The following is a 115,343-nucleotide window of genomic DNA, read 5'->3' as shown; positions in this document are numbered from 1 at the left end:
GTTGATGGTGCTCTACCTCACCGATCGTACCCAACCAGAGGAAATCCGCGACGCCAAGGCCAGTGGTTTCGTCCATGCCGCCAAGCTGTACCCGGCTGGCGCCACGACGAACTCGGATTCCGGTGTCACCAGCATCGACAAGATCTTCCCGGCACTGGAGGCCATGGCCGAGGTCGGGATGCCCTTGCTGATCCATGGTGAAGTCACTCGCGGCGAAGTCGACGTGTTCGATCGCGAGAAGATCTTCATCGATGAGCATATGCGCCGCGTTGTCGAGCGCTTCCCGACGCTCAAGGTGGTGTTCGAACACATCACCACCGGCGATGCCGTGCAGTTCGTCAACGAGGCACCGGCCAACGTCGGCGCGACCATCACCGCCCATCACCTGCTGTACAACCGCAACCACATGCTGGTGGGTGGAATCCGGCCACATTTCTATTGCCTGCCGATCCTCAAGCGCAACACCCATCAAGAGGCCCTGCTCGAAGCAGCCACCAGCGGCAGCGCCAAGTTTTTCCTCGGGACGGACTCGGCGCCCCACGCCCGCCATGCCAAGGAAGCCGCGTGCGGTTGTGCCGGTTGCTACACCGCTTACGCTGCTATCGAGATGTATGCCGAGGCGTTCGAGCAGCGCAATGCACTGGACAAGCTCGAAGGCTTTGCCAGCCTGCACGGGCCGCGTTTCTATGGTCTGCCAGTGAACACCGATCGCATTACCCTGGTCCGCGATGAGTGGACCGCCCCCGCCAGCCTGCCCTTCGGCGAGCAGACTGTCATTCCGCTGCGCGCCGGTGAAAAACTGCGCTGGCGCCTGTTGGAGGAAACCGCGTGAGTGAAGAGCATTTCGACGACGAACTGGACGGCAACGCGGGTTCGGGCGGCGCCCGTCACCCCATGGCAGCCCGGTTCCGGGGTTACCTGCCGGTGGTCGTCGACGTAGAAACCGGCGGCTTCAACTCCGCCACCGATGCGTTGTTGGAAATCGCGGCGACCACCATCGGCATGGACGAAAAAGGCTTTGTGTTCCCCGACCACACCTACTTCTTCCGCGTCGAGCCGTTCGAAGGCGCCAACATAGAAGCGGCGGCCCTGGAGTTCACCGGGATCAAGCTCGACCACCCGTTGCGCATGGCGGTGAGTGAAGAAACGGCACTGACCGACATCTTCCGCGGCGTACGCAAGGCGCTCAAGGCCAACGGCTGCAAGCGTGCGATCCTGGTGGGTCATAACAGCAGCTTCGACCTGGGTTTTCTCAACGCAGCCGTTGCTCGCCTGGACATGAAGCGCAACCCGTTCCACCCATTCTCCAGCTTCGACACCGCGACGCTGGCCGGCCTGGCGTACGGCCAGACCGTGCTGGCCAAGGCCTGTCAGGCGGCCGACATCGATTTTGACGGTCGTGAGGCGCACTCGGCCCGCTACGACACCGAAAAAACCGCCGAGCTGTTTTGCGGAATCGTCAATCGCTGGAAGGAAATGGGCGGCTGGCAGGATTTCGACGACTGAGGCCACAGGACGGAAGTCGGTAGGTGCAAGGCCTGTGGGAGCAAGGCTTGCCCGCGATGAAAGCGACGCGATCTTTCAAGGAAAACGAGGCGCTCGCATCGCGAGCAAGCTTTGCTCCCACAGGGCTCCCATAGGCCTTGATCCACAGCGCTCCTGCAGATTTTTCCCCATAAAAAAACCGGCCCATCGAGGGCCGGTTTTTTTATGCCTGATTCGCTTACAGCTTGTCGCCGTGCTGTTCCAGATAGGCAGCAACACCTTCTGGGGAAGCGGTCATGCCTTTGTCGCCTTTTTTCCAGTTGGCAGGGCACACTTCGCCGTGCTCTTCGTGGAATTGCAGCGCGTCGACCAGACGGATCAGCTCTTCCATATTACGGCCCAGTGGCAGGTCGTTGACGATCTGCGAACGGACCACGCCTTTGTCGTCGATCAGGAACGCGCCACGGAAAGCCACGCCGCCTTCGGACTCAACGTCATAGGCCTTGGCGATTTCGTGCTTCATGTCGGCAGCCATGGTGTATTTCACCGGGCCGATGCCGCCGCCGTTGATCGGCGTGTTGCGCCAGGCGTTGTGAGTGAAGTGCGAGTCGATCGAAACGGCAACCACTTCAACGTTGCGAGCCTTGAAGTCGTCCATGCGGTGATCCAGCGCGATCAGCTCGGACGGGCAGACAAAGGTGAAATCCAGTGGGTAGAAGAACACCAGGCCGTATTTGCCTTTGATGGCCGAGGACAGGGTAAAGCTGTCGACGATCTCGCCATTGCCGAGAACGGCAGGAACGGTGAAGTCAGGGGCTTGCTTGCCTACGAGTACGCTCATTGGATATCTCCTGGTGTAATAACGTGAAAAACTCAGGTTCGCGCCAGCCTGTCACCCTCAAGCGACAGCCCTGTGACACGAACCCACTTCGCAAGGACCGACCATCATACACCGCACGTTTGGCCTGTCCTCAACGGATTTTGGGCATTATTGAAAAATCGCCAGAGTGCCACTAAAAAACCGTTCGTCAGCTCGGCACCGCTCTAGCCTGAGCATCTCGGAAACCACTTTGACAATCATTCTCGTTAACATTAAGATCCATTGCACTTAAGCCACAACCAGCGACGGTTCTTACTTATGTATGTTTGCCTCTGCACTGGCGTCACCGACGGACAGATCCGCGAAGCGATCTATGAAGGTTGCTGCAGCTATCGCGAAGTCCGCCAGGCCACTGGCGTAGCCAGCCAATGCGGCAAATGCGCGTGCCTGGCCAAGGAAGTGGTACGTGAAACCCTCGCCAAGGTGCAAACGGCCCAGGCTTCGATCCCCTACCCAGTAGAATTTACCGCCGCCTGAACACGACTTTTTAAAGAACCGGACTCCATGTCCGGTTTTTTTATGTCTGAAAATCAAAAGCTTAGCTTCCAGACGCGGAACACAAACATTCTTATTCCGATTAATTTTCATTTATTATTCAATAACTTAGGTTTGACACTCGGAAATACGCAGCTCAAACTCTGCCTTATACACAGCTATTACAGGGCAGGCCTCATCATGAAAGGCGACATTACAGTCATCCAGCATCTCAACAAGATCCTTGCCAATGAGCTGGTCGCGATCAACCAGTACTTCCTGCATGCTCGCATGTACGAAGATTGGGGCCTGAACAAGCTGGGCAAGCACGAGTACCACGAATCCATCGACGAGATGAAGCACGCGGACAAGCTGATCAAGCGCATCCTGTTCCTCGAAGGCCTGCCCAACGTCCAGGACCTTGGCAAGTTGCACATCGGCGAACATACCCGGGAAATGCTTGAGTGTGATCTGCGTATCGAACGAACCGGCCATGCCGACCTGAAAGCGGCCATCGCCCACTGCGAAAGCGTTGGCGACTTCGGTAGCCGCGAACTGCTCGAAGACATTCTCGAATCCGAGGAAGAGCATATCGACTGGCTGGAAACCCAACTGGGCCTGATCGACAAAGTGGGTCTTGAGAATTACCTGCAATCGCAGATGGGCGAAGAATAACTTCCTCGAAAGCAAACCACTAAAAAGCCCCGCCTCTCTTTCGAGAGGCGGGGCTTTTTATCGCCTGGATTCCAAGGACAACTCAAATCCATGGTGGGAGCAAGCCTGCTCGCGATGGCGGTGCATCAATCACAACTGCATTGACCGACACGCCCTCATCGCGAGCAGGCTCGCTCCCACATTTGTTCGGGGTGAATCAGGCTTCGGTCTTGGCCGCCGCTTTGGCCACTGCTTTGGCCACTGCTTCCTTGATCGTGGTCTGCAGGGAGCCATCGGCAGCCATTTCAACCATGATGTCACTGCCACCAACCAGCTCACCGGCAACCCACAGTTGTGGGAAGGTTGGCCAGTTGGCGTACTTGGGCAGGTTGGCACGGATTTCCGGGTTCTGCAGGATGTCCACGTAGGCGAATTTCTCGCCACATGCCATCACCGCCTGGGCAGCCTTGGCCGAAAAACCGCACTGTGGCGCGTTTGGCGAGCCTTTCATGTAGAGCAGGACGGTGTTGTTGGCAATCTGGTCTTTAATGGTTTCGATGATATCCATGGAGCACCTCGGCTTAAACTTCGCGACTCAAGTCGTCGACACGGTGGCGCATTGTAACGGAAAGCCGAGCAAGGTGCTCGGTCTCCTCCAGGGACAAATTCACGCAGCCGCCACTGTCACCGGTACGCCATTGAGCGCCGCGTTGCCGGACAACTCATCGAGCTGACGATCATCGGTCAGGTCATTGGCGCTCGTGCCAGGCTGGACGCTGGCAATGCTCATCTGCACCCCTGGACGGGCGTGCCCCCAACCGTGGGGCAGGCTGACCACGCCTTGCATCATGTCGGGGCAGCCTTGCACCTCGACTTCAATCATGCCCACCCGCGAGCTGACTTTTACCCGCTGCCCATCGTTCAGCCCACGACTGGCGAGATCATCCGGATGCATCAGCAGTTGATGGCGCGGCTTGCCCTTCACCAACCGATGGAAATTGTGCATCCAGGAATTGTTGCTGCGTACATGCCGGCGACCAATCAGCAGCAGCTCATTCGCCTTGGGCGCCTCAAGCGCAGCGAAACGTCCCAGATCGGCGAGAATCACTGCCGGAGCGGCCTGTACCCGCCGGTTGTCGGTCTTCAACCGCGAAGCCAGGTTGGGCTTGAGTGCACCGAGATCAATGCCATGGGGATGGTCGAACAGGGTGGCCAGGGACAGTTTATGTGGCGAGGCATCTCCGTATGGCCCTGCCCGCAAGCCGAGATCGATCATCTGCGCCGGTGGCAGGGTGGGTTTGAGCGCCTTGCCGGTCCTCGCGGCGAACGCCTCGGCCAGGCCAACGAAGATTTCCCAATCATGCAGAGCCCCTTCAGGCTTGGGCAGGATGGCCCGGTTGAAGCGGGTCACATTGCGCACCGCGAACAGATTGAACGTGGTGTCGTAGTGATCATTTTCCAGTGCCGAAGTCGAAGGCAGGATGAGGTCGGCGTAGCGTGTGGTTTCGTTGATGTAGAGGTCCACGCTGACCATGAATTCCAGGCCATCCAGCGCCTGCTCCAGTTGCCGTCCGTTGGGCGTGGACAACACCGGGTTGCCGGCCACGGTGACCAGCGCACGAATCTGCCCTTCGCCGTCGGTGAGCATCTCTTCGGCCAATGTCGACACCGGTAACTCCCCGGCGTACTCGGGACGGCCGGACACGCGGCTTTGCCAGCGGTTGAAATGGCCACCCGAAGTGGTGGCGACCAGATCCACCGCCGGCTCGGTGCACAGTGCGCCACCCACCCGGTCCAGATTGCCGGTCACCAGGTTGATCACCTGGATCAGCCAATGGCACAGCGTACCGAACGCTTGGGTCGAAACGCCCATCCGGCCATAGCACACAGCTGAAGGGGCCGCCGCGAAATCCCGGGCCAACTGACGGATCTGCGGGGCGGGCACCGCACACAACGGGCTCATGGCCTCGGCCGTGAAGGGGGCCACGGCCAGGCGCACATCCTCCAGGCCATCTACCGGCAAGTGGCTCTCACGGGTCAGATCCTCACTGAACAGTGTGTTGAGCAAGCCGAACAACAGTGCAGCGTCGCCGCCAGGGCGTACAAAGAGATGCTGACTCGCCATGGCGGCCGTTTCGCTGCGACGCGGATCGACCACCACCACCTTGCCGCCACGGGCCTGGATGGCCTTGAGGCGCTTCTCAACGTCCGGCACGGTCATGATGCTGCCATTGGATGCCAACGGATTACCGCCCAGGATCAGCATGAAATCGGTGTGGTCGATATCCGGTATCGGCAGCAGCAGGCCGTGGCCGTACATCAGGTGGCTGGTCAGGTGATGGGGCAATTGGTCCACGGATGTGGCAGAAAAACGGCTGCGGGTCTTCAGCAGGCCCAGGAAATAATTACTGTGGGTCATCAGCCCATAGTTATGCACGCTGGGGTTGCCCTGATAGACCGCCACCGCATTCTGACCATGACGCGCCTGGATATCCGCCAGGCGTTCGGCCACCAGCGCGAAGGCATCCTCCCAGGCGATGGGTTGCCACTCACTGCCCACCCGTTGCATGGGTTGGCGCAGCCGGTCCGGATCGTTCTGGATATCCTGCAAGGCCACCGCCTTGGGGCAGATATGCCCCCGGCTGAAGCTGTCCAGCGGATCGCCCTTGATCGAGGTGATCACCAGGCCTTGGCCGTCGGTTTCAGTGGTCTCCAGGGTCAAGCCACAAATGGCTTCACACAGATGGCATGCACGGTGATGAAGAGTCTTGGTCATGGCCAGCCTCTGTTTTATTCGTGGCGGGCACTTTGGCCGCGGGAACAAAAACTATGGCCCTTGTACCTCCACCGCGCCAGCGACGTTCGTCCCGTGAATTGCCGGGCATCAGGCTTGCCGATGAAGTGGCCTCAGGGCTGCTCGACGGGAGCTTCCAGCAGTTGGATTTCCTCGATGGTTTCCACCTGTTCCTGGGCAATGGGTACGCCGGTCAACTCGCCGATCAAACGCCAATGCTCGTCGAGCCCGCCGCTGATGGTCGCCATGCGATCGATCATGCGACGTCCGGTGGCCTTGATGACCTCATCATCGCTACGCAACAACTCGAACGACATGGAGGTTATCGCAGCGGTGAGGTGTGTCAGGGAGCGTGCTGTCAGCCCCAGCAATTCCATCAATTGTTGCTCTTTCGAATCCATTTCGACGCTCCTGCCTCTAGGAAGTCTTTTATAACCCAGCCCCTTGCGTTAGGAAATGCTACACGTCCGACAACTTGCTGCCCCCAGCCGATCGGCCCCAAAACCAACCGGCGCCGACGTCATGCCCGTCCCGCTTGATTGCCAAGCCGTACAACGCCAGTGTACAAAGAGGTGGCTACTGCCAGTAAACCGGCTTCAAAATGCCCTCGTAAGGAAACACCGGCTCCGCTGAACGCCTCTTAAGCATGGCACTATTGGTAATACGCGACATTTAATGTCAATATCGCGCCTTCCCCTATTTTCGTCGCCCCGTGCGGCTTTTGCCGCAGGTCTCGCCCGTTTTCTTGTCAAACAAGGCTTTGAGTATCTGCGGTCAGTTACAAAAGGTAGTCAATAATGAGCGCAAGGCACTTTCTCTCCCTGATGGATTTCACGCCCGATGAGTTGCTTGGCGTGATCCGTCGAGGCGTGGAGCTCAAGGACCTGCGTAACCGCGGTGTACTGTTCGAGCCCTTGAAAAACCGTGTACTGGGGATGATTTTCGAAAAATCGTCGACCCGCACCCGTATTTCGTTCGAAGCCGGCATGATCCAGCTCGGCGGCCAGGCGATTTTCCTGTCCCCCCGCGACACCCAGCTGGGCCGCGGCGAACCCATCAGCGATTGCGCCATCGTCATGTCGGGCATGCTCGATGCCGTGATGATCCGTACGTTCGCCCACAGCACCCTGACCGAGTTTGCTGCCCACTCCCGCGTGCCGGTGATCAACGGCCTGTCCGATGATCTTCACCCCTGCCAGTTGCTGGCTGACATGCAAACTTTTCTCGAACATCGCGGCTCGATTCAGGGCAAGACCGTTGCCTGGGTCGGCGATGGCAACAACATGTGCAACAGCTATATAGAAGCGGCGATCCAGTTCGATTTCCAACTGCGCATCGCCTGCCCCGAAGGCTACGATCCCAACGCTGGGCTCCTCGCCCAGGCCGGGGATCGGGTAACCATCGTCCGCGACCCGAAACTGGCCGTGGCCGGTGCGCACCTGGTGAGCACCGACGTCTGGACCTCCATGGGCCAGGAGGAGGAAACCGCCAAACGCCTCAAGCTGTTCGCACCGCTGCAGGTCAACCGGGCCCTGCTCGACCTGGCGGACCCTGAAGTCCTATTCATGCACTGCCTGCCGGCTCACCGCGGCGAAGAGATCAGCTTCGATATCCTGGAAGATCCGCGCGCAGTCGCCTGGGATCAGGCTGAGAACCGTCTTCACGCGCAGAAGGCGCTGCTTGAGTTCCTCGTCGAGCCAGCGTACCGCCACGCATGAGCCATTCCTTGCTGCTGAACCTGCACAACCTGGCTTGCGGCTATCAGGACCAACGGGTCGTTCAGAACCTCAACCTGCACCTCAACGCTGGTGATATCGGTTGCCTGCTCGGCTCGTCCGGGTGTGGCAAGACCACGACATTGCGCGCGATTGCCGGCTTCGAGCCGGTACACGAAGGGGAAATCCAGCTGGCCGGGGAAACCATTTCCCGCCCCGGCTTCACCCTCGCCCCGGAAAAACGCCGCATTGGCATGGTGTTTCAGGACTACGCCTTATTTCCCCACCTGAGCGTGGCCGAGAACATTGCCTTCGGCATTCGCAAGCATCCGGACAAGGACCGCGTGGTCGGGGAGTTGCTGGAGCTGGTCAACCTGAAGAACCTGGGCAAGCGCTTCCCCCATGAATTGTCCGGTGGCCAGCAACAGCGTGTAGCGCTGGCCCGGGCACTGGCACCGGAGCCGCAACTGCTGCTGCTTGACGAGCCCTTCTCCAACCTCGACGGCGAGCTGCGACGCAAGCTCAGCCATGAAGTGCGGGACATTCTCAAGGGCCGAGGCACCAGCGCGATCCTGGTGACCCACGACCAGGAAGAAGCCTTCGCCGTGAGCGACCATGTCGGCGTATTCAAGGAGGGCCGGCTGGAACAGTGGGATACGCCCTACAATCTGTACCACGAACCGCTGACCCCCTTCGTCGCCAGCTTTATCGGCCAGGGTTATTTCATTCGCGGCCAGCTCGAGAGTCCGGAGTCGGTCAAGACCGAGCTGGGCGTGCTGCGTGGCAATCGGGCGTATACCTGGCCCATCGGTGGCGCAGTGGACGTACTGCTACGGCCGGACGATATCGTCTATGCGCCAGACAGCCCGCTTACCGCCAGGATAGTTGGCAAGACCTTCCTGGGTGCGTCGACCCTGTATCGTCTGCAACTGCCAACGGGCGCGCAACTGGAGTCGATCTTCCCGAGCCACGCCGATCATCAGGTCGGGGCCGATGTCGGCATCCGCGTGGCGGCTGAGCACTTGGTGCTGTTCCAGGCCTCGGGCAGCATAGCGGCGCATCTACCACCGGTGGAAAGCGGTGTGCGGCGGTACAGCACGGCCAGCTGAAACCGGAGAATGCGAAGCCATTTGTGGGAGTGAGCCTGCTCGCTGCCACAATGGCCTCATTGATTTGATCAGTCACCCTAGGCTCTGTCTGAAAAGCCTTGATACTCGTTCATGCTGCGTTGAAAACCGGCTCGGAATGCTCATTTACTCCAGTAAAGTCGAACGCGACCCCGGCCGTTCCTCGCCGTTTTTCGCCTTGCCTGACCTTCGTCTCAAGACTTTTCAAACAGAGCCTAGCGACAAGGTCCCACTGGCCACCAGCGTCGCATTCCCACCGATCTTCACCCGCTCCCCTTCCAACCGGCAGAACAAAGTCCCACCCCGGGCCGAACATTGATAAGCCGTCAGCCCCAGCTTGCCCAGGCGCTTGGACCAGTAAGGAATCAGGCTGCAATGGGTCGACCCGGTCACCGGGTCTTCGTTGATGCCGATCGCCGGGGCGAAGTAACGCGAGACAAAATCATGCCGGCTGCCTGGCGCGGTGACGATGGCGCCGGGCCACGGCAATTTTGCAAGTGCCGCCATATCCGGCTTGCAATCGAGCACCGCCTGTTCAGATTCAAGCACCACGAACAGCTCGTTGAAACCCAACACATCCACCGCTTCGACGCCCAGGGCACTCTGGACCGCCAGGGAAGCCCCTACTTCGCCGGGCATCCTGGCAGGAAAATCCAGCCACAATCGATCACCCTCGCGGGTAACGCTCAACTGCCCGGATTTGCAGATAAAATCCAGCCGCTCGACGGGTTCGTGATAGATCTCAAACAGTACATAGGCACTGGCCAACGTGGCGTGCCCGCACAACGGGACCTCGGTGGTCGGCGTAAACCAACGGATATGCCATTGCAGGCCCTCGCGCACCAGAAACGCGGTTTCGGCCAGGTTATGTTCCGCAGCGATGTTCTGCATCAAGTCATCGGCCAACCAGGCGTCGAGCCTGTAGACCATCGCCGGGTTGCCGCCGAAGGGACGGTCACTGAACGCATCGACCTGATGAAACGCTAGCTGCATGGCACTGCTCCTTCTTATAGAGGTATCAGCATGAAGGGGAAGGACGCCGGTTATCCAGTGACAGATCGACGAATATTTCACCCTACAGCGGATGAAATATCTGACAGCCACTCCTGCTTATTCGTGCCGAAGAGCTTTCCGGCCACTTCAGGCCCTGCCGATACTCGCAAATGCCGCCCCGGTATGCTCCGCCAAGACCGTAGGCGCCAGCTCCACTTCCAACCCACGTCGCCCTGCACTGACAAATATGCTGGGGAACGGCTGGGCGGAACTGTCGATAAACGTGCGCAGGCGCTTCTTCTGTCCGAGCGGGCTGATACCGCCGAGCAGATAACCAGTCGAGCGTTGCGCGGCGGTCGGGTCGGCCATCTCGACTTTCTTCACGCCGGCGGCATGGGCCAGCGCTTTCAAATCCAGGGTGCCCGCCACCGGAACCACTGCCACCAGCAACTCACCTTTTTCGCTGGCCGCCAATAACGTCTTGAACACTCGCGCCGGATCCAGCGCCAGTTTTTCCGCCGCCTCCAGGCCATAGGAGGCGGCTTTGGGATCGTGTTCATAGCTGTGGATACGATGCTCGGCGCGCACTTTTTTAAGCAGATCCAATGCGGGGGTCATGACCGCTCCTGACAAAAAAATCAATGAAGAGTGAGCAGGATTCTAAGTGATCGACAACCAAAAGGCTTCGGGCGTACCGCCAGTTCATGCCAGGGCCGGCCAGCGCAGGATCCATTCATGCCACGAATAGTACAAATGTGACCAATGGTTCATTTTCGACCTTTGACAGCCGCGTTTCTTGTCTATATTTTTTCGAAACTGAAAGCAGCAATTCATGTCTATAGCAACACCCCGAGTTCAGGATGGGGATCCTGCCTCGGTGAAAAACGCGTCATCGAAGTCTTCTCCAGGGCGCGGACAACAACAAGACCGAGGTTTTGCATGACCACCGATTTACAACAGCCGTCCCTTTCCAGCCAATGCCTGGCCGAATTCCTGGGGACTGCCCTGCTGATCTTTTTCGGAACCGGCTGCGTTGCAGCGCTCAAGGTCGCGGGTGCCAGTTTCGGCCTTTGGGAGATCAGCATCATCTGGGGCATTGGCGTCAGCATGGCGATCTACCTCAGCGCAGGCATTTCCGGTGCACATCTGAACCCCGCTGTCAGCATCGCGCTGTGTATCTTCACTGACTTCGAAAAACGAAAACTGCCTCTTTACATTGTCAGCCAGGTGGGCGGGGCCTTTTGCGGCGCGTTCCTAGTCTACCTGCTGTACAGCAATCTGTTCTTCGATTTCGAACAATCGCGCCAGATGATCCGTGGCACGCAAACCAGCCTCGAACTGGCCTCGGTGTTCTCGACCTACCCGCATCCGGCGCTGTCCACCGGCCAGGCTTTCCTGGTGGAAACGATCATTACCGCCATCCTGATGGGGGTGATCATGTCCCTGACCGACGATAACAATGGCCTGCCTCGCGGCCCGCTGGCACCGCTGTTGATCGGCCTGCTGATCGCTGTGATCGGCAGCTCGATGGGACCGCTGACCGGCTTCGCGATGAACCCGGCACGGGACTTCGGCCCCAAGTTGATGACTTTCTTCGCCGGCTGGGGTGAAATTTCCCTCACGGGCGGACGCGATATTCCGTACTTCCTGATTCCGATTTTTGCACCCATTGCCGGTGCATGCCTGGGCGCCGCCGCTTATCGCGGGCTCATTGCCCGACACCTGCCCAGCGCCACCCATGCTACAAAGGACGCAATCGCTGCCATTGACGGCAAGGCCAGAATCTCTTGAAACAGTAGGTGCACATCGCTTGCTGTGCACCGTGGTGCTTTACCCCTATCTACGTCCCAAGGCAATCGACATGACCGATATCCAGAACAAGAACTACATCATTGCCCTCGATCAGGGTACGACCAGCTCGCGGGCGATCATCTTCGATCGTGACGCCAATGTGGTCGGCACCGCCCAGCGCGAATTCGTCCAGCATTACCCGCAGCCCGGCTGGGTCGAACACGACCCGATGGAAATCTTTGCCACCCAGAGCGCGGTCATGGTCGAAGCGCTGGCCCAGGCTGGCCTGCACCATGATCAGGTTGCCGCCATCGGCATCACTAACCAGCGTGAAACCACGGTGGTCTGGGACAAGACCACCGGGCGCCCGATTTACAACGCCATCGTCTGGCAATGCCGGCGCAGCACCGAAATCTGCCAGCAGCTCAAGCGCGACGGCCATGAACAGTACATCAGCGACACTACCGGCCTTGTTACCGACCCGTACTTTTCCGGTACCAAGCTCAAGTGGATCCTGGACAATGTCGAAGGCAGTCGCGAGCGTGCACGCAACGGCGAATTGCTGTTCGGTACCGTCGACAGCTGGTTGATCTGGAAATTTACCGGCGGCAAGGTCCATGTCACCGACTACACCAACGCATCGCGCACCCTGCTGTTCAATATCCACTCGCTGGAATGGGACGCGAAGATGCTGGATATCCTCGACATTCCCCGGGAAATGTTGCCGGAAGTGAAGTCATCGTCTGAAATCTACGGTCGCACCAAGAGTGGCATCGCCATTGGCGGCATTGCCGGAGACCAGCAGGCCGCTCTTTTCGGCCAGATGTGCGTGGAGCCTGGACAGGCGAAAAACACCTATGGCACAGGTTGTTTCCTGTTGATGAACACCGGCGACAAAGCCGTCAAATCCAACCACGGCATGCTGACCACCATCGCCTGCGGTCCACGTGGCGAAGTGGCCTACGCCCTCGAAGGCGCGGTGTTCAACGGCGGTTCCACCGTGCAGTGGTTGCGCGATGAGCTGAAGATCATCAACGACGCCCTCGATACCGAATACTTCGCCAACAAGGTCAAGGACAGCAACGGCGTTTACCTCGTGCCGGCCTTTACCGGGCTGGGTGCGCCCTATTGGGACCCCTATGCTCGCGGCGCGCTGTTCGGTCTGACCCGTGGCGTACGGGTCGATCACATCATTCGCGCGACCCTGGAGTCGATCGCCTACCAGACCCGCGACGTGCTCGACGCCATGCAACAGGATGCCGGCGAACGTCTGAAGGCCTTGCGCGTTGACGGCGGCGCGGTGGCGAATAATTTCCTGATGCAATTTCAGGCCGACATCCTGGGCACTGCGGTCGAACGCCCGAAAATGCGCGAAACCACTGCCTTGGGCGCCGCTTACCTGGCCGGCCTGGCCTGCGGTTTCTGGGGCAGCCTGGAAGAGCTGCGCGGTAAAGCGATGATCGAGCGCGAATTCGAACCGCAACTGGACGAGCAGGCGAAGGAAGCACTCTATGCCGGCTGGAAAAAAGCGGTGAGCCGCACCCGTGACTGGGAGCCTCACGAAGACGCTGAGTAAGTCGCTGAGGGTCCGAAACTGGTCGGGAGTGGATTCCTGCGGCATCATGGGCAAATTTTGTATGGCAGCCCAAAGGACGCCCCATGAATCTGCCTCCCCGTCAGCAGCAAATCCTCGAGCTGGTCCGCGAGCGCGGCTATGTCAGCATCGAGGAAATGGCGCAACTATTTGTCGTCACCCCGCAAACCATCCGCCGCGACATCAACCAATTGGCGGAGGCGAACCTGCTGCGCCGCTACCATGGTGGCGCCGCCTACGACTCGAGCGTCGAAAACACCGCCTACGCCATGCGCGCCGATCAGATGCGCGATGAGAAACAACGCATCGCCGAAGCCATCGCCGCCCAGATTCCCGACCACGCCTCGTTGTTCATCAACATCGGCACCACCACCGAATCCATCGCCCGGGCACTGCTCAACCACAACCATCTCAAAGTCATTACCAACAACCTTCACGTGGCGTCGACTCTGAGCGCGAAGGACGATTTCGAAGTCCTGGTCGCCGGCGGCAATGTACGGCGCGATGGCGGCGTAGTGGGCCAGGCCAGCGTCGACTTCATCAACCAATTCAAGGTGGACTTCGCCCTGGTGGGCATTAGCGGTATCGACGAAGACGGCAGCCTGCTGGATTTCGACTATCAGGAAGTGCGGGTTTCCCAGGCAATCATCGCCAATGCCCGGCAAGTGATCCTGGCGGCAGACTCCAGCAAATTCGGGCGCAACGCCATGGTCCGCCTGGGCCCCATCAGCCTGATCGATTGCCTGGTGACCGACCAGCAACCGGTACCGGCCCTGGCGCAACTGTTGACCCAGCACAAGATTCGGCTGGAAGTGGTCTGACGCCCTCCCGGCACCCTCTGGCGAGGGGATTTATCCCCTCGCCACAAATACCTCCTGCCTGCGTCAAGCAATCTTCGTGTTCGAAAATTTTCCTTTCAGTTTCCTTTGATCAGTATTTTCAATCGAAGTCGACTGGTCGCTCCCTCATTTATGAGCTAGTATTTTCGCAAATGAACATAAATGTTCGAATTCAAATATTGCGAAAAGAACCCGAGGCCAGCCGATGCCCACTTCCACCTTGCCTACGCCCCCTCTCGCCGAGATCTACGACATCGCCGTCATTGGCGGTGGCATCAATGGCGTGGGGATAGCCGCGGACGCTGCCGGTCGCGGTCTTTCGGTGTTCCTTTGCGAAAAGGACGACCTGGCCAGCCACACCTCTTCGGCCAGTAGCAAGCTGATCCACGGTGGCCTGCGCTATCTTGAACATTACGAATTCCGCCTGGTACGCGAAGCCTTGGCCGAACGCGAGGTGTTGCTGAGCAAGGCCCCGCACATCGTCAAGCAGATGCGCTTCGTACTGCCCCATCGCCCACACCTGCGTCCGGCCTGGATGATCCGTGCCGGCCTGTTCCTCTACGATCACCTGGGCAAGCGCGAGCAGCTTGCCGGCTCGAAAAGCCTGAAATTCGGCGCTGACAGTGCGCTGAAAAGCGAGATCACCAAAGGCTTCGAATACTCTGACTGCTGGGTCGACGACGCGCGATTGGTGGTGCTCAACGCCATGGCAGCACGTGAAAAAGGCGCCCACATCCACACCCGCACCCGTTGCGTGAATGCCCGCCGCAGCAAAGGCTTGTGGCACCTGCATCTGGAACGCGCCGACGGCAGCCTGTTTTCGATCCGCGCCAAGGCACTGGTGAACGCGGCTGGCCCATGGGTCGCGAAGTTCATCCGCGATGATCTGAAGATGGAATCGCCCTACGGCATCCGCCTGATCCAAGGCAGCCACATCATCGTGCCAAAACTCTATGAAGGCGAACACGCGCATATTCTTCAGAACGAAGACCAGCGCATTGTGTTCACCATCCCTTATCTGAACCAGTTCACCCTGATCGGCACCACCGACCGTGAATACACCGGCGACCCGGCCAAAGTCGCGATCACCGACGGTGAAACCGATTACCTGCTGAAGGTGGTCAACGCTCACTTCAAGGAGCAGATCAGCCGCGACGACATCCTGCACAGCTATTCCGGCGTCCGCCCGTTGTGCAACGACGAATCGGACAATCCGTCGGCGGTCACCCGGGATTACACGCTGGCACTGTCCGCCGGCGGCGAAGAAGCCCCATTGCTGTCGGTATTCGGCGGCAAGCTGACCACCTATCGCAAACTGGCCGAATCGGCCATGGCGCAACTGGCGCCCTATTTCACCCAGATGCGCCCGAGCTGGACGGCTGTAGATCCACTTCCCGGTGGCGAAAACATGACCACCCCGCAGGCGCTGTGCTCGGCGATCCGCGACAAGTTCGACTGGGTACCTACCGATCTCGCTCGCCGCTGGGCCACGACTTATGGGAGCCGCACCTGGCGCATGCTCGAAGGCGTGCATAGCCTGACCGACCTGGGCGAACACATCGGTGGCGGCCTTTATACCCGGGAAGTCGATTACTTGTGCAGCGACGAATGGGCCGTCAGCGCCCAGGACATCTTGTGGCGCCGTAGCAAACTGGGCTTGTTCACCACGCCGGCCGAGCAGGAAAAACTGCAGCAATATCTGGACAAGGTCGAGCACAATCGCCGCAAGATCGAAGCGGCCTGATCCTCAACCTGATCAACCAAAGCCCCTGACCCCATGGTCCAGGGGCTTTTTACTGCCTCCCCCACCACTTCCCCTCCTACGGGAACGAATATTCGGTTTTCCGAACGCGACCCTACAGTCGATTCGGCAAACCGGATAAACAAGTTATACAAAATCCGAAACAAAACATTAATTATCTTTAAAAACAAAGGCTTAACCATATTGAACTGGCCTGGCACGAGTCATGCTCTACACTCGTGGAGACGTTTGCCCGGGCGCCAACACAACAGGAGCTACCGGGCATTCCAAGTACTCAGGGCCGACGAACCGGCCGGAATAAAAAAAACAATGTCGAGGAAACATCGATGCGTATCGTTCCCCATCTCCTGGGCGCAGCCATTGCTGCCGCTCTGATCAGCACCCCAGCTTTCGCTGCCGAACGGACCGGCACGCTGAAAAAGATCAAAGAGTCCGGCGTCATCACACTCGGGCATCGCGACGCTTCCATTCCGTTTTCCTACATCGCGGACGCTTCCGGTAAACCGGTCGGCTATTCCCACGACATCCAGCTGAAAGTCGTCGAGGCCCTGAAAAAAGACCTGGACATGCCGAACCTGCAGGTCAAGTACAACCTGGTCACCTCGCAAACCCGTATCCCGCTGGTGCAGAACGGCACCGTGGACCTGGAGTGCGGTTCCACCACCAACAACGTGGAACGCCAGCAACAGGTTGATTTCTCCGTCGGCATCTTCGAGATCGGCACCCGCCTGCTCTCCAAGAAAGACTCCAAGTACAAGGATTTCGACGATCTGAAAGGCAAGAACGTCGTGACCACCGCCGGCACCACCTCCGAGCGCCTGCTCAAGGCGATGAACGCCGACAAGCAGATGGGCATGAACGTCATTTCCGCCAAGGACCACGGCGAATCCTTCCAGATGCTGGAATCGGGCCGTGCCGTTGCGTTCATGATGGACGACGCCCTGCTGGCCGGCGAAGCCGCCAAGGCCAAGAAAGCCAGCGACTGGGAAGTGACCGGTACCCCACAGTCGTACGAAATCTATGGCTGCATGATGCGCAAAGGCGACGCGCCGTTCAAAAAGGCCGTGGATGACGCCATCGTGGCGACCTACAAGTCGGGCGAGATCAACAAGATCTACGACAAGTGGTTCACCCAGCCAATCCCGCCGAAAAACCTGAACCTGAACTTCCCGATGAGCGACGAGCTCAAGGCATTGATCGCCAATCCGACCGACAAAGCGGCTGACGACAAGAAGTCCTGATTTTCTGACTAACCTTATCTCCTGAAGGGGCCCGGCCCTTTCAGGAGATGGTCACTCCCTGCTGGCAATTTTCAGGAAACACTCGAACCGGTGCTATCGAGCCGAACGCGTGTGCCCGGCCGTCATGGCTGGACGGGAACGGAGCTTCCCCAGGCGGGCATTTGTACATCGAACGATCTGAGGGGAGACCCTGATGAATTACAACTGGGACTGGGGCGTGTTCTTCAAGTCCACCGGCGTGGGCAGCGAGATTTATCTCGACTGGTACGTGGCCGGCCTGGGCTGGACCATTGCCATCGCCGTCGCCGCCTGGATCATCGCCCTGCTGCTGGGCTCGATCCTGGGCGTGATGCGCACCGTGCCGAACCGGCTGGTGTCGGGCATCGCCACCTGCTACGTGGAGCTATTCCGTAACGTGCCACTGCTGGTTCAGCTGTTTATCTGGTATTTCCTGGTACCGGACCTGCTGCCGGAAAACCTGCAGGAGTGGTACAAACAAGACCTGAACCCGACCACCTCGGCCTACCTGAGCGTCGTCGTGTGCCTGGGCCTGTTCACTGCCGCTCGCGTCTGCGAACAAGTGCGCACCGGCATCCAGGCGCTGCCCCGGGGCCAGGAGTCCGCTGCTCGTGCCATGGGCTTCAAGCTGCCGCAGATCTATTGGAATGTTCTGCTGCCCCAAGCCTACCGGATCATCATTCCGCCGCTCACGTCGGAATTCCTCAACGTCTTCAAGAACTCGTCCGTGGCCTCGCTGATCGGCCTGATGGAGCTGCTCGCGCAGACCAAGCAGACCGCCGAGTTCTCCGCCAACCTGTTCGAAGCCTTCACCCTGGCGACCTTGATCTATTTCACCCTGAACATGAGCCTGATGCTGCTCATGCGCATGGTCGAGAAGAAAGTCGCGGTGCCCGGCCTGATCTCCGTGGGGGGTAAATGATGGAATTCGATTTCACGGGCATCGTCCCGGCCATTCCCGGCTTGTGGAACGGCATGGTGATGACCCTCAAACTGATGGCCCTGGGCGTCATCGGTGGGATTGTTCTGGGAACGATCCTGGCCCTCATGCGCCTGTCCCACAACAAACTGATCTCCAACATCGCCGGCATCTACGTCAACTATTTCCGCTCGATCCCACTGCTGTTGGTGATCACCTGGTTCTACCTGGCAGTGCCGTTCGTGCTGCGCTGGATCACCGGCGAAGACACCCCGATCGGTGCGTTTGGTTCCTGCGTCGTGGCGTTCATGATGTTCGAAGCAGCGTACTTCTGCGAAATCGTTCGGGCCGGCGTGCAGTCCATTCCCAAGGGTCAGATGGGCGCCGCCCAGGCACTGGGCATGAATTATGGCCAGACCATGCGCCTGATCATCCTGCCCCAGGCGTTCCGCAAGATGACGCCGCTGTTGCTGCAACAGAGCATCATCCTGTTCCAGGACACCTCGCTGGTCTACACCGTCGGCCTGGTGGATTTCCTCAATGCTTCGCGGGCCAGTGGCGACATCATCGGCCGCTCCAATGAGTTCCTGATCATCGCAGGTCTCGTGTACTTCACAATCAGCTTTGCCGCCTCGCTGCTGGTCAAGCGTCTGCAAAAAAGGTTCGCCATATGATCTCTATCAAGAACATCAACAAGTGGTATGGGGACTTCCAGGTACTGACCAATTGCAGCACCGAGGTCAGCAAAGGTGAGGTCGTGGTGGTATGCGGTCCGTCGGGCTCGGGCAAGTCCACGCTGATCAAGTGCGTGAACGCCCTGGAGCCGTTCCAGAAAGGCGATATCGTGGTGGACGGCACCTCCATTGCCGACCCGAAGACCAACCTGCCGCAACTGCGCTCGCGGGTGGGCATGGTATTCCAGCACTTCGAACTGTTCCCGCACCTGACCATCACCGAAAACCTGACCATCGCGCAGATCAAGGTGTTGGGCCGCAGCAAGGAAGAGGCCACCAAGAAAGGCCTGCAACTGCTGGATCGGGTCGGCCTCGCGGCCCACGCCCACAAGCATCCGGGCCAGCTCTCTGGCGGCCAGCAGCAGCGCGTGGCGATTGCCCGGGCCCTTGCGATGGATCCGGTGGTGATGCTGTTCGACGAACCGACCTCGGCTCTCGACCCGGAAATGGTCAACGAAGTGCTCGATGTGATGGTGCAACTGGCTCACGAAGGCATGACCATGATGTGCGTGACCCACGAGATGGGCTTCGCCCGCAAAGTGGCGAACCGGGTGATCTTCATGGACCAGGGTCAGATCATCGAGGACTGCAAGAAGGAAGAGTTCTTCGGCGACATCAGCGCCCGCTCCGAACGTGCGCAGCATTTCCTTGAGAAAATCCTGCAGCACTAAACAACACCACTCCCCTGTGGGAGCGGGCTTGCTCGCGAATAGGACAGCACATTCACTCTCGATGTGACTGACACACCGCCTTCACGAGCAAGCCCGCTCCCACAAGGGACCGGAGTTGCTCTGTAGATTTGTGTTGTGGTTGACCCAAGGCAACTGTGATGAAATGCGACCCCACCCTCTATCGCGCCGCGCCGCCATCACTTGCCGTGAAACCCCGCCTGATCCGCCACCTGTTCCTGCCACCGCTGATTCTCGCCCTGACGATCGGCCTGGGCTACCTCGGCTTCTGGATCAGCGAGCACTACGGCATCCGTGGCCTTGCCGAAAACGGCGAGCGCCAGTTGGAGCTGCACGCCCGCGCGGTCGAGAGCGAGATCAGCAAGTACACGTACCTGCCCAGCCTGCTGGAGCTGGAGTCCAGCGTCTCGGCCTTGCTCGACGACCCGACGCCCGAACACCGCAAGACCGTCAACGAATACCTCGAAGGCCTCAACCGGCGCAGCCGCAGCCGGGCCATCTATGTGATGGACACCACCGGCCGGGTCATGGCCACCAGCAACTGGCGTGACGTCGACAGTTACCTGGGTGAAGACCTGTCGTTCCGCGCCTATTTCCAGAACGCCGTGCGCGGCCAGCCGGGACGTTTCTATGGCATTGGCAGCACCAACGGCGAACCCGGCTATTACCTGGCCCACGGCCTGGAGCAACAGGGCAAGATTATTGGCGTGGCCGTGGTCAAAGTGCGCCTCGAAGCCATGGAGGAGCGCTGGCAGCGGGCGCGTCTGGAAGCCTTCGTCAGCGACGAAAACGGCGTCATCATCCTGTCCAGCGACCCGGCACGACGGCTCAAGTCCGTGCGGCCGCTCAGCGATGAAACCAAGGAGCGCCTGGCCCGCAGTCTGCAATATTACTGGTTCCCGCTGAACGAGCTGGTGCCCCTGGCCCGGGAGCGACTGGCCGAGGGCATGGAGAAACTGACCTTTCCCGCCAACACCGAAGTGGCGGCCGACAAGCAGGCTATCCGTTACTTGTCGCAAACCCGGCCCTTGAGCGATACGCCATGGAACTTCACCCTGCTCACCCCGCTTGAAGACCTGCGTCGACAAGCCATCAACCAGGGCATTCTGGTGGCCGTGGCGTTCGCCCTGGTGGCGTTCCTGCTGATTGCCTGGAACGAGCGGCGCAAAGTCATCGCCACCCGCCTCGCCGCCCGCGAAGCCCTGCAGGAAGCCAACAACCAGCTCGAACGTCGGATTACCGAACGCACCAGCGACCTGCGGGCCAGCAACGAGCGGCTCAAGGGCCAGATTCGCGAACGACGCCAGGCCGAGGAAACCTTGCGCCGCGCCCAGGACGAACTGGTACAGGCCGGAAAACTGGCAGCCATCGGCCAGATGTCCACCAGCATCGCCCATGAGCTGAATCAGCCGCTGGCGGCTCTGCGTACCCTGTCCGGCAATACCGTGCGCTTTCTGGAACGCGGCCAACTGGACATTGCCAACGCCAACCTCAAGACCATCAATGAACTGATCGACCGCATGGGCCGGATCACCGCCAGCCTGCGGTCCTTTGCCCGACGCGGCGACGATCAGGGCCGGGCCAGTCTCGGCAAGGCTGTCGAGGCTGCTCTGCAGCTGTTGGGGGGGCGCCTTGAAAGCCTGTCTGTCCAAGTGCACAGCCGTTTCGATGACGTGCAGGTGCAAATCGACCAGACGCGCCTGGAACAGATCCTGGTAAACCTGTTCGGCAATGCCCTGGACGCCATGCAAACCCGGACCGAACCACGCTTGTGGCTCGAGGGCGATCCCCTGGAAGGCAAGTATCGCCTGCGGGTACGGGACAACGGTCACGGCATCGATGAGCAGGCGCGCAAGCATTTGTTCGAACCATTCTTCACCACCAAACCCGGCGAACAGGGCCTGGGCCTGGGCCTCACCCTCTCGGCGAGCCTGGCCGCCGCCGCGGGCGGTTACCTGGGCGTGGAGCACCCCGAGGAAGGCGGCACCACGTTCATCCTCAGTTTGCCGTTGGTAAGCCCCTCACCTGCCGAGCCACTATGAACAATGACCTGAGTGTATTGATCGTCGAGGACGATCCCCATGTCTTGCTGGGCTGCCAACAGGCCCTGGCCCTGGAAGACATCCCCTGCATCGGCGTAGGCAGCGCAGAAGAAGCCCTGGAGCGGGTTGGCGATGACTTTGCCGGCATCGTCATCAGCGACATCCGCCTGCCGGGCATCGATGGCCTGGAGCTGCTGACCCGTCTCAAGGCACGGGATCGCAGCCTGCCGGTGGTGTTGATCACCGGCCACGGCGACATCTCCATGGCCGTGGGCGCCATGCAGAAAGGCGCCTACGACTTCATGGAAAAACCCTTTTCCCCCGAGCGACTGGTGGACGTCGCCCGCCGTGCCCTGGAACAGCGCAGCCTGGCCCGGGAGGTTTCCTCGCTGCGCCGGCAACTGGCCGAACGCGACTCCCTGGAAGGCCGGATCATTGGCCGCTCCCCCGCCATGCAGCACCTACGGGAGTTGATAGCCAACGTCGCCGACACTTCCGCCAACGTGTTGATCGAAGGCGAAACCGGCACGGGCAAGGAACTGGTCGCCCGCTGCCTGCACGACTTCAGCCGGCGCCATAACAAACAATTCGTTGCGCTGAACTGCGGCGGCTTGCCGGAAAATCTGTTCGAAAGCGAAATTTTCGGCCACGAGGCCAACGCTTTCACTGGCGCCGGCAAGCGCCGCATCGGCAAGATCGAGCATGCCGATGGCGGCACGCTGTTTCTCGACGAAGTGGAAAGCATGCCCCTGCCCTTGCAGATCAAGCTATTGCGGGTGTTGCAGGAACGCACCCTCGAACGCCTGGGTTCGAACCAGAGCGTGGCTGTGGATTGCCGGGTGATCGCGGCCACCAAATCCGACCTGGATGAACTGGGCCGGGCGGGACAGTTTCGCAGCGACTTGTATTACCGCCTCAACGTGGTGACCCTGGAACTGCCGCCCCTGCGCGAGCGCCGCGAAGACATCCTGCAATTATTCGAGCACTTTCTCCAGCAATCCTCCCTGCGCTTCGACCGCACGGCACCGGCGCTGGACAATCAGACCCTGTCGAACCTGATGAGTCACGACTGGCCGGGCAACGTGCGGGAACTGCGCAACGTCGCCGAACGCTTCGCCCTGGGCCTGCCGGCCTTCAAGAAGCCGGGCGCCAGCAGCGGCGGCCAAGGGCTGACGTTCGCCGAAGCAGTGGAAGCCTTCGAGCGCAACCTGCTCGCCGACGCCCTGCAACGCAGCGGTGGCAACCTGACCCAGGCCAGCCTGGAACTGGGCATGGCCAAGACCACGCTGTTCGACAAAGTCAAAAAATATGGCCTGAGCCATTAACCGAGGGCGATGAACCTGTGGACCTGATTTTCAAGGCGGCGCTCGGGGCGGCCGTGGTGGTGATCCTGGCGATGCTCGCCAAGACCCGGAATTATTACATCGCCGGGCTGGTACCGCTGTTCCCGACCTTTGCCCTCATCGCCCATTACATCGTCGGCAAGGGCCGTTCGGTGGACGACCTGAAGACCACCATCGTCTTTGGCATGTGGTCGATCATTCCGTATTTCGTGTACCTGGCGACGTTGTATGTGATGGTCGAGCGCATGCGGCTGGAGGCGTCGTTGGCGGTGGCGGCAGTGGCGTGGTTGATGGCGGCGACGGTGCTGGTGAGTGTCTGGGTAAGGGTTCATGCCTGAGTTTTGAGAATCTCTGTGGGAGCGGGCTTGCTCGCGAATGCGGCGTGTCAGTCGACATTCACTTGGCTGACACACCGCTTTCGCGAGCAAGCCCGCTCCCACAGGTCTGGCGGTGATCAAAAAACGGAGCACACCGCAACATCGTTGTGGGCGAGCCTACTCGCGATGGCGTCGGATCAGTAACCCACGGTAAACCGTGCACGCGAAAATTGCGGTGTCTCCACTTCATCGATCAACGCAATGGCGTAGTCGGCGAAACTGATCCAGCTACGCCCCGCGTCGTCGAACAACAGGTGATCCTTGCCGACACGGAAGCGACCGGTGCGCTCGGTTTCGACAAATTCCGCCGACGGCGACAGGAAGGTCCAGTCCAGCTCCGGCTCCTTGCGCAGCACATCCAGGAACAACGCACCCGCCGTGGCTTCGGCGAGGTATTCCTCGGGGAAACCGTCGCTGTCGATCACCCGGCTGTTATCCGGCAGCAACAACGAACCGGCGCCACCCACCACCAGCAAGCGTTTGACTCCGGCGGCCTTCACCGGAGCGATGATCTTGTCGGCCGGCACGGTGGAGAAATGCGCGGCGCTGATCACAACGTCGTGCCCGGTGATCGCCTCGATCAACGCTTCGCTGTCCAACACGTCCAGCGGCTTGCTGACCACCCCGGCCCGCTCACCGATCCTGGCTGTGTTCCGGGCGATGGCCGTCACGCTGTGGCCGCGACGCAGGGCTTCTTCCAACAGCTGGCTGCCGGCACGCCCGGTGGCGCCGATGATTGCGATTTTGTTCATGGTGTTCTCCAGTGGTTAACGATGCTTGAAATGTCAGCGATGTCGATGAACCAAGCTTAGTTACCTGACAAGTTCCAAAAAATGCGATGCTCGAACATAGTTTGTTTCTGAAAGCGGGCAAATCATGGATCGTCTCCAAGCAATGCGGGTGTTCGTCACGGTGGTGGACCTGGGCAGCCAATCGGCGGCGGCCGAGCACCTGGACCTGTCCCGGCCGGTGGTGTCGCGCTACCTGGCGGAGTTGGAAGACTGGGTCGGCGCCCGGTTGATGCACCGCAGTACGCGCAAGCTGAGCCTGACGGCCGCCGGCATGGAGATCCTGCCACGTTGTCGACAGATGCTGGAGTTGTCCGGCGACATGCAAGCGGCGGTCAGCACGCGGGACGACGCACCACGGGGCATGCTGCGCATCAGTTCCAGCATTTCGTTCGGCCAGGCCCAACTGACGACCGCCATCGCCGAATACGTCAAGCGTTACCCTGGCGTGACCATCGACCTGCAAATGCTCGATCGCACCGTGAACCTGGTGGACGAACGCATTGACCTGGCGATCCGCATGAGCAACGACCTGGACCCCAACCTGATCGCCCGACGCCTCTCGGTCTGCCGTTCGGTAATCTGCGCGTCGCCCGCCTACTTGCGTGACCATCCAACACCGCAGCAGGTGGAAGACCTGAGCCGCCATAACTGCCTGACCCACTCCTATGTCGGCAAGAACGTCTGGCATTTCGAACAGGATGGCGAGCAGGTTTCGGTGCCGGTGCAGGGCAACATCAGCGCCAACGAGGCCAGTACCCTGTTGCAGGCGACCATTGCCGGCGCGGGCGTGGCGATGCTACCCAGCTATCAGGCCGGCGCCCACATCAGGAGCGGCGAGCTGATCCGGCTGTTGCCCCATGCCGAACCCAGGCGGATGAACATGTACGCGGTGTATGCCTCACGCAAGCACATGCCGACGGCGCTGCGCAGCCTGGTGGATTTCCTTGTGGTGAAGTTTCCCGAAACGCCGGCGTGGGATATCGGGTTGTAAACCCAGGGCTTTTGTGGGGTAAACAGTGATGTTCAAGAACTGCGCCAGGATTTCACCAAAAGCCCGCCCCAAGGCATACTTGCCACCCTTCATATCCCAGAATCCCGAAACCGCCCCATGCGTATCCACGTCAGCTTCATCGACCGCGTTGGTATCACCCAGGAAGTCCTGGCGTTGCTGGGGGGGCGCAATCTCAATCTGGATGCGGTGGAGATGGTGCCACCCAACGTCTACATCGACGCCCCTACCCTGAGCCCGCAAGTGCTGGATGAATTGCGCGAGGCATTGTTCAGCGTGCGCGGCGTGCAAGCGGTCACCGTGGTGGACATTCTGCCGGGCCAGCGTCGGCATCTGCAGCTCGACGCCTTGCTGGCCGCCATGACCGACCCGGTGCTGGCGCTGGACAGTGCCGGCAACGTACTGCTCGCCAACCCGGCGCTGATCGCCCTGTACGGTCGTGAACCGACCGGCGAAAGCGTGGCCGGGCTGTTCGGCGACGACGCGCTGTTGAGCACTCTGCTGGAAAACGGTTTCCGCCTGCCACTGCGGGAAGTCACCCTCAATGGCCAGACGTTGCTGCTGGACGCCACGCCCATCACCGATGCGGGTGCGTTGCTGACGCTCTATCAGCCCAACCGCATCGGCGAACGCCTGTCGGCGCTGCACCACGACCATGCCGAGGGGTTTGACGCGCTGCTGGGCGAATCCCCGGCGATCCGTACCCTCAAGGCCCGGGCCCAGCGGGTGGCGGCCCTCGACGCACCGCTGTTGATCCAGGGCGAAACCGGTACCGGCAAGGAGCTGGTGGCTCGTGCTTGCCACGCCATCAGTGCTCGCCACGGCGCCCCGTTCCTGGCCCTGAACTGTGCCGCGCTGCCGGAAAACCTGGCCGAAAGCGAGCTGTTCGGCTATGCCCCCGGCGCCTTCACCGGGGCACAACGGGGCGGCAAGCCGGGACTGATGGAACTGGCGAACCAGGGCACGGTGTTTCTGGATGAGATCGGCGAAATGTCACCTTATCTGCAGGCCAAATTACTGCGGTTCCTGAACGACGGCAGTTTCCGCCGGGTCGGCGGCGACCGGGAAATCAAGGTCAACGTGCGGATCCTCAGCGCCACCCACCGCAACCTGGAGAAAATGGTCAGCGAAGGCTCCTTCCGCGAAGACCTGTTCTACCGCTTGAACGTGCTCAACGTCGAAGTCCCGCCGTTACGTGAGCGCGGCCAGGACATCCTATTGCTGGCACGGTATTTCATGCAGCAGGCCTGTGCGCAGATCCAGCGCCCGGTCTGTCGCCTGGCCCCGGGCACCTACCCCGCGTTGCTGGGCAACCGCTGGCCGGGCAACGTACGGCAATTGCAGAACGTGATCTTCCGCGCCGCGGCCATTTGCGAGAGTAGCCTGGTGGATATTGGCGACCTGGACATCGCCGGCACTTCCGTGGCTCGCCAGAGCGATGTGGAAGTCGAAAGTCTGGAACAGGCCGTGGACGCCTTCGAGAAACAGCTGCTGGAAAGCCTCTACGTTAACTACCCCTCCACCCGCCAGCTCGCCAGCCGCCTGCAAACCTCCCACACCGCGATTGCCCACCGGTTGCGCAAGTATGGGATTCCCAACAAACCGTAAGCCTTGCGCAGTCCCCTGTGGGAGCGAGCTGGGCTAGAGAAACGGTTCAAAAACGACCTCCACCTGTACTGAAAGCGCTACAGCGGAACGATATCGCTACAGACCATTCCAGACAGCGCCGGATAAGGCTTTGATCCCACAACGATTTTATCCAGCCCTCAAGCTGTAGCGATTTCGCTACAGCCGCCTCTCTCCCGCCTGCTGCGCAGCCTCATAAGACATTGATCTACAAGCCTTTATAAACATTGGCCGCGTTCTTGCTATGGGTATTCCATTCGGCCGGGCCAAGTCCCGCGCCTTTCATCGCGTCCACCAGACGAGTCTGGCCCCAGGAGTTTCCATGAGCGAGTTGCGTTTCACTGAAGATCACGAATGGCTGCGTGCCGAAGCCGATGGCAGCGTTACCGTCGGCATTACCGCATTTGCACAGAACGCCTTGGGCGATGTGGTCTATGTTCAGTTACCGGAACTGCAAACCTACGCCAAGGGTGACGAAGCCTCTACCGTGGAATCGGTTAAAGCCGCCAGCGGTGTCTACATGCCACTGGACGGGGAAGTGATCGAAACCAACCCGGCCCTGGAGAGCAATCCCGAGCTGGTCAACGAAGACCCGTTGGGCGAAGGCTGGTTTTTCCGCTTCAAGCCCGCCGACGCCGCCAAAGTTGGCCAATTGCTGGATCAGGACGCCTACGACCGCCTGATCAAAGCCAACGCCGAAGCCTGAGGAGCGCCAAATGACCGTTAATCTGGGCACTGCCAACGAATTCATCGCCCGCCACATCGGCCCTCGTGCCAGCGACGAGCAGGCCATGCTCGAACGCCTGGGCTACGACTCCCTGGAAGCCTTGAGCGCCAGCGTCATTCCGGAAAGCATCAAGGGCACCAGCGTGCTGGACATGGGCGACGGCCAGAGCGAAGCCGATGCACTGGCCTCGATCAAGGCCATCGCCGGCAAGAACCAGCTGTTCAAGACCTACATCGGCCAGGGCTACTACAACTGCCATACCCCTGCTCCGATCCTGCGCAACCTGCTGGAAAACCCGGCCTGGTACACCGCCTATACCCCGTACCAGCCGGAGATCTCCCAGGGCCGTCTCGAAGCATTGCTGAACTTCCAGACCCTGATCAGCGACCTCACCGGCCTGCCGATCGCCAACGCCTCGCTGCTGGACGAAGCCACCGCCGCCGCCGAGGCCATGACCTTCTGTAAGCGCCTGAGCAAGAACAAGGGCAGCAATGCCTTCTTCGCCTCCCGTCACTGCCATCCGCAGACCCTCGACGTGCTGCGCACCCGTGCCGAGCCCCTGGGCATCGACGTGGTGGTGGGCGACGAGCGCGAGCTTAGCGATGTCAGCGCCTTCTTCGGCGCGCTGTTGCAATACCCCGCCAGCAACGGTGACCTGTTCGACTATCGCGAACTGACCGACCGCTTCCACGCCGCCAACGCCCTGGTGGCGGTCGCGGCCGACTTGCTGGCTCTGACCGTGTTGGCCGCGCCGGGTGAATTCGGCGCCGACGTGGCCATCGGCAGCGCCCAGCGCTTTGGCGTGCCGCTGGGCTTTGGTGGCCCGCACGCGGCCTATTTCTCCACCAAGGACGCCTTCAAGCGCGATATGCCGGGCCGCCTGGTAGGCGTTTCCGTGGACCGCTTCGGCAAGCCGGCCCTGCGCCTGGCGATGCAGACCCGCGAGCAACACATCCGCCGCGAGAAAGCCACCAGCAACATCTGCACCGCCCAAGTCCTGCTGGCCAACATCGCCAGCATGTACGCCGTGTACCACGGGCCCAAGGGCCTGGTGCAAATCGCCAACCGCATCCATCACCTGACCGCGATCCTCGCCAAGGGCCTGGGCGCATTGGGCTTGAACGTCGAGCAAGACAGTTTCTTCGACACCCTGACCCTGCACACCGGCGCGCAAACCGCCGCCCTCCACGACAAGGCCCGCGCCCAGCGCATCAACCTACGCGTAGTGGACGCTGAACGCCTGGGCCTGTCCCTGGACGAAACCACCGTCCAGGCCGACGTCGAAACCCTGTGGGCACTGTTGGCCGACGGCAAGCCCCTGCCGGACTTCGCTGCGCTCGCCGCCAACGTGCAGACGCGCATTCCGGCCGCGCTGCAGCGCCAGTCGTCGATCCTCGGCCATCCGGTGTTCAACCGCTACCATTCCGAAACCGAGCTGATGCGCTACCTGCGCAAGCTCGCCGACAAGGACCTGGCCCTGGATCGCACCATGATCCCGCTGGGCTCCTGCACCATGAAGCTCAACGCCGCCAGCGAAATGATCCCGGTGACCTGGGCCGAGTTCGGCGCACTGCACCCGTTCGCGCCCGCCGAGCAGAGCGCCGGCTACCAGCAGTTGACCACTGAGCTTGAGGCCATGCTCTGCGCCGCCACCGGCTACGACGCGGTGTCGCTGCAACCCAACGCCGGTTCCCAGGGCGAATACGCCGGCCTGCTGGCGATCCGTGCCTACCATCAGAGCCGTGGCGAAGACCGTCGCGACATCTGCCTGATCCCCTCCTCGGCCCATGGCACCAACCCGGCCACCGCCAACATGGCCGGTATGCGCGTGGTGGTCACCGCCTGCGATGCCCGTGGCAACGTCGACATCGAAGACCTGCGGGCCAAGGCCATCGAGCACCGCGAACACCTCGCCGCGCTGATGATCACCTACCCGTCCACCCACGGTGTGTTCGAAGAAGGCATCCGCGAAATCTGCGGCATCATTCATGACAACGGCGGCCAGGTGTACATCGACGGCGCCAACATGAACGCCATGGTCGGCCTCTGCGCCCCGGGCAAGTTCGGCGGCGACGTGTCGCACCTGAACCTGCACAAGACCTTCTGCATTCCTCACGGCGGTGGCGGCCCGGGCGTCGGCCCGATTGGCGTCAAGTCGCACCTGGCGCCTTTCCTGCCGGGCCACGCCAACATGGAACGCAAGGAAGGCGCGGTGTGCGCGGCGCCGTTCGGCAGCGCGAGCATCCTGCCGATCACCTGGATGTACATCCGCATGATGGGTGGCGCGGGCCTCAAACGGGCCTCGCAGTTGGCAATTCTCAACGCCAACTACATCGCCCGTCGTCTGGAAGAGCATTACCCAGTGCTCTACACCGGCAGCAACGGCCTGGTGGCGCACGAATGCATCCTTGACCTGCGCCCGCTCAAGGACAGCAGTGGCATCAGTGTCGATGACGTTGCCAAGCGCCTGATCGACTTCGGTTTCCACGCCCCGACCATGTCGTTCCCGGTGGCCGGCACGCTGATGATCGAACCGACCGAAAGCGAGTCCAAGGAAGAACTGGATCGCTTCTGCGACGCGATGATCTGCATCCGTGAAGAAATCCGCGCGGTGGAAAACGGCAGCCTGGACAAGGACGACAACCCGTTGAAAAACGCCCCGCACACCGCGGCGGAACTCGTCGGCGACTGGACCCACTCCTACAGCCGCGAACAGGCTGTATACCCGGTGGCGTCGTTGATCGAAGGCAAGTACTGGCCGCCAGTGGGCCGGGTCGACAACGTGTTCGGTGATCGCAACCTGGTCTGCGCCTGCCCGTCGATCGAAAGCTACGCTTGACCTGTAGGAGGGGTGGGATTGCCCACCCCTCGCCCAACAACACCGCATATCCCTTGTGGGAGCGGGCTTGCTCGCGAAGGCGGTGTATCAGCCAATTGATATCGACTGACACACCGCCTTCGCGAGCAAGCCCGCTCCTACAGGGGCCCTGTACAGCTCTCGATCATAAAAAGAAACCGGAGAAACACCATGTCGTTAAGCGTGTTCGACCTGTTCAAGATCGGTATCGGCCCTTCCAGCTCCCATACCGTCGGCCCGATGCGTGCCGCCGCCCGTTTCGTCGAAGGGCTGCGTCGTGATGAATTGCTCGAAACCATCACCAGCGTCAAGGTGGAGTTATATGGCTCCCTCGGCGCCACCGGCAAGGGCCACGGCAGTGACAAGGCCGTGCTGCTGGGCCTGGAAGGTGAACACCCGGACACCGTCGACACCGAGACCGTGACCGCCCGCCTGCAGGACATTCGCAGCAATGGTCGCTTGAACCTGCTGGGCCGACACCCTATTGAATTCAATGAAAAACTGCACCTGGCGATGATTCGCAAGCCTCTGGCTTATCATCCCAATGGCATGATTTTCCGCGCTTTCGATGCCGCCGGCCTGCAAGTGCGCAGCCGCGAGTATTACTCGGTGGGCGGTGGTTTCGTCGTCGATGAAGACGCCGCTGGCGCCGACCGTATCGTCGAAGACGCCACGCCCCTGACCTTCCCGTTCAAAAGTGCCAAGGACCTGCTGGGTCATTGCAGCACCTATGGCTTGTCTATCAGTCAGGTCATGCTGACCAATGAAAGTGCCTGGCGTCCCGAGGCCGAAACCCGCGCCGGCCTGCTGAAGATCTGGCAGGTCATGCAGGATTGCGTAGCGGCCGGGTGCCGCAACGAAGGCATCCTGCCGGGCGGGCTGAAGGTCAAGCGACGGGCGGCGGCGCTGCATCGCCAGTTGTGCAAGAACCCGGAAGCCTCGTTGCGCGATCCGCTGTCGGTGCTGGACTGGGTCAACCTGTATGCCTTGGCCGTCAACGAAGAAAACGCCTACGGCGGGCGCGTCGTCACCGCCCCGACCAACGGCGCGGCGGGGATCATCCCGGCTGTGCTGCATTACTACATGCGCTTCATCCCCGGGGCCAACGAGGATGGCGTGGTGCGGTTCCTGCTGACCGCCGCCGCCATCGGCATCCTGTACAAGGAAAACGCCTCGATCTCCGGCGCCGAAGTCGGCTGCCAGGGTGAAGTCGGCGTGGCCTGCTCGATGGCGGCCGGTGCCCTGTGCGAAGTGCTGGGCGGTACGGTGCAGCAAGTGGAGAACGCCGCGGAAATCGGCATGGAACACAATCTCGGCCTGACCTGCGACCCCATCGGCGGCCTGGTCCAGGTGCCCTGCATCGAGCGCAACGCCATGGGCTCGGTGAAAGCCATCAACGCGGTACGCATGGCCATGCGCGGTGACGGGCATCACTTCGTCTCCCTCGACAAAGTCATCCGCACCATGCGCCAGACCGGCGCCGACATGAAAAGCAAATACAAGGAGACCGCCCGCGGCGGTCTGGCCGTCAACATCATCGAATGCTGATGCGCCTCTCTTCATTTTCCCAGGAGTCGATATGTCCACCGAACCACTGTTGAAAACCCCGCTGCACGCGCTGCACCTCGAACTCGGTGCCCGCATGGTGCCGTTCGCCGGCTACGACATGCCCGTGCAATACCCACTGGGTGTGATGAAGGAACACCAGCACACCCGTGACCAGGCTGGGCTGTTCGACGTGTCCCACATGGGCCAGATCCGTCTCACTGGCGCAGGCGCTGCGCAAGCCCTGGAAACCCTGGTGCCGGTGGACATCATCGATCTGCCGGTGGGCATGCAGCGTTACGCCATGTTTACCAACGAGAATGGCGGCATCCTCGACGACCTGATGGTTGCCAACCTGGGTAACGATGAGTTGTTCCTGGTGGTCAACGCGGCGTGCAAGGAGCAGGACCTGGCCCACTTGCGTGCCCACATCGGTGACCAGTGCAGCATCGAGCCATTGTTCGAAGCCCGTGCCCTGCTCGCCCTGCAAGGACCTGCGGCCGTCACGGTACTGGCGCGCCTGGCGCCGGCAGTAACGAAGATGACCTTCATGCAATTCCAGCGCGTCACGTTGCTGGGCGTGGACTGCTTCGTCAGCCGTTCGGGCTACACCGGCGAAGACGGTTTTGAAATCTCCGTGCCTGCCACCGAATCGGAGAAACTCGCTCGCGCCCTGCTGGCCGAGCCGGAAGTGGCCGCCATCGGCCTCGGCGCTCGTGACTCCCTGCGCCTGGAAGCCGGCCTGTGCCTCTACGGCCACGACATGAACACCGAGACGACACCGGTCGAAGCTAGCCTGCTCTGGGCTGTTTCCAAGATCCGGCGTGCCGACGGTGCTCGCGCCGGAGGCTTTCCGGGCGCGCAAACCGTGTTCGCCCAGCAACAGAACGGCGTGAGCCGCAAACGCGTCGGCCTGCTGCCCCAGGAACGCACACCTGTGCGCGAAGGGGCCGAGATCGTCAACGAAGCGGGCGAAAATATCGGAACGGTATGCAGTGGCGGCTTCGGCCCGACTCTGGGCGGCCCGTTGGCAATGGGGTACCTGGACAGCGCTCATACCGCACTGGACACGCCGGTCTGGGCCATGGTCCGGGGGAAAAAGGTGCCTATGCTTGTGAGCAAAATGCCATTTGTGCCACAGCGCTACTATCGCGGCTGATTGACTGTTTCTATAAGTAACGCGGTTGCGTTGTGCATGCACTAATGTGTAACGCAACCGCCATAAAAAGGTGCATTTATTCCTGAATGAACGGGATTTATAACGCCATAAACAATTGAACCAGCCTATCGATTAAGCCCAGGCCAGCGAAACGATTAAATGGCGGCAAGCTCAGGAAATACGGGGCTCTCAGAGGGGGTTGTTTTTTCATTGGTAGTTGGCGTAGAGTTTGGTCACTGTGTTTGCATGGGTCGCTTGGAATCGTGACCTGGGCAGTAGCTTATGAAGTTCGCTACATCCCGTTCGACGTCTCTTACTTTCCTGCAACCCAGCCCCAGTACTCTTTCATGTGAAAGAGGCTGTCATCAATTTTAGCGTCAAAGGAAATAAGAAAATGGCTGAGCGTCAGAACGGTACCGTCAAGTGGTTCAACGACGAAAAAGGTTTTGGTTTTATCACTCCTGAAAGCGGTCCGGATCTGTTCGTACATTTCCGCGCCATTAAGGGCAACGGCTTCAAGAGCCTGAAAGAAGGCCAGAAAGTCAGTTTCGTTGCAGTGCAGGGCCAGAAAGGCATGCAGGCCGACGAAGTAGAAGCTGAAGGCTGAGTCTTCCGCGAACCAAAAAGCCCCTGATTGATATCAGGGGCTTTTTTATGGGCGTAAATCCGTAGAATGGCTTCTTTTTTGTCGAGACCATCATGGCGAAACACCTGCTCACCCCTCAGGGCGACTTCCCCCCCGTCGGCCTCGGCCGTCGCCTGGCCGCGATGTTCTACGACTTCCTGCTGTGCACTGCACTGCTGATTGTCACCAGCGGCATCTACAAGATGATCCAAATGAGCATCATCGGCGAAGAAAAAATGCGCGCCCTCACCGAAGCCGGTGCGCTGGATGGCGACCCGTTGCTATCCACCGTGCTGCTGTTCGTGCTGTTTGGCTTCTTTGCGAAATTCTGGACCCATAACGGCCAGACCCTGGGCATGCAGGTGTGGGGCGTTCGCGTACAGAACGCCGACGGCACCGCCATCAGCCTGTGGCAGGCCTTGTTGCGGTTCGTGGTGTCGATCGCTTCATGGCTGGTGGTGGGGCTGGGCTTTATCTGGTCGTTGTTCGACAAGCGCAAGCGCAGCTGGCATGACATCTACTCGCAAACGCAGTTGGTGCGGATCCCTAAAGGGAAGAAATAAGCTTCAAGCTAAAGCAGGATCCGCTTGTAGCTTGAAGCTTGAAGCTACCGTCAGGCATTCCCCGCCAGCTTCATCCGCGCCGCCTGGGTGAAGTCCAGCATGCGCTTGAGCGGGCGAATGGCCTGGGGAATCAACGCCGGATCGACGAAGATCTCGTTGGCGCCTTCCTGCAGGCTCTTGAGGGTACGTTCCAGGGTATTCATTGCCATCCAGGGACAATGGGCGCAACTGCGGCAGGCCGCGCCATTGCCCGCGGTAGGGGCCTCGATGAAGACCTTGTCCGGGCACAACTGCTGCATCTTGTAGAAGATGCCGCGATCAGTGGCAACGATCAGCGTCTTGTTCGGCAGGCTCTGGGCAGCGGCGATCAATTGGCTGGTGGACCCCACGGCATCCGCCAGCTCGATGACCGAGGACGGCGACTCCGGGTGTACCAGGATCGCGGCGTCCGGATACAACGCCTTCATGTCCTCCAACTGTTTGGACTTGAACTCTTCATGGACGATGCAGGCACCATCCCAGAGCAGCATATCGGCGCCGGTCTTGCGCTGGATGTAGGTTCCCAGGTGCTTGTCCGGTCCCCAGAGGATCGTCTCGCCGTTGTCCATCAGGCTCTCGACGATTTCCAGCGCGCAGCTGGACGTCACGACCCAGTCGGCCCGGGCCTTGACCGCCGCCGACGTGTTGGCATACACCACCACGGTACGCTCCGGGTGCTGGTCGCAGAACGCCGAGAATTCGTCTACCGGGCAACCGAGGTCCAGGGAGCAGGTTGCTTCCAGGGTCGGCATCAGTACGCGTTTTTCCGGGTTGAGAATCTTGGCGGTCTCGCCCATGAACCGGACCCCGGCCACCACCACGGTCTTGGCCGGATGGGCGTTGCCGAAGCGGGCCATTTCCAGGGAGTCGGAGACGCAGCCCCCGGTTTCCTCGGCCAGGGCCTGGATGATCGGGTCGCAGTAGAAGTGCGCGACCAGCACCGCGTCCTGAGCCTTGAGCTCGGCGGCGATGGCGGCGCGGTACCAGGCCTCTTGCTCGGCACTCAGCGGCTTGGGCTGCTTGGCGTCGAGGTGAGCCTGGACCAGAAGGCGTTCGGAAATTTGCGTCATGTTCGCAAGACCTGCAGGCGCGTTTGCGCGAAAGTCGAGTATACACCCGGCTCCGTACCACTCGGGTACCGCCGGGAAAGTGGATTCAATCAGGCACGGGACAGCATGAAGCCGGCAAGGCTACAGAATATCCCGTCGATGCAAAAGATCATTCTGATCGGCGTCCGGCCGGTGCGCTTCGACGCCCTCCAAACCTCTCGCCGTTGGCGGCCAACGCCGCCAGCAACCTGACTGAAATGTAATCACCTGCCGCGCTCGCCTATGTCATCGTACGTTCAAATCTGCACGGGGAATGCCCCTGTTACGTGATGAATCGACGACGGACTTTATCAATGCAAACAAAAACCTCCCGGCGAACTTTCGTAAAGGGTCTGACCGCTGGCGGCATCCTGGGTGGCCTGGGTCTGTGGCGCGCGCCCGTCTGGGCGGTGACCGGTCCTGGCCAACCCCATGTATTGAGCGGCACCGAATTCGACCTGTCCATTGGCGAAAGCCCGGTCAACTTCACCGGTCATCCGCGTATCGCCCAGACCATCAATGGCGGCGTCCCTGGCCCACTGCTGCGCTGGCGCGAAGGCGATACGGTGACCTTGCGGGTACGCAACCGCTTGAAGGACACCACGTCCATCCACTGGCACGGCATCATCCTGCCGGCCAACATGGACGGCGTTCCAGGATTGAGTTTCAAGGGCATCGAACCCGACGGCATGTACGTCTATCAATTCAAGGTCCGCCAGAACGGCACGTACTGGTACCACAGCCACTCCGGTTTCCAAGAGCAATCCGGGGTCTACGGCCCCCTGGTCATCGATGCACGGGAACCCGAGCCTTTCCAGTACGAACGGGACTACGTGGTGATGCTCACCGACTGGACCGACGAGGATCCCGCCGACGTCATCCGCAAGCTCAAGAAGCGGTCGGACTACTACAACTACAACAAACGCACCGTCGGCGATTTCATCGACGATGTGGCCAGCAAAGGCTGGGATGCCACCGTGGCCGATCGCAAGATGTGGGCCGAGATGAAGATGAATCCCACCGATCTGGCCGATGTCAGTGGCGCGACCTACACCTACCTGATGAACGGCCAGGCACCGGACATGAACTGGACAGGCCTGTTCAAGCCCGGCGAGCGCCTTCGCCTGCGCTTTATCAACGGCTCGTCCATGACGTACTTCGACCTGCGCATCCCCGGTCTGAAGATGACCGTAGTGGCCGCCGACGGCCAATACGTCCAACCGGTGAGCGTCGATGAATTGCGGATCGCCGTGGCCGAAACCTATGATGTCATCGTCGAGCCCACCGCAGAGGCCTACACCCTTTTCGCCCAGTCGATGGACCGCAGCGGATTCGCCCGTGGCACCCTCGCGGCGAGGGCCGGTCTGTCGGCACCGGTGCCGGCGCTTGATCCCCGGCCGCTGCTCACCATGGATGATATGGGCATGGGCGGTATGGACCATGGATCCATGTCGGGCATGGACCATAGCCAGATGCAAGGCATGGGCGACATGGCCGGCATGGACGGTTCCATGCAAAGCATGTCCGGCATGGACCACAGTGCCATGCAAGGCATGTCCGCGCCGTTGTCCCATCCCGATACCGAGCGGGACAACCCGCTGGTGGACATGCAGGCCATGGGGGTCACTGCAAAGCTCGACGATCCGGGTATAGGACTGCGCAATAACGGTCGCAAGGTCCTGACGTACTCGGACCTGCGCAGCACCTTCCCCGACCCGGACGGCCGCGAACCGGGCCGCACGATCGAGCTGCACCTGACCGGGCACATGGAGAAATTCGTCTGGTCGTTCAACGGCGTGAAATTCTCCAACGCCGCGCCGCTGCTGCTCAAGTACGGCGAGCGCCTGCGCATCGTGCTGATCAACGACACCATGATGACCCACCCGATTCACCTGCATGGGATGTGGAGCGATCTGGAGGACGAGAACGGCCGGTTCATGGTGCGCAAACACACCATCGATATGCCCCCGGGCTCTCGGCGCAGCTACCGCGTCACCGCCGACGCCCTCGGGCGCTGGGCGTATCACTGCCATCTGCTCTTTCATATGGAGATGGGGATGTTCCGTGAAGTTCGGGTGCAGGAATAAGGAGCCGACCATGACCACAACGACCAAATATCGCGTTTTGTCTGGCGCCATCGTTGCCTCCCTCACCCTCGGCACGGCTGTTCCAGCCTGGGCCGCGAGCACTGACATGCAAGGCATGGATCACAGCCAGATGCCCGGGATGGACCACAGCCAGATGCAAGGCATGGACTCGATGCAAGGCATGGAGCCCATGCAATCGGCACCAACCACCAGCCGTACGCCTATCCCGACACTGACCGACGCCGACCGTGCCGCCGTTTATGAAGACCATGGCGGCCATGCGGTACATGACAGCGCCATCAACTCTTTTTTTCTCATCGATCAACTGGAATGGCAGGACGCCGATAAGGGCAGCGCGCTGAGCTGGGATGCTTCAGGCTGGATCGGTGGAGACATCGATCGCTTGTGGCTGCGCACCGAAGGTGAACGCACCAACGGCAAGACTGAAGAAGCCGAACTCCAGGCCCTGTGGGGCCACGCCGTCAGTCCCTGGTGGGACGTGGTAGCCGGCGTGCGCCAGGACTTCAAACCGGGCGATCCGCAAACCTGGGCAGCCTTTGGTATCCAGGGCATGGCGCTGTATAACTTCGAAGCCGAAGCCACGGCGTTCATTGGCGAAGGCGGCCAGAGCGCGGCGCGCCTGGAAGGCGATTACGACATTCTGTTGACCAATCGCCTGATCCTTCAACCCACCGCAGAAGCCAACTTCTATGGCAGGAACGACCCTTCCCGTGGGATCGGCTCAGGGCTTTCGGATACCGAAATAGGCTTGCGGTTGCGGTATGAAATCCGCCGTGAATTCGCCCCCTATATCGGTGTCACCTGGAATCGCACCTATGGCAACACCGCCGACTATGCCCGTGAGGAAGATAAAGACCGCAGTGAGGCACGCCTGGTACTGGGCCTGCGGATGTGGTTCTGAACACGCTTGAAACCGATTGACCCAAAAAATCAAAAACCGAGCTGTAGGAGTCCTTGCATGTCGTCCATCAAAAACGCTGTTGTCGCTGTCGCGCTGTCCACCGGTCTGTTGATCAGCGGGTTGGCCCAGGCGCATCCGAAACTGGTGTCCTCCACCCCCGCCGAAGGCGCGGAAGGTGCCGCGCCGGAAAAGATCGAACTGCATTTTTCCGAAAACCTGATGACCCAATTCTCCGGCGCCAAGCTGATGATGACGGCGATGCCCGGCATGGCGGCGCACTCACCGATGCCAATGCCGGCAAAGGTGTCAGGCAGTCAGGATCCCAAAACCATGGTTATCACCCCGAACGCCCCGCTCGCGGCCGGCACTTATCAGGTCCAGTGGCGCGCGGTATCGTCCGATACTCACCCGATCACCGGTAACGTCTCGTTCAAGGTGAAGTGACTTGAACGAGTCGATCAACGTTGCCCTGCGCCTGGCCCTGTATCTGGATTTGATGTTGTTGTTCGGCATCGCCGCCTTCGGCCTCTACAGCCTGCGAGGCCAGGAACGGATCTCCGGCGCGGTGTTGGACTTCAAGTCGCTGCTGACAATCACCGCGCTGCTCGGCCTGGCGTTGTCGGTGGCTTCCATGGTGTGCATGGCCTGGGCCATGAGCGGTGCAGCTGACTGGGAGGAGCTGTGGCCCCATATTGAGATAATGGTGTCGGGTACAGACGTGGGTTGGAGCTGGAGCCTGCGGATCGCGACGCTGGCAGTGGCCGCCATTGCCGTAACGCTCAATCATCGTTGGCCCGGCGTCAGCTTGTGGCTGGTCGCGCTGAGCGGGCTCGCCGCGTTGGCTACCCTGGCCTGGACAGGACACGGTGCCATGGACGAAGGCGAACGCCGTACCTGGCACTTCACCACTGACTTCTTGCACCTGTGGGCCGCGGGTGCCTGGGTGGGTGCCTTGGCCGCGTTCGCCCTGCTGCTCCACCAGACTACACCGCCACTGTCGCTCATGAGCCGGGCACTGACCGGCTTTGAAACCATCGGAGCAGTGATTGTGGTGCTGATCAGCGTGACGGGCGTGGTGAACTATCTGTTTATCGTCGGCCCAGACGTCGACGGGCTGCTCGACAGCACCTATGGTCAGTTGCTGGTCCTCAAACTTGCCCTGTTTGCGGCCATGCTGGTGTTCGCCGCGCTGAACCGTTTCCATCTGAGCCCGTTACTGGAGCAGGCCAGGCAAACCGGCGAGCAAAGCATCGCCATCAAGGCCTTGCGCAGAAGCATGGTGCTCGAGTTGTCGGTAGCAGTGACCATCCTTGCGCTGGTGGCCTGGCTGGGAACATTGAGCCCCACCATGGAGTAGCAGCCAAAAACCGCACCGCAAACCACTGTGAGAGCGAGCTGCTCGCGATGGCGGCGGCACATCCAACATCACGGCCCAGGCAGTTCGCTATCGCGGACAGTCCTGCTCCCGCAGCGGTTTCCAGCGCATTTAATCTTTCAATAGCCCTGCCAAGTTTTCAATTTGCCCCACGCCTCGCTTCCCGGCCTAAATGGCATTTTTATTCGGCCAAGGCTCTGTTATGGAAAACGTTCGAACTTCAAGTACCCACGCCGTCTGGCTGATGGTCAGCGTGGTATTGGTGGCGCTGAACCTGCGGCCCTCCATGGCTGCCGTCGGGCCATTGTTGTCAGCCATTCGTGGCGAGGTGCCGTTGAGCTTCAGCGCCGCTTCGCTGCTGACCATGCTGCCGGTCATGGCCATGGGCCTGGCGATGTTCCTGGGCATGCGCATCGCCTTGCGCATCGGCGAACACCGTACCATCGTGCTGTCGCTGTTGATCATCGGCCTCGCCACAGCGTCGCGCTTGTACCTGGACAGCGCCGTCGAGTTGATCGTCAGCGCGGTAGTGGCCGGGATAGGGATCGCCCTGATCCAGGCGGTGATGCCGGCTCTGATCAAATCACGCTTCAGTGACAACGTCTCGCTGTTCATGGGGTTGTACGTCACATCGATCATGGGTGGAGCGGCGCTCGCGGCATCGTTTTCACCCTTCGTCCTGACCCAGACCGGCAGCTGGCGTATCGGCCTGGCCATCTGGGCGATCCTGGCACTGGTCGCCCTCGGTTGCTGGTACGCCCAGCGTTCGGCGGTCACGCCTCTGCCCGACGCCCCGAACCGGCAGCAAGAGTCATTCTTCGCCAATGGCCGGGCCTGGTTGCTGGCGATTTTCTTTGGCCTGGGCACTGCGTCCTATACCTGCGTGCTGGCCTGGCTGGCGCCGTACTACGTGGAAAAAGGCTGGAGCGAACAACATGCAGGCCTGTTGCTGGGCTTCCTCACGGCAATGGAAGTGCTGTCCGGCCTCGTCACCCCGGCGATTGCCAACCGCAGCCAGGATAAACGCCTGGTTCTGGCCGTCCTGCTGGCCTTGATCATGGCAGGGTTCTGCGGCCTGATCCTCAGCCCGGAACGCTTGAGCCTGTTGTGGCCTTGTTTGCTGGGACTGGGTATCGGCGGCCTGTTCCCCATGAGCCTGATCGTCTCCCTCGATCACCTGGACAACCCGCGCCGGGCCGGTGGCCTGACGGCATTCGTGCAAGGCATCGGCTATCTGATCGCCGGGCTCTCACCGCTGGTCGCCGGGATGATCCGTGACCAGTTGGGCAGCTTCGAATGGGCCTGGTGGTCGCTCACCGCAGTGATGGGGCTGATGATCCTGATGGTGTTGCGCTTCAATCCCAAGCAGTACGCACGTCACATCAGCTAGTGCCTGTTCGGCTCGTGTGCTTGAAGGGCTGCAATGATTGCGGCCCTGTTTTATTCAAACCTACCCATGACGGCCGACGGATTTGCCCATCATGACGTTCCGGTACTCAAACGCAGGAATCAGACCTTGATGAAAAACGTCGGTTTTGCAGCCGCTCACTGGGGCATGCTCATCTGGGCAATGCTGATTGCTTCGTCGTTCTTTGCGGCGGCTCAGGTCAGCCAGGCGATCGATCCAATTCTGCTCACGGGCTTGCGATTGCTGTTTTCCGCCTTGATGTTTCTTCCGCTACTGCTGCTGAAAAAAAGCTCGCCCATCTCCACCCAAGGCTTGTTGGCGCACGCGGTCCTTGGCTTGTTGCTGGCGACCTACTTCGGTTCGCTGTTCGAAGCCTTGCGTTACACCTCGGCGGTCAATACCGCGACGCTGTACACACTCGTGCCCTTGATGACGCTGTTCTTCGAGGTTTTCCTGCTGCCCAGTCCGAATCTCAAGACCCGCCTGCTGCCCATGCTGATCGCCGCGGCCGGCGCCGTGCTGCTGACTCTCAAAGGTTCGGCGCCCGGGCAAATGCCTGCGCTCTATCCGGTGCTGGTATTCGGTGCCGGTTGCCTGGCGATGGCGCTGTATTCACCTCTCAGCCAGCGATTCAAGGCCAAGGCGCTCAAGGGACGGGATCCGGTGGCGATGACCTTCTGGAACATGCTGTTCGGTTCACTGTTCCTGTTGGTGTTCTGCCTGTTCAGTGGAGGCTGGCGCAGCGCCCTGCAACTGTCGACGCTGGATATCGGTTGGCTGGTGTATCTGGCTCTGTTCGGTACCCTCGCTACGTTCTGGCTATTGCATCGGGCAATCGGGGTAATCGCACCGTCCACGGTGATTTCCTACGTGTACCTCAATACACTCTTCGTGACGCTGCTCCACTGGTTCTGGTTCAGACAGCCCCCCCTGCCCCTGGAGATCACCGGCGCTGCGCTGGTGGGCGTGGGGATGCTGGCACTGGTGATCTCAAGCCGTAACGCGAAGACCGTTACGGCCTGAGAGCCGGTCATCAAGTCGATACCGGGCGTGGGGCAACCGGACTCCAACGCTCCAGTTCCCGCTCCAGAAAAGCCGCCACCGCCAGCAAGCGCTCTTCCTGCCAATGAGGCCCGACAATCTGGATGCCGATAGGCATCCCGGTGACGGGGTCGGTGCCGGCGCGGATCACCACCGCCGGCGAACCGCTGAGGCTGAAGGGGAAGACGAAGGCATAGCGGTCGCGGTCCTCCAGGGACTCCCCATGACGGAAGGCGACGTCCGGGAACACAGGGCAAATGAGCAGATCATGCTGCTTGAAGAACTTCGCCAGTTGATAGCGGAAGGTGTCGATGGCGATCCAGTCGCGCTTGACTTCATCCACGGTCAACTCCACGGCCTCGCTCATGTCCATCAACTGAGCGATGGCCGGGGTGAAGCGGCGCTTGTTCATGGTCTCGAACATCTGCCGCCAGCCTCGTCCGGCATCGGCACCGGTGATGAACACCCGCCACAGCACATCGCAAGCCTCTTCGAGCATCGGCGGCGCCAGCTGGCTCACCTGCGCCACCACCGACTCAAGGCAATGCTCGACCTGTTGCAACACCTGGCGCACCGCCGCGCTGACCGGCGTGCGACCCGACTCCGAGAACAGCGCGATCCGCAGGTCGGCCAGCGGCTCGCTGTCGGCGAACGGTACGTCGACCGTGTCCGGATCGAGGCCGTCGGCACCGCTGATCAACGGCCCGAGCAGCGTCAGGTCATCGACATACCGTCCCATCACCCCAAACGCCGAAGTCAGGTGAAACAGCCCGGAACGGTCGTTGGGGAACTGGCCGGTCAAGGGCACGCGGCCCTGGGTCAGCTTGAGGCCACAGATGCCGTTGAAATGCGCCGGTATGCGCACGCTGCCGCAGGCATCGGAAGCCAGGCCCGCCGGCGAGCACCCGGCGGCGATCGCGGCGGCCTCACCGCCACTGCTGCCGCCGGCCGAGCGCTGTAAGTCGTGGGGGTTGAGGGTACGGCCGTAGATCAGGTTTTCGGTCTCGAAGGCCATGCACAGTTCAGGCACATTGCTGATGCCCAGGATGATCGCGCCGGCCTGTCGGAGCCGGGCGACCGCCGTTGCGTCCTGCTGGCTGGTCTCGCCCAGCAGCTCCTCCAGCCCACGGGACATTTTGAACCCACGGACATGGAGCACATCCTTGACGGTGATCGGGATGCCATGCAGCGGACCGCTGATTTGCCCGATGCGTGCCATCTCGTCAGCCTCGCGGGCCTGGCGCCGCAGTTCCTCCACGGGCGCCAGTTGGATCAGTGCATTGATCTGCCGATTTCGCTCGGCGATGCGCTGCAAGTAGAACTCCAGCAACGTGACACTGGTCAGCACGCCCCGCCGCAGCAGGCCGGCCATTTCCCGCAGGGTCAGGGTGTCGGGGTTGAACATGCTCACGACGCCTCCTTGCTGCGCAGCCATTTGTTGGGCAACTGGTACATGTTGCGCACCACCAGGGAGAACGCCTTGACCGCCAGCTTCGGTCGCCGGTCGATGGCTTCCAGAGCTTCTTCGATCATCGTCAGGACATGGCGCAACGCATCGGGAGAAATGTTCAGCGGCGGATAGAAGCGCAACACCGGGCGTTCGGCCTTTTCATTCATTGAGTGCCCGGCATGAATGCCGCGCTTGCCCAACTCCATGCTCATCAAGGCCTCATAGACCGACCCGCGCAAACGCAAGCCCGTCATCAGGCCCACCCCTGGCACGTCCTCGACGATGTGCGGATAGCGCAGCGCCAGACGTTGCAAGCCATGGCGCAGCAATCCGCCGTTGATCCGCGACTGTTCCACCAGGTTGTGCTGCTCGATGTAGTCGATGGCGGCGAGCGCCGAGGCACACGCCACCGGATGACCACCGTTGGTGCGTGTGTCGGGCTCGATTTCGCTGAGCGGGTACTGGCTGGCCAGGCGCTGGCTGTACATGGCGCAGGCAAACGATGTGTAGCCACCGGTCAGGCCCTTGGAGAGGATCATGATGTCGGGCACGACGTCGTCATACTGCACGGCGAACCACTTGCCGCAGCGACCGAAACCGGTCTGGATCTCATCCGCCACCAACAGGGTGCCAGTGGCATCGCACAAGGCCCGCAGGTTGGCCATATAGCCCACCGGCGGCACTTGCAGATGGGCACCGCCCAGGATCGGCTCGACGTAGACCGCGCACACGCCCTCGCCCACAGCCTTTTGCAGAGCGGCAAAATCACCGTAGGGCACGCAGGTGACGTCGGACGGCGCGATGCCATAGCTGCTGTGGTTCTGTCGCTGCCCAAGGATGCTCATCGCTGCCAGGGTCTTGCCATGGTAGGAGCCGCTCATCACCACGATGCCGCGCCGGTGCGGCTGGATCCGCAAGGCATAGCGCAGGCTCTGCTCCACCGCTTCGGCGCCGGACACCATGTACTGCACATCGCCCCACTCCCCCGGCACCAACTGGCACAGGCGCTCGGACAGTTTGTCCTGCAGCGGATGACGCCGACCTTCCGGCACCCAGGCCAATTGATTCAGTTGCGCCTGCACCTGCTCGCGTACCATCGGGTTGCGATGCCCGACGATGAACACGCCATAGCTGCACGCGCAATCGATGAAACGCTTGCCGTTGTGGTCAGTGACGTGGATGCCATCGGCCTGTTGCTCGACGGTGGTCTTGCCCAGGCGATACAGTTTGGCTGCCGATGCGCTCCAGTGCCGCTGGCAATCGTCCAGCAGTTGTTCATGCGGCCTGAGTAAGGACATGGCTCAGCGTCTCCTTGATGATGTTTGCGGCACGTTGGATAGGTTCGGGACGAGCGGTGATCGGGCAACGCAGGATCAACTCGCGACCGCGAGGAACGCTGACATAGACGCCTTTTTCATAGAGCGCCTCGCACACCGCGCTCGGTCGCAGGTCGTCGGCCAGCGGCAGACTGACCCAGGCGCCTTCGGCCACGGCACCAAATGACGCCAGGGTCTGCGCCAGTCGCTGGCCGTTGTCCCGGCATTGCCGGGGCGAGTCGTTGACCTGCGCATAATCCAGCGCGGCCAGGGCTGCGACACAGGCCATCGGGTTGCCAGCCGTGGTGCTGCCATGCTTGGCCGGACTGCTGCGGCCGTAGACCTGCCAGGCCATGTGTTCGCTGCAGGTGTAAGTGCCAATGGGAATCGCGCTACCGCCCAGGGCTCCCCCCAACACGACGATATCCGGCACGGCGCGAAAATGCTGGAAGCCGAACAGTGTGCCCAGGCTACCGAGGCAAGTTTGCGTATCGACCGCGATGACCGGCACCGAAGCCTGCGCCGCGCGGGCGTGCAGGCGCTCGACCAGCGCGGGTTCGAGCATTTGCAACCGGCCATTGGCATCAAGACGGGTATTGCTGTGACACACCGCGAAGCAATCGTTCCAGTCCACCGTGTCCAGGTCGGCGAGATGACGAATCGCCGCCCGCTTGAAGCCGAGGAAAGCCTGCACACCCAGGTCGCCCTGGGTGGCATTGAGGCAACGCCCGTAAGTCAGCGAACCGTAATCGCCACCCTGTACAAACACGATGGTGTTGCCCTTTGGCTTGAGGCCCTTGCATAGCTTCAAGGCGCCTTCGAACGCCTCGTCACCCGAACTGCACACATAGGAGCTGACCAGCGGCGCTGGCAACACCTCCGCCAGACGGCGGCACAAGGCAATCAGCGGTTCAGACATCAGTACCCGATTGGACAGGCCCATGATCTGCGCCTGGCGTGTGACCGCTTCGATCACCGCCGGCACCTGGAAGCCAAACCCGCCGGTCAGATCGATAATCTGCCGGCTATCGCCGTCGAGGTAGGTCTCGTACTGCCCGCCGATAATATATTTGTCGTTATTCATGGGATCTCTCAGCGGTAGCTCAAGGCATTGAAAATGCGCCGACGCTCATCGACGATGGTTTCGCGGCCGTGCATGACCCGACGGTTGTCGATCATCACCATGTCATGGTCACGCCAGCCCACCGGAACGGTGTAATGGGCCGACACTTCAGCGATCTCGGCGAGGAATTCGGCGGGAATCGCCTGCCCGCTCACCGTGTCGATCACCGGCACCTCGTAGTTGTACGAAGGCCCCAGGATGCTATTGGCAAACGCCGGGCGCTGACTGAAGGAGGAGGTGAGAATGGCCGACGTGCTGAAGGCGTAATGAATCGAATCGTCGGTCGGGTTGTAAGAGATATGGGTCTGCGGATCATCGCCGATGATCTGCAACAGATCATCGATGACGACCGCCGCCGGATCCGACAAGGTGCTCGAGTAATGGCAAACCAGCCGGCGCCACTTCTCCCCGGCCACGGTACGACTGTAGCGGATCGGATTCTCCTCGAAGAAGCTGCGGCAGGCCGGGGACAGCTTCGCCAGCACCTTTTCTCCGTCGCAGATCGTGGTTTGCGAGCCCTTGCGTGGTGCCTCCTGGCAATAGAACCAGGTGATGTCCGGCCAGAACGGCGAGTTGCCGTTTTCGCAATGCAGGCCCACCGCCTGGTGGCCGGCATCCACCAACTGTGCGGCGCCACCCACCATGATCCGGGCCGGGTCCAGGCTCAGCCGGGAACTGTTCTGCTTGACGTAGGCGCTGAACTGCTCGGCACTGTGGATGCAGTTGCGAAACAGCACGACCCCATAATGTCCCAGTAGCTCATACAACTCAGCCTTACCCAGGCTGGCGAAGTGGTGCGATTCGACGATGGAGACGTCCGGGTTTTCAAAGTGAAAGGCAGGTGTGCTCATTGGATGCGTTCCCTTGCAGAGTGGAAAAAACAGTGGCGATATCGGCGCGTTTTGGCCGACCGGTAACGGTGTAAAGTTGTTCGATCAGCGGATCGTCCTTGGCCAGCAGCCAGAGCCGGCTCGGTCGTTCGATGTCGGAGAAGTGTCCGGTCGACCAGCTCACCAGCTCATCGCTGGCCGGAGTCGACTCGACGCACAACAACGCCACCAGACCGTGCTGCTCGTCGAAAAATACCGCGGCGTCGTTCACGCCAGGGTATTTGCGATACTCCAGCTCGACCTGCTCAGGGCTGACGTTGCGGCCGTTGGGCAGGCAGATCACGTTCTTCTTGCGCCCATGGACATAGAGGTAACCCTCTTCATCGAGCATCCCCAGGTCGCCGGTGTCCATCCAGCCGTCGACGGACATGGAACACGCGCTGGGGTCCGTCCCCGAATAACCGCTGAACAATGAGCTGCTCTTGACCTCGATGGTCTGATCCGCACCGATCCGTACCTGGACATGCGGAAGCGGCTTGCCGACACTGCCCAGGCGCTGTTCCTGGGCCGTGTTCATGCTGACCACCGACGCGTTCTCGGAAAGCCCGTAACCTTGGTACACCTCGATACCCTGCTCCGCCAAAGCGTGCAGTGCATCGATGCTCACCGCCGCGCCTCCGCAGGTAATGTGCGCACCGGACTTGAGATAACGGGCCAGACGCTCACCTGGCTCGCCACCTTCTTTCAATTGCTCCAGGAAGCGATTGATCATGACTGGCGGTACCGTCAGGGCTGTTGGCTGGACTTGCAGGATCCAATCGACCAGCCGCTGTGGCGACGCCCCCGGCTCGCCGAGCAGCGCTTCGTTCGGAGGGAGGAAATGCACAGTCCCGCCAGCCAGCAGCGGCAGGTAGGCGGCCGTCACCTGTTCGAGCAGTAGGCTCAAAGGCACCAGCGACAAGTAGCGACGATGGGCATCGGCGGGCATGCGCTGGCGCAGGGAAGTCAACACCGCACCGACAGCACGGGTGCTCAAGCGCACACCTTTGGGCCGACTGGTGGTTCCCGAGGTGTGGATGATCTTGCAGATCCAGTCATCGTTACCGTTCGGCGCGTACAGCAACGGCTGCTCGATCACGGGCTCGCTGATACGCCGCAGGCGGCTGTCGGGGAAATTCAGCTTCCAGCGCTGTGCCAACGTTTGCTGCCCGGCGGCATCCACCAGAAACCCGTCGCAGCGCTCGGCCAAGTGTTCGGCCTGGGATTGGCTGAACGCCAACGGTAATGGCAGCGCGGTGATCCCGGCGAACAGGCAAGCCAGGTCGGCCACCAGCCAGTCACTGCTATTGCGCGTGGCGATACCCAACACCACCTGATCGCCGTTGGCCGGGCTTGCGAAACGCCGTTGCAGTTCCGCGGCCAGATTAATGGCCCGGTGCTCAAGCTCCCCGTAGGTCAGCTCTACCGACTCACTGCCCGACAACCAGTCGACCGCGCAGACCGCCTGGCGGTTGACCTGCAGCGCCAGTTGCAACTGATCGATGAACCCGCCACTCATGGTTGCGCCCTCGCCAGCGAATCGCTGGGCAGTTGAGTGAAGGAGGTGTTGAGGGTCATGGCCGCAAAGCGGGAACGCTTCGGATCGACCTGGATAAAACCGGTCACCGGCGCCTTGGAATAATAGGTCCCCCAGTTCTTGCCGCCGTCGTCAGCCAGGCGAGTGGGGTCTGCCGTCAACAACGGCTCGAAATGAATCTGGCAACTTTCCATCATTTGCCGGACTCGGGGCGTCACCGTGCACAACAGGTAATGCCCACCCATGCACCACGACAACAACGGAATCATATTAACGAGAATCATTCCCGCTGTCAGATGATGCGAAATAAGGTTCCCAATCTCGACAATGTTTGAACGCTCGATGGTTTTCTCGAAACGTTCGGACAGAATCTCATCGATCGGCTGCGTCAGGTATTGCTCGGAAAACAGCGTGCGGTGGTCGGCAAATGTAATTCCGGCACACGCGAGAATACGATCCGCCTGATCCTGAGTGACTGCAAAGTATTGTGGGTTTGGTTCAACCGATGCCGAATAAGAACTTCGAAACTTCTCTTTCACTACTTCAGTGGCTTGTACCCATAACGGTGTTTGGGTTTCTGCGACACGTATTTGCATTTCGTCCTCCTCCGTCCTTGTGCAGGATTTCCAAAAAAAGCGAGGCGAGCATATTTAAGAAATTTCCTACAAGCCATTTAAAAAATAAATTGCATCCGCTAATATATAAATAAACGTCTTTGTCATAAAAACAAGAGACGCTAGCCCATGGAATGCGCCTAGAAGGAACTTATGCTCAATAGTAATTTGCTTAGAAAGCTGGACATGCAGGACCTCATGGTGTTCGTAGCGGTGTACGAACAGAGCAGCGTTACCGAGGTCTCCGAAGCCCTTTGTGTCAGCCAATCCACCGTCAGCTACTGCCTGAAAAAGCTGCGCACAAGCTTCGAAGATGAATTATTCATTAACACTCGCAGCGGCATGCGGCCTACAAACAAAGCCAGTGCGATGTACAGCCATATCGTCAAGATTCTTCACACGATCAACATCTGCCATTCAGGCATTCAAACATTCGACCCCACCCAGAAAGAAATCACTTTCAACATTTGCGCGCCCGAATACTTTGAACTCTTGATACTCCCAAAACTGATCAAATGTTTTGCCGGCAGTCGTTTCCCCATCATTGTCAATATAACGAAACTCCATAAAGATATTCCGGTCGATGAATTGATGGATGGGCGTTTCGACCTGGTTATTTGTTTTGGACCGAACTTCCACCGTGGCGCAAAGGGACTGCGCTCGCAAGTACTGCTGGAAGATGAATTAGTTTGTGTGTTCGACAAGCATGCCGACTTGCCGGACGAGGTGCTCAGCCTGGAGACGTTTGTCGCATGTCAGCATGTTTTTCCGACACCCTGGACGTCCGACACCAACATGGTCGACGGCTGGCTCGCCCGCCAGGGCCATAGCCGCCAGATCGTGGCCAGGGCCAACAGTTACGTGGCGGCACTCAACATGATCCCCGGGACCGACTTCGTGCTGACCCTGCCTCGACGCATCCAGGCCTTGACCTGCGACGAGGAGAGATTCAGCCATCGCAAACCGCCCACTGGGCTACCGAATTTCACGCTGGATATGGTGTGGAGCGAGAAGCCCGGCCAAGACAACGCCAACATCTGGTTTCGCGAACAGATTGTGAAAGTCTGCGCCGAGGACGGCTTGCTGTAACTGCCGGGGAACCATGGGAATTGCTCGTGGTTCCCCCTCCGAGGCTTTTCTGCAGGCAAAAAAAAAATCTGGAAATCCTCACTTTCGTGGGCCTTCCAGATTTTCAAAATCTTCTAAAAATGGTGGGTCGTGTAGGATTCGAACCTACGACCAATTGGTTAAAAGCCAACTGCTCTACCAACTGAGCTAACGACCCGCTTCGTGGTGGCGCGTATAATACTGATTTTTAAGGACTATTCAACACCCAATTTGAAAAAAATCAAAAATATGGGGTCGGATCGCCCACGCCCGCCGCTTTGAAGCCCTCGGCACGCAGGCGGCAGCTGTCGCATTTGCCGCATGCACGGCCCTGCTCATCCGCCTGATAGCAGGAAACCGTCAGTCCATAATCCACGCCCAGCTTCACACCAGCCGTGATGATTTGCGCCTTGCTGAGATTTTGCAGCGGCGCCTGGATACGAAAACCCTGGCCTTCCACCCCGGCCTTGGTCGCCAGGTTGGCCATGCGCTCGAAGGCTTCGACGAATTCCGGACGGCAGTCCGGGTAACCCGAATAATCCACGGCATTGACGCCGATAAAAATATCCCGGGCGCCCAACACTTCGGCCCAACCCAGCGCCAGAGACAGGAACACCGTATTGCGAGCCGGCACATAAGTCACCGGGATACCGTCGCTCGGGGCCTCTGGCACATCGATGGAACTGTCGGTCAAGGCCGAGCCGCCAATGCCGTTGAGGTTCAGACCGATCACCTTATGCTCCACCACGCCCAGATCACGGGCTACCCGCTCGGCGGCCTGCAGTTCAGCACGATGGCGCTGACCGTAGTCGAAGCTCATGGTGTAGCAACGATAGCCTTCGGCGCGGGCCATGGCCACGACCGTTGCCGAATCCAGGCCGCCGGACAACAGGATGACCGCACGTTTTTCCACTGTGTTCGATTGCTCTGTCATATCAGCGCCCCGGCTCGTCGTTCCAAAGATATTTATGCAGCTGCAATTGCAGGCGCACCGACAGGTTATCCGCCACCACCCAATCCGCCAGATCGCGAGCGTTCAAGTCGTGATGGCTCGGGGAAAACAATACCTCCCCCGCTCGCTGGTCGAGCCCGTACTGAATGAGCTTGGACACGGCCCAGTCGTAATCCTCACGCGAGCAGATCACGAACTTGACCTGATCGTTGCGTGTCAGCAGCTCGATGTTTTCGTAACGGTTGCGATGCGCCTCCTTGGAGCCTGGGGTTTTCAGGTCCAGGACGCGACTGACCCGCGTATCGACCGCCGAGATATCCAAAGCGCCGCTGGTTTCCAGCGAGACCTCGTAACCGGCATCACACAGCCGTTCAATCAAGGGAATGGCATTGGGTTGCGCCAGCGGCTCGCCGCCCGTGACGCAGACATAGCGCGGACGATAACCGGCCACTTGCTCGAGGATATCGTCGAGGGTTCGCAGAGTGCCGCCGCTGAAAGCGTAGGCACTGTCGCAGTATTGGCAGCGCAACGGACAGCCGGTGAGCCGCACGAATACAGTGGGCAACCCGGCCGTTCGCGTTTCACCCTGCAACGAGTAAAAAACTTCGGTGATTCTCAATGTGTCTTGCATAGTCGCCACGGGCGTAACAGCTAAACAGGCCGTCCGCCTCCGTCAGGCACTTCAAGGAACCCCGCCAACGCGCAGGCCCCAAAAAGCGTGTTTCATGAAAAGGGCGTGAATTCTAACGAAAAAACCCGCGACAAGCGCGGGTTTCTTCACAAACGGGTCGGTCTACATGCGTTGCAAGTCACGCTGAGCCAACTGAGCAGCGGATGTGCCCGGATACTGGGCCACGACTTGCTGCAGGATCCCCTTGACCTTATCGGTATGACCCAGACGACGCTCTACATCAGCAAGCTTGTACAGCGAATCCGGTACCTTGGCATGCTTTGGGTACAACTGGGAGACCTTGGCGAACGCCTGTCCGGCGCCTTGCAGGTCGCCCTTTGCCAGGTTCACTTCGCCCAGCCAGTATTGGGCATTGCCCGCGTACTGACTGTTCGGGTATTTACGCAGGAAAGCGGCGAAGGCCTGGCTGGCCTTGTCGAAATCCTTGGCCTTGATCAGGTCGAAGGCGGCATCGTAATAGAGCTTTTCCTTCGCCGGATCGGCCGGTTCGCCGCTGGCGGCAGGTGCTGCCGGAGCGGCTGCCCCTGCGCCCGCTGCGGCACCGGGGGCGTTCAAGTCGCCACCGGCTGGAGAATTCTCAGGAGTCGCGGCGGGTGCAACGCCGGTTCCTATGCGCCGATCAAGATCCTGGTAACGTTCCAGGTTCTCCTGTTTCATGCGCGATACTTCGTTTTGCAGCACTTCAATCGCGCCTTGCTGGCGTGAAATCTGATCCTGCATTTGCTGCAGTTGGTTGAACAGCTCGCCCTGTGCCGAGACAGGAGCCGAAACTCCTCCCCCGGCATAGGCGCCGTTCGTACCGTAACCCGCAGGCGGATAGCTGCCCCCGCTATTGTTATAGCCGGAATCGTTATCGACCACAGGAACCGCAGCCCACGCCATGAATGGCGCGAGGCTGAGAGCCAGAACAGTTACAGCACGACGGCACGTTCGCATGACGAATCAGTTCTTACGCAGTTCGACGCGACGGTTTTGAGCCCAGGACTGCTCGTCGTTGCCAGTGGCAACTGGACGCTCTTCGCCGTAGGAAACCAGTTCCAGCTGAGCTGGGGAAACACCTTGCAGTACCAGGTAGCGTTGAACGGCTTTCGCACGACGCTCGCCCAGTGCCATGTTGTACTCACGAGTACCACGTTCGTCGGTGTTGCCTTCCAGAACAACGCGAGCGCCGTTTGCTTTCAGGTCTTTGGCGTGAACGTCCAGAGAGCGCATGGCTTCTGGCTTCAGGTCCGAACTGTCGTATTCGAAGTAGAAGGTGGTGATTGCGCGCAGAGCAGCTTCTTCGCTCAGGGAGCCGTCAACTGCACCAGTGTTAGCGCCGTAACCAGCGTTCGGATCAACAGCGCCTTCACCGGCGTTGTCGCCGCCTTTGGACGAGCAACCTACAGCTACGGCCATGGCCAGAGCCAGCGCAGCAAATTTACCAAACTTCAGCATTTCCATCGTGAAACTCCTAATGAACCCCAGTGTGTTAAGTAAAACGTATTGCGCCGCGTCAGTTCAGGTAAGGGGACCAGGACGGTTCTCTGACTTCGCCTTGTGCGGTAGGAAGCGGGAGCCTCACGCGTCCATTGATGGACACGAGCATCAGCACTCCCCGGCCCTGCTGGCGGGTGGCGTAGATTACCATGGTGCCGTTGGGCGCAACAGTAGGCGACTCGTCCAGAGTGCTATCAGTTAGGATTTTTACGCTGCCGCGCTGCAAATCCTGAGCCGCCACCTTGAAATTAGTGAAACCATCCTGGCGATGGATCATCACCAGGGTCTTTTCATCCGCCGACAGTTTCGGGTTGGCATTGTAGTTACCGACGAAAGTCACGCGCTCGGCACCGCCGCCACCGGCACTGGTCTTGTAGATCTGTGGCTTGCCACCACGGTCGGAGGTGAAGTAGATGGTCGAGCCATCCTTGCCCCAGAACGGCTCAGTGTTGATGCCCGGGCCGTTGGTAACGCGGGAGATCGAACGAGACGCCAGATTCATCACGTAGACGTCCGGGTTACCGTCCTTGGACAGTACGAACGCCAGGCGCGAACCGTCCGGCGACCAGGACGGCGCACCGTTCAGGCCTTCGAAGTTGGTGATCTGCTCACGACGACCGGTATCGATGTGCTGCACGAAGATACGCGGACGCTTCTGCTCGAACGACACGTAGGCGATACGCTTGCCATCGGGGGCGAAACGTGGCGACAGGATCGGCTCACGGGATTGCAGCAGGGTTACCGCACGGGCGCCGTCGTAGTCAGAGCGTTGCAGCGTGTAGCGGGTGTTGTTTTCCGAGAAACGCTCGGCCGTCACATAGAGCATGCGGGTAGAGAACGCGCCCTTGATGCCGGTGAGCTTTTCGAACGACTGGTCGGAAATGTAGTGCGCCATGTCGCGCAGTTGGTCGACGCTGCCCGACACGCTTCCGGTCAGCACTTGCTGCTCGGTGGCGACGTTGAACAGGGCGTACTGCACTTGCAGGCGACCACCGGCCGGAACGATGCTGCCGACCATGATGTACTGGGCGCCCAGGGCCTTCCAGTCACGGTAGATGACTTCGCTGGCCTGGGTCGGCAGGCTGATCATGTTCTGCTTCGGAATCGGCGCGTAGTAACCCGAGTTGCGCAGGTCGTTGCCGATGATTTCCGCCATGTCGTCCGGCAGTACGCTGCCGCCCTGCCAGCCGAACGGTACGACGGCGATCGGGGTGGCCCGGTCGCTGCCGCTGGTGACCAGAATGTTCTTTTCCTCTGCCACCGCTATCCCTGCCAGGCAGCAGATAACGACAAGCATTGATCGAAGAAGGTTTCTCACAAGGCTAGATCCTCAGGTGTGAATGTCATCTTGAATGAACGATAGGGAGCGAAATCGCTCGGCTTCATTCCTTGCATTTCCGTCAATCGTCCAATGTTCTTGACCGCTGCAACCGCCGAAGCATCGAAAGGTCCGTCGCCACTGGACTTGGCCACGCTGACCGAGGCCACCGTACCGTCCGGCAACATGCCGATCTGCAAGACCACCGTCATGCCTTGGCGCGCCGAAGGTGGGCGAGCCCAGCCTTCCGCCGCCCGGGCACGAATCAGATCATCGAAACTGCCGGCGACTTCATCGCCCTGCTCATCGGCCAAGGCCTGCTGGCGCTCCGGCGTGTCGGAAAGCAAATCTGCCAGGGCCTGGGCCTTTTTCTCTTCGGCGGATTTACGCGCTGCGTCCTGGGCCTTTTTCTTGGCGGCGTCGGCGGCGGCTTTCTTCTTCGCGTCTTCGGCGATTTTCTTTTTCGCCTCGTCAGCTTCAGCTTTCTTCTTGGCGTCTTCGGCCGCTTTCTTTTTCGCGTCCTCGACGATCTTCTTCTTCGCCTCTTCAGCGGCCGCCTTCTTGGCCTCTTCTTCCGCGGCTTTCTTGGCTTCTTCTTCGGCTTTCTTCTTGGCTATATCAGCCAATTGTTTCTCTTCTGCCTTCTTGGCCTCGGCGGCTTTTTTCGCCTCATCGGCTTTCCGGGCCTCGTCAGCTTTCTTGGCCTCGTCGGCCTTCTTCGCTTCTTCGGCCTTTTGAGCAGCTTCCTCTTTCTTTTGTTCCGCGGCCTTTATCGCTTCCTGCTCGACCTTTTTCTGCTCCATCTGCTCGACTTCGGTCTGGCGTGCGGCAGATTTCTTCGCCTCACCGGCGATCTTCTGGTTGGTCTGTGTGGTGGCCTGGCTCTTGGATTTGAGCTGGTACAGGGTCGCCTGCACGATCGGTTTGGCCGGCGGCAGCTCCGGTGTCATGGAAAAACTGACGAAGAGCATGCCGAACACCAGCACATGCAAGCCAATTGCCCAAACACTGGGCCAGAAGTAGCTTTCCGAGGCGGACGGCTCTCGCTGTTGCTGCATCAGGGGGCCTCGGTGATCAAGCCAACATTACCGACCCCGGCTTTCTGCAGGCCTCCCATGGCGCCCATCACGGCACCGTAGTCGACCGTCTTGTCACCGCGGATGAAGACCTGGGTGCGCTTGCCGTTCTGGTTGCCATTATTGATGATCTTGGTCACCGCATCGGTCATCTGCGGCAAGGTCATGGCCCGGTCCTGCTGCTTCTCGGTATCGACTTCACTGCCAAGGTTCCAGTAATAGGTCTTGTCAGCCTTGATCGAAATGGTCAGTACCTGGGTGTTGTTGTCCTGCGGCAAGGCTTCGCTGGAAACCTTGGGCAGATCGACCTTCACGCCCTGGTTGAGCATGGGCGCGGTCACCATGAAGATGACCAGCAGCACCAGCATCACGTCGATGTAGGGCACCACGTTCATCTCGGCGACCGGCTTGCGCTTGTTTCGGGCTCGAGCGATTAAAGCCATCGGGAAATACCTGCTTATTCTTCGCTGGTGTGCACTTTGCGGTGCAGGATCGCCTGGAATTCATCGGCGAAGGTGTAGTAGCGGCCGATCAGCGTTTCGCTGCGCGCAGCGAAACGGTTGTAGGCGATAACGGCCGGGATGGCCGCGAACAGGCCAATGGCAGTCGCGACGAGTGCCTCGGCGATACCAGGAGCCACGGTAGCCAGGGTCGCTTGTTGGGCGGAAGCCAGGCCACGGAAGGAGTTCATGATCCCCCAGACGGTACCGAACAGACCGATGTACGGGCTGACCGAACCGACGGTGGCCAGGAATGGCAGGCTCTGTTCGAGCTTTTCTTCCTCGCGGGAAATGGCCACGCGCATGGCGCGGGCCACGCCTTCCATCACGGCTTCGGGGTCGACGCCCGGCTGCTGGCGCAAGCGGGAGAACTCCTTGAAGCCAGCGCGGAAGATCTGCTCGACGCCCGAGTCCGGATCCGGGTTGCTGCCCGCCTGGCGGTAGAGCTTGGACAGGTCGATACCGGACCAGAAGCGCTCTTCAAAGCTCTCCAGGGCACGGCGACCGGCGCGCAACAGGTTGCCACGCTGAAAAATCATGATCCATGAGGTCACCGATGCGGCTACCAGGGTCAGCATTACCAGTTGCACCACGACACTGGCATTGCTGACCAGGCTCCACATGGAGGTATGGTCGACGACGTTAGCTTCCACGCTTTATCTCCTGCTCTGAGTGTGTACCCGCGCCGCTCACGCCGGCAAAGGCCGTACGTAGAGCTTCGGGAATGGCCCGGGGTTTCAAACTATGGGTGCGCACACAGGCCACCAAAAACTGCCCTTCACAGAGCAGTGCATTATCCGTTGTCCGCCTCACTTGCTGCTTGAAGCGCAGGCTGACACGGTTCAATTCGATGACATCGGCCGTTACCAGAAGCTCATCGTCCAATCGCGCCGGCGCGTGATAACGCGCTTCGCTGGAATGCACGACGAATAACAGGTCCTCCCCTGCCAGTGCGGATTGGGCGAAACCCAGTCCCCGCAGCCGTTCGGTTCGAGCCCGTTCCATAAACTTGAGGTAATTGACGTAGTAAACGATGCCGCCGGCATCGGTGTCCTCGTAATAAACGCGACAGCGATGTGCGAACGACTCCAGCCCGTTTTGCGCGCGCATACTCTAGTGCTTACTCCTCAGGTTGCCAATCCGGCCAGGCAACTGTTTTTTCATTCTCGAGTGCATTGACGCTCCGGGCGTGATCTGGGACAGCACGAACCGCAAAAAAGTCGCTGCACGGAGGTCGGTCAATCGTCCACGGCATCGAGGAATTCGTCTACCGTCGGCATCTCACCCATTCGTGTCGGGATGTTTAAACCAAAGTGCAGATAGGCATGCCGCGTCACCACACGCCCGCGCGGGGTACGCATGATATAGCCTTGCTGGATCAGATAAGGTTCCAGCACATCCTCGATGGTATGGCGCTCTTCGCTGATGGCTGCCGCGAGGCTGTCCACGCCCACCGGCCCACCGTCGAATTTCTCGATCATGGTCAGCAGAAGGCGCCGGTCCTGATGATCGAAACCCCGTTCGTCGATGTCCAGCAGGTTCAACGCCAGGTCGGCAATCGACTTGGTGATATGACCCTTGGCGCGGACCTCGGCAAAATCCCGCACCCGGCGCAACAAACGGTTGGCGATCCGCGGCGTCCCTCGGGCGCGACGGGCCACCTCATAGGCCCCCTCCGGATCCAGCGGCAACCCGAGAATGCCCGCCGAGCGACTGACAATCGTCGCCAGGTCCGCATTGCTGTAGAACTCCAGCCGCTGGACGATGCCGAAACGGTCACGCAGCGGGTTGGTCAGCATGCCGGCTCGGGTGGTGGCGCCCACCAGGGTGAAAGGTGGCAGGTCCAGCTTGATGGAACGCGCCGCCGGCCCCTCGCCGATCATGATGTCGAGCTGAAAATCCTCCATGGCCGGGTACAGCACTTCCTCGACGATGGGCGACAGCCGGTGGATCTCGTCGATGAACAGCACGTCATGCGGCTCGAGGTTGGTCAGTAGTGCCGCCAGGTCCCCCGGTCGCTCGAGGACAGGTCCCGATGTGCTCTTGATCGACACGCCCATTTCCTGAGCGATGATGTTTGCCAGGGTGGTCTTGCCCAGGCCCGGTGGGCCGAAGATCAGGGTGTGGTCCAGCGATTCGCTGCGCCCACGGGCCGCCTGGATGAACAGTTCCATCTGCTCGCGCACGGTCGGTTGGCCGATGTAATCGGCCAGGCTGACAGGGCGAATCGCACGGTCCTGGATTTCCTCGCGGTCACGGGGGCCACCCGTGGCGGCGATCAGACGATCGGCTTCAATCACTTAAATCATCCCCTTCAGGGCGCGACGAATCATTTCCTCGCTGCTCAGGCCCTTTTCCTTGATGGCGGAAACGGCCTTGCTGGCTTCCTGCGGCTTGTAGCCCAGGGAGATCAGCGCACTGACCGCATCGCTCTCGGCACTGATGACAGGCGCGGGCGCGTCCGGCTGGTTCGGCACCAGGGCAAACATGGCCGGCACAGCCTCCCAGGCCTTGAACCGATCCTTGAGCTCGACCAGCAGGCGTTCGGCGGTTTTCTTGCCCACGCCCGGTACCTTGGTCAATGCGGAGGTGTCCTGGGACTGAACGCAACGCACCAGCTCGTCGACTTCCAGGCTCGACATCAAGGCCAGGGCCAGTTTCGGCCCCACACCATTGAGACGGATCAGTTCACGAAAAAAGTCTCGCTCGCGCTTGCCGACGAAACCGTACAGTAACTGCGCATCTTCTCGTACGACCAGATGGGTGTGCAGTGTCAGCGGCTCGCCGACCGACGGCAGACGGTACAGCGTGGTCATGGGCACTTCCAGCTCGTAGCCCAGCCCGTTTACATCCAGAATCAGGTGCGGCGGCTGCTTTTCAGCCAGAGTGCCGCGCAAGCGTCCAATCACGTTTCAGATCCTTGGGCGTTGGCCAGCCGCCGGCTGGCAAAGTGAAAACCTGGACAGAACGCCAACAATACAGGTGTTCGATGCCCAGGCTCATGAATGATTGCGCCGATGCTATCAGAGACGCAGGCGCCCGCCACGACTGCGTGCAGTCCCCAAACCGTGAGGCATGAGGCTGGACCGCGTATGCGCATGACAAATGGCAATCGCCAGAGCATCGGAAGCGTCGATCTGCGGCTTGCTGACCAATTTCAGCAAATGCATCACCATCATCTGCACCTGCTCCTTGTTCGCCGCCCCCGTTCCGACGACTGCCTGCTTGACCTGGGTAGCGGTGTACTCGGCAATTTCCAGGCTTTCCTCGGCACCGGCAACAATCGCCGCGCCCCGGGCCTGCCCCAGCTTCAGAGCCGAATCGGCGTTGCGGGCCATGAAAACCTTTTCGATGCCCATGGTGACCGGGCCGTAGGTCTGGATGACTTCGCGCACGCCGCGATAAACGATCTGCAGGCGCTCATGCAATTCACCGGCGCCGGTACGGATACAGCCGGAGGCCACGTACACGCAACCGCGTCCGGTGTCGCGAACCACGCCATAGCCAGTGATGCGCGAACCGGGATCGATGCCAAGGATTAGAGTCATAGCGCCTGCAGGTTGAAGAGAAATGGCTGAAGCCTGTGAGGAATCTGTGGGAGCGAGCCTGCTCGCGATGGCGGCCTCCCTGCAACATTTTTGCAGGCAGTTCTATCGCTATCGCGAGCAGGCTCGCTCTCACATTTGAACGTGGCGACTACAAATCATCCTAGCTGTTCAGCCACCGACTGAGGAATATCGGCGTTCGAGTAGACGTTCTGTACATCATCCAGGTCTTCAAGCATGTCGATCAGCTTGAGCACCTTTTCAGCGCCTTCCAGATCCAGTTCGGCGCTGGTGGTCGGCTGCATGACGATTTCCGCATCGGCCGGCTTGAACCCGGCAGCCTCCAGCGCGTTGCGCACGGCATAGAAACTGGCGAACGACGTGAACACGTCGAACGAGCCGTCTTCGTGGCCGACCACGTCGTCTGCGTCGGCTTCAAGGGCTGCCTCCGTCAGGGCGTCCTCATCGAGGCCTGGCGCGAAGCTGATCTGCCCCTTGCGCTCGAACAGATAGGCCACCGAACCGTCAGTGCCCAGGTTGCCGCCGCATTTGCTGAAGGCATGACGCACGGCCGCCGCGGTACGGTTCCGGTTGTCGGTCATGCATTCGACCATCACTGCCACGCCGCCCGGACCGTAACCTTCGTAGGTCAGCTCTTCAACGTTGTCAGCCTCGGTCGCACCCGCTCCCCTGGCAATGGCCCGGTCGATGATGTCGCGGCTCATGTTCGCACCCAGCGCCTTGTCCAGGGCCAGGCGCAAGCGCGGGTTGGAACCCGGATCACCGCCACCCTGGCGGGCCGCGACCGTCAGCTCACGGATCCACTTGGTAAAGATCTTGCCTCTCTTGGCATCCTGACGTTCTTTGCGGTGCTTGATGTTCGCCCACTTGGAATGACCTGCCATAACTCGCTCCGTTTTCTTGAAACATTGCCGGCCCTGCCCTTGCGCAGCCGCCGGCAATCGGAAATATCGACACCAATGAAAAGGCGCATCCGAAGATGCGCCCTCAGGTGCCAGCCTTACTCAGCCTTTGGCTGTTCACGCAGGCGAATGTGCAGCTCGCGCAGAGCCTTGGCATCCACCTCACCCGGCGCCTGGGTCATGACATCGGCCGCGCTCTGGGTTTTAGGGAACGCGATCACTTCACGGATCGACTGGGCGCCGGTCATCAGCATCACCAGGCGGTCCAGGCCGAAGGCCAGGCCACCGTGGGGCGGTGCACCGTACTTCAGCGCATCGAGCAGGAAGCCGAATTTCTCTTCCTGTTCCGCTTCGTCGATACCCAGCAGACGGAAGACCGCCTGTTGCATTTCCTTGCGATGGATACGGATCGAACCGCCACCCAGCTCGGTGCCGTTCAGGACCATGTCGTATGCACGGGACAAGGCAGTCGCCGGACTGGCTTCCAGCTCTTCAGGCGAGCATTTGGGTGCGGTGAACGGGTGGTGCAGCGCGGAGAAGCTGCCGTCGTCATTTTCTTCGAACATCGGGAAGTCAACGACCCACATCGGCGCCCACTCGCAGGTCAACAGCTCCAGATCATGACCGACCTTGATACGCAGCGCGCCCAAGGCTTCGCTGACGATCTTGGCCTTGTCGGCACCGAAGAACACGATGTCGCCATCGACCGCGCCGACGCGATCGAGGATCACGTTCAGGTTGGCTTCGGGGATGTTCTTGACGATCGGCGACTGCAAGCCTTCGACGCCTTTGGCGCGCTCGTTGACCTTGATGTACGCCAGGCCCTTGGCACCGTAGATGCCGACGAACTTGGTGTAGTCGTCGATCTTGCTGCGCGGCATGCTTGCCCCACCCGGCACGCGCAAGGCGGCCACGCGGCTTTTCGGATCGTTGGCCGGGCCGCTGAATACCTTGAATTCGACTTCCTTGAGCTGGTCGGCCACGTCCACCAGTTCCAGCGGAATACGCAGGTCCGGCTTGTCGGAACCATAGCGGCGCATGGCCTCCTCGAAGGTCATGTGCGGGAACTCACCGAATTCCAGGCCCAGCACTTCCTTGAACAGGTTGCGGATCATGCCCTCGGTCAGGCCCATGATGTCTTTTTCGTCGAGGAAGCTGGTCTCGATGTCGATCTGAGTGAACTCAGGCTGACGGTCGGCACGCAGGTCTTCGTCGCGGAAGCACTTGGCGATCTGGTAGTAACGGTCGAAGCCAGCCACCATCAGCAATTGCTTGAACAGCTGCGGCGATTGCGGCAAGGCGAAGAAGCTGCCGGGGTGGGTACGGCTCGGCACCAGGTAGTCACGGGCGCCTTCCGGCGTGGCGCGGGTCAGGATCGGCGTTTCGACGTCGAGGAAGCCGTTCTCGTCCAGGTAGCGGCGGATGCTGGTGGTCATGCGCGAACGCAGACGCAGCTTCTCGGCCATTTCCGGACGACGCAGGTCGATGAAGCGATAGCGCAGGCGGGTTTCCTCGCCTACGTCGGAATATTCGTTGAGCGGGAACGGCGGGGTTTCCGCTTCGTTGAGCACCTGCAACTCATAGCCCAGCACTTCGATCATGCCGGACGCCATGTTGGCGTTGCCAGCGCCAGCCGGGCGCAGACGCACCTTGCCGGTGATCTTGACGACGTACTCACTGCGCACGCGGTCGGCCGTGGCGAAGGTTTCAGCGCGGTCCGGGTCGAACACCACCTGGGCCAGGCCTTCACGATCACGGATATCGAGGAAAATCACCCCGCCATGGTCACGGCGACGATGGACCCATCCGCAAAGAGTAACTTCCTGACCTTCCAGGCTTTCGTTCAGTTGGCCGCAATAATGGCTGCGCATCATGGTAGTGGTTTCACTTCTCGTAATTCGACATTCGGTTGGAGGCCCTGCCCGTGCAGGGACCCGCGCGTGTTCAACTCAGTCAGCTTTGTCGCCACCGGCCAGGTTCTTCTTGGCGCCGGTCTTGAAGTCGGTTTCATACCAGCCAGTGCCGCCAAGGCGAAACCCCGGCATGGACAGCATCTTTTTCAGTTCCGGCGCCTGGCAGGCAGGGCAGTCGACCAGCGGTGCCTCGCTGATCTTTTGAATGACTTCCATCTGATGACCACAGGAAGCACATTGATAGTCGTACATCGGCATGGGAGGTTGTCTCGGCGATCAGGTTACTCACGCAAAAGCTGGGCTTTGCGGCAAAGAGCGGGATTATATCCATTAAATGCAGCCTGTGCAGCCGTAGGGGGTGTTCCCGATTCGTTTTCCTGGAAAGGGCAAACGTATCGGGAACACCCCCGCAAGCATTCATCTGCTTTCCTGCTCAGTCACCAGCGGGCGGCGTACCACGCCAGTGGCGTTCTACAACCTCCATCCCTGCCTCCTTCAGGCTGTGTACGACGCAGACCACACGCACCAACCCGCTGAAGTTGCGCACTCCGCCATGACGCAGGTGCACCTCCCTGTCCACGTGGGATAACAGGGTACTGATCGAGCAATTGTTGAGCTGCGCCATATCCCGGAGGATGTCCCAGTAGACCTGCTCCAGCCGCAGGCAGGTGGCGAATCCGTTCAGGCGGATGGAGCGGGACAGAGGCCGGGCCAGCTGCATGTCGAAGCCGCTGACGAACGGGTCGACATGAATGGCCTGGTAGCGCCCCTGCGCACCCTCCCTGGTTTCTTTTCCTTGAATCATACCGCTGACACTCCTTTGCCATACGAACCTCTCAGTCACAACAATCAATCTGTCAGCCCATGGAAGCTCAATGGGGGTCGTAAGATCCAGATGACTTTATGACCATCAACGTAGGACAAGCCAACAGCAAGCCGGCGAGGATTTACGTCGTCCTACACACGATGGGTTACCCCAGAGGAAGCCTGTCGACTGATCGAAAAGCCTGATACGAAGGAAACCAGCAGCCACCCCAGGCGGACGATGATGCCGAGCAGCACATCATCGCCCGCGCAACGCTCACCGTTCGTCCAGCAGCGAACGCAACATCCACGCCGTTTTTTCATGCACCTGCATACGCTGGGTCAACAGATCGGCGGTAGGCTCGTCGCTGACCTTGTCCAGCAAAGGGAAAATACCGCGAGCGGTGCGTGTCACTGCTTCCTGGCCCTCCACCAATTGCCGGATCATGTCTTCGGCGCTCGGCACGCCCTCCTCCTCCTTGATGGACGACAGGCGCGCATACACGGAATAGGCTCCCGGCGCGGGAAAGCCGAGGGCACGGATTCGCTCGGCAATGAGATCCACCGCCAGCGCCAGCTCGTTGTATTGCTCCTCGAACATCAAATGCAGGGTCCGGAACATGGGGCCCGTGACGTTCCAGTGAAAATTGTGAGTCTTCAGATACAACACATAGGTGTCCGATAGCAGACGTGACAGTCCGTCGACAATGGATTTGCGATCTTCTTCACTGATACCGATATCTATTGCCATGTTGATTGATCTCCTGACGGGATAAATAGAACAGCTGTTCTGTCACTTTAGCGGGTGTTACCGCCCGCCCCCTGCGACAAATCGCCTGCACTCCCTGAACTGACACGCCGGGGTACCGGGAAATTCAACGCCCTTTGACAGAGACCTTCAAGAACCCGCCCGGCTTTCGGGCCGACGAACAGCGCAGCCCCCGCCCGCAACGAGTTTGAGAAGGCCCCGGCTTTACTGTTAAATAGGCAGTGTGTCGCCACGCTTATTTTCCCGGGTGTGGCGCATAGGCTGATTCGGGTACGTGTCCAACGCCTCTCATCGTTCCGAAGCGAACCGTCCCCGAGCAGCTCTTCCTTGTGATCTGTCTAAACCGTGAGCCAATCAAAATGTTGAAAATCGTCCACTTGCTAATGGGCGCAGCTGCCTTGCTGCTGTCCTTCATTCCTAGCCTGGGTTCCGAAGCCACACCCTACCTGCAACACCCTGACGCGCTTTACCTGGCCTTTTTCGGCCTGCTCAACCTGATCCTCGCACCTGTCATCCCCCACTGGCACAAAGGTCCACGCCATCAACTGCAAAACCTGGTCAGTGCATTGCTGGTACTGGCCGTCGCCCTGCAAACCCTGAGCCTGCTCGCGCCTCTGCCGGAAATCGCCGGTCATCCGGCTATTCTGTTCAGCCTCACCGCGGCGCTGCTCGCGGTGGCATTGCAACTGGCCGTCAGCTTCTACAAGAAGTCGTCGCCGGCTGCCGCGCCACAGCATTACGACATGTCGAACCGCGATACCGGCACTGTTAAATGGTTCAACACCTCCAAGGGGTTCGGCTTTATTTCCCGTGACTCCGGCGATGATATCTTCGTGCATTTCCGGGCCATTCGTGGCGAAGGTCACCGCGTACTGGTCGAGGGCCAGCGCGTGGAGTTCTCCGTGATGCACCGCGACAAGGGCCTGCAGGCCGAAGATGTGATCGCAGCGTTACCGCGCCGCTGATTCCAGGCGTAAAAAAACCGCGATGCAGCCTGGCTGCTCGCGGTTTTTTTTGCCTGCCATCCGGCCGGATCATCAATAGTGGGGCGGCGGGGCCTCTTCTTCGACGGATTCGAATTGCCCGGCCATTTCTTCCTGTCGCTTGAGCAAGGCCGCCATCTGCAGTTGCAGCCGCTCGACCACCCGCTGCTGCTCCACCAGCACATCGTTCAATGCCTGGATAGTGTCATCCTGAAATGCCAGGCGAGTTTCCAGATCGGTCACACGCTCTTCAAGATTCATGGTTCAGCCCTCCATAAACTTGAAATCATCGGTCAGAGCCACCCGCAAGCGTTCACGGATAGCGATCACCTGTTCTGCATTATAGGGCCGCGCCGGGTGCTTGCCCCAGACTGGCGCCGGCCAGGCCGCATCATCCTTTTTTCGCACGATAACATGCATGTGCAACTGGCTGACGACATTACCCAGCGTCGCCACATTCAGTTTGTCGGCGTCAAAGCAATCCTTGAGAGTTTCAGCCAACCCCGTCGTCTCTTTCCACAGTTGCCGCTGATCAGTGTCATTCAACTGAAATAATTCACTGATATTTTCCCGTCGCGGCACGAGGATGAACCACGGGTAATTCGAATCGTTGGACAAAAGCAGCCGGCACAGTGGGAAATCGCCGATGGGCACCGTGTCTTGTTGCAATTGTGGATCTAAGGCAAACACCGCACGTACTCCTCGCTCGTTATCGATTCCGTCCGGTTCCACGAGGCCAGGAGCCCCGGGTAGGACATATATTCGCAGCATACCCGCGAATGGCGGAACGTTCACCGCGTAACAACCGGCTATCATGCACTGCTTGAAGAATTGCACGTCCGATCGCCCGACAGCACCAAACCAGTGCATCAGCACCCAAAAAACACAGGAGAGCGCTTCATGAACCTTCCAAGCGCCGATCTTGAGCGATTTCATTGATTTTTTTTTGCACCAAAACCGCACAATGCGTCTACGCTCAGTGCACATAGCATCCGGGATCTACTCACCGACGGGGTGAACCGGTAACGTTTTTTGTTGTCGCGAGGAGTTTGTAGACCTGAAACACGAGAGCACCTCGGTAGTCAACCCTATTTAAAACAAGGCTTTTGGGGCCCGTTTTCATGAGGTTTCACGGCACCGAGACGCAAAATGTGAAAAAAATGTAAATGAAATTTGGATTTGTGCACGCTTGTTGCATTCACTCAACCATTGCCTGCAGGGGGCCGTCGGAACGAAAACCTGTAGGCCGATGAATAACGTGGCAGGGTTGCCCATAAGGAGCTCCAAGCGCAGTAACCAAGGACTCTTTACACCGACGCCGAAGAAAAAGAAGCGACATTCAAGTTGCGATTCCGATCGCGTCGGAACAGCCCCATTGCGACATGGATCGAGCCATTGGCGACATGGTCGTAAAGAAGCTGAAAGGTTGGATGGGCAAGTATCGCCAATAGGGTCGGCGTGATATAAGTTTGCGCCGACACAAAAAGAAAGAGCCGCCCAGATAAAAAAACAGGTGGGACGGCAGTACTCTTCTAAAACCAAAGGAGCAAATCACGATGCGCGTGATGAAGTGGAGCATGATCGCACTGGCCGTTGCTGCAGCAGCCAGTACTCAAATGGCTACGGCCGCACCGTTTGTAAGTGACCAGGCTGAAGCCAAAGGCTTTGTTGAAGACGCCAAGTTCGACCTGTTGCTGCGTAACTATTACTTCAACCGTGATAACAAAAACGGTAGCAACGACCAGAAAGACTGGACCCAAGGCATCTGGGGCAACTTCAACTCCGGTTACACCCAAGGCACCGTAGGCGTCGGTATCGATGCGTTCGGTTACCTGGCGGTCAAACTGGACGGTGGCGACGGTACCGGTGGCACTGGCAACATGAGCCGCGACGCCGATGGCGAAGTGAACGACAGCCAAGGCAAAGCCGGCGCGGCCATCAAGTTCCGCATTTCCAAGACTGAGCTGAAATTCGGCGACATGCAGCCAAGCACTTCTCCAGTGTTCGCAGTCGGTGGCTCCCGCATCCTCCCTCAAACTGCCAGCGGTTTCCAACTGCAGAGCAGTGAAGTCAAAGATCTTGACCTCGAAGCCGGCCACTTCTACTCGAGCACCAGCCAGGATCGCAACGCTCGTGACGGCGGCCTGTTTGCAAACTACGCTGGCGTAGAAGCCAACACCATCGACTACGTTGGCGGCAAATACGCGTTCAGCGACAACCTGAGCGCATCGGTATATGGCGCCAAGCTGGAAGATATCTGGAACCAGTATTACGGTAACCTGAACTACACCATCCCAATGGGCGGCGATCAGTCGCTGAACCTGGACGGTAACATCTACCGTACCACCGACGCTGGCAGCGCCGAGGCTGGCGATATCAGCAACACCACGTTCTCCCTGGCGGCTGCTTACTCGTTCCTCAAAGCACACACCGTTACCGTGGCGTTCCAGAAAGTCAACGGCGATACTCCGTTCGACTACATCGGTGTAGGCAAGAACAACCGTGGTGGCGACTCGATCTTCCTCGCAAACTCCATCCAGTACTCTGACTTCAACGCTCCTAACGAGAAGTCTGCCCAGGTTCGTTACGATCTGAAAATGGCTGAGTACGGCGTACCTGGCCTGAGCTTCATGGCCCGTTACGTTAAAGGCTGGGATATCGACGGTTCCAAAATGGATGCCACCAGTCCATACAACGCCATCGGTTATGGTGATGATGGCAAGCATCACGAAACCAACCTCGAAGCCAAGTACGTGGTTCAGGCCGGCCCTGCCAAGGACCTGTCGTTCCGCGTTCGTCAGGCATGGCACCGCGCCAACACCGACCAGGCTGAAGGCGATATCAACGAGTTCCGCCTGATCGTCGACTACCCGATTTCGGTTCTGTAATTGCCGAAAGTCAGTTTGCGGTAATCAAAAAAAGGCCCATCTTCGGATGGGCCTTTTTCATTGCGAGAGGATTATGCCTGTGGCCCGTCCTGAACCACGCGAATCACTCGCTGCGGAAACGGAATATCGATTCCCGCATCCTTCAAACGGTCCCGCGCCTGTTCATTGAGCATGAACATCACGTTCCAGTAATCCGCCGTCTTGACCCAGATACGCAACGATACCGTGATCGAACTGTCGCCCAGGGTGGAAATCACCGCCTCGGGCGCCGGATCGGCCAATACGCGCTCATCCTTTGCAAGGTCCAGCAATACCTGCCGGGCCTTTTGCAGGTCGGCCTGGTAATCCACCCCCACATCGAACACCACTTTGCGGGTCGGTTGGCGGTTGGTGTTGGTGATGATGCCGTTCGACAGATTGCCGTTGGGCACGATCACTGTCTTGTTGTCACCAGTGCGCAGCACGGTGTGGAAGATCTGGATGCTGTCCACCGTACCGGCAACGCCTTGGGCTTCGATCCAGTCGCCAATGCGGAACGGGCGGAACAACAGGATCAACACGCCACCGGCGAAATTCGCGAGGCTGCCCTGCAAGGCCAGGCCAATCGCCAGGCCGGCGGCACCGATGGCAGCGACGAACGAGGTGGTCTCCACACCGATCATCGAAGCGACGCTGACGACCAGCAGTATCTTCAGAATGATGTTCGCCAGGGTACTGATAAACCCTTGCAGCGCCAGGTCAGCATTACGCAGCGCCAGCAACGCGCCCAGTTTCTGTGTCACCTTGTTGATCAGCCACCAGCCAATGGCCAGGGTGATGATCGCCAGCAACACACGGCTGCCGTATTCCATGATCATCGGTATCCAGGCCTGGGAAACCTTCACCAGGTGGTCAACTTCAGCGTTCAAGTCCATCGTGTTCTCCTTTTCCCGTTCGTGGCGTGGGTGCACGCCCCCTCGCCACGGTCATGCGAACAATTGATATCAGTCGCGGAAGTTATTGAATTGCAGCGGCATGCCGAACTCCTTGCCGCGCAAGGCAGCGATGGCTTCCTGCAAGTCGTCACGCTTCTTGCCGGTCACCCGCACCTGCTCGCCCTGGATGGCGGCTTGTACCTTGAGTTTGGCGTCCTTGATATGGGCGACGATTTTCTTCGCCAGTTCCTTGTCGATGCCTTCCTTGAGCACGGCTTCCTGCTTCATGACTTTGCCCGAAGCATAGGCGTCCTTGACCTCGAGGCACTGCACGTCGATCTTGCGCTTGACCAACGCAAGCTTGAGGATGTCGATCATCGCCTCGAGCTGGAACTCGGCTTCGGCGGTGAGGTTGACGGTCAATTCCTTGTCCTTGAACTCGAAGCTGCCCTTGCCCTTGAGGTCATAACGACGGTCGAGTTCCTTGACGGCGTTTTCCACCGCGTTGGTGACCTCGTGTTTGTCGAGTTCGGATACCACGTCGAATGACGGCATGTAGTGTTCTCCAATAATGAAAAGGCGCGCCAGTAGCCCAGTAACTCAGTACCCAGTACTCAGTAATAAAGGCGGGCGGGCGGCGCGCGCTTGGCTTGTGGTTAAAATCGCGCTCATTATAACGAGTCTTTTCAACCCATACCGCGAGCCCTCAGATGCCTTTGCCAAACCGAGTGAAAAACTGATGTCCACGACCTGGCATGTCCTGGGGGCCGGCAGCCTCGGTACGTTATGGGCGGCGCGCCTGGCTCGGGCCGGGCTGCCGGTGCGACTGGTGTTGCGCAATGAAGACCGATTGCAGGCCTATCGAGCCGCCGGAGGCCTGACATTGGTGGAACAGGGCCAATCACAGTGCTATCCGGTTCCAGGCGAAACGGCAGAGAGCCCCGAACCGATCAAGCGTCTGCTGCTGGCCTGCAAGGCCTATGATGCAGTGGAAGCCGTGAACTCTGTGGCCCACCGCCTCGACGCGGACTCGGAGCTGATCCTGCTGCAGAACGGTCTCGGTAGCCAGGACGCGGTGGCAAACCGCGTCCCACTGGCGCGTTGCATCAGTGCCTCCAGCACCGAGGGCGCCTTTCGTGACGGCGATTGGCGCGTCGTGTTCGCCGGTCATGGTTATACGTGGCTGGGGGACCCCACCCGCCCCGTCGCGCCGATCTGGCTGGAGGACCTGACCGCCGCCGGCATCCCCCACGAATGGAGTGCCGATATCCTCACCCGACTCTGGCGCAAACTGGCCCTCAACTGTGCGATCAATCCGCTGACTGTGCTGCATCAGTGCAAAAATGGCGGCTTGCAGGACCATCGCTGCGAAGTGGCGACCTTGTGCGCAGAACTGACCGATCTGCTCGAACGCTGCGGCCAGCCAGCCGCCGCCGAGGAACTGCAGCCGGAAGTCGAGCGAGTGATCCAGGCCACCGCCGCCAATTACTCGTCGATGTACCAGGACGTCGCCCGACAGCGCCGCACCGAAATCAGCTACCTGCTCGGCCACGCCTGCAAGGTTGCCCAACGACACCAGCTGGCCGTGCCTCACTTGGAGCAACTGCGCCAGCGGCTGGTCGCTTACCTGGATAACCTCGGATTGCCCAGCGACTGAGCAGCGGCTACGCTGGCCTCGTATTCCTTTTTTGCGACGAGTCTGATGCCATTGCGCCAACGCCTTGAAAACCTGCCGGTCGGCCAGAAACTGCTGGCCGCCCTGTTGGTATTGCTGACCACCGTCCTGCTGGTGGCCAACCTGACCTTTATCAGCGCCGCCTATTACATTTCCCAGGAAAGCATGGCCCCTCAGGCCTTGCAGACCATCGGCCGGCTCATCGCCAACCCGAGCCTGATCTCCGATGCCCTGAAATCGCCACAAAACGCCAGGCGCCTGCTCGATGAACTCAACAATTACGCGCCCCTGCGAGCGGCGGCCCTGTATGACGGCGAAGGCGATCGCCTGGCGCAACTGCAACAGGGCGAAAAGCTCAAGCTACCGGACCATTTCCGCAATATGCAGGCCTGGCAGGCCGGCGAATTCCGCAGCAACCAGGTCATTACCCTGCCTCGCCCTGGCAAGGCGCCGGGGCACTTGCTGCTGGTCGCCAGCAGCGAACTGCCCACGGCGTTCTACACCGGCACCCTGACCGCAAGTCTGGGCATCCTCATTTTCAGCGTGCTGCTGTGGCTGGTCATCGCCCAGCAAATCAAGCGCCTGATTACCCAGCCGATTCATCAACTTGAAGAACTGTCCCGCCAGGTCACCCGCGAGGAGAACTATTCCCTGCGCGCCGCCCGGGGCAACCATGACGAAATCGGCAGCCTGGCCGAAGCGTTCAACACCATGCTGTCACGGATCGAGGCTCGGGAGCAGCAGCTCAAACGCGCACGGGACGATTCCCAGGCCGCCTATGACCAGGCCCAGGGTCTTGCGGAAGAAACCCGGCACACCAATCGCAAGCTGGAGCTGGAAGTCCAGGTACGCAGCAAGATCGAGAAAAAGCTCACGGGCTTCCAGAATTACCTCAACAGCATCATCGACTCCATGCCGTCGGCGCTGATCGCCCTGGACGAACAGCTCTACGTGACCCAGTGGAACCAGGAAGCCAGCGCCCTCTCCGGTACGCGGCTGGACGAAGCATTGAATCAACCGATCTTCCTCGCCTTCGAACCGCTCAAGCCCTACCTGCCGCAACTCAAGCAGACGGTCGAGCAGCACACGGTCGCCAAGATCGAACGCGTCACCTGGACCAAGGACGATGAAGCCCGGCATTACGCCCTGACCTTCTACCCACTGATGGGTGGCGCCGGGCGCGGGGTGGTGATCCGCATCGATGACATCACCCAGCGCCTGTCGCTGGAAGAAATGATGGTGCAGTCGGAAAAGATGCTCTCCGTCGGCGGCCTCGCCGCCGGCATGGCCCATGAGATCAACAACCCGCTGGGGGCGATCCTGCACAACGTGCAGAACATTCGTCGCCGCCTTTCGCCTGAGCTGCCCAAGAACCTCGAACAGGCCGAACAATTGGGTATCGAATTGCAAGTGGTCAACCGCTACCTCGAAGGCCGGGACATTCCGCACCTGCTCGATGGCATCCAGCAGGCCGGTGCCCGGGCGGCGAAAATCGTCACCCATATGCTCAGTTTCAGCCGTCGCAGCACCCGACAGATGGCCCCCTGCGACCTGCCGGCGCTGATTGACCAGGCGGTGGAGATCGCCGGAAACGACTTCGACCTGACCATCGGCTTCGACTTCAAGGGCCAGGCGATCATCCGCCAGTTCGACCCGAACCTGGGGCCTGTGCCCGGCACGGCCAACGAGCTGGAACAGGTACTGCTCAATCTGTTGAAAAATGCTGCCCAGGCGATCCATCAGCGCCAGGACAACAGCGAACCCGGGCGCATCATCCTGCGCACCCGGTTGAATCCGCCCTGGGCGGAAATCCAGGTCGAGGACAACGGAATCGGCATGAGCGAAAACGTGCGCAAGCGCACCTTCGAGCCGTTCTTCACCACCAAGGAAGTCGGCCAGGGCACCGGCCTGGGCTTGTCCGTGTCGTATTTCATCATCACCAACAACCACAAGGGCCAGATGGAAGTACAGTCGGCGCCGGGCCAGGGCACTTGCTTCACCCTGCGCCTGCCCTTGGCGGGTACTTCGGTGGTGCCGCAAGAAAACAAGCTACTGGAGCGCTGAACATGGGGTTTCGCCTGTCGAAGATATACACCCGCACCGGCGACAAGGGTGAAACCGGGCTGGGCGATGGCCGTCGCGTGACCAAGGATCATCCACGGATCGAGGCCATCGGCGAAGTGGATACGCTCAACAGTCAGTTGGGATTGTTGCTGGCCGGACTTGCCACCGAATCAGCCCGCTGCCCGGCACTGAATGAAGTCAGCGAAGTGCTCGCCCCCTGCCAGCACCGGCTGTTCGACCTGGGCGGTGAACTGGCCATGCCAGCCTATCAAGCCCTGAACACGACGGAGGTCGAGCGCCTGGAAGCGGCGATCGATGTATGGAATGAAGAGCTGGGGCCGCTGGAGAATTTCATCCTGCCCGGCGGCTCGGTCCTGGTGGCCCAGGCTCATGTCTGCCGCAGCCTGGCCCGCAGCGCCGAGCGCCGTTGTCAGCAATTGAATGCCGTCGAACCGCTGGCGGGGCCGGGGTTGGCTTATATCAATCGGTTGTCGGACTTATTGTTCGTGGCGGCCAGGGTGATTGCCCGACGCCAGGGTGTTGCCGAGGTACTTTGGGAGGCGGCGGCCAGGCCTGGAGATTGATCACAGAAATCCATTACCTGTCAGGCCGTCTTCGCGAGCAAGCCCGCTCCCACAGTTGAAGCGCGTTCTTCCTGAAGAACTCAGTCAACTGTGGGAGCGGGCTTGCTCGCGAAGAGTTCATCAGCCACGCGGTAGATCATCCCTCAGGCCAAAACGCCCGAATCCCCGCCACACCCTGAGCTCCGGCCTCCCAGGCTTGTTGCCGCTCACCCGGCCCCACCCCACCCAGCAGATAGACCGGCTTGTTGAACCCCTCGATCAACCGCGAAGCCTCTTCCCACCCCAACGGCAGGGCCTCGGGATGGGTCTGCGTCGGCTGAACGGGCGAGAGCGTTACGAAGTCCACGTCCATCTGTTGCGCCAGGGACAGCTCTTCGGCGTTGTGGCAGGACGCCGCCAACCAGCGCTCCTTGCCGAAGGGTCGACCAGCCCCCGCGTGCTTGCGCAGTTGCGCGGCGGTGATGTGCCAACCGGCGGAGGGGAAATCCCCCAGCCATTCGAAGGGTCCCTTGAGCATCAGTTGGGCCTTGCCGGCACATAACCCCACCGCATCCACCGCCAGGTCGCGGTATTGCGGGTCGTAGCCGTTGGGCGCGCGCAGTTGGACCAGTTTGATCCCACCCGCGATAGCCTTCTGGATACCTCGCAACAGGGCCGGCGTTTCAAGACCTTCCGGGGTAATCAGATAATCGCCGGGCAAACGCGCCGCCGCGACAATCGGCTGGTTGGCCGCCGGGAATTCATAGCTGGACAGATCACGGGCCGTGATCCAGGCCAACGGTTGCCCCTCGGCGCCATGAGGCTCGCCGGTAAACGCCGATACCTCCCAGACATCCAGCAACACCTGCTTGTCCGGGTAATCGTGACGCACCTTGATCAAGGGACGGGCGGCAGTGACCAGGATGCCCAGTTCTTCCCGAAGCTCCCGAGCCAGGGCCGTCTGGACAGACTCGTGCGCCTCCACCTTGCCACCGGGAAACTCCCATAGCCCCCCCTGGTGCTGAGTATCGGCACGCCGGGCGATCAGGATCTTGCCGGCAGCGTCACGAATGACCGCTGCCGCTACATGTACTCGTTTCACCGCGCAGTGTCCTCCAGGCCGGCCGCCTGCCACACCTTGAGCGCCGGCCATTGATAACGGGTTTCGACTTGGGCCGCATTCACCTCGGGCAGTTCCACCTGAAAAGTGTGCAACCGCACCGCCGCCATCGCGAGCAGGCTCGCTCCCACAAGGGACTTGTTGAGTGGCTTAAATAGTATTCACACCACCGACTCCCTGTGGGAGCGAGCCTGCTCGCGATAGGCGCACCTCGGTCCCAAGCCCTGTTAAGTCCGATACTCAGCGTTGATCTTGACGTACTCATGGGACAGGTCAGTGGTCCAGATCGTCTCGCTGCAATCACCCCGTCCCAACTCGATACGGATGGTGATCTCTTCCTGCTGCATCACCGCCGCGCCCTGGGCCTCGGTGTAGGTGGCCGCACGCGCACCCTGGCTGGCAATGCAGACTTCCCCCAGGAACACGTCGATCTTGCTCACGTCCAGGTCCGGCACGCCGGCACGCCCGACAGCAGCGAGGATCCGGCCCCAGTTCGGGTCGGAGGCGAACAGTGCCGTCTTGATCAGCGGCGAGTGCGCCACGGTGTAGCCGACGTCCAGGCATTCCTGGTGGTTGCCACCCCCGTTGACCTGCACGGTCACGAATTTTGTCGCACCTTCACCGTCACGGACGATGGCCTGTGCCACTTCCATGCACACCTCGAACACGGCCTGCTTCAGGGCCGCAAACAGTGGGCCGCTGGCTTCGGTGATCTCCGGCAGGTTGGCCTTGCCGGTGGCGATCAGCATGCAGCAGTCGTTGGTGGAGGTATCACCGTCGATGGTGATGCGGTTGAACGACTTGTTGGCGCCGTCGAGCATCAGGTCCTGCAACACCTGGCGGGACACCTTGGCGTCGGTGGCGATATAGCCGAGCATGGTCGCCATGTTCGGGCGAATCATGCCGGCACCCTTGCTGATGCCCGTAACGGTAACGGTCACGCCATCGTGCTGGAACTGGCGGCTCGCGCCCTTGGGCAGGGTGTCGGTAGTCATGATGCCGGTAGCGGCAGCCGCCCAGTTGTTCTCCGACAGGTCATCGAGAGCGGCCTGCAACGCGCCTTCGATCTTCTCGACCGGCAGTGGCTCACCGATCACGCCAGTGGAATACGGCAGCACCTGGGCCGCGTCGACACCGGTCAGTTCAGCCAGCTTGGCGCACGTACGCTCGGCGGCGGCCAGACCTGGCGCACCGGTGCCGGCATTGGCATTGCCGGTGTTGGTCAGCAGATAACGCACCGGTCCTTGCACACGTTGTTTGGCCAGGATGACCGGAGCGGCGCAGAAGGCATTGAGGGTGAACACGCCGGCCACCGTCGAACCCTCGGCACAGCGCATGACAACCACATCCTTGCGTCCCGGACGCTTGATGCCCGCAGAGGCAATACCGAGTTCAAAACCGGCAACCGGGTGCAACGTTGGCAACGGACCAAGACCAACAGCCATGAATGCGCTCCTTAATAATTTATGTCTGTACCGTCTTCGTCGAGACGGAGAATCAAATGGCAAAACGCCGCGACGGTGTTAACCGGTCGCGGCGCAGGTCATTCAGCGTTTGAAACGGGCGTTATTGAATCTGCCCGTGGCAATGCTTGTATTTCTTGCCCGAACCGCAGTAGCACAGTTCGTTACGGCCCAGCTTCTGCTCGTTGCGCACCGGCGCGGTCGCCAGGGCGACATCAACGTCAACACCTTCTTCAGTGGCCTGGGTCGCTTCCAACCCAGGGGCTTCGGCGTGCTGGAACTGCATGCGCGCCGCCAGGGCCTCGGCCTCCTGACGCAAACGGGCTTCTTCTTCGGCCGGATCTTCGCGGCGAACCTGAACGTGGGACAGCACACGGATCGAATCGCGCTTGATCGAATCCAGCAGCTCGGAGAACAGCGTGTACGACTCGCGCTTGTATTCCTGCTTCGGGTTCTTCTGGGCATAACCGCGCAGGTGGATACCGTGGCGCAGGTGATCCATGGTCGACAAGTGGTCTTTCCACAGGTCGTCCAGCACCCGCAGCACGATCTGTTTCTCGAAGGAGCGCAGTGCCTCGGCACCGGCCTGGTCTTCTTTCTCGTTGTACGCGGCGATCAGCTCGGCCAGCAGCCGCTCGCGCAGGGTCTCTTCGTACAGGTGATCGTCTTCGTCCAGCCACTGCTGGACCGGCAACGACACGCCAAAGTCGCTGCGCAACGAGGCTTCCAGACCGGCAATGTCCCATTGTTCGGGCAACGATTGCGGCGGAATGTGCGCGCTGACGGTGGCGTTGAGCACTTCCTGGCGGAAATCGGCGATGGTTTCGCCAATGTCGTCGGCAGCCAACAAACTGTTACGCATGTGATAGATCACTTTACGCTGTTCGTTGTTGACGTCGTCGAACTCCAGCAATTGCTTGCGGATGTCGAAGTTGCGACCTTCGACCTTGCGCTGGGCCTTCTCGATGGCGTTGGTCACCATGCGATGCTCGATCGCTTCGCCAGGCTGCATGCCCAGGGCCTTCATGAAGTTCTTCACCCGGTCGGAGGCGAAGATGCGCATCAGGCTGTCTTCCAGAGACAGGTAGAAGCGGCTGGAACCGGCGTCGCCCTGACGACCGGCACGACCACGCAACTGGTTGTCGATACGGCGAGATTCGTGACGCTCGGAAGCGATCACCTGCAAACCGCCGGACTCCAGGACCTGCTGGTGACGCTTCTGCCAGTCGGCCTTGATCTGCGCGATCTGCTCGGGCGTCGGGTTTTCCAGGGAAGCCACTTCCACTTCCCAGTTGCCGCCCAACAGGATGTCGGTACCACGACCGGCCATGTTGGTGGCGATGGTCAGCGCACCCGGGCGACCGGCCTGGGCGATGATCTCGGCTTCCTTCTCGTGGAACTTGGCGTTGAGGACCTTGTGCTCGATGCCTTCCTTGGTCAGCAACGCGGACATGTGCTCGGACGTCTCGATGGTGGCGGTACCCACCAGGATCGGACGGCCCTGGGCCATGCCTTCCTTGATGTCATTGATGATCGCTGCGTACTTCTCTTCGGCGGTCAGGAACACCAGGTCGTTGTAGTCCTTGCGCGCCAGCGGCTTGTTGGTCGGAATCACCACCACTTGCAGGCCGTAGATCTGATGGAACTCGAAAGCCTCGGTGTCGGCGGTACCGGTCATGCCGGACAGCTTGTTGTACAGGCGGAAGTAGTTCTGGAAGGTGGTCGAGGCCAGGGTCTGGCTCTCGGCCTGGATGTTCAGGCCTTCCTTGGCTTCGATGGCCTGGTGCAGGCCTTCGGACAGGCGACGGCCCGGCATGGTACGGCCGGTGTGTTCGTCCACCAGTACGACCTGGCCATCCTGCACGATGTATTCGACGTTGCGATGGAACAGTTTGTGGGCACGCAAGCCAGCATAGACGTGGGTCAACAGGCCCAGGTTATGGGCCGAGTACAGGCTCTCGCCTTCGGCCAGCAGGCCGACGCGGGTGAGCATTTCCTCGATGAACTGGTGACCGGCTTCGTTGAGCTCCACCTGGCGGGTCTTTTCGTCGACCGTGTAGTGCCCCGCCTGGGTCACTTCGCCTTCGACTTCCTCGACGTGCAATTTGAGCTGCGGGATCAGTTTGTTGATCTCGGTGTACAGCTTGGAGCTGTCCTCGGCCTGACCGGAAATGATCAGCGGAGTACGGGCTTCGTCGATGAGGATGGAGTCGACTTCGTCGATCACGGCGAAATTGAGTTCGCGCTGGAATTTTTCTTCCAGGCTGAACGCCATGTTGTCGCGCAGGTAGTCGAAGCCGAATTCGTTGTTGGTGCCGTAGGTGATGTCCGCGGCGTAGGCGGCGCGCTTCTCCTCCGGCGGCTGGAACGGCGTGACGACGCCGACGGACAGCCCGAGGAATTCGTAGAGCGGACGCATCCAGTTGGCGTCGCGGCGGGCCAGGTAGTCGTTGACCGTCACCACGTGCACGCCCTTGCCGGACAGCGCGTTGAGGTACACCGCCAGGGTGGCCACGAGGGTCTTGCCCTCACCGGTGCGCATTTCGGCGATCTTGCCTTCGTGCAAGGTCATGCCGCCGATCAACTGAACGTCGAAGTGGCGCATGCCCATGATCCGCTTGCCGGCTTCGCGGGCGACCGCAAAGGCTTCAGGCAGCAGTTGGTCCAGGGTTTCCCCCTTGGCGATGCGTTCCTTGAATTCGGCAGTCTTGGCGCGTAACTGATCGTCCGAAAGGGCCACCATCTGCTCTTCGAAGGCATTGACGATCTGTACCGTCTTGAGCATGCGCTTGACTTCACGCTCGTTCTTGCTTCCAAAGAGTTTCTTTAACAAAGGCGCAAACATATCGGCAGGATCTTCCACACTAAAGGGATGGAGGGCGGCCCCGTGAGTCGCCCGTGCAGCCCTCATGGCCGCATGCGAACGAGCATTCTACCCGGAAACGATGGTGAGGAAAGTGGCGTTATTCCACGATGCTGGCACAGCGCTGTGACGGGGCCTTCATAAAATAAGGGCTTTTACACGAAGTTCAACCCACAAAAGTAGAAGTTATCAGGGTTTCGGCCGGTAGGCGCCCACGGGGGACACGACCAAGGCGCGCCGGGCACTTTCTGCTACCATGGCGCCTCTGTCCCTTGCGGTATTGCATCCATGGCCTTTCGCCCCCTTCCAGCCAAGGCTCCCGCCGTTCTGCTACGCGAAGCCAAACCGCTGAAAGCCCTCTTTGGCCACGCCAGGCGCCTGGGTCATTTGCAACGCCTGCTGGACAGCCAGTTGCAGCCAGCCGCACGAGAGCATTGCCACGTGGCGTCCTGGCGCGAAGGCTGTCTGCTGCTGATCGTCACCGACGGTCACTGGGCCACGCGCCTGCGCTACCAGCAAAAGCGCCTGCTGCGTCAATTGCAGGCGTTCGAGGAGTTTGCCGGGCTGACCCGGATTCTGTTCAAGGTCCAACCGCCCACGGTCCAGGTAAGCGCCAAAGGCCATATGCTGGACCTGTCCACCGACGCAGCCGCGACTATCCAGGCCACGGCGGACGGCATCAGCGACCCCAACCTGCGGGCGGCGCTGGAGCGGTTGGCGGCGCATGCCAGGACCAAGTCTTGAAATTTTCGTAGCCTGTTCCACCGCCATCGCGAGCAGGGCTCGCTCCCACAGGGACCGCATTACTTCAGAAACAACAACCCCTTGTGGGAGCGAGCCTGCTCGCGATGGCAGCGACTCGGTCCCCCGCCTAACGGCGCTTACTGCCCCCCAGCAACGACCCCATCAATCCGCGCACCAGTTGCCGTCCCAGCTGATTGGCCGCCTGGCGCATCGCTGATTTAAGTGCCTGGCCGGCCGCGGTACCGAGAAATTCGCCGGCCTTATCGGCGAAGCTCGGTTGCTCTGCCGACGGATTGCCCGGAGCCGCTTCGACCTGAGGCTCAAGCCCCTTGCGCCCCATCAGCACTTCATAAGCCGATTCGCGGTCGATGGGTTTGTCATAGCGCCCCTGCAAGGGTGAAGCGGCGATCAGGCTGGCGCGTTCGGATTCCGTCAACGGTCCGATGCGCGACTGCGGCGGGGCCACCAGCACGCGCCTGACCATTTCCGGCGTGCCTTTCTCCTGCAAGGTGCCTACCAGCGCTTCACCGATGCCCAGTTCGGTGAGCACCGTCAGGGCGTCGAACTGTGGGTTCGGCCGGAAACCGTCCGCCACCGCCCGCAGGGATTTCTGCTCCTTGGCGGTAAAGGCCCGCAAGCCATGCTGGATGCGTAACCCCAACTGCGCCAGCACATCGTCCGGCAAGTCGCCCGGCGACTGGGTCACGAAATACACCCCGACGCCCTTGGAACGGATCAGCCGCACCACTTGCTCCAACCGCTCCTGCAACGCCTTGGGCGTGCCGGCGAACAACAAGTGCGCCTCGTCGAAGAACAGGGCCAGCAGCGGTTTGTCCGCGTCGCCGCGCTCGGGCAGTTGCTCGAACAGTTCGGCCAATAACCATAGGAGGAACGTCGCGTAGACCTTCGGCGCCTCATGAACCAGACGACTGGCGTCCAGCAAATGAATACGGCCACGGCCGTCGCTGCCGGGCTGCAGGATGTCCTCGAGCTGCAGCGCGGGCTCACCGAATAACGCATCCGCGCCCTGCTGCTCCAGCGTGGAAAGGCGCCGCAGCAGCGCTTGGCTGGAACCGCTGGTCATCAAGGCCGCGTCGTCCCCCAGCAGTTCGGGGTTGTCCTTGAGGTGATTGAGCAGTGCCTTCAAGTCCTTCAGGTCCAACAGCAACAGCCCCTCACGGTCGGCGACCTTGAACGCGGCATACAGTGCCGACTGCTGACTGTCAGTCAGTTCCAGCAGGCTGCCGAGCAGCAACGGCCCCATTTCGCTAAGGGTGGTGCGCAATGGATGACCCGATTGCCCATGGATGTCCCACAAGGTCACCGGATAAGCCTGGGGCTTGTGGTCGAGCCACGGCATGCTGGCAATGCGCTCGGCGATCTTGCCCTGGGGCGCACCGGCGGCACCGAGGCCGCACAGATCGCCCTTGATATCGGCTGCAAATACAGCCACGCCGGCATCGCTGAACGCCTCGGCCAGACGCTGCAAGGTGACAGTCTTGCCGGTGCCGGTGGCACCCGCCACCAAGCCATGACGGTTCGCCAGGCGCATGGCCTGGGCAATGGGCTGGCCGGCAAGGTCGGCGCCGATGGTGAGTTGCATTGAGTCAGGCATTTGGTCACCTGTGATTAATATTTGATCGAGCAGGCCGATATATGAAATGACAGGCCCCACTGAAAAACACGATCGGATAATTCCCCAGGGAGAGAAGGAAATATCAGAACTTTCAATACGGCGTCTTTATTCGAACTTTCCTATAAAAGCATGCCCAGAGCTATAAGACCCAGCGGAACCCCGAGCCATGAAGAAAAACCTGCGTTTCAGCCACAAAATCCTCATCGCTGCCGCACTCATCGTGATGGCCGCCTTTGCTCTGTTCACGGCCTACAACGACTATTTGCAGCGCAACGCCATTCGTGACGACCTCGACAGCTATTTGCATGAAATGGGGGACGTCACCGCAAGCAACATCCAGACCTGGCTGAGCGGTCGCATCCTGCTGATCGAAAACCTGGCCCAGAACATCGCAGGCACCCCGGACCAGGCCAGTGTTGCCCGTTTGCTGGAACAGAAAGCGCTGACATCCACCTTCATGGCGTCCTATCTGGGCGATGCCCAGGGTCACTTCACCATCCGCCCCGACACGAAAATGCCCGACGGCTTCGATCCACGCGTACGACCCTGGTACCAAGGCGCGCAAAGCAGCAGTACCGCGACCCTGACCGAGCCCTACATCGATGCCGCCAGCGGCGGGCTGATCATTTCCATCGCCACGGCCTCTCGGAACGCCGGGCAAACTGTCGGCGTGGTGGGCGGCGACCTGAGCCTGCAAACCATTATAGACACCTTGAAAACCGTGGACTTCGACGGCATGGGCTACGCCTACCTGGTCAGCGCCGACGGCAAGATCCTGGTGCATCCCGACAAGAACCTGGTCATGAAAACCCTGGCCGAAGCTTTTCCGAAGAGCACTCCGGCAATCAGTGACAAAATTTCGGAAGTCGATGTAGACGGCCACACGCGCATCGTCACCTTCACGCCGATCAAAGGTCTGCCGTCGATGAACTGGTATGTCGGTGTGTCGGTGGATAAAGACATGGCCTACGCCATGCTCAGCGATTTCCGTACCTCGGCCGTGGTGGCAACGGTCATCGCCGTGGTGTTCATCATCGCCCTGCTGAGCATGTTGATCCGCCTGCTGATCCAGCCGCTGCATGTGATGACCCGTGCCATGGAAGACATCGCCGACGGCGAGGGTGACCTGACCAAACGCCTGGCGATCCAGAACCAGGACGAATTCGGCATCCTGGGGACCGCGTTCAACCGGTTCGTGGAGCGGATCCATGGTTCGATCCGTGAAGTGTCCTCCGCCACCGAGCATGTCAATGAAGTCGCCCTGCGCGTGGTGAGCGCGTCGAACTCGTCGATGGTCAACTCCGACGAACAGTCCAGTCGCACCAACAGCGTGGCCGCAGCTATCAACCAGTTGGGTGCCGCCGCCCAGGAAATTGCCCGTAACGCCGCCCAGGCCTCCCATCAGGCCAGCGATGCCCGCGGCCTGGCCGAGGATGGCCAGCAAGTGGTGGAACGAAGCATTGCCGCGATGAACCGTTTGTCCGACCTGCTGAGCGCCTCCAGTACCAATGTCGAAACCCTGAACAGCAAAACCGTGAACATCGGGCAGATCCTGGAAGTGATCACCAGCATCTCCCAGCAGACCAACCTTCTGGCTCTCAACGCGGCCATCGAGGCAGCCCGGGCCGGCGAGGCCGGACGCGGGTTCGCCGTGGTGGCCGATGAAGTGCGCAACCTGGCCCATCGCACCCAGGAGTCGGCACAACAGGTGCAGACCATGATCGAGGAATTGCAGGTCGGCGCCCGGGACTCGGTCACCACCATGAACGACAGCCAACGCCATAGCCAGGAAAGTGTGGAGATCGCCAACCTGGCGGGCGAACGCCTGACCAGCGTGACCCAGCGCATCGGTGAGATCGACGGCATGAACCAATCAGTGGCCACGGCCACGGAGGAACAGACTGCCGTGGTGGAATCGATCAACGTGGACATCAACGAGATCAATACCTTGAACCAGGAAGGCGTGGAAAACCTGCACGCCACACTGCGGGCCTGCTCCGATCTGGAGCGGCAGGCGGCGCGGTTGAAGCAGTTGGTGGGCAGTTTCAGGATTTAGCGCTCTTTAGGGCCTTTCGCGAGCAAGCCCGCTCCCACAGGGATTTTCAGTGGACGCACACTTTGTGTCCAAAGCAGATCCACTGTAAGAGCGGGCTTGCTCGCGAAGAGGCCCATCTCACGCTGCATGACTCACTGACCCCCACCACAACCCCAACCGAACATCTATTCTTCATAAAGGTCAACAAAGGAGAACACAGACCGGAGGGATGTTCATCGTGCATATAGCGGACATAACCATGTTCTACGCCCCCGCCAGTGGAGGGGTGCGCACTTACCTGGATGCCAAGCACCGGCGCCTGGCGAACCGGCCCGGAATTCGCCACAGTCTGTTGATACCCGGTGCACACTTGAGCGAGCAGGACGGGATCTACAAGGTACCGGCCCCTCCTCTTCCCTTCGGCAAGGGCTACCGCTTTCCACTTCGCCTGGCGCCCTGGCGCAATGCGCTGCGCGATCTGCAGCCGGACCTGATCGAGGTCGGCGACCCCTACCTCACCGCCTGGGCCGCCCTGGATGCCCGGCGTCAGCTCGACGTGCCCGTCATCGGCTTCTATCACTCCGACTTGCCATTATTGGTGAGCAACCGCATGGGCAACTGGTTCACCCCCAACATCGAAGCCTATGTCAGCAAGTTGTATGGCAATTTCGACCGCGTCCTGGCGCCGAGTCAGGTCATGGCGGACAAACTGACCGGCCTGGGCGTCAGGAATGTCTTCGTACAGCCCCTGGGTGTCGACCTGCAAACCTTCAACCCGGCCGCCCGGGACCCGGAACTGCGCGCCGAGCTGGGAATCGCCGAAGACGCCCGCCTGTTGATTTTTGCCGGGCGCGGCTCCAAGGAAAAGAACCTGCCGGTGTTGCTCAAGTGCATGAAACGCCTGGGCGAGCGTTATCACCTGTTGTTGGTGGGCTCCTCGATGCCCGCCCTGGTTCCGGACAACGTCACCGTCATCGACGAGTTCTGCCCGGCACCACAGGTCGCACGGTTGATGGCCAGTGCCGACGCCCTGCTCCATGCCGGCGACCAGGAGACCTTCGGCCTGGTGATCCTCGAAGCCATGGCCAGCGGTATTCCTGTGGTGGCGGTCGCGGCCGGAGCCTTCACCGAAATCGTTCACGAAGACTGCGGCCTGCTGTGCATGCCCAACAATCCACAAGCGATGGCCAACGCCGTGCGTCAGCTCTTCAGCGAAGGCTGCCAACGACGCGGGGCGCTGGCACGTCGTCATGTGGAGCGTCACTACGCCTGGGATTGCGTGGTCGACAGCCTGCTGGGGCACTACTACGCCGTGCTTGGCGAGCAGATGCCGCTGCTGGCCAATGGATAGGGCGAGGGTGTGTCCATGAATCAGACGCCCAGCCTGCTGCTGGTGTTGCACGACGTGGCGCCGCAAACCTGGCCTGACTATCGCCCCTTCGTCGAAGCCGTCGACGCCCTCGGCCCGATACCGATGACCTGGCTGGTGGTGCCGGACTTCCACCACACCAATGCCCTGGACCACCATCCGGCCTTCAGGCGCCTGCTCGACCACCGGGTTGAACGCGGCGACGAACTGGTGCTGCACGGTTATTACCATTGCGACGACGGTCCACCGCCCCTCCACCCCAGGGACTGGTTCATGCGTCGGGTCTATACCCATGAAGGCGAGTTTTACCAGCTGTCCGAGGAAGCAGCCCTCACCCGACTGCGAGCCGGTATCGAGCTCTTCCAGCGCTATCAATGGCCGCTGGAAGGTTTCGTCGCCCCGGCGTGGCTGATGAGCGAAGGCACCCGCCAAGCCTTGCGCCAGTTGCCTCTGAGCTACACCAGTGACACGCAGCATCTATACCGGCTGCCGGACTTCTCGGCGATCGACGCCCCCGGGCTGGTCTGGAGCGCCCGCAGTGCCTGGCGCCGAGGGTTGTCGAAAGTGGTCAGCGATCAGCGCGAACAGCGCTGGCGCAAGGCACAGGTGATCCGCCTGGGCCTGCATCCGGTGGATATGCGTCACGGTTTTTCCCGGGATTATTGGCTGCGCACCCTTGAGCGGTTACTCAACGAGGGACGCGTGCCGATGACCAAGGCCGGTTGGCTGGCCGCCCGGGATCCGCGGGTCAGCAGCGCCGCATGAAGAGGCTGATCTGGCTGATCGCCGCACTGCTCACCGCATTGCTGGTGCCATTGTTGGTGGGTGGCGGAGAAATGTGGTCACGTGTGCAACGTTTCCCGTTGTCGTTGCTGTTGGCCATGCTCGGCATGATCGGGCTTTGTTGGTGTCTGAACGCATTGCGCCTGCGCTTGCTGCTGGGCGAACACCGGGCACGCCTGGGCAGGCTCAACAGCATCGGCGTGGTGATGTCCACCGAGTTCGCCATGTGCGCCACCCCCGGCGGCAGCGGGGGCCCATTGACACTGATGGCGCTGCTGGCGCGTAACGGCGTTCGACCTGCCCACGCCAGTGCAGTGTTCGCCATGGATCAATTGAGCGACCTGCTGTTCTTCCTCTGCGCCTTGCTGGGGATCCTGATATACGCCGTGTTCCAGAACCTGAGCCAGCGCATGGAATGGATGCTGGCACTGAGCGCGATTTCCCTGTTTGGCGGGCTGTTCGGCTGTGTGCTGGCGGCCCGTTACCATCGCCGCCTGATCCTGCTGGGCGCCCGCCTGTTACGGCATTTGCGTGTGAAAGCGACCACCCGTCGACGCTGGGGTCGCAAGATCCTGCATTTCCTCGCCGCGTTTACCGACACCCTGAAACTGCCACGCCAGATACTTTTCCAGGTCTTCGGCCTGACCTGTGTGCACTGGGCCTTGCGCTACAGCGTGTTGTATCTGGCGCTGAAAGGATTGGGGGCGGATCTGCAATGGGCCTGGAGCTTCCTCATCCAGATGCTGTCCCTGAGCGCAGGGCAATTCAGTCTGCTGCCGGGGGGTGCCGGAGCGGCGGAGGTAACGTCGGCGGCGCTGCTGGCGCCCATGGTGGGCAAATCCACCGCGGCGGCGGCCATCCTGATCTGGCGGGCGGTGACCTACTACTTCTATCTGGTGGCCGGCGGGCCGGTATTCTTCCTGATGGTGGGCCGGCCGCTGATCAAGAAGCTGATAAAACTCAGGCAAGCCTGAATTCGCAGGTCCCTACTGGGGTTCGGGCTCGTCCTCTGGATGGGTTTGTTTCCATAGCTCGGCGGCGTCGGGAAAGTCCGTGCCGTCTTCCGGGCTTAGTTCTTCAGGGTCGTAGCGGCTCAAGCAACCTTCGCCGAGGGTCGCGGGTGCCTTGGAGGTGGCTTTGTCCAATGGGTCGTTCATGGCGTGCCTCACAAAAAAGGGCCGGACAGCCCCATCTTGCCAGCAAATACGGTGGGAGCCGAGCGTGCTCGCTCCCACAGGATGGATCAGAACACCACGGTCTTGTTGCCGTGTACAAGCACTCGGTCTTCAAGGTGATAACGCAGGCCACGCGCCAGCACCATCTTCTCGACGTCCCGGCCGAAACGCACCATGTCTTCGATGCTGTCGCTGTGACTGACGCGCACCACGTCCTGCTCGATGATCGGGCCGGCGTCCAGCTCTTCGGTCACGTAGTGGCAGGTAGCGCCAATCAGCTTCACCCCACGCATCGAGGCCTGGTGGTACGGCTTGGCCCCGACGAATGACGGCAGGAAGCTGTGATGGATGTTGATCACCTTGTGAGCGTATTCGCTGCACAGGGATGGCGGCAGGATCTGCATGTAGCGGGCCAGTACCACTACTTCGGCGTCGTGCTGCTTGACCAGCCGCGACACTTCGGCGAACGCCGGTTGCTTGTCCTGCGGATTGACCGGTACGTGGTAGTACGGAATGCCGTGCCATTCCACCATGCTGCGCAGATCGTCATGGTTGGAAATGACGCAGGCGATGTCACAGTCGAGTTCATCGCTGTGCCAGCGGTGCAACAGATCAGCCAGACAGTGAGACTCGCGGCTGGCCATCAGCACCACGCGTTTTTTCTGCGCGGTGTCGGTGATGCGCCAGTCCATCGAGAACTCTTCGGCAATCGGTGCAAAGGCCTCGCGAAAGGCCTCGATGCCGAAGGGCAGCGAGTCGGCGCGGATCTCGTGACGCATGAAAAACCAGCCACTTTGGTTGTCCGAATGATGGCTTGCTTCAGTGATCCAGCCGTTATGAGACGCCAGAAAGTTACTGACTTTAGCAACGATACCGACGCGGTCCGGGCAAGCGATCACCAGCCGAAAAGTGCGCATTAGGGAAACTCCAGAACTTCGCAAAGGCGGCCATTCTAGCCATTGCGCGGCAAAACTGCAGTATCGATGACGCACCTGGCCCCTCCGCCCCCCTCACGGCAGCGCCGTACCGGGACGGGGCCGCGTGCTATATGTGTGAACAGATGTGAAAAGCCTGCCAGCGTATTTAACTGCAACCGCAGTTTTTGTGGTCTGGCACTAGTTAATTAAATAAAACCCGCTTAAATGTTTACTTGATGAAACTGTCTGATTACTATTGCCACACTGTCTCCTTGTCACCAGCGTCCTACATAAGGTAGTCCTCATGTCCATGATCCTCACCGAATACAACGCCACAAAACAAGCCATTGAAGAATTGCAACAACGTCTGGCAGACCTGTCAAAAGACGACAAACTGCAAAAAGAACTGGAATTCGAAGGCAAATTGCGCACTTTGATGGGCGAATACTCCAAGTCCCTGCGCGACATCATTGCCCTGTTGGATCCAGAAGCCAAGTCGGGCAAAACAACTCGTGGTACCGTGAAAACTACCGGCACCAAACGCGCTCGCAAAGTTAAGCAATACAAAAACCCGCACACCGGCGATGTCATCGAAACCAAAGGTGGCAACCACAAGACCCTGAAAGAGTGGAAAGCCAAGTGGGGCGGTGACGTGGTTGAAAGCTGGGCCAAGCTGCTGGGCTAAGCCCCGAGCTGCTCTCCCCGGGCAAAACAACGCCAGCGATCGCTGGCGTTTTTTATGGCGTTTACTTTAATAATGGCCGCTCAAAGGCTTAAACGCTTGCGCAATTGCTGACTATAACCTTGCCATTCCACGAGGGCCTCTCGCTGCAAGGGTGTGGCCAGGGCCATCCACTCTCCCATCGCCCTGTCAAAAGTTTCCAGAGTGTTTGGCGCCCCCCATTGCGCAGATGACAGGCGCTGTCGACAGAACTGTTTCCAGCGTTCCTGCTCTTCGGGATTCAAGGTGTCCGGGAAGTTACGCGCACGATATCGAAACAGCAATTCCGGCAGGCGCTCATCATCGAATAGCCACCGCTCTCGCGCCAATTGCGTCGGGTCCGCCAAGCGGACTTGTTCGCATAAGCGACGATCACGATCACCGAAAAAACCGCTGTACAACTGTTGTTCCGGATCTTCACTGGCCGTGAAATCCTCGCGGCCATAAATAGTCTGAAGTTTTTCCTGCCAGATCTGCTGTGCGTCATTTAGCCGCGATGCCCGCTGCCGCAGACCATTCATATCCAGTTGCAACCGTTCCAGGTCTTCGGCGCGTAGCACCGACAGGGGCGCGACCACCGGGCATTTGTTGACATGGATGAGCTTGAGAGGCACCGGCAGCTCACTTTCGAGCAACTCTTCGCGACGGGTATACAAACGTTGGCGCAACGTCTCAGCTTCCAGCTCCAGCAAGCCCTGAGGATCCAGATGCAAGTCGCAGACGATCAGGGCGTTACGGTTTTTCGGGTGCCAGGCCAGCGGCAGGACCACACCGATGTAGTTTCGCGCAGCGGAGAAACGCCCGGAGACATGTACCAGCGGTTGCAACAGACGGATCTGGTCCAGCACTTTCTGCTTGGCACGCAACTGGAACAGCCAGTCGTAGAGCCGTGGCTGTTTCTGGCGGATCAGACGGGCCAGTGCAATGGTCGCCCGCACATCCGACAACGCATCGTGCGCCTGGCCGTGATCAATGCCATTGGCGGCGGTCAGGCGTTCGAGCTTGAGGCTGACGCGGCCATCTTCCTGTGGCCAGACAATGCCTTGCGGGCGCAGTGCGTAAGCGGCGCGCACCAGGTCAATCAGGTCCCAGCGGCTGTTCCCCCCCTGCCATTCGCGGGCGTACGGGTCGAAAAAATTCCGATACAGGCTGTAGCGGGTCATTTCGTCATCGAAACGCAGTGTGTTGTAACCGGCTCCACAAGTGCCCGGCATGGCCAGTTGCGCGTGGACACGGGTCATGAAATCGGCTTCGCTCAACCCTTGCTCCGCGAGGCGCGCCGGGGTGATGCCGGTGATCGCACAGGCAGCCGGATGAGGCAGGATGTCATCGCTGGGCCGGCAATACAGATTCACCGGTTCGTCGATTTCATTGAGTTCAAAATCGGTACGGATACCCGCCACCTGCAAGGGGCGATCGCTCCTCGGGTCGATACCGGTGGTTTCGTAGTCGTACCAGAAGATGGAAGTCACGGCCTGTTCCTGAATTGAAGACTGGCGAAGTCTAGGCGCCCTGACCCGGGCCCGACCAGTGTTCCTGCAACTTTTGAAATCCTTTTGCTCCCCCCTTGTGAGCAAAGCATTAAATGACAGGCATCGTCATATCGTTTGCGCGCACGAAGACTGCTAGCATCTGCGGACGTTCGAACCGGCCCATCACTCAGGTAGCCCATGCTCGAGACACCAGCACTGCAAAGGAACGCGTCGCTACCCCCGCCCCTGGACACGCGATATCAGGTCGAAACGCCCGAAGGCATCGACCTGCCGCTGCGCCCGGCGGGGCTGATGCCTCGTGCGCTGGCCTTCGCCATCGATCTGGGCATACGAGGTCTGACCCTGGGATGCCTGTTCTTCATCCTGGCATTTTTTGGCGAACTGGGGATCGGCCTGGGGGCCATCCTGTTGTTCGTGGTCAGCTGGTGGTACATGGTGCTGTTCGAAGTGCTGAGACAAGGGCGTTCCCCCGGCAAGCAGATGATGGGTCTGCGTGTGGTCCAGGACGACGGCCGGCCGATCGGTTGGTCGGCCTCGCTGATCCGCAACCTGTTGCGCTTCGTCGACCTGCTGCCCTTTGGCTATGCCTTCGGCGCCGTCTGTTGCCTGCAGCATCCGGCCTTCAAGCGCCTGGGAGACCTGGCGGCCGGCACGCTGGTGGTGTATCGCGAGCAGCCGGTCAAGCGCCCCGCCCTGCCGCAGGCGCCGCCCTTGCGGCCACCTTTTGCCTTGAGTCTCAATGAACAGCGTGCCGTGCTGGGGCTCGCCGAACGCCAGGCCGAACTTTCCGATGCCAGGGTCAATGAGCTGGCGAGCATCCTCGCCGCGCCGCTGCACGTGCCACCCGCCCGCGCCGTGGCCGAACTCAATGGCATCGCCCGCGGCCTGTTGGGGCCACTATGAAGCAAAGTCTGTTCGAAAACCGTCACCAGGAAGAATGGGAGCGCCTGTCCCGACTGCTCGATCAATTGGAGCGCAGCCGCAACGTCCCCCAGAGCAGCGACTTTCCCCACGCCTACCGCCGGCTCTGCCAGCACCTGTCATTGGCCCAGGCGCGAGGCTACAGCAGCCTGCTGGTCGATACGCTGCAGCAACTGGCGCTGCGTGGGCACCAGCAACTCTACCGCGACCGCAGCAGGCCATCGGCCGGCCTCGCGATGTTTATCCTGGTCGGTTTCCCACAACTGGTTCGAGAGCAATGGCGCTTCGTGCTGGCCGCCTGCGTGATGTTCCTTGGCAGCCTGGTCGGCATCGGGCTGCTGGTTTATCTGTTCCCCGATCTGGTCTACAGCGTGCTGGGTGCCGAGGAAGTCAGCCAGATTCGCAGCATGTACGATCCGGCCGCCGGCCACCTGGGGCGCTCGATCGAACGGGCCGCCAGCGAGGACTGGGTCATGTTCGGCTATTACATCATGCATAACATCGGCATCGCCTTTCAGACGTTCGCCAGCGGCATGATGTTCGGCCTGGGCAGTGCATTCTTTCTTTTCTTCAATGGCCTGACCATCGGTGCGGTGGCCGGACACCTGACCCAGATTGGCTCGGGGGGGACGTTCTGGTCGTTCGTGATCGGTCACGGGGCCTTCGAACTCACCGCCATTACCCTGGCCGGCGCCGCTGGCCTGCAACTGGGCTGGGCATTGATCGCCCCGGGGCGCCTCACCCGGGGCGAAGCCCTGCGGCTCGCCGCACGCAAAAGCATATCGATGATCGCGGGGGTGACGTTGTTCCTGCTCATCGCCGCCTTCATCGAAGCCTACTGGTCCTCCAGCACCGTGACGCCCGCCACCAAATACACGGTCGGCGCCTTGTTGTGGTTGCTGGTGTTGAGCTACCTGCTGTTTGCCGGACGGGTACGCCATGCGGCTGAGTGACGCCACCGTAGCCATTCGCCCGCGCACCGCTTGGGAAGCCATGGACCTGGGCATCCTGATGAGCCAGCAGCATCGACGTCTGCTGATGCTCAGCTGGGCCATCGTCACGCTTCCGGTCTATGCGCTGCTGTCCTTGCTGCTATGGGATTCGCCGTCCCTGGTGGTGCTGGTGTTCTGGTGGTTGAAGCCAGCCTTCGACCGTCTGCCGCTGTACATTCTTTCCAAGGCATTGTTTGGCGAAACGCCCACGTTGAAGCAAGCCTTGCGCCAGTGGCTCACGCTGCTCAAACCCCAATTGTTCGCCAGCCTGACCTGGCGACGGCTGAGCCTGAGCCGCAGTTTCCTGATGCCGGTGGTGCAACTTGAAGGGCTTGCCGGTGAAGCGCGGGCACAGCGCTTGCGAGTGTTGCTGCAACGCAGCGGCGGCGCAGCGCAGTGGCTGACCGTGATCGGCGTGCATCTGGAGATGGCCCTGTGGTTCGGACTGATGGCCCTGTTCTACCTGTTCGTGCCGCAGCAGGTGGAACTGGAATGGGACTGGCAGGCATTGATCGCCGTCGCCGAGAACGACTGGCTGTGGTTCGAACATCTGATCAACTTCCTGTATCCCCTGCTGCTGATTCTCTGGGAACCGGTGTATGTCGCCTGCGGCTTCAGCCTGTACCTGAATCGGCGCACGATCCTGGAGGCCTGGGACATCGAGCTGGTGTTCCGACGCCTGCGCCAGCGCCTGAGCGGCGTTGCCCCCGTGCTGATGCTGCTGGCCCTGACGCTGCTGCCACTGACGCCTGTGACCTGGGCCGCCGAAGACAACGCCGCGCCCGACAGCCCCCGACTGCTCAATCAGCCCCTCACCAGCGAGGCGTCCCGAAACAGCATCGAAGCGATCCTTGAGGCTCCACCGTTCAAGAATCCGGAGACCGTGACCCGTTACCGTTTTGGCGAGGACTCGGAAGAATCCACCGAGGCCGAGGAACCCTCGGGCTGGCTCAAGGCATTCTTCAAGTGGCTCGGTGGCCTGCACTTCGAGACCGCCGCCGCGACCATCCAGGTCCTGCTCTGGGCTTGCCTGGCGGGAGCGATCGTCTGGCTGGCCTGGCACTACCGTGATCGATTCCAGGCCCTGCCCGGTCGCCGACGGACCAGGCGCCCGTCCACAGAACCACCGGTGCCGGCTCGCATGTTCGGCCTGGACATACGGGAAGAAAGCTTGCCGGACGATGTAGCGGCCAGCGCCGAGCAACTGTGGGCCACAGCCCCACGTGACGCCCTGGGCCTGTTGTACCGGGCCCTGCTCAGCCGCCTGCATCATGAATTCGGTGTTGCCCTGAAAGCGGCCGATACCGAAGGCCAGGTACTGCAGCGTATCGAACAACTACAGCAGGAGAACCTGTTGGCGTTCAGCAAGCTCCTGACCCTGCACTGGCAGAATGTCGCGTATGGGCATCGCACGCCACCGCCCCCTCTGCAACAAGCGCTGTGCGACGGTTGGCGCGGGCTGTTCGGTCCGGGAGCGGCGCGATGAGCCGGCGCGTCGGACTGCTGGTCGGAGTGTTGGTGGCCGCGTTGGTGCTGGCCTTGTTCGCCTACGTGAACGCCAAGGCGGTGCCCTATCAGGAGACCATCGACCACGGCCCCTCCCCCGAAGCCCAGGCCAACCCCTACCTGGCCGCCGAGCATTTCCTGCGCCGGCAAGGCATCAATGTCGAACATGCCAATAGCCTGGACATCCTGCCCACCCTGGAACCGCGCCAGCACAGCCTGTTGTTGCTGGGGGAACGCACCGACATGACGCCGCGGGAAGTCGAGCAGGTGATGAACTGGACCCGGGCCGGCGGGCGATTGCTGTTCGTTGCCGAAGCCCTGTGGGATGAGCGCACCAACAGCAGCGGCGATCTGCTGCTGGACCGCGTGAGCCTGCACCAACTCCTGAGCGAGGATCTCAAGGACCCGGAGCCGGCTCCCACCGAGGACCGCTACCCCGAGCTGACCAAGTTGTACCTGGAGGATGAAGAGGCGCCTGCGTATGTCGGTTTCGACACCGACTTCCACCTCGAAGACCCCCACAACCTTGCCCAGGCCTGGGCCAACAGCGCCAAGGCCACCCACATGATGCAACTGAACCATGGCCTGGGTTCGATCACAGTGATCACCGATGCCGAGCTGTGGAAGAACGATCGAATCGACCAGTATGACAATGCCTGGCTGCTCTGGTACCTGAGCGCCGACACGGACGTGACGCTGCTGTTCAACATCGATCACGACAGCCTGCTGACCTTGCTGCTGCGTTATTTTCCTCAGGCCCTGGTGGCGCTGGCAGCCTTGGTCGCCCTGTGGCTCTGGCATTCGGCGATCCGCCATGGTCCGCTGCAACAGCCGGCCCCCAAGGCCCGGCGCCAACTGGAGGAGCATGTGCAGGCCAGTGCGGTGTTCCATTTGCGCCATGCCGGCCAGCAACACCTGCTGCACAGCCTGCAACAGGACGTGATACGCCGGGCCCGACATCGTCATCCTGGCTTCGAACAACTGGCCGTGGCCGAGCAATGGCAGGTGCTCTCGCGCCTGACGCGTCAACCCACCAGATCCATCAGCCACGCCCTCGCCCCCCGGCCGAAACAGCGCCTGTCCAGCGCAGAGTTCTGCCGCCAGGTCGCCCATCTGCAAACCCTCAGGAATGCCTTATGACTGAACAGAACGAACCGGTCGACAGCCAGGCTCACGCCGCCCAACAGCGCCAGCGCGCCAGTCAGCTGGCCCAGGCCATCCGTACCGAGCTGCACAAGGCGGTGGTCGGCCAGGCCGCGGTGATCGACGATGTACTCACGGCGTTGATCGCCGGCGGTCACGTCCTGCTCGAAGGGGTTCCCGGATTGGGCAAGACACTGCTGGTGCGCGCCATGGCCCGCTGTTTCAATGGCGAATTCGCCCGTATCCAGTTCACCCCCGACCTGATGCCCAGCGACGTCACCGGCCATGCGGTGTATGACCTGCAGACCGAGCAGTTCAAGTTGCGCAAGGGCCCCGTCTTCACCAACCTGCTGCTGGCCGACGAGATCAACCGCGCACCGGCCAAGACCCAAGCCGCGTTGCTCGAAGCCATGCAGGAACGCCAGGTCACCCTTGAAGGCCGTGCCCTGCCCATCGCCCAGCCGTTCATGGTGCTCGCCACCCAGAACCCTATCGAACAGGAAGGCACCTACCCACTGCCGGAAGCCGAGCTCGATCGCTTCATGCTCAAGGTGCGCATGGACTACCCGGACGCCGATCAGGAATTGAACATGGTGCGTCAGGTCAGCCGTTCGACCCGGGCCGACATGCTTGACGTACAACCCCTGCGCACGGTGTTGCAGGCCAAGGACGTGCAGGCGCTGCAGCGCATTGCCAGCGACCTTCCGATGGACGACCAGGTGCTCGACTACGCCGTGCGCCTGGCCCGCACCACCCGCAGCTGGCCAGGCCTGACCCTGGGCGCCGGCCCTCGCGCCTCGATTGCGCTGGTGCGTTGCGCCCGGGCGCGTGCCCTGTTGCGCGGCGGCGAATTCGTCGTGCCGGACGACATCAAGGGCTGCGCCCTGGCCGTGCTGCGCCATCGGGTGCGGCTGGCGCCGGAGCTGGACATCGAAGGGCTGTCGGTGGATCAAGTGCTGGGCCAACTGCTCGATCAAGTGCCGGCGCCGCGGTTGTGAAGATGAACATCGCTGTCGGATCGACCGCGTCGAGCCTTGCTCCCACGGTCGCGGGGACGCGTCGATGAAGCCCTCGCGCCTGCTATTGGCGTGGCTGGCGATCCTGCTGGCCGTCGATATCGTGCTGGGGGCGTTGCGAGCGTTGGGCATTGTGTTGCCAGCGTCGGCCCAATCGATCAGTTGGGGCTTGCTGCTGGCCTTGTTGGCCCTGGCGATTCTCGACGCCGTGCGCCTCAAGCGTATGCCTTCGCCGCGAGTGCAACGGCAGATGCCGGGTAGCCTGGCCTTGGGTCGCTGGAGCGAAGTCCACCTGGGCATCACCCACGATTTCCCCCAGGCGCTGGACATCCTGGTCTTCGATCATGTCCCCGACGGCCTGGCCTTCGAACACCTTCCGCTGCCAGTGGCGCTTCAACCGGGCCAGCCCAGCCAGGCCGGCTATCGCCTGCGCCCACTCAAGCGCGGCCACTTCATCTTCCAATACTGCGAGGTCAACCTGCCAAGCCCCTTGGGCCTGTGGTCCGACAAGCGCCTGCTGGCCGCGGCCGACGAGATCCGGGTTTATCCCGACTTCGCCAGGCTCTACGACGGCCAGCTTCTGGCAGTGGACAACTGGCTCAGCCAGCTCGGCGTCCGCCAGCGTCAACGGCGAGGCCAGGGGCAGGATTTCCATCAGTTGCGCGAGTTTCGCGAAGGCGACAGCCTGCGCCAGATCGACTGGAAAGCCACCGCCCGCCATCGCACGCCCATTGCCCGCGAATACGAAGACGAACGTGACCAACAAATCATTTTCATGCTCGATTGTGGCCGGCGCATGCGCAGCCAGGACGGCGAGCTGTCGCATTTCGATCAGGCGCTCAACGCCTGCCTGCTGCTCAGCTATACGGCGCTGCGCCAGGGCGATGCCGTGGGCCTGAGCGCGTTCGCCAGCGAGCAACCGCGCTACCTCGCCCCGGTCAAGGGCACCGGCCAGCTCAATGTGCTGCTTAACAGCGTGTACGACTTGGACAGCACTTCCCGCCCCGCCGACTATCAGGCGGCCGTCACCGAACTGCTGGCCCGGCAAAAACGTCGGGCTCTCGTGGTACTGGTCACCAACCTGCGCGATGAAGACGACGAAGACCTGCTGACGGCCGTCAAACGACTGGGCCAGCAGCATCGGGTTCTGGTGGCCAGCCTGCGGGAAGAGGCATTGGACCGACTGCGCGAAGCGCCGGTGCAGACCTTACCCGAAGCCCTGGCCTATTGCGGGGCCGTCGAGTATTTGAATGCACGCAATGAACTGCACGAGCGCCTGAACGCCCATGGCGTGGTGGTGTTGCAAGCCCGGCCCGGGGAGCTGGGGGCCGAGCTGGTGACGTTGTACCTGGGGTGGAAAAAAGCCGGGAATCTATAGGATCAATGCTCCACCTTGAACGGTAGCCAGCGAGGCGGCAGGTCAGGGCTTCGAAACTCCAGCTCGAATTCGCCGAAAGCGCCTTCCCGTGGAATGATCGACCAGGACAAGGGCACCGTGGTGACGGACCGTGGGACGTGCAACTCTGGCTCAAACCGCAGCCCGAGGGCTTCAGGAGGGAAGCCATACAACGAAACACTGGTTTCGTGAATCAGGTTACTGTCTTTCCTGACTTTCAATTCCAGCGTGCTGGGCGCCGTATCCTTGATGATCATTTTCCAGTTGACCAGATCGTCCATGTCGATCGGCCGCTCGTCCAGCCGAAGCGTGAATTCCTGAACCCAGGAATCCTGTGTTCCCGTGACCCTGGACTCCAACCGGGCTGCCTCCCACCCCTGCACGCCCCTGACGGATGCACTCAAGACATAACGCCCAATCCTCGGCGGTAATTCGAATGTGATCCGCGCCTTGCCAGCCGCATCGGTGGCGACCGGCACGAGCACAACGCCCTTGTAGAACCAGTGCACCCGTACCCCCTCTACCGGCTCGCCGCTGGCGGCACTGACCACCGTGGCCTCGGCGCTGACTTCTTCGCCCGGCGCATTCTCCAGGCCCGAACCGGTCAGCTCCTGTATCACACAGGCCTCATGTACGAAATAGGTAAACTCAACGACCTCGGTTCCACCGACGGCACGGGCAGTCACGGTGCCAGGCCCGGGCGCCGTTGCCGTGAAACCGAAACGCGCTACACCGTAGAAATCGGTGAATGTCGTTGCCTCCTCCATGGCCTCGTCGGTGCTGTTCCAGGACACCTGAACATTTCGGGCAGGTTGGCCGGACAACGCATCGGTCAAGGTGATTTCAAAGAACAACCCTTCGCCCCAGTCGACCACCGTCGGCTCCTGGTTCGTTGCGGCCATGACATCCACAGGCAGGTGGCTGCCCAGGGAAAACGCATTCAGCGGCGAGCGGGCCAACAGGCGCGAAGCGGACAGTTGCAGGTAAAACGCCGCATCGGTCCGGTCAGCGGCCAACATACTGAGCGGCAGGCCGGCAGCGCTCAATGGGCGCGATACGCCCAGCCCTACCGGCCCGAACGACAATCCCGTGTCCAATTCATAGGCGCCATCGAGCCCCAGCGTCAGCGCCTGGTTGAGCAACGGACTGTCCGGCGGGGCCGAGAGTGTCAAGTCCAACCGGCCTTCGCGCCGGGGAAAGAAAGTACGCTCGCCCCAGCGCTGTTCTGCGCCGGTACCGACGCTGACGTTCAGATCGAGCCAGGGGTCTTCCTGATAGGCAAACACCGAAAATGTATGTTCGATCTGGGTCGCATCATAGGGGTTGATGACGGACGCCTGGACCTCCTGGCTTCCCGCGTTCGTCGGTTGGTAACTGCGCTGGGCGATACCGTCCACGGCGCTCAAGGACACCTCCCCGTCGTCCCATTCCACGCTGACATCGTTTGCCGGCCTGCCGGTGAACGCCGACAGGTATCGCACGGCCAACCGTGCGCTTTCGCCCTTGCTCAACACCGGGTCGGTCGCCACGTCGTACGGCGTACCGATCACCACTTTGTTGTGGGCCAGCTTGAACCCGAAGGCCGACGGTTGGGTAAAGCCATCGACATCCCGGAAAGTGGCATTCCACCAACGCTCCGCGGTTTCGGTCGTTGCCGTCAGATCACAGCGATAGCGAACGCCACCCGCCGTCATGGGAGCAGGCTGCGCCAAGGACGGGGTGATGACCCATTGCGGCGGCAAATCCGGCGCCATGACGGTTTCCAGCAGCAGCCCATGCAGGCCTCCGAGGTTGTTCGTCGGTTGGACCGTGAGCTCGTGGGTCGCGCCGATGCACGGGTACAACGCGACATCGTCCGCCCAGGGCTTCTGCACCTGGTCGAAGACCAACCCGATCTCGGTGGACAGGTCCTGGGGCAGCGAACGAAACGCCAGGTCGCGTGGCTCCATCCCCGTGGAGATCACCTGCAGGTCAAATACGCCGCTGGTGTCGACCGCCAGTGCGTCGACATTCCATTGCGCGCCGCTCGCGGTGAGGGTGACCGGGGATTCCATATTGGCGATGACGATTGAACGGACGGCGGCCGGATCACGCCAGCGCAGGGAAACCTCCTTGCCGATCAATGGGCTGCCGGACGCCACCGCGAGACGAAACGCATACGTCTGCCCCATGCGGCACACCGCACCCGCCCCCACCCGATCGACCGCTGCTTCATCCAAGGTAAAACTGCCCGTCTTCCAGACGCTGGTGGGCAGTGTCTGGATCTCGAAGTCGTGCTTGAGCTGCGGTGCACCTTCCCGAGGGTTGACCCGCGCCGCGAGGGTGTAATCCCCATGCACCGTGGGTCGATCGATCACACTGGCCCAGCCGTCCACGCCGGTGAAGGTCCGCTGGAGCCCCCCGGAGGCGTCCCACTCCACCGGCGCTCCGGCAACCGGCTGGTCACCTGCCTGGGTCACCACCCGCAACATACACCAGACATAATCCCCCTCGTCCACCACCGGCACCCGGTTGGGCCCACGCACCTCGCCAATCTTGAGGCTGTGGCGGGCCAGCGACATGGGATTGACCACGGTCGGCCTCAACAAATCGGCGCTCCCCAACCGCAAATTGAACTGGCCATCGGTCAGGTCCTGGCAATCGAGGCGCCAGACCAAAGGGGTGCTGGTGACCGGAACCGGCTGCATCAAGGCCGGCTGGACCGTCACGCCCATGTCCTCGGGGGGGTTGCCTTCCCAGGCCAACCAGACATGACGGTTGAGCAACGGGCTGTCGGCGGCGAAAGAAACCTCCAGCCGATACGACGCACCACGGTCGGGATAACCGGTGTTCTCCCCCCACGGCGCCGCGTCCATGTTGGGGAATTTGACTCGTGCCGTCTTCAACGGGTCCGTGGCATGAGCCTTGACATTGAAGGTGTGTGCCGTGTTGCCCTGTGCATAGAACGGGCTCTCGACCCGGGCCTTCACCGCGAGCGTGCCATCGCGCTCGGGGGTGAAATCGAACCACGCCTCGCCGCCTTCGTCGGTCTTGTCGACGGCAAGCACGTCCTCGCCCAACAGCCAGGTCACTTCGCGCTCGCGCATCGGCAGGTCCAGGTAATAAGACTTCACCCGGACGCCCAGTCTGACCGATTGAGCGTACTCGACCACCGGTTGGTAAGCCGGGTCCAGAATGGTTTCGACCACGAGTCGATGATGCCCGAGCGAAACGGCAACCGGATAAACCTCCGCATGGTACTTGCTGTAGATGGACAGGTTGAACTGCTGGGTGTCATCCGAGACCGGTTCAGGGCAATCCACCTGCCACGCCGTTTCGATCGTTTGGTTCTCTCCCCATTCGGGCGAAATCACCACCGCCTCCAGCGGGTTGTCATGGCTCCACAACAAGGCGTCGGTGCCGGTCCAGGGGCTGTCCGGCGCGGGTTGGAAGGACACTTGGTGGCGCTTGCTGCCGGTCGCTCCATGACACAGGTAAAGCAAGGGCTCCCCGGTCGGGGTGAACGCCTGGCCATCATTGACGATGCGCGCCAGCACCAGCGGCTCCAGCTCAAGGTGCAAATCGATCCGGGCGACAATCAGGTCCACGGTCGTCGAGGCTTGAGCCGGGCTGAGGATGACGAACTCGAAAAGATCCTCGCCCTCGACATCGAACTCGATCGACGCCGTGATGGGTGTGAGGCTCAATGCCTGGGTTTCAGGCCCCCCCCGGTTCCCCGTTGCAGGCAACGGTATTTCCAGCTGGTCTTCGGTTCCGCGCCGGCGCAGGATGAAAACCCCCGAATCAGCATGGCGGTTGTCGTAGAGGAAGCTCAAACGATAGCGCGCCCCGTCTGATTGCGGGGCCGGCGCAGGCAATGTCTGGGTAATCCCCGAACCTTTGTAAAGAGACATGTAGAAGATGGGCTGTCCTTCCCATTCGCCTTGCTTGCGTCTGTAGTTGTATCCTGGCGCACCGGCGCTCTCCCAGTGGGAAAAACCCAGGTCGAAATGCCCGTTGAGGAGGATATTGGTCCTGGTGTTGACAGGTTCTCTGTTCATCGTTGCAACCTCTGGAGCGCTGAAAGGTTGGCTGCTCTCACTTTGTCCTGGACATACCGGGAAAACGCCGGCCCCCCCACCTTGGCCGTGTAGCGCACCTTCACGATGACGTCGTTCAGGGCCTCCAGTTGCCTCTTCTGCCGGTGCTGCTCGCCATCGAACCAGGGGAAGGACAGCGTCCAACGGGACACCGCGCCAGTGTTCTCGAACGTATTTCGCAAGCCCTCATCGGGTTTCAGCGCCGCTGCGCCAAAATCGTCCAGGCCGATGGAAATGGCCATCTGTTCACCGCTGCTGATATTGAGCAGCACATCGGCCGGTGGCAGGGAACTGGCCCCGTACAGGTAGTCCAGCGACTCGAGGGAGGGCTTGATCGCGGTGGCGCTGCCGACCTGCGTCAGCGTTGCACAGATGTTTTCATAAGGGCCGAGCAGGGTCGGCAACGTGACATCCACGGCGCTGATCTGGCGGCAGTAGTGGTTGTGGTAATCGCGATCGAACAGCAGTTGGGACAGTCGGAAATTCAGGGTGCCGGTGTTTATCAAGTCATCTCGCGCTTCGGCCCAGCTCGGGTAATCCGACTCTGAATCGATACCGTCATCGAACAGTCGGCGCAGGGATATGGTCTTGACCATTTCCAGGCGTCGCTCGTACCGCAGCAGGTAATCGGCTTCCATGCGCAACAGATCGAGGCGCAACGCGTCTCCGGCGGTCAGGCCGTAATAATTGTCCAGCCACGCATCGGTGCGTATGTGGGTGAGATCGAACTCGGCGGTTTCCAGTTGCAGTGCGCTTTGGGCACTCAAGCACAGGCTGACGACTTGATCATAGGCCTGATAGTGCAGGGTCTTGCATTGCCCCAGATACCAGCGGTACAGCTCGACACGGGTGGCGCGGGTGAGCAGGAAATCATAGAGCGCCTGGTTCTGCGCATTCATCCTGAGGGTCTGGTCCAGACTGGCCTCGGCGGCATAGACCGCATGTTCCTGGGCCTTGATCTGTTCATTGATCATCGCCAGCTCCGCGGTGGCCTGATCGCGAACCAATCCCCAGTCCTGACGGCGCCGCCGATAGCTTTCTGAGGTGGCATCCTTCTCGGCATCGTTGCGCACGACCTCGGCCGCGACCTGGAATCCATAACCGACGGCTCTCGGCAGGCTACCCGGCTGGTGCCCGCCGTTAGCCAGGCCGAACACATTGGGAAAGGCGTCGACGACCGCACCGGCCATTTGCATGGCAGTACTCAGCGACGTCAGCAGTTTAGTGGTGTCGAGAGCCGCCATGACCTGGTATTCACTGTTGGAAATGTTCTCGACATACAGTCTCGCGAAATGGGTTTGCCGCTCCTCGGTCAAGGTGCGACTGCTGTGCAGGGCCGCCAGGGTGTCGCGCAATTGAGCGAGGTTTTCTTCCTGCACCGTCCTGACGAAGGTACTCAGCTCGGTCAGGTGGCGCTGCTGCAACAGTTCCTGCTCGCCCCGGTCCTGCTGCTCCAGCAGGCGCATCACCTGATTGCCGCAATCCTGCAAGTACTGGGTGGCCCGGATGGCGGTATCGAACAGCGGGCGCCAGCGAAACGCCGCAACCCGCAAGGGCCCGCCCAAGGGACGTACGGGACCGCCACCACCGGCCGCCAGATTGTTGAGCAGGTCCGAAGGATTGATCGTGCTGAACAATTCGATGGAAAGCGGTTTACCGTCGATGGTCAGGTTATTGCGCAGGTTGTACAGGCGCTGGGCCGGTAACTCATACAGTTGCAACAGCCGCTGGCTGACCGGCAGGCGGAAACGTCCGGTGCCGATGACGCCGGGGTCTTCGAAAAAACGGGTCCTGACCGGCAGCGAACCCGACTCCAGCACCAGCGCCTGTTCGAATGCCTTGAGTGCGGCGCTATCGTCCAGTTCCTCCACCAATTCCGCCAGCGTGGCGGGCGTCCACTGGCTGAGGGTCTGCATGTCAGGTGCGGCGCCCATCAGGTTCTTGGCCCGCAGGTATTGCATTTTCGCCGCCGCCAGGCTGTCCCGTGTCAGTTGCCGGTAGAGCCAGTCACCCCACGCCACGAGGTTGGCGACATAGTCGAGGAAGATCAGTATCTGGTAATGCCGGGGCGTCGAGTATGCTATCGCGTCGGGATCGGTCGGACTGTCGGCTTCGCATCCCACGTCGCCTTCGGCACTGGACACATTCAGCGGTCGGCAACGCCAATAGCGCGGCTTCGGATTCGCCCTGCCGGCATCCGCATCGGAGGGCGCTTGGGGATCGAAGATGAAATGCAACCATTGCTGGGCTTCGACAAAACGCTCTTCATCCTTGAGCCGCGTCGCCACCAAGTGGGGCAGATGAAAGAACAGCTCCCAGAAAAACAGCCCGTTGGCCCCGTCGAACGGTCCATTGGGCTCGGCCGCTCCATCGGGCAGTGGAGGCTCGTCGGGAAACTGGGTGTCCCAATCGAGTACGGCATCGGTCGACACATTGGCGCGCGTCACCAGCTCAGCACCGATCAGGGTATTCAGGCGAGCGTACTTGAGGGTCAGGGCCGGGTCGTTGAGGTGCAGGAATTGGGCACCCCGTGCGTTGGTCTTGTGCACCGAGGGCAGGCGAGGTTCGACAGGCAGGCCCTTGAGCTCCAGCACGAAGGTCTTGCTACCAAAGCCCGCCGGACCTTCCAGGATGAATGTCGCGGTCAAACCGGCAAAACTATCACGCTCATATTTATTCCAAGCAAATGACCAGCCGCCGTTGTCGGAATGCGACTCGGTAGCGGATGGCGGGTCACCACCCGAGGGGAATTGCACCGATATCGTGAAAGCCTTCGATTCGCCTTCCCTCCCGGGCACCAGAAGGGCACAGTGCGGTTGGAAACGCAGTTGTTGTTTGCCTGCGCTCGTTGTCACCACTGTTTTGAGCGTGAATTTTTCTACCAGCGGATTCGCGCCCACCGATACCGTTTCTGTCATTCTGGAAAATCCCGCGGCCCCCACTCGCTGCTGAAGCGTTGATGGATTGGAGAAGCGAACCATGGCCAAGTGATCCATGATCGGCTTTTCGTCGCCCACTTTGCGAAACAGCGCGTCGCGCGTTTCATAGATGTCCACCGGACCGGATCGTGACCCCAAGAACACCGGAGGGGTCACCGCATTGGTCAAATGCACCGCCAACCGCCCCTTGGGGTACAACGGGTCCACATCATCGCGCAGCATCACCGCCACCAGCCGGCAGTTCGGGCTGACGTCCTTGTCGAACTCCGACAGGTTCAGCCGTATCGGCGGCGACCACTTGCCGTCCAGCGTGATGAAGGCCACCTTCAGCTCAAGCTCATAGGGCTTTTGCAAACCACCGTCGCCATCGAACAGCGCCTGGCGCCACTCGGCCCAGACCATGCACAAGCGCCCTCCCCAGAAGACCAGCCGGTTGTCGAGCACTTGCACATCGGCGGGAATATCGACGGGTTGCCATTCGCTCCAGGCCGCCGGATTGATCGCCTGGGTGTCGGCGTCCAGCTGGACGTCGGCCTTGCGCCAGAAGTAACGATAGGGCGCAATCCGCTCCCGCCCCACCAGGTAATAATCGGCACGACGGGCATCGGCACCGTCGACATAGCCGTTGAGCACATCCAGGTTGCACACCTCTTCGAAGGCACGCAGGTACTGCTGGATACCCGACTGCACGGAATCGGTCGTCAGCCGGGTCTGGTTGAGGTTGTTTTCCAGCGCCCTGAACAGGCTGGTCTTGCGGATGCGCGCATAAGGGGTGATGTAGTCCTCGGGCATGCACTTGAGCAATTGGCTGGCGGCCCATAGCGGGTATTGGCTGGCGATGTCCCAGTCTTTCAGGTCCTTGCTATCGAATTCCCGCTGGGTATAGCCCGGTTCGAGCTTCTGGTAGACGGCATGGATGTACTGCTGGAAACAGCTGACCGCTTCGGCAACCCAGGTGGTCTTGACCTGATGGTTATCCAGGGGGTCGGTGCGCAGCCACTCCAGCAGATCGTCCGCGGTTTGAATCGTCGGGTATCCCTTGTTGTCGTCCTGGTCTTCGATCTGCTTGATACCCAAGGCACATTCGATCAACGCATCGCGGCGCAGGGCGGTCGCCCGGGTGATGTTTTGCGTGGCCATTGCCCTCTCCTGTGAGTGGGGGGCACTCGTCAAGGCAACGAGTACCGTGGTGCTGGAGAAGCGTGCTTCATGAGATGAATTCGACGGGCATAAACAGCAGGCTCAGGTCATCCCTCCTGACTATCGGTGCGTCGACCTTAAGCGGTGCCGTGCTGGTGAACGTCACGTCGGTTATCCCCTCGGCGTTGGTGGTGCCCAGGACAGGGATGTCGTAAAGCGGTTCGAGCTCCCAGCTCACCGGCTCATGGGCAACCGGGTTGCCGTAGCGGTCGTGCAAGTGCGCCCGCAAAGTAACGTCGGTGCCGACTTTTTCCTTTGTGACAACGAAATCACCCTCCACGCTGGCAAACTCGAACGTGGAAGGATCGTTCCCCAGGGTGATCGTCACCGCCGGCTGTGGCTCCCGAGCGTCGAGCCGGTAGCTGATCAGGTCGCGTCCCATCGTGGTGCCGGCATGCACGGTGACGATGGCCTCACCCTGATCAGTGGTCGTGGACTTCGGCGGATCGATACGGCACGACCTGGATGTCCAGTAGATATTCACGTTCTTCTGCGCCACCCCTGCCAAGGTGACCTTGAGGGTCAGTTGCACCGTTTGATTGCTGTTGGCGACCAGCTCGGTGCGATCTATCGTGGTTTGAACCTCGACCCGATCACCGGCGGCATGAAGGCCGTACAGGGGTGACGTCCGCTGGGGATCGGCCAACTGAGCGGTAACCTGATCGGCCAGGGCCTGGTAGGCACTGAAGGACGCATCCGGAGGCAACAGGCCCATCTTCAGGATCGTCGACGCGTCCAATGTGCTCTGCTGCGAAAACCCACGCAGGCGCGTGAACAGGTCCAGGTGCTGCAAGCTGCGGATGTAACCTTGCCCGGGATTGACCCGGTCGGCGCAGGCACGCACTTCCTCGGCGCTCCAGTCGAAAAGCTCGGCCAGCAGCTCGGCGGCGTGGGCCTGCACCAGCCTCAGCCCGTCGCCGGACAGGTCATTGGGCAGTCCGTTGACCACCTGCAGGTAATCGAGCAACTGCGACTCGGGTTTCTGGCTGAGGGCCACGGCACGGTTGTAGACCGTCAGGTAGTACAACGCGCTTGGCGTGAAGGGCGCGTTGGCGGGCACCGGCTCGACACCGTCACCGATGGCAAGGTAAAGCGCCAGGAATTCCGCGCTCAGCTTGAGGGTTTTCACCACGTCGCTGCGGTAGCTGAAACCCACCAGCATGCCCAGGAAAGGATCGCCAGACTCGTCGTCCCGCCGATCATCCCTGGTCGATTCGACCGTCGTCGGACCGCCCGCTACGTAGGAAAGCACCTCATGGACCGTACTGCCTGACCAGGTCAGCACTGGCAACGCCAAGGGGGAAGACAGCTCGCCGTACACGCCCAGGCTTTCCTGGACCACGCTACGCTGGCTGGCGCGGCTGCTCAGCAATACGCCGACGATCTGCTCGACGGTCTGTGGGTCGTCCCGATCGATCACTTGCCGCACAATGCGCTCGACCATTTCCCGCGCATAGTCCTCGTAAGGCAGATCGGCGGAGTCGTTGCGGTGGATTACCAGCCCGTGCAGATCGGCCAGCTCGTACAACTGCTGGGTCCATTGCCGGTCGTTGGACAATGGCGCGACACCGGCCATCCGCAGCGCGGCCTCGGTAAACAACGCGGGCGCAAGCTGCGAACGGATCTGATCGAAGAGCCGGATCTGTGCCTGGGAAGGCTCGGTGGGAGCGGACACGGACTGGGTGTGCTCAACGGTCCAGGCCACGTCCAGTTTATTGTCGGCGCACCAACGAACCCAACCTTCCAGGCGTTGAATCGCCGCCAGGACGTCCGCTGCCTGGCCGTCCGCGCTGATCACCGGCTGGCCAAGCAACGCACCGAACCCTGACTCTCCACTCAACCGATTGAGAATTTCCACCGCCACATTCGGCGCGATCCCCAATAGCTGCGGCAACCTGGCCATGCGGTAGAAACTGGACAATACCGACAGGCTGCGTTTGAGTTCGGTCAGCTCCTGGGCGTTGGCGATCAGCGGGGCCAGGTTGAAATAGGTGGCCAGGTCGATGTTCAGGCCGCCGCAAATCTGTGCCACCGTCAACGCATCGGCTTCGGTTTCCGGCACCAGTGCGAACGCACCGTCGTCCATCAGCAACGCAGGGGTCGAGAGTGTGTCGCGGTTGAACACCCGGTCGAATTGCGAAAGCTCGCTGCCACGACCGAACACCGAAATATCGCCCACGAAGACCGCGAACGCCTCTGCCGTGCACTGATAATTCTCCTGGAGCATCCGGAACAGCCCCAATGCCCGGACGGTACTGTCCGTCATCCAATAATCCGGCGGTTGCGTTTGCGACGAACCACTGCCCAACGCAGCGGCATTCAATTCGGCACCGATGATCGCGCTCAGCAGCGCATCGGTTTCGTGGCTGGGCAGCCGCAGTGCTTTGTCCAAGCGGATCTTGCGGTTGAGACGATCGATCCTGTCGGTTGTGTAGATACCTTCTTCGGAAATAAGCTTGATGATCCTGTTGGTCGTTTCGTCGCCGCCATACCTGATGAACATCGACGGCTCTGCCAGCCCATTGTTGACGAACACCGAACCCGAATGCCCGGGCGTGAACCGGGCATCGAGCATCAGCGCATGCTCGGACAGGGTGGGGGCAAACGATTCGACGGAGAGCAACGCTTCCAGTCCGGATTGAGTCAGCTGGGTCCGCTGGTTGAAAAAGAACGTCTGGTTCAGGTTTTGCGATTCAATATCCGTGCGCGCCGCGAAATTTTCCTTGAAATAGCTTTCCTGATCGCCCCCCGGGAAAGGCGATGCTTCCAGCATGAGTTGTCGCAAGGCCGGACTCAGCCGGGCCGCCTGGGTGAGTGCGTGGCCGCTGGTGTCTCCCCAGGGCAGCGAGCGCAGGAAATAGGGAAATGCCGGATCGCACCAGCGCACCACCGTGCCCAGAGAGATCTCCAGGTCCCGGGTCAACTCATCCAGCGTGGTCCAGGGATGATGGTAAGGCAGCCCGTTGGGATAACGTCGCCGGCTCAGTTTCTCGTCCAGGTTGCCGCCCCCGCCGAGGGAGTCCGCGATGGATTTTTCCAACACGGCGCTGACCACCTCGACCGACGACACTACGCGGTGGGTCGTCACCGGATCGATGCGCAGCAGGTCCAGGTCCTTGCGCCGCAAGGTCAGCGCATAAGCATCGTTGGCTTCCGACGGCACGAGGCGCCGTTGCGACCAGTGCTTGAGCCACACCGCGTAGGCCACCGGTGAATGGATGGCTTCGATTGCGTCCGATGGGCATTTGTTGCCGAAATTGGGTTTGAACAGCCCTTCATAAGTGGGTCCGTCAACTAACGCCAGCAAGCCTTGGCGCAGGTGCGAGAGCAGCGGCTCGTGGCGGGTCAGTTGGTCCTCGATGAAGCTCCTGAGCACCCTCGTCGCCAGCCCGTTGAGACGCAAGGCGAGCGCCTCGGCGTCTTCGCGTTCCAACTCGTACTCGCTCATCAGCCCGGCCACGCCTTTGCGTGCCAACGCACAGACCGAACCACCCGCTGCAAAATACTGCTCAAGGCCGGACAGTGGTTCGGACTGTCGCCCAGCCAGCAGTTGTTCGCAGAAACGACTGGCGATTCGAGCCGGAGAATCTTTCATCACAGTGCTCCGCTTTAAGGATTGGAGACGGCACGAGCCGTGGGGCTTTCCTCTACCTGGGCCACTTCAAAACGCGGGCTGTCGCCCCACCCCGTCCCACTCTGCCGCGCCCTCGCCCAGTGCGAACCGGGGGCCAACGGCTCTTCGGGCGAGCCCGTCCAGGCGCCGCCGCTCACCGGACGGTCCCGTGCGATCAACTGCCGGGCATCGAACCAGTGGGACACGTCCACGCCTTTGCCAGCCTCGCCGGTGCCTTCGAAACGCACCTGGCCTGCAAACCAGCGACCGGCCTCGGGGGTCGTGAACGTCGGTGCCGGAGACAGCAACAACACCTCGTGAGCAGCGCTCCAGCCGGAGCGATAGCCTTCGCATTCCTGTTGCACCATCAATGAATGGCTACCGGCCGGGCGGGTGATATCCAGGGGGATCGACCAGGTGCGATTCGCTTGTACCTGCGCCCGGCCCAACAGCGTGTCGGGCGCGTCGCTCCAGGCCACCTCCACCCAATCGCCGACATAACCATGGCCGGAGATCGTGGCCGTCGCGCCAAGGTGTTGTTGCAGCGCCGGCGACTCGATGAGCGGAATGGCCGGCACGGCGGTGAATTCGTGATCGGGACCGAAATCGGAGTACTTGCCCTGGAAGACCTGTCTGGCCCGCACCGTGTAGTCGCCCACCGGCAAGTGGGTTTCATAGGACCAGTAGCCATCGACGCCCCTGGCCCGCACCGTGGCCAGCGGCTCGTCCGCGCCGTCGAGCCACAACTCGACCGTCGCCGTGTCCACCCCGGACGCTTTGCGGGCATAGCCGTCGATGATCGAGACGCGGGCCATGACATCGCCCGGCTGGGGATACTCGATGGTGGGCGGGAACAGGATGACCTTGAAGCTGACCGGTTCGCTTTTCTCGGAAGGAAACTGGCCATACTGCTGGATGGCGTAAACCTTGTGATCGCCAAATAAAAGGTCTTCCCGAATGGGCACCGACCATTCGTTTTCCGTGACCGGGGCTTCGTCGAGCAGCTTTTCCGTCACGAATTCATGCACCCGCATCGTCGCCCCAGGAATGCCACCGGTGCCCCGGATGATGGGGTTGTGATCCACATCTTCATTGATGGGTGAAGTGATGACCGGTTTCAACACGACGATATCGAACGGCTGGGGCACCTCGTCGGAAGTCTGGCCGCCGAAGGACTGTTTCACCCTGGCGGTATACGCGCCCGGCATGAACGGTTCTGCTCGGGTGAACGTCCAGGTGGTGCCGCTCATCACCGCGTCATAAGGCGAATCCGGGTCGCCGTCGAACCACAGCTGCACCTGTCCACCGTCCAGACAGGTGCCGGAAAAGTGCGGCGTCAAGCCGTCGTGACGGAATTCCACCGTGGGCACCGGGGCGCGGATGACGAAGGATCGGGGTTGGGTGGGTTCGGACGGGATGTCGTCGAACAGTTGTCGAGCCTCGACGGAATAACTTCCTGGGTTCCAGGCGTCGGTCGCGACGGTTGACCAGGTGTTGTTGCTGACAGTGGCAAGGGGCGCGGCAGGCGTCGACTCCCCGACCCGCCGCACCTCGATCCGCGCGGCCGGCTGGCCCGTCCAACTGTGGCCGGTGCCGGAGAATGCCGGTTTACGGTCGGGGCCGACGTCCACCGTAAGGGTGGGAATCGGGACAGGGATGGTGACGGTGAAATTGTCGCTGCGATCAGAGTAAATCCAGCCGCCACCATCGGCTACGCCTTGCTGGGCATTCATCTGAAGCGCTGGTCCAGGCGGTTGATCGGGCCAGTCGACGGACCACGAACGGTCTGCCTTCACATCGGTAGCAACCTGAAGGGCGCCATTGGCGATAAAAATCTCCACCCGGGTACCGTTTTCATAACCGGTCCCCGAAAACCTCACTACGCCGGGGCTGGGGTAGGTCACTTGGATACTGGTCAGTTTCGGCGGTTTGATCTTGAAGGCTCGGGCGATGCTGCGTTGCGAGGTGACGCCTCGATAGGTCTGCTCGGCCACCAACGAAGTGGGGCCTGCCGTTGGCATACGAATCGCAGCGCTCCAGGCTCCCCCTGCCCCAACCGTCCCTCCACCCACGCGGGTCTCATTCCAGTCAAGTCGGACATCGACGGTAGCCCCCTCCATCCCACCGGTTCCCTGTAGCGTGAAGCTCATGTCTTGGGAGGACGAAGCTGAAGGCGAGGTAATAGTCAGTTTGTCCAGAACGATAAAAGAGCGGTGCTCCTGGGCATACTTAACGGGGCCGCTCCCCACTCGATAGGCAACCTGGGCGGTGTGACGTCCACTGGTCAATGGCTTACCCTGGGCCTCCCAGGTTTTATCCGTTCTTACCGTGACAGTTTCGGACAGTTCGCGCCCCACGAGAGGAACGACCGTCCATACCTGCACGCCAGGAGCGCCGTCTCCTTTGAATACCAGCTGGTCGGCGCGCACGACGGACTCCGCCGTGGGTATCCTGAGCGTCATCGGAACCACCTTGACGGTGACCTGGTTCGAATCGGCCCCCGTCGCGCCTCTCCACTGGATGGCGAAGAACGTCAACGTGCTCGATCCGCTCGGCATGTCAAACTCTGTTTTCCAGTTGCCATTACTCTCGATCGTGGCAAGCCCCAGGGAGGAGTAGTTCCTGACGTCATAAACTATAAGGGTGCCAAGGCCGGACATCCCGCCCGTCCCCGTGACAGTAAGAGAAGTATCTGGAATATCATTCGACTGATTTGTAATGTAGGGAGCATGTGGCCGATAAAAGACAGTGACGTCGCCTGTCATATTGGGATCGTCGTCATTTTTCCTGTCGTAAATAAAATTGAAATGTATAAAAGCGCCTTTAATATCACCCTCTACGGAACGGGTGTGAATAAAAGAATGCCATTGACCATCTTGAATGGCACCATCATTCAAAAGTTGATCCCATCCCGTATCGCCTTTGGAAACAAGTTTCAGCTTGATGTTCCCCTCATTACGACCATTACTTTGCGCTCGGTATCGCAATGTCTTCACGCTGAGGGACCTTCCGTCGGTTGACCAGGTATATTCCACTTCAAGGTCTGCCCACTCGCTATGACCTGACTCAGTCGCTCTTATTGTGAGGTTTGCACGGTTCTCACTGACTTCACCGCCATCGCCGACGGCAGTGATGCCTTCGTCCTTCGTGCCTGACGAGCCCGCGAATAGGCTGTCTTCGACGTCACCCTCACTGCCCATGACTTTTCCTCATCTGGAAAGACGTTTCGGCTGGCAACATCGCCAGGTGTATTCATGAGAAGTAAATGATGACACGACGCTCTCTGGCACCTGTTAGTTATGACAGTGCCGACAGGCGGCAATGCCGAGACGAACAATGACGGCCTAGACGACAAGAACGACAGGCTTGTCTCATCCATTCCATTTCGATGCCTGAAGCATTGCTCACGATCGAAACTGATCTAAGAACCTGTCATCCCTGACAGTAGACGGCTCTGTAAGCGCTGTGCACCCTATCCATCAACTTGCGGGTTTCCGGGGCCTTGACGTCAATACAACGCCGCCGCCCCTAATAGTTGGGAGAAATTACCATGCAAAATGAACCGACACTTGATAATCCCCAAGCCTCTGGCCAGACAACTGATGGCGCCCCCCGCGTGATCGTGAGCGTTCCAAACGCCGTCTATAAGATACATAGCGGCCTGAGTAACTCCATGATTGTCGATATGTCCCTGACTGAAAGCAGCGCCTACACCCACAATGTCAAGCTGTACAGCAACAACAGCGCCGCCGAATCCACCTGGAAATTCTATTCCATACAAATAACACGCGACTTGTCCGTTTACTTGATCACAAACGGACATAACAACCTGTCCCTGGGAATGTCTACTTATTACGATGATGATGGAAATGCAATTGCCTCGACCAACAACTGGCGAAGTAGTCAACTCTGGCTTCTGCATGACGCGGGAAATGGTTATGTTTATTTAGAGAATCAATGGAACTACGGCATGCTGGATGTAAGAGGCGGCGGCACATCGAACAACACCAATATCATCGTTTATCCTTATGGGGGGTCAGCCAACCAGAAATTCAAACTGGCGTATGTAAAAGATCTTTGACCGGTACCACACTTATGACAGCTGACATTACGGTACTCGATACGGGAGTTCACAGGTGCAAGCGCTTGCTGGCGATGACAAAATCAAATACATCGCCGGCAAGCTATGCGTAACGCTGCCTACTGCTCATTCGGTAGCATCGACTTCGCTGGGGGGCGTTGTGGCAGCAGATGGATGGGACACTGTCTTCATTCCCGTCATATTTATTTCAGGTCTCGGCCATTGCTGGTCATACACCCAGTTGAAATGTATATCTGCAGTTTTGCCATTTCCCTCGACAACGACGTCAGCCTCAAACGTATGCCACTTACCATCTTGAACACCATTTTTCGTAAGCTCTTTCCAACCCGTATTTCCTTTTGATACGAGGCCCAACTTTATATTACCCTTCGAGCGCTTATTATCGTATGCTGTATAACTGATTGTAGACACCATAAACCTGCCATTATCCAACCAAAAATACTCTAACTTTAACTCTGCCTCCACCCCGTCTTTTTTTGCCGTAACTGTAATCTGGGTACCCCTTTCATTACTGTCCATAATCACCTCGGTATCTCAAATAGAATCCGATTAGCAACACTGGTCGCAGGAATCCAGTAAATGACAGAAATTTCTTTCCGCACACCTGTCGACTTTGACAGTGCCGACAAATGGCCGAAATGTAAGGCCATAACCAACTGACTACACCGCCTTGCGCAACGGACTACAGATCCGCCAGAATCCGCCGGCTTGTGCGCCTTGGCCTTGCCCCGTAACTTGATTCGCGTCGCTGATAATCAGCGGTCGGGTTTAGTCGCCCGGGGTATGTCATCAAGGTGCATTGCGCTTCCATCAGTCAGGTTCCCCTATCCCTGTGCTCGATGGTGGCTGTGCGCAGGGCGCTTCGGCGCGCCGGTTTTTGGTGACACTTCCCCGGTCGACTAACCTGCGTACAGCCGCCACCCATCGTTTAGTCGCGAAGAGGTGAAGGCTCCAATTAAGGGAGTATCACCAATGATCAAACCCACACCCAATCCCCCAAAAACCAACCCGCTCTCCAAACCCCTCGACGCCAGAAAACTCGACAAAGCCGCCAAAAAAGCCCTGGACCACTACCTCAAGCCCGACACGCCAGCCAAGCCCGAAAGGCACCTGGATTACTTCATCGTCGCGCCCGATGCCGACCCCGAAGGGTTGCTGGTGCACAGCTACGAAACCTTCTGCTCGGTGAGCACATTGCTGCTGGATTTGTCGGAAGATCTGGAAGGCGCCCCGCGCAATATGGCGCTGGCGATTCACCAGATGGGTGAGATGGGGGTGTTGTTGCTGGAGCGGTTGCTGGATAGCGAAGGGAAGGTTCAGCGCTAAAGACGAGTCGACGGCCATCGCTCAGATACAAAGGCTGTAAAGCCTTTGTGGGAGCGGGCTTGCTCGCGAAAGCGGTGGGTCAGTTGGCCCCCATGTTGGATAAGAGGCTCCTTCGCGAGCAAGCCCGCTCCCACAGAGCAATGTTCCATAGGACTGTGGCCGATCTGATCAGGAACCGGCGCGTTCAGGCGGATTCCGGCAACGAATGAAAACTGAAATATTGCCGCAGTGCGCTCACCAGTTGCGCGTATTCCGGCGGCGCCGCTTCCAGGCTGAAGCCAGCGTCGAAGTGCTGTGGCGTCACGTCTTCGTGGCACCACAGACAGGTGGCCTTCAGCTCGATATCCATTTGCGGGCCTTCATCGGCGGGGATTTTCAAATGCAGGTCGAAGTCAGCACCGACCATCAACGGCAACGTGCTGATCAACATCAGGCCATCGGCCGATACGTTGCCCAGATAGCCAATAAGCCTGTCGTTGACGCCATTGAACACTTTCAAGAAGCACGGCAGGTCCTGCCGCTCGATCCGACGCTTTTTGTACATGTCCTGTATCGCTTTTTCCGGGCTCCCAACAGGGAGCCCACACAGTATTTCGGAACGAGCCCAAGCCAGCCCGCTCTCCCCGATCCCGGTGCCAGACGCTTCCAAGCTTCTTGGCCCTACTTCTGCCGGTCACAGGTGACGCCTCGTCATTAGAGACTCAGCCCTAACCACGACTTGTACAAATATAGCTGACGATTCAGGTATGGCTAGCGGGTAAAAGATCTTTCACCTGAAGAAAAAACACGCTGACGGATGGTCGATGGCTCCCGTGACCACCCTTTTGACGAACGGTCAGAAAGCCGTCGGACGGCCTGCCGAAGCGCTGCGAGTCGGGTAATGGCCCAGGCTCTGCAGGGTTTCCAGGCGGGCGCGGGCGCGGAAGGCGTATTCACTGGTGGGGTATTGCGTAAGGATGAACTGGTAGGTTTGCGCGGCATCGATGAACAACTTCTGGCGTTCCAGGCACTGCCCGCGCAGCATCGACACTTCCGGCTGCATGTAGCGGCGGGCGCGGCTGGCGCGGTCGACTTGGGACAGTTCAAGCATCACCTGCTCGCAATTGCCACGGTCATAAGCCTTGTAGGCCAGGTTCATGTGATGGTTCATCGACCAACGGGTGCAGCCCGTGATGCTCAGGGCCAGGGCAATAAAAAGCACGAATCGCATGGGGAGGGTCTCCTGTCTTGAGTGCTGTATCGGCCTGGGTGGAGAAATCTGTAGGCGCACAAGTAAGCGTGAAAATCTTCGGGAATGTTCATTTCGAAAAAGAAACGAATAAGTAGTGCATATGAACAATGACTACACCCAAAGACCATAGTAGCCTTCGCTGGCGCTTGAACTT

101 protein-coding genes, 1 tRNA gene and 1 pseudogene (1 of these 103 cut by a window edge) are annotated in these 115,343 nt (G+C 60.4%); 53 read left to right on the top strand and 50 right to left on the bottom strand.

Annotation, left to right across the window (positions count from 1 at the left end):
- A protein-coding gene (gene pyrC / locus AD666_RS02115; RefSeq protein WP_053147084.1) for a dihydroorotase crosses the window boundary here: on the top strand, positions 1-832 show its 3' portion. Its footprint begins 215 nt before the window's first position; only the last 832 of its 1,047 coding nucleotides appear in the window; the start codon falls outside the window, past its left edge; the stop codon is at positions 830-832.
- Positions 829-1,506 (top strand): ribonuclease T, encoded by a 678-nt coding sequence (gene rnt / locus AD666_RS02110; RefSeq protein ID WP_053147082.1) that lies wholly within the window; start codon positions 829-831, stop codon positions 1,504-1,506. The genes pyrC and rnt overlap by 4 nt, the downstream gene beginning before the upstream one ends.
- A 217-nt stretch (positions 1,507-1,723) precedes the next feature.
- Here the strand turns inward: rnt and AD666_RS02105 are convergent, their stop codons facing one another.
- The gene (locus tag AD666_RS02105; RefSeq protein ID WP_053147080.1) at positions 1,724-2,326 is read right to left on the bottom strand and encodes a peroxiredoxin; all 603 of its coding nucleotides are present in this window, start codon (positions 2,324-2,326) and stop codon (positions 1,724-1,726) included.
- A 297-nt stretch (positions 2,327-2,623) separates the two neighbouring features.
- Between AD666_RS02105 and AD666_RS02100 the strand changes: the two genes are divergently transcribed.
- Positions 2,624-2,842 (top strand): bacterioferritin-associated ferredoxin, encoded by a 219-nt coding sequence (locus AD666_RS02100; RefSeq protein WP_003178704.1) that lies wholly within the window; start codon positions 2,624-2,626, stop codon positions 2,840-2,842.
- 198 nt (positions 2,843-3,040) lie between these two features.
- A complete protein-coding gene (gene bfr, locus AD666_RS02095) occupies positions 3,041-3,514 on the top strand; it encodes a bacterioferritin (RefSeq protein WP_003178701.1) in 474 nt (157 codons plus the stop codon).
- A 196-nt stretch (positions 3,515-3,710) separates the two neighbouring features.
- On the opposite strand, the gene grxD is transcribed toward bfr, so the two are convergent.
- The 3 genes from grxD to AD666_RS02080 form a co-directional block, all read right to left on the bottom strand.
- A complete protein-coding gene (gene grxD, locus AD666_RS02090; RefSeq protein WP_053147078.1) occupies positions 3,711-4,061 on the bottom strand; it encodes a Grx4 family monothiol glutaredoxin in 351 nt (116 codons plus the stop codon).
- A 99-nt stretch (positions 4,062-4,160) separates the two neighbouring features.
- Entirely contained in the window at positions 4,161-6,269 is a 2,109-nt protein-coding gene (locus AD666_RS02085) for a molybdopterin oxidoreductase family protein (RefSeq protein ID WP_053147076.1), read from the bottom strand.
- A 131-nt stretch (positions 6,270-6,400) separates the two neighbouring features.
- Positions 6,401-6,688, bottom strand: coding sequence for a hypothetical protein (locus AD666_RS02080; protein WP_053147074.1), 288 nt, complete (start codon positions 6,686-6,688; stop codon positions 6,401-6,403).
- A gap of 396 nt (positions 6,689-7,084) precedes the next feature.
- Here AD666_RS02080 and argF point away from each other — a divergent pair, with 396 nt between their 5' ends.
- A complete protein-coding gene (gene argF / locus AD666_RS02075) occupies positions 7,085-8,005 on the top strand; it encodes an ornithine carbamoyltransferase (protein WP_053147072.1) in 921 nt (306 codons plus the stop codon).
- Entirely contained in the window at positions 8,002-9,111 is a 1,110-nt protein-coding gene (locus AD666_RS02070) for an ABC transporter ATP-binding protein (RefSeq protein WP_053147070.1), read from the top strand. Before argF ends, AD666_RS02070 begins: the two co-directional genes overlap by 4 nt.
- A 222-nt stretch (positions 9,112-9,333) precedes the next feature.
- On the opposite strand, the gene AD666_RS02065 is transcribed toward AD666_RS02070, so the two are convergent.
- Together AD666_RS02065 and ybaK are read right to left on the bottom strand one after the other, a co-directional pair.
- On the bottom strand, positions 9,334-10,122 hold the full coding sequence (locus AD666_RS02065; protein ID WP_053147068.1) for a PhzF family phenazine biosynthesis protein: 789 nt from the start codon (positions 10,120-10,122) through the stop codon (positions 9,334-9,336).
- Between the two features lie 147 nt (positions 10,123-10,269).
- Positions 10,270-10,740 (bottom strand): Cys-tRNA(Pro) deacylase, encoded by a 471-nt coding sequence (gene ybaK / locus AD666_RS02060; RefSeq protein ID WP_053147065.1) that lies wholly within the window; start codon positions 10,738-10,740, stop codon positions 10,270-10,272.
- Positions 10,741-11,061: 321 nt separating this feature from the next.
- On the opposite strand from ybaK, the gene AD666_RS02055 reads away from it, so the two are divergent.
- From AD666_RS02055 to AD666_RS02005, 11 genes are all read left to right on the top strand, one after another.
- Positions 11,062-11,913 carry an MIP/aquaporin family protein gene (locus AD666_RS02055; protein WP_053147064.1) on the top strand — a complete coding sequence of 284 codons (852 nt, stop codon included), beginning with the start codon at positions 11,062-11,064 and terminating at the stop codon, positions 11,911-11,913.
- Between the two features lie 70 nt (positions 11,914-11,983).
- On the top strand, positions 11,984-13,489 hold the full coding sequence (glpK, locus tag AD666_RS02050; RefSeq protein ID WP_053147062.1) for a glycerol kinase GlpK: 1,506 nt from the start codon (positions 11,984-11,986) through the stop codon (positions 13,487-13,489).
- A gap of 83 nt (positions 13,490-13,572) precedes the next feature.
- A complete protein-coding gene (locus AD666_RS02045; protein ID WP_053147060.1) occupies positions 13,573-14,328 on the top strand; it encodes a DeoR/GlpR family transcriptional regulator in 756 nt (251 codons plus the stop codon).
- A gap of 223 nt (positions 14,329-14,551) precedes the next feature.
- Positions 14,552-16,090, top strand: a complete 1,539-nt coding sequence (glpD, locus tag AD666_RS02040; protein ID WP_053147058.1) for a glycerol-3-phosphate dehydrogenase — start codon at positions 14,552-14,554, stop codon at positions 16,088-16,090.
- A gap of 344 nt (positions 16,091-16,434) precedes the next feature.
- Positions 16,435-17,349, top strand: a complete 915-nt coding sequence (locus AD666_RS02035) for a glutamate/aspartate ABC transporter substrate-binding protein (RefSeq protein WP_053147056.1) — start codon at positions 16,435-16,437, stop codon at positions 17,347-17,349.
- Between the two features lie 193 nt (positions 17,350-17,542).
- A complete protein-coding gene (locus AD666_RS02030) occupies positions 17,543-18,289 on the top strand; it encodes an amino acid ABC transporter permease (protein ID WP_053147054.1) in 747 nt (248 codons plus the stop codon).
- Entirely contained in the window at positions 18,289-18,960 is a 672-nt protein-coding gene (locus AD666_RS02025; RefSeq protein ID WP_053147050.1) for an amino acid ABC transporter permease, read from the top strand. Before AD666_RS02030 ends, AD666_RS02025 begins: the two co-directional genes overlap by 1 nt.
- A complete protein-coding gene (locus AD666_RS02020; protein WP_053147048.1) occupies positions 18,957-19,691 on the top strand; it encodes an amino acid ABC transporter ATP-binding protein in 735 nt (244 codons plus the stop codon). The genes AD666_RS02025 and AD666_RS02020 overlap by 4 nt, the downstream gene beginning before the upstream one ends.
- Positions 19,692-19,849: 158 nt before the next feature.
- Entirely contained in the window at positions 19,850-21,751 is a 1,902-nt protein-coding gene (locus AD666_RS02015) for an ATP-binding protein (protein WP_053147046.1), read from the top strand.
- Positions 21,748-23,076: a sigma-54 dependent transcriptional regulator gene (locus AD666_RS02010; RefSeq protein WP_053147044.1), complete on the top strand. Its 1,329-nt coding sequence runs from the start codon at positions 21,748-21,750 to the stop codon at positions 23,074-23,076. Before AD666_RS02015 ends, AD666_RS02010 begins: the two co-directional genes overlap by 4 nt.
- A 26-nt stretch (positions 23,077-23,102) precedes the next feature.
- Entirely contained in the window at positions 23,103-23,432 is a 330-nt protein-coding gene (locus AD666_RS02005; protein ID WP_172679584.1) for a GlpM family protein, read from the top strand.
- A 176-nt stretch (positions 23,433-23,608) separates the two neighbouring features.
- On the opposite strand, the gene AD666_RS02000 is transcribed toward AD666_RS02005, so the two are convergent.
- Positions 23,609-24,223 (bottom strand): NAD(P)-dependent oxidoreductase, encoded by a 615-nt coding sequence (locus tag AD666_RS02000; RefSeq protein ID WP_053147041.1) that lies wholly within the window; start codon positions 24,221-24,223, stop codon positions 23,609-23,611.
- Between the two features lie 124 nt (positions 24,224-24,347).
- Between AD666_RS02000 and AD666_RS01995 the strand changes: the two genes are divergently transcribed.
- The 8 genes from AD666_RS01995 to AD666_RS01960 all read left to right on the top strand — a co-directional run bounded on the left by AD666_RS01995 (position 24,348) and on the right by AD666_RS01960 (position 34,373).
- Complete coding sequence (locus tag AD666_RS01995) at positions 24,348-25,253, top strand: LysR family transcriptional regulator (protein ID WP_053147038.1); 906 nt, start codon at positions 24,348-24,350, stop codon at positions 25,251-25,253.
- 117 nt (positions 25,254-25,370) lie between these two features.
- On the top strand, positions 25,371-26,879 hold the full coding sequence (locus AD666_RS01990; RefSeq protein ID WP_053147036.1) for a sigma-54-dependent transcriptional regulator: 1,509 nt from the start codon (positions 25,371-25,373) through the stop codon (positions 26,877-26,879).
- A gap of 340 nt (positions 26,880-27,219) precedes the next feature.
- Positions 27,220-27,603 carry a glycine cleavage system protein GcvH gene (gene gcvH, locus AD666_RS01985; protein ID WP_053147034.1) on the top strand — a complete coding sequence of 128 codons (384 nt, stop codon included), beginning with the start codon at positions 27,220-27,222 and terminating at the stop codon, positions 27,601-27,603.
- Positions 27,604-27,613: 10 nt separating this feature from the next.
- The gene (gcvP, locus tag AD666_RS01980; RefSeq protein ID WP_053147033.1) at positions 27,614-30,463 is read left to right on the top strand and encodes an aminomethyl-transferring glycine dehydrogenase; all 2,850 of its coding nucleotides are present in this window, start codon (positions 27,614-27,616) and stop codon (positions 30,461-30,463) included.
- A gap of 189 nt (positions 30,464-30,652) precedes the next feature.
- Entirely contained in the window at positions 30,653-32,029 is a 1,377-nt protein-coding gene (locus tag AD666_RS01975) for an L-serine ammonia-lyase (RefSeq protein ID WP_053147031.1), read from the top strand.
- 31 nt (positions 32,030-32,060) lie between these two features.
- Entirely contained in the window at positions 32,061-33,185 is a 1,125-nt protein-coding gene (gcvT, locus tag AD666_RS01970) for a glycine cleavage system aminomethyltransferase GcvT (RefSeq protein ID WP_053147028.1), read from the top strand.
- A gap of 394 nt (positions 33,186-33,579) precedes the next feature.
- Entirely contained in the window at positions 33,580-33,792 is a 213-nt protein-coding gene (locus AD666_RS01965; protein ID WP_053147026.1) for a cold-shock protein, read from the top strand.
- Between the two features lie 92 nt (positions 33,793-33,884).
- Entirely contained in the window at positions 33,885-34,373 is a 489-nt protein-coding gene (locus tag AD666_RS01960) for an RDD family protein (protein WP_053147024.1), read from the top strand.
- Positions 34,374-34,423: 50 nt separating this feature from the next.
- Here the strand turns inward: AD666_RS01960 and nadA are convergent, their stop codons facing one another.
- Positions 34,424-35,482, bottom strand: coding sequence for a quinolinate synthase NadA (nadA, locus tag AD666_RS01955; RefSeq protein WP_053147022.1), 1,059 nt, complete (start codon positions 35,480-35,482; stop codon positions 34,424-34,426).
- Between the two features lie 332 nt (positions 35,483-35,814).
- On the opposite strand from nadA, the gene AD666_RS01950 reads away from it, so the two are divergent.
- From AD666_RS01950 to AD666_RS01925, 6 genes are all read left to right on the top strand, one after another.
- On the top strand, positions 35,815-37,587 hold the full coding sequence (locus AD666_RS01950; protein ID WP_053147020.1) for a copper resistance system multicopper oxidase: 1,773 nt from the start codon (positions 35,815-35,817) through the stop codon (positions 37,585-37,587).
- Between the two features lie 10 nt (positions 37,588-37,597).
- The gene (locus AD666_RS01945) at positions 37,598-38,509 is read left to right on the top strand and encodes a copper resistance protein B (RefSeq protein WP_053147018.1); all 912 of its coding nucleotides are present in this window, start codon (positions 37,598-37,600) and stop codon (positions 38,507-38,509) included.
- A 57-nt stretch (positions 38,510-38,566) separates the two neighbouring features.
- Positions 38,567-38,953, top strand: coding sequence for a copper homeostasis periplasmic binding protein CopC (gene copC / locus AD666_RS01940; protein WP_053147016.1), 387 nt, complete (start codon positions 38,567-38,569; stop codon positions 38,951-38,953).
- Between the two features lies 1 nt (position 38,954).
- Entirely contained in the window at positions 38,955-39,866 is a 912-nt protein-coding gene (copD, locus tag AD666_RS01935; protein ID WP_053147014.1) for a copper homeostasis membrane protein CopD, read from the top strand.
- A gap of 220 nt (positions 39,867-40,086) precedes the next feature.
- Complete coding sequence (locus AD666_RS01930; protein WP_053147011.1) at positions 40,087-41,274, top strand: cyanate transporter; 1,188 nt, start codon at positions 40,087-40,089, stop codon at positions 41,272-41,274.
- 129 nt (positions 41,275-41,403) lie between these two features.
- Positions 41,404-42,315, top strand: a complete 912-nt coding sequence (locus AD666_RS01925; RefSeq protein WP_053147437.1) for a DMT family transporter — start codon at positions 41,404-41,406, stop codon at positions 42,313-42,315.
- 10 nt (positions 42,316-42,325) lie between these two features.
- On the opposite strand, the gene AD666_RS01920 is transcribed toward AD666_RS01925, so the two are convergent.
- From AD666_RS01920 to AD666_RS01895, 6 genes are read right to left on the bottom strand one after another with little or no spacing between them, the layout of a single operon-like run.
- The gene (locus tag AD666_RS01920; protein WP_053147010.1) at positions 42,326-43,738 is read right to left on the bottom strand and encodes an amidase; all 1,413 of its coding nucleotides are present in this window, start codon (positions 43,736-43,738) and stop codon (positions 42,326-42,328) included.
- 2 nt (positions 43,739-43,740) lie between these two features.
- Entirely contained in the window at positions 43,741-45,081 is a 1,341-nt protein-coding gene (locus AD666_RS01915) for an aspartate aminotransferase family protein (protein WP_053147008.1), read from the bottom strand.
- Positions 45,059-46,183, bottom strand: coding sequence for an aminotransferase class III-fold pyridoxal phosphate-dependent enzyme (locus AD666_RS01910; protein ID WP_053147006.1), 1,125 nt, complete (start codon positions 46,181-46,183; stop codon positions 45,059-45,061). Before AD666_RS01910 ends, AD666_RS01915 begins: the two co-directional genes overlap by 23 nt.
- Before the next feature lie 8 nt (positions 46,184-46,191).
- The gene (locus AD666_RS01905) at positions 46,192-47,073 is read right to left on the bottom strand and encodes a TauD/TfdA family dioxygenase (RefSeq protein WP_053147003.1); all 882 of its coding nucleotides are present in this window, start codon (positions 47,071-47,073) and stop codon (positions 46,192-46,194) included.
- A complete protein-coding gene (locus tag AD666_RS01900; protein ID WP_053147001.1) occupies positions 47,048-48,610 on the bottom strand; it encodes an AMP-binding protein in 1,563 nt (520 codons plus the stop codon). The genes AD666_RS01905 and AD666_RS01900 overlap by 26 nt, the downstream gene beginning before the upstream one ends.
- A complete protein-coding gene (locus AD666_RS01895; protein ID WP_053146999.1) occupies positions 48,607-49,224 on the bottom strand; it encodes a thermostable hemolysin in 618 nt (205 codons plus the stop codon). The genes AD666_RS01900 and AD666_RS01895 overlap by 4 nt, the downstream gene beginning before the upstream one ends.
- Positions 49,225-49,395: 171 nt before the next feature.
- Between AD666_RS01895 and AD666_RS01890 the strand changes: the two genes are divergently transcribed.
- Positions 49,396-50,331, top strand: coding sequence for a LysR family transcriptional regulator (locus AD666_RS01890; protein WP_053146997.1), 936 nt, complete (start codon positions 49,396-49,398; stop codon positions 50,329-50,331).
- Between the two features lie 120 nt (positions 50,332-50,451).
- Here AD666_RS01890 and AD666_RS01885 read toward each other — a convergent pair.
- From AD666_RS01885 to AD666_RS01800, 18 genes are all read right to left on the bottom strand, one after another.
- Positions 50,452-50,527: transfer RNA gene (locus AD666_RS01885), tRNA-Lys, on the bottom strand.
- A gap of 63 nt (positions 50,528-50,590) precedes the next feature.
- Positions 50,591-51,283, bottom strand: coding sequence for a 7-cyano-7-deazaguanine synthase QueC (queC, locus tag AD666_RS01880; protein WP_053146995.1), 693 nt, complete (start codon positions 51,281-51,283; stop codon positions 50,591-50,593).
- A 1-nt stretch (position 51,284) separates the two neighbouring features.
- Positions 51,285-51,932, bottom strand: coding sequence for a 7-carboxy-7-deazaguanine synthase QueE (gene queE / locus AD666_RS01875; protein ID WP_053146993.1), 648 nt, complete (start codon positions 51,930-51,932; stop codon positions 51,285-51,287).
- A 162-nt stretch (positions 51,933-52,094) separates the two neighbouring features.
- Positions 52,095-52,928 (bottom strand): tol-pal system protein YbgF, encoded by an 834-nt coding sequence (gene ybgF / locus AD666_RS01870; protein ID WP_053146991.1) that lies wholly within the window; start codon positions 52,926-52,928, stop codon positions 52,095-52,097.
- 6 nt (positions 52,929-52,934) lie between these two features.
- The gene (gene pal, locus AD666_RS01865) at positions 52,935-53,435 is read right to left on the bottom strand and encodes a peptidoglycan-associated lipoprotein Pal (RefSeq protein ID WP_053146989.1); all 501 of its coding nucleotides are present in this window, start codon (positions 53,433-53,435) and stop codon (positions 52,935-52,937) included.
- A gap of 52 nt (positions 53,436-53,487) precedes the next feature.
- On the bottom strand, positions 53,488-54,789 hold the full coding sequence (tolB, locus tag AD666_RS01860; protein ID WP_082339636.1) for a Tol-Pal system beta propeller repeat protein TolB: 1,302 nt from the start codon (positions 54,787-54,789) through the stop codon (positions 53,488-53,490).
- The gene (gene tolA, locus AD666_RS01855; RefSeq protein ID WP_053146984.1) at positions 54,786-55,847 is read right to left on the bottom strand and encodes a cell envelope integrity protein TolA; all 1,062 of its coding nucleotides are present in this window, start codon (positions 55,845-55,847) and stop codon (positions 54,786-54,788) included. Before tolA ends, tolB begins: the two co-directional genes overlap by 4 nt.
- Positions 55,847-56,299 (bottom strand): protein TolR, encoded by a 453-nt coding sequence (gene tolR, locus AD666_RS01850; protein ID WP_172679583.1) that lies wholly within the window; start codon positions 56,297-56,299, stop codon positions 55,847-55,849. The genes tolA and tolR overlap by 1 nt, the downstream gene beginning before the upstream one ends.
- Before the next feature lie 23 nt (positions 56,300-56,322).
- The gene (gene tolQ, locus AD666_RS01845) at positions 56,323-57,018 is read right to left on the bottom strand and encodes a protein TolQ (RefSeq protein ID WP_053146980.1); all 696 of its coding nucleotides are present in this window, start codon (positions 57,016-57,018) and stop codon (positions 56,323-56,325) included.
- Positions 57,008-57,475, bottom strand: coding sequence for a tol-pal system-associated acyl-CoA thioesterase (gene ybgC, locus AD666_RS01840; protein ID WP_053146978.1), 468 nt, complete (start codon positions 57,473-57,475; stop codon positions 57,008-57,010). Before ybgC ends, tolQ begins: the two co-directional genes overlap by 11 nt.
- A 128-nt stretch (positions 57,476-57,603) precedes the next feature.
- Positions 57,604-58,665, bottom strand: a complete 1,062-nt coding sequence (gene ruvB, locus AD666_RS01835) for a Holliday junction branch migration DNA helicase RuvB (RefSeq protein ID WP_053146976.1) — start codon at positions 58,663-58,665, stop codon at positions 57,604-57,606.
- Positions 58,666-59,274: a Holliday junction branch migration protein RuvA gene (ruvA, locus tag AD666_RS01830; protein ID WP_053146974.1), complete on the bottom strand. Its 609-nt coding sequence runs from the start codon at positions 59,272-59,274 to the stop codon at positions 58,666-58,668.
- Positions 59,275-59,388: 114 nt separating this feature from the next.
- Positions 59,389-59,913, bottom strand: a complete 525-nt coding sequence (gene ruvC / locus AD666_RS01825) for a crossover junction endodeoxyribonuclease RuvC (protein ID WP_053146972.1) — start codon at positions 59,911-59,913, stop codon at positions 59,389-59,391.
- Between the two features lie 155 nt (positions 59,914-60,068).
- Entirely contained in the window at positions 60,069-60,815 is a 747-nt protein-coding gene (locus AD666_RS01820) for a YebC/PmpR family DNA-binding transcriptional regulator (RefSeq protein ID WP_053146970.1), read from the bottom strand.
- Positions 60,816-60,931: 116 nt separating this feature from the next.
- Positions 60,932-62,707, bottom strand: coding sequence for an aspartate--tRNA ligase (aspS, locus tag AD666_RS01815; RefSeq protein WP_053146967.1), 1,776 nt, complete (start codon positions 62,705-62,707; stop codon positions 60,932-60,934).
- 75 nt (positions 62,708-62,782) lie between these two features.
- Positions 62,783-63,004: an FmdB family zinc ribbon protein gene (locus AD666_RS01810; protein ID WP_042728755.1), complete on the bottom strand. Its 222-nt coding sequence runs from the start codon at positions 63,002-63,004 to the stop codon at positions 62,783-62,785.
- Between the two features lie 175 nt (positions 63,005-63,179).
- Complete coding sequence (locus tag AD666_RS01805; protein WP_053146966.1) at positions 63,180-63,551, bottom strand: ribbon-helix-helix domain-containing protein; 372 nt, start codon at positions 63,549-63,551, stop codon at positions 63,180-63,182.
- 276 nt (positions 63,552-63,827) lie between these two features.
- The gene (locus tag AD666_RS01800) at positions 63,828-64,301 is read right to left on the bottom strand and encodes a Dps family protein (RefSeq protein ID WP_053146964.1); all 474 of its coding nucleotides are present in this window, start codon (positions 64,299-64,301) and stop codon (positions 63,828-63,830) included.
- A 377-nt stretch (positions 64,302-64,678) separates the two neighbouring features.
- Between AD666_RS01800 and AD666_RS26895 the strand changes: the two genes are divergently transcribed.
- The gene (locus tag AD666_RS26895; RefSeq protein ID WP_053146962.1) at positions 64,679-65,284 is read left to right on the top strand and encodes a cold-shock protein; all 606 of its coding nucleotides are present in this window, start codon (positions 64,679-64,681) and stop codon (positions 65,282-65,284) included.
- Positions 65,285-65,356: 72 nt separating this feature from the next.
- Here AD666_RS26895 and AD666_RS01790 read toward each other — a convergent pair whose 3' ends face one another.
- Both AD666_RS01790 and AD666_RS01785 read right to left on the bottom strand, forming a co-directional pair.
- Positions 65,357-65,563 (bottom strand): SlyX family protein, encoded by a 207-nt coding sequence (locus AD666_RS01790; protein WP_053146960.1) that lies wholly within the window; start codon positions 65,561-65,563, stop codon positions 65,357-65,359.
- A gap of 3 nt (positions 65,564-65,566) precedes the next feature.
- Positions 65,567-65,992 carry an HIT domain-containing protein gene (locus tag AD666_RS01785; protein ID WP_053147435.1) on the bottom strand — a complete coding sequence of 142 codons (426 nt, stop codon included), beginning with the start codon at positions 65,990-65,992 and terminating at the stop codon, positions 65,567-65,569.
- An 866-nt stretch (positions 65,993-66,858) separates the two neighbouring features.
- On the opposite strand from AD666_RS01785, the gene AD666_RS01780 reads away from it, so the two are divergent.
- A complete protein-coding gene (locus AD666_RS01780; protein WP_053146958.1) occupies positions 66,859-68,190 on the top strand; it encodes an OprD family porin in 1,332 nt (443 codons plus the stop codon).
- Between the two features lie 71 nt (positions 68,191-68,261).
- Here AD666_RS01780 and AD666_RS01775 read toward each other — a convergent pair whose 3' ends face one another.
- Together AD666_RS01775 and AD666_RS01770 are read right to left on the bottom strand one after the other, a co-directional pair.
- A complete protein-coding gene (locus AD666_RS01775; RefSeq protein WP_053146956.1) occupies positions 68,262-69,104 on the bottom strand; it encodes a mechanosensitive ion channel family protein in 843 nt (280 codons plus the stop codon).
- Positions 69,105-69,173: 69 nt separating this feature from the next.
- Positions 69,174-69,659, bottom strand: coding sequence for a YajQ family cyclic di-GMP-binding protein (locus tag AD666_RS01770; RefSeq protein WP_053146954.1), 486 nt, complete (start codon positions 69,657-69,659; stop codon positions 69,174-69,176).
- Positions 69,660-69,843: 184 nt separating this feature from the next.
- Between AD666_RS01770 and AD666_RS01765 the strand changes: the two genes are divergently transcribed.
- Genes AD666_RS01765 through AD666_RS01755 form a run of 3 tightly spaced genes read left to right on the top strand, consistent with a single transcriptional unit; the run spans position 69,844 to position 73,427 of the window.
- Positions 69,844-70,761: a putative 2-dehydropantoate 2-reductase gene (locus AD666_RS01765; protein WP_053146952.1), complete on the top strand. Its 918-nt coding sequence runs from the start codon at positions 69,844-69,846 to the stop codon at positions 70,759-70,761.
- A gap of 45 nt (positions 70,762-70,806) precedes the next feature.
- Positions 70,807-72,843 carry a HAMP domain-containing sensor histidine kinase gene (locus tag AD666_RS01760; RefSeq protein ID WP_053146950.1) on the top strand — a complete coding sequence of 679 codons (2,037 nt, stop codon included), beginning with the start codon at positions 70,807-70,809 and terminating at the stop codon, positions 72,841-72,843.
- Positions 72,844-72,845: 2 nt separating this feature from the next.
- Positions 72,846-73,427, top strand: a complete 582-nt coding sequence (locus tag AD666_RS01755; RefSeq protein ID WP_053146948.1) for a cob(I)yrinic acid a,c-diamide adenosyltransferase — start codon at positions 72,846-72,848, stop codon at positions 73,425-73,427.
- 136 nt (positions 73,428-73,563) lie between these two features.
- Here AD666_RS01755 and AD666_RS01750 read toward each other — a convergent pair whose 3' ends face one another.
- The 3 genes from AD666_RS01750 to secA form a co-directional block, all read right to left on the bottom strand.
- Positions 73,564-74,508 carry a Nudix family hydrolase gene (locus AD666_RS01750; RefSeq protein WP_053146946.1) on the bottom strand — a complete coding sequence of 315 codons (945 nt, stop codon included), beginning with the start codon at positions 74,506-74,508 and terminating at the stop codon, positions 73,564-73,566.
- Between the two features lie 245 nt (positions 74,509-74,753).
- Positions 74,754-75,971, bottom strand: a complete 1,218-nt coding sequence (gene argJ, locus AD666_RS01745; RefSeq protein ID WP_053146943.1) for a bifunctional glutamate N-acetyltransferase/amino-acid acetyltransferase ArgJ — start codon at positions 75,969-75,971, stop codon at positions 74,754-74,756.
- A gap of 121 nt (positions 75,972-76,092) precedes the next feature.
- Positions 76,093-78,834: a preprotein translocase subunit SecA gene (secA, locus tag AD666_RS01740; RefSeq protein WP_053146941.1), complete on the bottom strand. Its 2,742-nt coding sequence runs from the start codon at positions 78,832-78,834 to the stop codon at positions 76,093-76,095.
- 306 nt (positions 78,835-79,140) lie between these two features.
- On the opposite strand from secA, the gene AD666_RS01735 reads away from it, so the two are divergent.
- Positions 79,141-79,596, top strand: a complete 456-nt coding sequence (locus AD666_RS01735) for a DUF721 domain-containing protein (RefSeq protein ID WP_053146939.1) — start codon at positions 79,141-79,143, stop codon at positions 79,594-79,596.
- Between the two features lie 127 nt (positions 79,597-79,723).
- Here the strand turns inward: AD666_RS01735 and AD666_RS01730 are convergent, their stop codons facing one another.
- A complete protein-coding gene (locus AD666_RS01730; protein ID WP_053146938.1) occupies positions 79,724-81,211 on the bottom strand; it encodes a helicase HerA-like domain-containing protein in 1,488 nt (495 codons plus the stop codon).
- Between the two features lie 187 nt (positions 81,212-81,398).
- On the opposite strand from AD666_RS01730, the pseudogene AD666_RS26945 reads away from it, so the two are divergent.
- The 5 genes and pseudogenes from AD666_RS26945 to AD666_RS01710 all read left to right on the top strand — a co-directional run.
- Positions 81,399-82,430, top strand: a pseudogene (locus AD666_RS26945) (cache domain-containing protein); the annotation flags it as partial.
- A 93-nt stretch (positions 82,431-82,523) separates the two neighbouring features.
- A complete protein-coding gene (locus tag AD666_RS26940; protein ID WP_371259560.1) occupies positions 82,524-83,288 on the top strand; it encodes a methyl-accepting chemotaxis protein in 765 nt (254 codons plus the stop codon).
- Between the two features lie 208 nt (positions 83,289-83,496).
- Positions 83,497-84,618, top strand: coding sequence for a glycosyltransferase family 1 protein (locus AD666_RS01720; RefSeq protein WP_053146934.1), 1,122 nt, complete (start codon positions 83,497-83,499; stop codon positions 84,616-84,618).
- Positions 84,619-84,633: 15 nt separating this feature from the next.
- Positions 84,634-85,401 carry a DUF2334 domain-containing protein gene (locus tag AD666_RS01715; protein ID WP_053146932.1) on the top strand — a complete coding sequence of 256 codons (768 nt, stop codon included), beginning with the start codon at positions 84,634-84,636 and terminating at the stop codon, positions 85,399-85,401.
- Positions 85,398-86,393, top strand: coding sequence for a lysylphosphatidylglycerol synthase transmembrane domain-containing protein (locus AD666_RS01710; protein WP_053146930.1), 996 nt, complete (start codon positions 85,398-85,400; stop codon positions 86,391-86,393). The genes AD666_RS01715 and AD666_RS01710 overlap by 4 nt, the downstream gene beginning before the upstream one ends.
- Positions 86,394-86,405: 12 nt before the next feature.
- Here AD666_RS01710 and AD666_RS26575 read toward each other — a convergent pair whose 3' ends face one another.
- A complete protein-coding gene (locus AD666_RS26575) occupies positions 86,406-86,576 on the bottom strand; it encodes a hypothetical protein (protein WP_172679577.1) in 171 nt (56 codons plus the stop codon).
- 86 nt (positions 86,577-86,662) lie between these two features.
- Positions 86,663-87,511, bottom strand: a complete 849-nt coding sequence (gene purU / locus AD666_RS01705; protein WP_039591673.1) for a formyltetrahydrofolate deformylase — start codon at positions 87,509-87,511, stop codon at positions 86,663-86,665.
- A 310-nt stretch (positions 87,512-87,821) separates the two neighbouring features.
- Between purU and mvaT the strand changes: the two genes are divergently transcribed.
- Positions 87,822-88,196 carry a histone-like nucleoid-structuring protein MvaT gene (gene mvaT / locus AD666_RS01700; protein ID WP_371259559.1) on the top strand — a complete coding sequence of 125 codons (375 nt, stop codon included), beginning with the start codon at positions 87,822-87,824 and terminating at the stop codon, positions 88,194-88,196.
- Between the two features lie 80 nt (positions 88,197-88,276).
- On the opposite strand, the gene sbcB is transcribed toward mvaT, so the two are convergent.
- Positions 88,277-89,704, bottom strand: a complete 1,428-nt coding sequence (gene sbcB, locus AD666_RS01695; RefSeq protein ID WP_053146927.1) for an exodeoxyribonuclease I — start codon at positions 89,702-89,704, stop codon at positions 88,277-88,279.
- A 198-nt stretch (positions 89,705-89,902) separates the two neighbouring features.
- On the opposite strand from sbcB, the gene AD666_RS01690 reads away from it, so the two are divergent.
- The 6 genes from AD666_RS01690 (at position 89,903) to AD666_RS01665 (ending at position 96,681) form a co-directional block, all read left to right on the top strand.
- Positions 89,903-90,628 carry an RDD family protein gene (locus AD666_RS01690; RefSeq protein ID WP_053146925.1) on the top strand — a complete coding sequence of 242 codons (726 nt, stop codon included), beginning with the start codon at positions 89,903-89,905 and terminating at the stop codon, positions 90,626-90,628.
- Positions 90,625-91,599 carry a stage II sporulation protein M gene (locus AD666_RS01685; protein ID WP_053146923.1) on the top strand — a complete coding sequence of 325 codons (975 nt, stop codon included), beginning with the start codon at positions 90,625-90,627 and terminating at the stop codon, positions 91,597-91,599. Before AD666_RS01690 ends, AD666_RS01685 begins: the two co-directional genes overlap by 4 nt.
- Entirely contained in the window at positions 91,586-93,124 is a 1,539-nt protein-coding gene (locus AD666_RS01680; RefSeq protein ID WP_053146921.1) for a DUF4129 domain-containing protein, read from the top strand. The genes AD666_RS01685 and AD666_RS01680 overlap by 14 nt, the downstream gene beginning before the upstream one ends.
- Complete coding sequence (locus AD666_RS01675; protein ID WP_053146919.1) at positions 93,121-94,284, top strand: DUF4350 domain-containing protein; 1,164 nt, start codon at positions 93,121-93,123, stop codon at positions 94,282-94,284. Before AD666_RS01680 ends, AD666_RS01675 begins: the two co-directional genes overlap by 4 nt.
- Positions 94,281-95,285 carry a MoxR family ATPase gene (locus tag AD666_RS01670; RefSeq protein WP_053146917.1) on the top strand — a complete coding sequence of 335 codons (1,005 nt, stop codon included), beginning with the start codon at positions 94,281-94,283 and terminating at the stop codon, positions 95,283-95,285. The genes AD666_RS01675 and AD666_RS01670 overlap by 4 nt, the downstream gene beginning before the upstream one ends.
- Before the next feature lie 64 nt (positions 95,286-95,349).
- Positions 95,350-96,681, top strand: coding sequence for a DUF58 domain-containing protein (locus tag AD666_RS01665; RefSeq protein WP_053146915.1), 1,332 nt, complete (start codon positions 95,350-95,352; stop codon positions 96,679-96,681).
- Positions 96,682-96,683: 2 nt separating this feature from the next.
- Here AD666_RS01665 and AD666_RS01660 read toward each other — a convergent pair whose 3' ends face one another.
- From AD666_RS01660 to AD666_RS01645, 4 genes are all read right to left on the bottom strand, one after another.
- A complete protein-coding gene (locus AD666_RS01660; protein ID WP_053146913.1) occupies positions 96,684-100,739 on the bottom strand; it encodes a hypothetical protein in 4,056 nt (1,351 codons plus the stop codon).
- The gene (locus tag AD666_RS01655) at positions 100,736-104,857 is read right to left on the bottom strand and encodes a neuraminidase-like domain-containing protein (protein WP_053146911.1); all 4,122 of its coding nucleotides are present in this window, start codon (positions 104,855-104,857) and stop codon (positions 100,736-100,738) included. Before AD666_RS01655 ends, AD666_RS01660 begins: the two co-directional genes overlap by 4 nt.
- Before the next feature lie 67 nt (positions 104,858-104,924).
- The gene (locus tag AD666_RS01650) at positions 104,925-108,512 is read right to left on the bottom strand and encodes a Tc toxin subunit A (protein WP_053146909.1); all 3,588 of its coding nucleotides are present in this window, start codon (positions 108,510-108,512) and stop codon (positions 104,925-104,927) included.
- 14 nt (positions 108,513-108,526) lie between these two features.
- Positions 108,527-111,088 carry a hypothetical protein gene (locus tag AD666_RS01645; RefSeq protein WP_156315904.1) on the bottom strand — a complete coding sequence of 854 codons (2,562 nt, stop codon included), beginning with the start codon at positions 111,086-111,088 and terminating at the stop codon, positions 108,527-108,529.
- 171 nt (positions 111,089-111,259) lie between these two features.
- On the opposite strand from AD666_RS01645, the gene AD666_RS01635 reads away from it, so the two are divergent.
- Both AD666_RS01635 and AD666_RS01630 read left to right on the top strand, forming a co-directional pair.
- Complete coding sequence (locus AD666_RS01635; protein ID WP_053146903.1) at positions 111,260-111,550, top strand: hypothetical protein; 291 nt, start codon at positions 111,260-111,262, stop codon at positions 111,548-111,550.
- A 530-nt stretch (positions 111,551-112,080) separates the two neighbouring features.
- A complete protein-coding gene (locus AD666_RS01630; protein ID WP_082339635.1) occupies positions 112,081-112,611 on the top strand; it encodes an RICIN domain-containing protein in 531 nt (176 codons plus the stop codon).
- Positions 112,612-112,737: 126 nt separating this feature from the next.
- On the opposite strand, the gene AD666_RS01625 is transcribed toward AD666_RS01630, so the two are convergent.
- Positions 112,738-113,151 carry a hypothetical protein gene (locus AD666_RS01625; protein ID WP_053146899.1) on the bottom strand — a complete coding sequence of 138 codons (414 nt, stop codon included), beginning with the start codon at positions 113,149-113,151 and terminating at the stop codon, positions 112,738-112,740.
- 453 nt (positions 113,152-113,604) lie between these two features.
- On the opposite strand from AD666_RS01625, the gene AD666_RS01620 reads away from it, so the two are divergent.
- A complete protein-coding gene (locus AD666_RS01620; protein WP_053146897.1) occupies positions 113,605-113,958 on the top strand; it encodes a DUF6124 family protein in 354 nt (117 codons plus the stop codon).
- Positions 113,959-114,142: 184 nt separating this feature from the next.
- On the opposite strand, the gene AD666_RS01615 is transcribed toward AD666_RS01620, so the two are convergent.
- The gene (locus AD666_RS01615; protein ID WP_053146895.1) at positions 114,143-114,502 is read right to left on the bottom strand and encodes a PilZ domain-containing protein; all 360 of its coding nucleotides are present in this window, start codon (positions 114,500-114,502) and stop codon (positions 114,143-114,145) included.
- 291 nt (positions 114,503-114,793) lie between these two features.
- Positions 114,794-115,168 carry a tol-pal system YbgF family protein gene (locus AD666_RS01610; protein WP_053146894.1) on the bottom strand — a complete coding sequence of 125 codons (375 nt, stop codon included), beginning with the start codon at positions 115,166-115,168 and terminating at the stop codon, positions 114,794-114,796.
- Positions 115,169-115,343: the final 175 nt, after the last annotated feature.

The organism is Pseudomonas sp. Pf153, from assembly GCF_001269775.1.
Lineage (GTDB): Bacteria > Pseudomonadota > Gammaproteobacteria > Pseudomonadales > Pseudomonadaceae > Aquipseudomonas > Aquipseudomonas uvaldensis.
The sequence above is the reverse complement of the archived record's forward strand: the minus strand, read 5'-3'. Positions and strand labels throughout refer to the sequence as shown.

What these genes read in the sequence shown, in the direction of transcription:
- AD666_RS01685 (WP_053146923.1), top strand. Translation starts at nt 90,625, where the DNA reads ATGAAGCAAAGTCTGTTCGAAAACCGTCACCAGGAAGAATGGGAGCGC.
- AD666_RS01930 (WP_053147011.1), top strand. Translation starts at nt 40,087, where the DNA reads ATGGAAAACGTTCGAACTTCAAGTACCCACGCCGTCTGGCTGATGGTC.
- AD666_RS01615 (WP_053146895.1), bottom strand. Translation starts at nt 114,502, where the DNA reads ATGTACAAAAAGCGTCGGATCGAGCGGCAGGACCTGCCGTGCTTCTTG.
- AD666_RS01720 (WP_053146934.1), top strand. Translation starts at nt 83,497, where the DNA reads ATGTTCATCGTGCATATAGCGGACATAACCATGTTCTACGCCCCCGCC.
- AD666_RS01925 (WP_053147437.1), top strand. Translation starts at nt 41,404, where the DNA reads ATGAAAAACGTCGGTTTTGCAGCCGCTCACTGGGGCATGCTCATCTGG.
- AD666_RS01655 (WP_053146911.1), bottom strand. Translation starts at nt 104,857, where the DNA reads ATGGCCACGCAAAACATCACCCGGGCGACCGCCCTGCGCCGCGATGCG.
- AD666_RS01765 (WP_053146952.1), top strand. Translation starts at nt 69,844, where the DNA reads ATGTCCACGACCTGGCATGTCCTGGGGGCCGGCAGCCTCGGTACGTTA.
- AD666_RS01710 (WP_053146930.1), top strand. Translation starts at nt 85,398, where the DNA reads ATGAAGAGGCTGATCTGGCTGATCGCCGCACTGCTCACCGCATTGCTG.
- queE (WP_053146993.1), bottom strand. Translation starts at nt 51,932, where the DNA reads ATGCAAGACACATTGAGAATCACCGAAGTTTTTTACTCGTTGCAGGGT.
- AD666_RS01915 (WP_053147008.1), bottom strand. Translation starts at nt 45,081, where the DNA reads ATGTCCTTACTCAGGCCGCATGAACAACTGCTGGACGATTGCCAGCGG.
- AD666_RS01920 (WP_053147010.1), bottom strand. Translation starts at nt 43,738, where the DNA reads ATGTTCAACCCCGACACCCTGACCCTGCGGGAAATGGCCGGCCTGCTG.
- queC (WP_053146995.1), bottom strand. Translation starts at nt 51,283, where the DNA reads ATGACAGAGCAATCGAACACAGTGGAAAAACGTGCGGTCATCCTGTTG.
- AD666_RS01645 (WP_156315904.1), bottom strand. Translation starts at nt 111,088, where the DNA reads ATGCCGAGCGGATCGAGCACGTTGACGTTCTTCGCCATCCAGTGGAGA.
- ybgC (WP_053146978.1), bottom strand. Translation starts at nt 57,475, where the DNA reads ATGCGCGCGCAAAACGGGCTGGAGTCGTTCGCACATCGCTGTCGCGTT.
- AD666_RS02085 (WP_053147076.1), bottom strand. Translation starts at nt 6,269, where the DNA reads ATGACCAAGACTCTTCATCACCGTGCATGCCATCTGTGTGAAGCCATT.
- AD666_RS02065 (WP_053147068.1), bottom strand. Translation starts at nt 10,122, where the DNA reads ATGCAGCTAGCGTTTCATCAGGTCGATGCGTTCAGTGACCGTCCCTTC.
- AD666_RS02030 (WP_053147054.1), top strand. Translation starts at nt 17,543, where the DNA reads ATGAATTACAACTGGGACTGGGGCGTGTTCTTCAAGTCCACCGGCGTG.
- AD666_RS01770 (WP_053146954.1), bottom strand. Translation starts at nt 69,659, where the DNA reads ATGCCGTCATTCGACGTGGTATCCGAACTCGACAAACACGAGGTCACC.
- nadA (WP_053147022.1), bottom strand. Translation starts at nt 35,482, where the DNA reads ATGACGCAAATTTCCGAACGCCTTCTGGTCCAGGCTCACCTCGACGCC.
- ruvC (WP_053146972.1), bottom strand. Translation starts at nt 59,913, where the DNA reads ATGACTCTAATCCTTGGCATCGATCCCGGTTCGCGCATCACTGGCTAT.
- argJ (WP_053146943.1), bottom strand. Translation starts at nt 75,971, where the DNA reads ATGGCTGTTGGTCTTGGTCCGTTGCCAACGTTGCACCCGGTTGCCGGT.
- AD666_RS02100 (WP_003178704.1), top strand. Translation starts at nt 2,624, where the DNA reads ATGTATGTTTGCCTCTGCACTGGCGTCACCGACGGACAGATCCGCGAA.
- AD666_RS26940 (WP_371259560.1), top strand. Translation starts at nt 82,524, where the DNA reads ATGGTCAACTCCGACGAACAGTCCAGTCGCACCAACAGCGTGGCCGCA.
- gcvH (WP_053147034.1), top strand. Translation starts at nt 27,220, where the DNA reads ATGAGCGAGTTGCGTTTCACTGAAGATCACGAATGGCTGCGTGCCGAA.
- AD666_RS02010 (WP_053147044.1), top strand. Translation starts at nt 21,748, where the DNA reads ATGAACAATGACCTGAGTGTATTGATCGTCGAGGACGATCCCCATGTC.
- AD666_RS26895 (WP_053146962.1), top strand. Translation starts at nt 64,679, where the DNA reads ATGTTGAAAATCGTCCACTTGCTAATGGGCGCAGCTGCCTTGCTGCTG.
- AD666_RS01975 (WP_053147031.1), top strand. Translation starts at nt 30,653, where the DNA reads ATGTCGTTAAGCGTGTTCGACCTGTTCAAGATCGGTATCGGCCCTTCC.
- glpD (WP_053147058.1), top strand. Translation starts at nt 14,552, where the DNA reads ATGCCCACTTCCACCTTGCCTACGCCCCCTCTCGCCGAGATCTACGAC.
- AD666_RS01805 (WP_053146966.1), bottom strand. Translation starts at nt 63,551, where the DNA reads ATGATTCAAGGAAAAGAAACCAGGGAGGGTGCGCAGGGGCGCTACCAG.
- secA (WP_053146941.1), bottom strand. Translation starts at nt 78,834, where the DNA reads ATGTTTGCGCCTTTGTTAAAGAAACTCTTTGGAAGCAAGAACGAGCGT.
- tolA (WP_053146984.1), bottom strand. Translation starts at nt 55,847, where the DNA reads ATGCAGCAACAGCGAGAGCCGTCCGCCTCGGAAAGCTACTTCTGGCCC.
- ybgF (WP_053146991.1), bottom strand. Translation starts at nt 52,928, where the DNA reads ATGCGAACGTGCCGTCGTGCTGTAACTGTTCTGGCTCTCAGCCTCGCG.
- aspS (WP_053146967.1), bottom strand. Translation starts at nt 62,707, where the DNA reads ATGATGCGCAGCCATTATTGCGGCCAACTGAACGAAAGCCTGGAAGGT.
- copC (WP_053147016.1), top strand. Translation starts at nt 38,567, where the DNA reads ATGTCGTCCATCAAAAACGCTGTTGTCGCTGTCGCGCTGTCCACCGGT.
- AD666_RS01945 (WP_053147018.1), top strand. Translation starts at nt 37,598, where the DNA reads ATGACCACAACGACCAAATATCGCGTTTTGTCTGGCGCCATCGTTGCC.
- AD666_RS01730 (WP_053146938.1), bottom strand. Translation starts at nt 81,211, where the DNA reads ATGCCTGACTCAATGCAACTCACCATCGGCGCCGACCTTGCCGGCCAG.
- AD666_RS01890 (WP_053146997.1), top strand. Translation starts at nt 49,396, where the DNA reads ATGCTCAATAGTAATTTGCTTAGAAAGCTGGACATGCAGGACCTCATG.
- AD666_RS02080 (WP_053147074.1), bottom strand. Translation starts at nt 6,688, where the DNA reads ATGGATTCGAAAGAGCAACAATTGATGGAATTGCTGGGGCTGACAGCA.
- mvaT (WP_371259559.1), top strand. Translation starts at nt 87,822, where the DNA reads ATGATCCTCACCGAATACAACGCCACAAAACAAGCCATTGAAGAATTG.
- AD666_RS01960 (WP_053147024.1), top strand. Translation starts at nt 33,885, where the DNA reads ATGGCGAAACACCTGCTCACCCCTCAGGGCGACTTCCCCCCCGTCGGC.
- AD666_RS01650 (WP_053146909.1), bottom strand. Translation starts at nt 108,512, where the DNA reads ATGAAAGATTCTCCGGCTCGAATCGCCAGTCGTTTCTGCGAACAACTG.
- argF (WP_053147072.1), top strand. Translation starts at nt 7,085, where the DNA reads ATGAGCGCAAGGCACTTTCTCTCCCTGATGGATTTCACGCCCGATGAG.
- AD666_RS02025 (WP_053147050.1), top strand. Translation starts at nt 18,289, where the DNA reads ATGGAATTCGATTTCACGGGCATCGTCCCGGCCATTCCCGGCTTGTGG.
- AD666_RS02000 (WP_053147041.1), bottom strand. Translation starts at nt 24,223, where the DNA reads ATGAACAAAATCGCAATCATCGGCGCCACCGGGCGTGCCGGCAGCCAG.
- AD666_RS01760 (WP_053146950.1), top strand. Translation starts at nt 70,807, where the DNA reads ATGCCATTGCGCCAACGCCTTGAAAACCTGCCGGTCGGCCAGAAACTG.
- AD666_RS01800 (WP_053146964.1), bottom strand. Translation starts at nt 64,301, where the DNA reads ATGGCAATAGATATCGGTATCAGTGAAGAAGATCGCAAATCCATTGTC.
- AD666_RS01635 (WP_053146903.1), top strand. Translation starts at nt 111,260, where the DNA reads ATGTGGCCGATAAAAGACAGTGACGTCGCCTGTCATATTGGGATCGTC.
- AD666_RS01950 (WP_053147020.1), top strand. Translation starts at nt 35,815, where the DNA reads ATGCAAACAAAAACCTCCCGGCGAACTTTCGTAAAGGGTCTGACCGCT.
- AD666_RS02035 (WP_053147056.1), top strand. Translation starts at nt 16,435, where the DNA reads ATGCGTATCGTTCCCCATCTCCTGGGCGCAGCCATTGCTGCCGCTCTG.
- AD666_RS01680 (WP_053146921.1), top strand. Translation starts at nt 91,586, where the DNA reads ATGCGGCTGAGTGACGCCACCGTAGCCATTCGCCCGCGCACCGCTTGG.
- AD666_RS02015 (WP_053147046.1), top strand. Translation starts at nt 19,850, where the DNA reads ATGAAATGCGACCCCACCCTCTATCGCGCCGCGCCGCCATCACTTGCC.
- glpK (WP_053147062.1), top strand. Translation starts at nt 11,984, where the DNA reads ATGACCGATATCCAGAACAAGAACTACATCATTGCCCTCGATCAGGGT.
- AD666_RS01900 (WP_053147001.1), bottom strand. Translation starts at nt 48,610, where the DNA reads ATGAGTGGCGGGTTCATCGATCAGTTGCAACTGGCGCTGCAGGTCAAC.
- AD666_RS01820 (WP_053146970.1), bottom strand. Translation starts at nt 60,815, where the DNA reads ATGGCAGGTCATTCCAAGTGGGCGAACATCAAGCACCGCAAAGAACGT.
- AD666_RS01630 (WP_082339635.1), top strand. Translation starts at nt 112,081, where the DNA reads ATGCAAAATGAACCGACACTTGATAATCCCCAAGCCTCTGGCCAGACA.
- bfr (WP_003178701.1), top strand. Translation starts at nt 3,041, where the DNA reads ATGAAAGGCGACATTACAGTCATCCAGCATCTCAACAAGATCCTTGCC.
- AD666_RS02105 (WP_053147080.1), bottom strand. Translation starts at nt 2,326, where the DNA reads ATGAGCGTACTCGTAGGCAAGCAAGCCCCTGACTTCACCGTTCCTGCC.
- AD666_RS01620 (WP_053146897.1), top strand. Translation starts at nt 113,605, where the DNA reads ATGATCAAACCCACACCCAATCCCCCAAAAACCAACCCGCTCTCCAAA.
- AD666_RS26575 (WP_172679577.1), bottom strand. Translation starts at nt 86,576, where the DNA reads ATGAACGACCCATTGGACAAAGCCACCTCCAAGGCACCCGCGACCCTC.
- purU (WP_039591673.1), bottom strand. Translation starts at nt 87,511, where the DNA reads ATGCGCACTTTTCGGCTGGTGATCGCTTGCCCGGACCGCGTCGGTATC.
- AD666_RS01665 (WP_053146915.1), top strand. Translation starts at nt 95,350, where the DNA reads ATGAAGCCCTCGCGCCTGCTATTGGCGTGGCTGGCGATCCTGCTGGCC.
- AD666_RS02020 (WP_053147048.1), top strand. Translation starts at nt 18,957, where the DNA reads ATGATCTCTATCAAGAACATCAACAAGTGGTATGGGGACTTCCAGGTA.
- AD666_RS01905 (WP_053147003.1), bottom strand. Translation starts at nt 47,073, where the DNA reads ATGAGCACACCTGCCTTTCACTTTGAAAACCCGGACGTCTCCATCGTC.
- AD666_RS01775 (WP_053146956.1), bottom strand. Translation starts at nt 69,104, where the DNA reads ATGGACTTGAACGCTGAAGTTGACCACCTGGTGAAGGTTTCCCAGGCC.
- AD666_RS01995 (WP_053147038.1), top strand. Translation starts at nt 24,348, where the DNA reads ATGGATCGTCTCCAAGCAATGCGGGTGTTCGTCACGGTGGTGGACCTG.
- AD666_RS01715 (WP_053146932.1), top strand. Translation starts at nt 84,634, where the DNA reads ATGAATCAGACGCCCAGCCTGCTGCTGGTGTTGCACGACGTGGCGCCG.
- AD666_RS01790 (WP_053146960.1), bottom strand. Translation starts at nt 65,563, where the DNA reads ATGAATCTTGAAGAGCGTGTGACCGATCTGGAAACTCGCCTGGCATTT.
- AD666_RS01660 (WP_053146913.1), bottom strand. Translation starts at nt 100,739, where the DNA reads ATGAACAGAGAACCTGTCAACACCAGGACCAATATCCTCCTCAACGGG.
- AD666_RS01910 (WP_053147006.1), bottom strand. Translation starts at nt 46,183, where the DNA reads ATGAATAACGACAAATATATTATCGGCGGGCAGTACGAGACCTACCTC.
- pal (WP_053146989.1), bottom strand. Translation starts at nt 53,435, where the DNA reads ATGGAAATGCTGAAGTTTGGTAAATTTGCTGCGCTGGCTCTGGCCATG.
- gcvP (WP_053147033.1), top strand. Translation starts at nt 27,614, where the DNA reads ATGACCGTTAATCTGGGCACTGCCAACGAATTCATCGCCCGCCACATC.
- AD666_RS01670 (WP_053146917.1), top strand. Translation starts at nt 94,281, where the DNA reads ATGACTGAACAGAACGAACCGGTCGACAGCCAGGCTCACGCCGCCCAA.
- AD666_RS01610 (WP_053146894.1), bottom strand. Translation starts at nt 115,168, where the DNA reads ATGCGATTCGTGCTTTTTATTGCCCTGGCCCTGAGCATCACGGGCTGC.
- AD666_RS01735 (WP_053146939.1), top strand. Translation starts at nt 79,141, where the DNA reads ATGGCCTTTCGCCCCCTTCCAGCCAAGGCTCCCGCCGTTCTGCTACGC.
- AD666_RS02045 (WP_053147060.1), top strand. Translation starts at nt 13,573, where the DNA reads ATGAATCTGCCTCCCCGTCAGCAGCAAATCCTCGAGCTGGTCCGCGAG.
- AD666_RS01625 (WP_053146899.1), bottom strand. Translation starts at nt 113,151, where the DNA reads ATGGACAGTAATGAAAGGGGTACCCAGATTACAGTTACGGCAAAAAAA.
- ybaK (WP_053147065.1), bottom strand. Translation starts at nt 10,740, where the DNA reads ATGACCCCCGCATTGGATCTGCTTAAAAAAGTGCGCGCCGAGCATCGT.
- AD666_RS01780 (WP_053146958.1), top strand. Translation starts at nt 66,859, where the DNA reads ATGCGCGTGATGAAGTGGAGCATGATCGCACTGGCCGTTGCTGCAGCA.
- AD666_RS01675 (WP_053146919.1), top strand. Translation starts at nt 93,121, where the DNA reads ATGAGCCGGCGCGTCGGACTGCTGGTCGGAGTGTTGGTGGCCGCGTTG.
- AD666_RS02070 (WP_053147070.1), top strand. Translation starts at nt 8,002, where the DNA reads ATGAGCCATTCCTTGCTGCTGAACCTGCACAACCTGGCTTGCGGCTAT.
- gcvT (WP_053147028.1), top strand. Translation starts at nt 32,061, where the DNA reads ATGTCCACCGAACCACTGTTGAAAACCCCGCTGCACGCGCTGCACCTC.
- AD666_RS02055 (WP_053147064.1), top strand. Translation starts at nt 11,062, where the DNA reads ATGACCACCGATTTACAACAGCCGTCCCTTTCCAGCCAATGCCTGGCC.
- grxD (WP_053147078.1), bottom strand. Translation starts at nt 4,061, where the DNA reads ATGGATATCATCGAAACCATTAAAGACCAGATTGCCAACAACACCGTC.
- AD666_RS01895 (WP_053146999.1), bottom strand. Translation starts at nt 49,224, where the DNA reads ATGCAAATACGTGTCGCAGAAACCCAAACACCGTTATGGGTACAAGCC.
- AD666_RS01990 (WP_053147036.1), top strand. Translation starts at nt 25,371, where the DNA reads ATGCGTATCCACGTCAGCTTCATCGACCGCGTTGGTATCACCCAGGAA.
- AD666_RS01810 (WP_042728755.1), bottom strand. Translation starts at nt 63,004, where the DNA reads ATGCCGATGTACGACTATCAATGTGCTTCCTGTGGTCATCAGATGGAA.
- AD666_RS01690 (WP_053146925.1), top strand. Translation starts at nt 89,903, where the DNA reads ATGCTCGAGACACCAGCACTGCAAAGGAACGCGTCGCTACCCCCGCCC.
- AD666_RS01965 (WP_053147026.1), top strand. Translation starts at nt 33,580, where the DNA reads ATGGCTGAGCGTCAGAACGGTACCGTCAAGTGGTTCAACGACGAAAAA.
- AD666_RS01755 (WP_053146948.1), top strand. Translation starts at nt 72,846, where the DNA reads ATGGGGTTTCGCCTGTCGAAGATATACACCCGCACCGGCGACAAGGGT.